This window comes from Geodermatophilus telluris (assembly GCF_900102745.1).
Lineage (GTDB): Bacteria > Actinomycetota > Actinomycetes > Mycobacteriales > Geodermatophilaceae > Geodermatophilus > Geodermatophilus telluris.
This window is the reverse complement of the sequence record NZ_FMZF01000008.1, coordinates 115,344-221,334: the sequence shown is the minus strand read 5'-3', so window position 1 is coordinate 221,334 and position 105,991 is coordinate 115,344. Positions and strand designations below refer to the sequence as shown.

General features: G+C 77.2%; 93 protein-coding genes and 2 pseudogenes (1 of these 95 running past the window's edge). 53 read left to right on the top strand and 42 right to left on the bottom strand.

Annotated elements, in window-relative coordinates; genetic code table 11:
- The 6 genes from BLQ97_RS22110 to BLQ97_RS22085 form a co-directional block, all read left to right on the top strand.
- Positions 1-1,094, top strand: a 1,094-nt coding sequence (locus BLQ97_RS22110) for an HNH endonuclease signature motif containing protein (protein WP_091369185.1), incomplete at its 5' end; no start/stop codon positions are given.
- A 177-nt stretch (positions 1,095-1,271) separates the two neighbouring features.
- The gene (locus BLQ97_RS22105; RefSeq protein ID WP_245692628.1) at positions 1,272-1,766 is read left to right on the top strand and encodes a Chromate resistance protein ChrB; all 495 of its coding nucleotides are present in this window, start codon (positions 1,272-1,274) and stop codon (positions 1,764-1,766) included.
- Positions 1,763-2,194 carry a chromate resistance protein ChrB domain-containing protein gene (locus BLQ97_RS22100; protein ID WP_091369104.1) on the top strand — a complete coding sequence of 144 codons (432 nt, stop codon included), beginning with the start codon at positions 1,763-1,765 and terminating at the stop codon, positions 2,192-2,194. Before BLQ97_RS22105 ends, BLQ97_RS22100 begins: the two co-directional genes overlap by 4 nt.
- Positions 2,195-2,209: 15 nt before the next feature.
- Positions 2,210-3,592, top strand: a complete 1,383-nt coding sequence (chrA, locus tag BLQ97_RS22095; RefSeq protein ID WP_091369101.1) for a chromate efflux transporter — start codon at positions 2,210-2,212, stop codon at positions 3,590-3,592.
- 87 nt (positions 3,593-3,679) lie between these two features.
- Positions 3,680-5,101, top strand: coding sequence for an NADP-dependent succinic semialdehyde dehydrogenase (locus tag BLQ97_RS22090; RefSeq protein ID WP_091369099.1), 1,422 nt, complete (start codon positions 3,680-3,682; stop codon positions 5,099-5,101).
- 103 nt (positions 5,102-5,204) lie between these two features.
- On the top strand, positions 5,205-5,789 hold the full coding sequence (locus BLQ97_RS22085) for a hypothetical protein (RefSeq protein WP_091369096.1): 585 nt from the start codon (positions 5,205-5,207) through the stop codon (positions 5,787-5,789).
- A 40-nt stretch (positions 5,790-5,829) separates the two neighbouring features.
- On the opposite strand, the gene BLQ97_RS22080 is transcribed toward BLQ97_RS22085, so the two are convergent.
- The 4 genes from BLQ97_RS22080 to BLQ97_RS22065 form a co-directional block, all read right to left on the bottom strand.
- Positions 5,830-6,207 carry a hypothetical protein gene (locus BLQ97_RS22080; RefSeq protein WP_091369093.1) on the bottom strand — a complete coding sequence of 126 codons (378 nt, stop codon included), beginning with the start codon at positions 6,205-6,207 and terminating at the stop codon, positions 5,830-5,832.
- A gap of 91 nt (positions 6,208-6,298) precedes the next feature.
- The gene (locus BLQ97_RS22075; protein ID WP_091369090.1) at positions 6,299-7,213 is read right to left on the bottom strand and encodes a P-loop NTPase family protein; all 915 of its coding nucleotides are present in this window, start codon (positions 7,211-7,213) and stop codon (positions 6,299-6,301) included.
- Positions 7,210-7,995, bottom strand: coding sequence for an MEDS domain-containing protein (locus BLQ97_RS22070; protein ID WP_091369087.1), 786 nt, complete (start codon positions 7,993-7,995; stop codon positions 7,210-7,212). Before BLQ97_RS22070 ends, BLQ97_RS22075 begins: the two co-directional genes overlap by 4 nt.
- Entirely contained in the window at positions 7,992-8,720 is a 729-nt protein-coding gene (locus BLQ97_RS22065; protein ID WP_091369084.1) for an ANTAR domain-containing protein, read from the bottom strand. The genes BLQ97_RS22070 and BLQ97_RS22065 overlap by 4 nt, the downstream gene beginning before the upstream one ends.
- Before the next feature lie 218 nt (positions 8,721-8,938).
- Here BLQ97_RS22065 and BLQ97_RS22060 point away from each other — a divergent pair, with 218 nt between their 5' ends.
- On the top strand, positions 8,939-9,769 hold the full coding sequence (locus tag BLQ97_RS22060) for an alpha/beta hydrolase (protein ID WP_245692627.1): 831 nt from the start codon (positions 8,939-8,941) through the stop codon (positions 9,767-9,769).
- 10 nt (positions 9,770-9,779) lie between these two features.
- Here BLQ97_RS22060 and BLQ97_RS22055 read toward each other — a convergent pair whose 3' ends face one another.
- The 4 genes from BLQ97_RS22055 to BLQ97_RS23535 form a co-directional block, all read right to left on the bottom strand.
- Positions 9,780-11,441 carry a Na+/H+ antiporter gene (locus tag BLQ97_RS22055; protein ID WP_091369079.1) on the bottom strand — a complete coding sequence of 554 codons (1,662 nt, stop codon included), beginning with the start codon at positions 11,439-11,441 and terminating at the stop codon, positions 9,780-9,782.
- Positions 11,442-11,489: 48 nt separating this feature from the next.
- Positions 11,490-12,479, bottom strand: coding sequence for an LLM class flavin-dependent oxidoreductase (locus BLQ97_RS22050; protein WP_091369076.1), 990 nt, complete (start codon positions 12,477-12,479; stop codon positions 11,490-11,492).
- 67 nt (positions 12,480-12,546) lie between these two features.
- Positions 12,547-13,785: a pre-mycofactocin synthase MftD gene (gene mftD, locus BLQ97_RS22045; protein ID WP_091369073.1), complete on the bottom strand. Its 1,239-nt coding sequence runs from the start codon at positions 13,783-13,785 to the stop codon at positions 12,547-12,549.
- 164 nt (positions 13,786-13,949) lie between these two features.
- Positions 13,950-14,093: a hypothetical protein gene (locus tag BLQ97_RS23535; protein WP_175471877.1), complete on the bottom strand. Its 144-nt coding sequence runs from the start codon at positions 14,091-14,093 to the stop codon at positions 13,950-13,952.
- Positions 14,094-14,265: 172 nt separating this feature from the next.
- On the opposite strand from BLQ97_RS23535, the gene BLQ97_RS22040 reads away from it, so the two are divergent.
- The 7 genes from BLQ97_RS22040 (at position 14,266) to BLQ97_RS22010 (ending at position 20,291) form a co-directional block, all read left to right on the top strand.
- A complete protein-coding gene (locus tag BLQ97_RS22040) occupies positions 14,266-14,766 on the top strand; it encodes a winged helix-turn-helix transcriptional regulator (RefSeq protein ID WP_091369070.1) in 501 nt (166 codons plus the stop codon).
- Positions 14,767-14,789: 23 nt separating this feature from the next.
- Positions 14,790-15,524 (top strand): dienelactone hydrolase family protein, encoded by a 735-nt coding sequence (locus BLQ97_RS22035; protein WP_217637318.1) that lies wholly within the window; start codon positions 14,790-14,792, stop codon positions 15,522-15,524.
- A complete protein-coding gene (locus BLQ97_RS22030; RefSeq protein WP_091369067.1) occupies positions 15,521-16,633 on the top strand; it encodes a CaiB/BaiF CoA transferase family protein in 1,113 nt (370 codons plus the stop codon). The genes BLQ97_RS22035 and BLQ97_RS22030 overlap by 4 nt, the downstream gene beginning before the upstream one ends.
- A 47-nt stretch (positions 16,634-16,680) precedes the next feature.
- Positions 16,681-17,445 carry a crotonase/enoyl-CoA hydratase family protein gene (locus BLQ97_RS22025; RefSeq protein ID WP_091369181.1) on the top strand — a complete coding sequence of 255 codons (765 nt, stop codon included), beginning with the start codon at positions 16,681-16,683 and terminating at the stop codon, positions 17,443-17,445.
- A 57-nt stretch (positions 17,446-17,502) separates the two neighbouring features.
- Complete coding sequence (locus tag BLQ97_RS22020) at positions 17,503-18,648, top strand: thiolase family protein (RefSeq protein ID WP_091369064.1); 1,146 nt, start codon at positions 17,503-17,505, stop codon at positions 18,646-18,648.
- Between the two features lie 117 nt (positions 18,649-18,765).
- Complete coding sequence (locus tag BLQ97_RS22015; RefSeq protein WP_245692626.1) at positions 18,766-19,590, top strand: acyl-CoA thioesterase; 825 nt, start codon at positions 18,766-18,768, stop codon at positions 19,588-19,590.
- Between the two features lie 101 nt (positions 19,591-19,691).
- Complete coding sequence (locus BLQ97_RS22010; RefSeq protein WP_091369059.1) at positions 19,692-20,291, top strand: YceI family protein; 600 nt, start codon at positions 19,692-19,694, stop codon at positions 20,289-20,291.
- 27 nt (positions 20,292-20,318) lie between these two features.
- Here the strand turns inward: BLQ97_RS22010 and BLQ97_RS22005 are convergent, their stop codons facing one another.
- Together BLQ97_RS22005 and BLQ97_RS22000 are read right to left on the bottom strand one after the other, a co-directional pair.
- On the bottom strand, positions 20,319-20,867 hold the full coding sequence (locus tag BLQ97_RS22005) for a dihydrofolate reductase family protein (RefSeq protein ID WP_091369056.1): 549 nt from the start codon (positions 20,865-20,867) through the stop codon (positions 20,319-20,321).
- A complete protein-coding gene (locus tag BLQ97_RS22000; RefSeq protein WP_175471875.1) occupies positions 20,864-21,787 on the bottom strand; it encodes a helix-turn-helix domain-containing protein in 924 nt (307 codons plus the stop codon). Before BLQ97_RS22000 ends, BLQ97_RS22005 begins: the two co-directional genes overlap by 4 nt.
- A 119-nt stretch (positions 21,788-21,906) precedes the next feature.
- On the opposite strand from BLQ97_RS22000, the gene BLQ97_RS21995 reads away from it, so the two are divergent.
- Together BLQ97_RS21995 and BLQ97_RS21990 are read left to right on the top strand one after the other, a co-directional pair.
- Positions 21,907-23,484, top strand: a complete 1,578-nt coding sequence (locus BLQ97_RS21995; protein WP_091369176.1) for an MFS transporter — start codon at positions 21,907-21,909, stop codon at positions 23,482-23,484.
- Positions 23,485-23,572: 88 nt separating this feature from the next.
- The gene (locus BLQ97_RS21990; protein ID WP_217637317.1) at positions 23,573-24,382 is read left to right on the top strand and encodes an NAD(P)-dependent oxidoreductase; all 810 of its coding nucleotides are present in this window, start codon (positions 23,573-23,575) and stop codon (positions 24,380-24,382) included.
- A gap of 42 nt (positions 24,383-24,424) precedes the next feature.
- On the opposite strand, the gene BLQ97_RS21985 is transcribed toward BLQ97_RS21990, so the two are convergent.
- Positions 24,425-25,132 (bottom strand): GAF and ANTAR domain-containing protein, encoded by a 708-nt coding sequence (locus BLQ97_RS21985; protein ID WP_175471874.1) that lies wholly within the window; start codon positions 25,130-25,132, stop codon positions 24,425-24,427.
- 203 nt (positions 25,133-25,335) lie between these two features.
- Here BLQ97_RS21985 and BLQ97_RS21980 point away from each other — a divergent pair, with 203 nt between their 5' ends.
- Positions 25,336-25,749, top strand: coding sequence for a TIGR03618 family F420-dependent PPOX class oxidoreductase (locus BLQ97_RS21980; protein ID WP_091369047.1), 414 nt, complete (start codon positions 25,336-25,338; stop codon positions 25,747-25,749).
- A 24-nt stretch (positions 25,750-25,773) separates the two neighbouring features.
- Here BLQ97_RS21980 and BLQ97_RS21975 read toward each other — a convergent pair whose 3' ends face one another.
- On the bottom strand, positions 25,774-26,631 hold the full coding sequence (locus BLQ97_RS21975) for a helix-turn-helix domain-containing protein (RefSeq protein ID WP_217637316.1): 858 nt from the start codon (positions 26,629-26,631) through the stop codon (positions 25,774-25,776).
- A gap of 71 nt (positions 26,632-26,702) precedes the next feature.
- Between BLQ97_RS21975 and BLQ97_RS21970 the strand changes: the two genes are divergently transcribed.
- The 4 genes from BLQ97_RS21970 (at position 26,703) to BLQ97_RS21955 (ending at position 29,189) form a co-directional block, all read left to right on the top strand.
- Complete coding sequence (locus tag BLQ97_RS21970) at positions 26,703-27,593, top strand: alpha/beta fold hydrolase (RefSeq protein ID WP_091369042.1); 891 nt, start codon at positions 26,703-26,705, stop codon at positions 27,591-27,593.
- Between the two features lie 98 nt (positions 27,594-27,691).
- The gene (locus tag BLQ97_RS21965; protein WP_245692624.1) at positions 27,692-28,258 is read left to right on the top strand and encodes a class I SAM-dependent methyltransferase; all 567 of its coding nucleotides are present in this window, start codon (positions 27,692-27,694) and stop codon (positions 28,256-28,258) included.
- Positions 28,255-28,812, top strand: coding sequence for a hypothetical protein (locus BLQ97_RS21960; protein WP_091369038.1), 558 nt, complete (start codon positions 28,255-28,257; stop codon positions 28,810-28,812). The genes BLQ97_RS21965 and BLQ97_RS21960 overlap by 4 nt, the downstream gene beginning before the upstream one ends.
- Entirely contained in the window at positions 28,809-29,189 is a 381-nt protein-coding gene (locus BLQ97_RS21955; protein WP_091369035.1) for a DUF4267 domain-containing protein, read from the top strand. The genes BLQ97_RS21960 and BLQ97_RS21955 overlap by 4 nt, the downstream gene beginning before the upstream one ends.
- A 15-nt stretch (positions 29,190-29,204) precedes the next feature.
- On the opposite strand, the gene BLQ97_RS21950 is transcribed toward BLQ97_RS21955, so the two are convergent.
- The 3 genes from BLQ97_RS21950 to BLQ97_RS21940 are packed head-to-tail and all read right to left on the bottom strand — an operon-like array spanning position 29,205 to position 32,432.
- On the bottom strand, positions 29,205-29,801 hold the full coding sequence (locus tag BLQ97_RS21950; protein WP_091369033.1) for an NUDIX hydrolase: 597 nt from the start codon (positions 29,799-29,801) through the stop codon (positions 29,205-29,207).
- Positions 29,802-29,815: 14 nt separating this feature from the next.
- Complete coding sequence (locus BLQ97_RS21945; RefSeq protein WP_091369031.1) at positions 29,816-30,595, bottom strand: sporulation protein; 780 nt, start codon at positions 30,593-30,595, stop codon at positions 29,816-29,818.
- Entirely contained in the window at positions 30,582-32,432 is a 1,851-nt protein-coding gene (locus tag BLQ97_RS21940) for a SpoIIE family protein phosphatase (RefSeq protein ID WP_091369028.1), read from the bottom strand. Before BLQ97_RS21940 ends, BLQ97_RS21945 begins: the two co-directional genes overlap by 14 nt.
- 92 nt (positions 32,433-32,524) lie before the next feature.
- On the opposite strand from BLQ97_RS21940, the gene icmF reads away from it, so the two are divergent.
- The 3 genes from icmF (at position 32,525) to BLQ97_RS21925 (ending at position 36,885) form a co-directional block, all read left to right on the top strand.
- Positions 32,525-35,761: a fused isobutyryl-CoA mutase/GTPase IcmF gene (gene icmF, locus BLQ97_RS21935; protein ID WP_091369026.1), complete on the top strand. Its 3,237-nt coding sequence runs from the start codon at positions 32,525-32,527 to the stop codon at positions 35,759-35,761.
- Positions 35,758-36,513, top strand: coding sequence for a helical backbone metal receptor (locus BLQ97_RS23705; RefSeq protein ID WP_091369021.1), 756 nt, complete (start codon positions 35,758-35,760; stop codon positions 36,511-36,513). The genes icmF and BLQ97_RS23705 overlap by 4 nt, the downstream gene beginning before the upstream one ends.
- Before the next feature lie 114 nt (positions 36,514-36,627).
- The gene (locus BLQ97_RS21925) at positions 36,628-36,885 is read left to right on the top strand and encodes a hypothetical protein (RefSeq protein ID WP_091369018.1); all 258 of its coding nucleotides are present in this window, start codon (positions 36,628-36,630) and stop codon (positions 36,883-36,885) included.
- A gap of 60 nt (positions 36,886-36,945) precedes the next feature.
- Here the strand turns inward: BLQ97_RS21925 and BLQ97_RS21920 are convergent, their stop codons facing one another.
- On the bottom strand, positions 36,946-37,524 hold the full coding sequence (locus BLQ97_RS21920; protein WP_091369015.1) for a GNAT family N-acetyltransferase: 579 nt from the start codon (positions 37,522-37,524) through the stop codon (positions 36,946-36,948).
- Positions 37,525-37,643: 119 nt separating this feature from the next.
- On the opposite strand from BLQ97_RS21920, the gene BLQ97_RS21915 reads away from it, so the two are divergent.
- The gene (locus BLQ97_RS21915) at positions 37,644-37,937 is read left to right on the top strand and encodes a hypothetical protein (protein WP_091369013.1); all 294 of its coding nucleotides are present in this window, start codon (positions 37,644-37,646) and stop codon (positions 37,935-37,937) included.
- A gap of 88 nt (positions 37,938-38,025) precedes the next feature.
- Here the strand turns inward: BLQ97_RS21915 and BLQ97_RS21910 are convergent, their stop codons facing one another.
- The gene (locus BLQ97_RS21910) at positions 38,026-38,622 is read right to left on the bottom strand and encodes a dihydrofolate reductase family protein (protein WP_175471873.1); all 597 of its coding nucleotides are present in this window, start codon (positions 38,620-38,622) and stop codon (positions 38,026-38,028) included.
- A 71-nt stretch (positions 38,623-38,693) separates the two neighbouring features.
- Between BLQ97_RS21910 and BLQ97_RS21905 the strand changes: the two genes are divergently transcribed.
- Positions 38,694-39,134 carry an NAD(P)H-dependent oxidoreductase gene (locus BLQ97_RS21905; protein ID WP_091369173.1) on the top strand — a complete coding sequence of 147 codons (441 nt, stop codon included), beginning with the start codon at positions 38,694-38,696 and terminating at the stop codon, positions 39,132-39,134.
- Between the two features lie 10 nt (positions 39,135-39,144).
- Positions 39,145-40,518, top strand: a complete 1,374-nt coding sequence (locus tag BLQ97_RS21900; RefSeq protein WP_091369008.1) for an FAD-dependent oxidoreductase — start codon at positions 39,145-39,147, stop codon at positions 40,516-40,518.
- Between the two features lie 4 nt (positions 40,519-40,522).
- Here BLQ97_RS21900 and BLQ97_RS21895 read toward each other — a convergent pair whose 3' ends face one another.
- Positions 40,523-41,656, bottom strand: a complete 1,134-nt coding sequence (locus BLQ97_RS21895) for a MalY/PatB family protein (protein WP_091369006.1) — start codon at positions 41,654-41,656, stop codon at positions 40,523-40,525.
- Positions 41,657-41,689: 33 nt separating this feature from the next.
- On the opposite strand from BLQ97_RS21895, the gene BLQ97_RS21890 reads away from it, so the two are divergent.
- Positions 41,690-42,580 (top strand): diacylglycerol/lipid kinase family protein, encoded by an 891-nt coding sequence (locus tag BLQ97_RS21890; RefSeq protein WP_091369171.1) that lies wholly within the window; start codon positions 41,690-41,692, stop codon positions 42,578-42,580.
- Here BLQ97_RS21890 and BLQ97_RS21885 read toward each other — a convergent pair.
- The 5 genes from BLQ97_RS21885 to BLQ97_RS21865 all read right to left on the bottom strand — a co-directional run bounded on the left by BLQ97_RS21885 (position 42,563) and on the right by BLQ97_RS21865 (position 49,320).
- A complete protein-coding gene (locus tag BLQ97_RS21885) occupies positions 42,563-43,582 on the bottom strand; it encodes an LLM class flavin-dependent oxidoreductase (protein WP_091369004.1) in 1,020 nt (339 codons plus the stop codon). The two genes, BLQ97_RS21890 and BLQ97_RS21885, sit on opposite strands and share 18 nt — an antisense overlap.
- Before the next feature lie 47 nt (positions 43,583-43,629).
- Complete coding sequence (locus tag BLQ97_RS21880; RefSeq protein WP_175471872.1) at positions 43,630-45,402, bottom strand: GAF domain-containing SpoIIE family protein phosphatase; 1,773 nt, start codon at positions 45,400-45,402, stop codon at positions 43,630-43,632.
- Positions 45,403-45,437: 35 nt separating this feature from the next.
- Positions 45,438-46,022: a peroxidase-related enzyme gene (locus BLQ97_RS21875; protein WP_091368999.1), complete on the bottom strand. Its 585-nt coding sequence runs from the start codon at positions 46,020-46,022 to the stop codon at positions 45,438-45,440.
- A gap of 420 nt (positions 46,023-46,442) precedes the next feature.
- Positions 46,443-48,026, bottom strand: coding sequence for a GGDEF domain-containing protein (locus BLQ97_RS21870; RefSeq protein WP_091369168.1), 1,584 nt, complete (start codon positions 48,024-48,026; stop codon positions 46,443-46,445).
- 79 nt (positions 48,027-48,105) lie between these two features.
- Positions 48,106-49,320 (bottom strand): GAF domain-containing protein, encoded by a 1,215-nt coding sequence (locus BLQ97_RS21865; protein WP_091369166.1) that lies wholly within the window; start codon positions 49,318-49,320, stop codon positions 48,106-48,108.
- Positions 49,321-49,423: 103 nt separating this feature from the next.
- Here BLQ97_RS21865 and BLQ97_RS21860 point away from each other — a divergent pair, with 103 nt between their 5' ends.
- From BLQ97_RS21860 to BLQ97_RS21835, 6 genes are all read left to right on the top strand, one after another.
- Positions 49,424-51,262, top strand: a complete 1,839-nt coding sequence (locus BLQ97_RS21860) for a flavin-containing monooxygenase (protein WP_091368996.1) — start codon at positions 49,424-49,426, stop codon at positions 51,260-51,262.
- A gap of 96 nt (positions 51,263-51,358) precedes the next feature.
- Complete coding sequence (locus tag BLQ97_RS21855) at positions 51,359-51,745, top strand: DUF6394 family protein (RefSeq protein WP_091368995.1); 387 nt, start codon at positions 51,359-51,361, stop codon at positions 51,743-51,745.
- Positions 51,746-51,762: 17 nt separating this feature from the next.
- The gene (locus BLQ97_RS21850; RefSeq protein ID WP_245692622.1) at positions 51,763-53,550 is read left to right on the top strand and encodes an NAD-binding protein; all 1,788 of its coding nucleotides are present in this window, start codon (positions 51,763-51,765) and stop codon (positions 53,548-53,550) included.
- Positions 53,551-53,575: 25 nt separating this feature from the next.
- Positions 53,576-54,790 (top strand): low temperature requirement protein A, encoded by a 1,215-nt coding sequence (locus BLQ97_RS21845; protein WP_091368992.1) that lies wholly within the window; start codon positions 53,576-53,578, stop codon positions 54,788-54,790.
- Between the two features lie 83 nt (positions 54,791-54,873).
- Complete coding sequence (locus BLQ97_RS21840) at positions 54,874-55,872, top strand: Acg family FMN-binding oxidoreductase (protein ID WP_091368990.1); 999 nt, start codon at positions 54,874-54,876, stop codon at positions 55,870-55,872.
- A 90-nt stretch (positions 55,873-55,962) separates the two neighbouring features.
- Positions 55,963-56,541, top strand: a complete 579-nt coding sequence (locus BLQ97_RS21835; RefSeq protein ID WP_091368987.1) for a universal stress protein — start codon at positions 55,963-55,965, stop codon at positions 56,539-56,541.
- A gap of 22 nt (positions 56,542-56,563) precedes the next feature.
- Here the strand turns inward: BLQ97_RS21835 and BLQ97_RS21830 are convergent, their stop codons facing one another.
- Positions 56,564-57,721: a lycopene cyclase family protein gene (locus BLQ97_RS21830; protein WP_175471871.1), complete on the bottom strand. Its 1,158-nt coding sequence runs from the start codon at positions 57,719-57,721 to the stop codon at positions 56,564-56,566.
- A gap of 102 nt (positions 57,722-57,823) precedes the next feature.
- On the bottom strand, positions 57,824-59,251 hold the full coding sequence (locus BLQ97_RS21825) for a cation:dicarboxylate symporter family transporter (RefSeq protein ID WP_091368982.1): 1,428 nt from the start codon (positions 59,249-59,251) through the stop codon (positions 57,824-57,826).
- 141 nt (positions 59,252-59,392) lie between these two features.
- Here BLQ97_RS21825 and BLQ97_RS21820 point away from each other — a divergent pair, with 141 nt between their 5' ends.
- Both BLQ97_RS21820 and BLQ97_RS21815 read left to right on the top strand, forming a co-directional pair.
- Entirely contained in the window at positions 59,393-61,021 is a 1,629-nt protein-coding gene (locus BLQ97_RS21820) for a sensor histidine kinase (RefSeq protein WP_245692620.1), read from the top strand.
- Positions 61,018-61,686, top strand: coding sequence for a response regulator (locus BLQ97_RS21815; protein WP_091368978.1), 669 nt, complete (start codon positions 61,018-61,020; stop codon positions 61,684-61,686). The genes BLQ97_RS21820 and BLQ97_RS21815 overlap by 4 nt, the downstream gene beginning before the upstream one ends.
- Positions 61,687-61,690: 4 nt before the next feature.
- Here the strand turns inward: BLQ97_RS21815 and BLQ97_RS21810 are convergent, their stop codons facing one another.
- Positions 61,691-62,074 carry a YchJ family protein gene (locus BLQ97_RS21810; RefSeq protein WP_091368975.1) on the bottom strand — a complete coding sequence of 128 codons (384 nt, stop codon included), beginning with the start codon at positions 62,072-62,074 and terminating at the stop codon, positions 61,691-61,693.
- A 119-nt stretch (positions 62,075-62,193) separates the two neighbouring features.
- Positions 62,194-63,834 (bottom strand): glycoside hydrolase family 13 protein, encoded by a 1,641-nt coding sequence (locus tag BLQ97_RS21805; RefSeq protein WP_139173785.1) that lies wholly within the window; start codon positions 63,832-63,834, stop codon positions 62,194-62,196.
- 198 nt (positions 63,835-64,032) lie between these two features.
- Between BLQ97_RS21805 and BLQ97_RS23140 the strand changes: the two genes are divergently transcribed.
- The 3 genes from BLQ97_RS23140 to BLQ97_RS21790 all read left to right on the top strand — a co-directional run bounded on the left by BLQ97_RS23140 (position 64,033) and on the right by BLQ97_RS21790 (position 66,573).
- On the top strand, positions 64,033-64,221 hold the full coding sequence (locus BLQ97_RS23140; protein WP_139173784.1) for a hypothetical protein: 189 nt from the start codon (positions 64,033-64,035) through the stop codon (positions 64,219-64,221).
- 173 nt (positions 64,222-64,394) lie between these two features.
- Positions 64,395-65,375 (top strand): Ltp family lipoprotein, encoded by a 981-nt coding sequence (locus tag BLQ97_RS23700; RefSeq protein WP_217637315.1) that lies wholly within the window; start codon positions 64,395-64,397, stop codon positions 65,373-65,375.
- A gap of 169 nt (positions 65,376-65,544) precedes the next feature.
- Complete coding sequence (locus tag BLQ97_RS21790) at positions 65,545-66,573, top strand: LLM class flavin-dependent oxidoreductase (protein WP_091368969.1); 1,029 nt, start codon at positions 65,545-65,547, stop codon at positions 66,571-66,573.
- A 12-nt stretch (positions 66,574-66,585) separates the two neighbouring features.
- Here the strand turns inward: BLQ97_RS21790 and BLQ97_RS21785 are convergent, their stop codons facing one another.
- Positions 66,586-69,390 carry a helix-turn-helix transcriptional regulator gene (locus BLQ97_RS21785; protein ID WP_175471870.1) on the bottom strand — a complete coding sequence of 935 codons (2,805 nt, stop codon included), beginning with the start codon at positions 69,388-69,390 and terminating at the stop codon, positions 66,586-66,588.
- 236 nt (positions 69,391-69,626) lie between these two features.
- Between BLQ97_RS21785 and BLQ97_RS21780 the strand changes: the two genes are divergently transcribed.
- A complete protein-coding gene (locus BLQ97_RS21780; protein ID WP_091368965.1) occupies positions 69,627-69,935 on the top strand; it encodes a PspC domain-containing protein in 309 nt (102 codons plus the stop codon).
- A gap of 10 nt (positions 69,936-69,945) precedes the next feature.
- Here BLQ97_RS21780 and BLQ97_RS21775 read toward each other — a convergent pair whose 3' ends face one another.
- Both BLQ97_RS21775 and BLQ97_RS21770 read right to left on the bottom strand, forming a co-directional pair.
- On the bottom strand, positions 69,946-71,133 hold the full coding sequence (locus tag BLQ97_RS21775) for an MFS transporter (RefSeq protein WP_091368964.1): 1,188 nt from the start codon (positions 71,131-71,133) through the stop codon (positions 69,946-69,948).
- A gap of 42 nt (positions 71,134-71,175) precedes the next feature.
- Positions 71,176-72,720, bottom strand: coding sequence for an ATP-dependent DNA ligase (locus BLQ97_RS21770; protein WP_091368961.1), 1,545 nt, complete (start codon positions 72,718-72,720; stop codon positions 71,176-71,178).
- A 95-nt stretch (positions 72,721-72,815) separates the two neighbouring features.
- Between BLQ97_RS21770 and BLQ97_RS24095 the strand changes: the two are divergent.
- The 3 genes and pseudogenes from BLQ97_RS24095 to mug all read left to right on the top strand — a co-directional run.
- Positions 72,816-73,256, top strand: a pseudogene (locus BLQ97_RS24095) (FAD-dependent oxidoreductase); the annotation flags it as partial.
- 209 nt (positions 73,257-73,465) lie between these two features.
- Positions 73,466-74,005, top strand: a complete 540-nt coding sequence (locus BLQ97_RS24090) for an FAD-dependent oxidoreductase (RefSeq protein ID WP_245692617.1) — start codon at positions 73,466-73,468, stop codon at positions 74,003-74,005.
- A gap of 4 nt (positions 74,006-74,009) precedes the next feature.
- Positions 74,010-74,660, top strand: a complete 651-nt coding sequence (mug, locus tag BLQ97_RS24085; RefSeq protein ID WP_245692615.1) for a G/U mismatch-specific DNA glycosylase — start codon at positions 74,010-74,012, stop codon at positions 74,658-74,660.
- A 1,550-nt stretch (positions 74,661-76,210) separates the two neighbouring features.
- On the opposite strand, the pseudogene BLQ97_RS24375 reads toward mug, so the two are convergent.
- Positions 76,211-77,410 (bottom strand): annotated as a pseudogene (locus tag BLQ97_RS24375) (AfsR/SARP family transcriptional regulator); the annotation flags it as partial.
- 129 nt (positions 77,411-77,539) lie between these two features.
- Between BLQ97_RS24375 and BLQ97_RS21750 the strand changes: the two are divergent.
- On the top strand, positions 77,540-78,826 hold the full coding sequence (locus BLQ97_RS21750; protein WP_091368957.1) for an FAD-binding oxidoreductase: 1,287 nt from the start codon (positions 77,540-77,542) through the stop codon (positions 78,824-78,826).
- Here BLQ97_RS21750 and BLQ97_RS21745 read toward each other — a convergent pair.
- The 3 genes from BLQ97_RS21745 to BLQ97_RS21735 all read right to left on the bottom strand — a co-directional run bounded on the left by BLQ97_RS21745 (position 78,794) and on the right by BLQ97_RS21735 (position 81,374).
- Entirely contained in the window at positions 78,794-80,041 is a 1,248-nt protein-coding gene (locus BLQ97_RS21745) for a globin domain-containing protein (RefSeq protein WP_091368955.1), read from the bottom strand. The two genes, BLQ97_RS21750 and BLQ97_RS21745, sit on opposite strands and share 33 nt — an antisense overlap.
- Positions 80,042-80,399: 358 nt before the next feature.
- Positions 80,400-80,702, bottom strand: a complete 303-nt coding sequence (locus BLQ97_RS21740; RefSeq protein WP_091368952.1) for a hypothetical protein — start codon at positions 80,700-80,702, stop codon at positions 80,400-80,402.
- Positions 80,703-80,738: 36 nt separating this feature from the next.
- A complete protein-coding gene (locus BLQ97_RS21735) occupies positions 80,739-81,374 on the bottom strand; it encodes a CG0192-related protein (RefSeq protein ID WP_091368949.1) in 636 nt (211 codons plus the stop codon).
- Between the two features lie 66 nt (positions 81,375-81,440).
- Here BLQ97_RS21735 and BLQ97_RS21730 point away from each other — a divergent pair, with 66 nt between their 5' ends.
- The gene (locus tag BLQ97_RS21730; RefSeq protein ID WP_091368947.1) at positions 81,441-81,851 is read left to right on the top strand and encodes a DUF6221 family protein; all 411 of its coding nucleotides are present in this window, start codon (positions 81,441-81,443) and stop codon (positions 81,849-81,851) included.
- 196 nt (positions 81,852-82,047) lie between these two features.
- Here BLQ97_RS21730 and BLQ97_RS21725 read toward each other — a convergent pair whose 3' ends face one another.
- From BLQ97_RS21725 to BLQ97_RS21705, 5 genes are all read right to left on the bottom strand, one after another.
- Positions 82,048-83,538, bottom strand: a complete 1,491-nt coding sequence (locus BLQ97_RS21725) for an HNH endonuclease signature motif containing protein (RefSeq protein WP_245692612.1) — start codon at positions 83,536-83,538, stop codon at positions 82,048-82,050.
- 517 nt (positions 83,539-84,055) lie between these two features.
- Positions 84,056-85,252 carry an AGE family epimerase/isomerase gene (locus tag BLQ97_RS21720; protein ID WP_245692610.1) on the bottom strand — a complete coding sequence of 399 codons (1,197 nt, stop codon included), beginning with the start codon at positions 85,250-85,252 and terminating at the stop codon, positions 84,056-84,058.
- Between the two features lie 20 nt (positions 85,253-85,272).
- The gene (locus BLQ97_RS21715; RefSeq protein ID WP_091368945.1) at positions 85,273-86,121 is read right to left on the bottom strand and encodes an SDR family NAD(P)-dependent oxidoreductase; all 849 of its coding nucleotides are present in this window, start codon (positions 86,119-86,121) and stop codon (positions 85,273-85,275) included.
- A complete protein-coding gene (locus tag BLQ97_RS21710) occupies positions 86,118-87,089 on the bottom strand; it encodes an alpha/beta fold hydrolase (protein ID WP_091368942.1) in 972 nt (323 codons plus the stop codon). Before BLQ97_RS21710 ends, BLQ97_RS21715 begins: the two co-directional genes overlap by 4 nt.
- Entirely contained in the window at positions 87,086-88,588 is a 1,503-nt protein-coding gene (locus BLQ97_RS21705) for a flavin-containing monooxygenase (protein ID WP_091368938.1), read from the bottom strand. Before BLQ97_RS21705 ends, BLQ97_RS21710 begins: the two co-directional genes overlap by 4 nt.
- Positions 88,589-88,698: 110 nt before the next feature.
- On the opposite strand from BLQ97_RS21705, the gene BLQ97_RS21700 reads away from it, so the two are divergent.
- The 3 genes from BLQ97_RS21700 (at position 88,699) to BLQ97_RS21690 (ending at position 96,455) form a co-directional block, all read left to right on the top strand.
- The gene (locus tag BLQ97_RS21700; protein ID WP_245692608.1) at positions 88,699-89,931 is read left to right on the top strand and encodes a PucR family transcriptional regulator; all 1,233 of its coding nucleotides are present in this window, start codon (positions 88,699-88,701) and stop codon (positions 89,929-89,931) included.
- A 64-nt stretch (positions 89,932-89,995) separates the two neighbouring features.
- Positions 89,996-94,540: an HAD-IC family P-type ATPase gene (locus tag BLQ97_RS21695; RefSeq protein WP_091368935.1), complete on the top strand. Its 4,545-nt coding sequence runs from the start codon at positions 89,996-89,998 to the stop codon at positions 94,538-94,540.
- Positions 94,541-95,243: 703 nt separating this feature from the next.
- Positions 95,244-96,455, top strand: coding sequence for an HNH endonuclease signature motif containing protein (locus tag BLQ97_RS21690; protein WP_091368934.1), 1,212 nt, complete (start codon positions 95,244-95,246; stop codon positions 96,453-96,455).
- A gap of 22 nt (positions 96,456-96,477) precedes the next feature.
- On the opposite strand, the gene BLQ97_RS21685 is transcribed toward BLQ97_RS21690, so the two are convergent.
- The gene (locus BLQ97_RS21685) at positions 96,478-97,443 is read right to left on the bottom strand and encodes an NADPH:quinone oxidoreductase family protein (RefSeq protein ID WP_091368931.1); all 966 of its coding nucleotides are present in this window, start codon (positions 97,441-97,443) and stop codon (positions 96,478-96,480) included.
- A 226-nt stretch (positions 97,444-97,669) separates the two neighbouring features.
- Here BLQ97_RS21685 and BLQ97_RS21680 point away from each other — a divergent pair, with 226 nt between their 5' ends.
- The 5 genes from BLQ97_RS21680 to BLQ97_RS21660 all read left to right on the top strand — a co-directional run bounded on the left by BLQ97_RS21680 (position 97,670) and on the right by BLQ97_RS21660 (position 104,315).
- Positions 97,670-98,146 (top strand): hypothetical protein, encoded by a 477-nt coding sequence (locus BLQ97_RS21680; protein ID WP_091368930.1) that lies wholly within the window; start codon positions 97,670-97,672, stop codon positions 98,144-98,146.
- Between the two features lie 57 nt (positions 98,147-98,203).
- Positions 98,204-98,395: a hypothetical protein gene (locus BLQ97_RS21675; RefSeq protein WP_091368927.1), complete on the top strand. Its 192-nt coding sequence runs from the start codon at positions 98,204-98,206 to the stop codon at positions 98,393-98,395.
- A gap of 85 nt (positions 98,396-98,480) precedes the next feature.
- The gene (locus tag BLQ97_RS21670; RefSeq protein WP_091368924.1) at positions 98,481-101,855 is read left to right on the top strand and encodes a pyruvate carboxylase; all 3,375 of its coding nucleotides are present in this window, start codon (positions 98,481-98,483) and stop codon (positions 101,853-101,855) included.
- A gap of 61 nt (positions 101,856-101,916) precedes the next feature.
- A complete protein-coding gene (locus BLQ97_RS21665) occupies positions 101,917-102,273 on the top strand; it encodes a hypothetical protein (protein WP_139173783.1) in 357 nt (118 codons plus the stop codon).
- A 242-nt stretch (positions 102,274-102,515) separates the two neighbouring features.
- Positions 102,516-104,315 carry a serine/threonine-protein kinase gene (locus tag BLQ97_RS21660; RefSeq protein ID WP_245692606.1) on the top strand — a complete coding sequence of 600 codons (1,800 nt, stop codon included), beginning with the start codon at positions 102,516-102,518 and terminating at the stop codon, positions 104,313-104,315.
- A gap of 6 nt (positions 104,316-104,321) precedes the next feature.
- Here the strand turns inward: BLQ97_RS21660 and BLQ97_RS21655 are convergent, their stop codons facing one another.
- Complete coding sequence (locus tag BLQ97_RS21655; protein WP_175471869.1) at positions 104,322-105,662, bottom strand: carboxylesterase family protein; 1,341 nt, start codon at positions 105,660-105,662, stop codon at positions 104,322-104,324.
- Positions 105,659-105,991, bottom strand: the 3' portion of a protein-coding gene (locus BLQ97_RS21650; RefSeq protein ID WP_217637314.1) for an alpha/beta hydrolase. The gene runs 717 nt beyond the window's last position; only the last 333 of its 1,050 coding nucleotides appear in the window; its start codon lies beyond the right edge, outside the window; it ends in the stop codon at positions 105,659-105,661. Before BLQ97_RS21650 ends, BLQ97_RS21655 begins: the two co-directional genes overlap by 4 nt.

Here is a 105,991-nt window from a genome sequence, read left to right as displayed (position 1 = left end):
CCCTGGCCCGCCGGGTGCGGGACGCCGAGCTGTCCCAGGCGGCCGAGCGCGACGGGCTGAAGTCGATGCGGTCCTGGCTGGGCGGGCACTGCCGGCTATCGGCCGCCGCGGCCGCCCGGGTCGTGGGCAACGGGCGGGTGCTGGCGCATCTGCCGGCGCTGGCCGAGGCGCACGACGCCGGGCTCGTGTCGGCCGAGCAGGTCGCGGTCGCCGCCACTGCGCTGACGCCGGAGCGCTTGGCGGCCGCTGTCGAGCAGGGCGTGGAGCTCGGCGAGGTCGACGCGGTGCTCACCGGGCTGGCCGTGGAGCAGCCGCACACCGACTTCGTGCACGCGGTGCGGCACTACCTGAGCCGGCTCGATCCCGACGGCCCGGAGCCCGATCCGACCGAGGGGCGCCGGCTGAGCCTGGCCAAGCACGCCGACGGCACTCTGAGTGGGCGCTTCGAGCTCGACGCGGTGGGCGGGGAGAAGCTGCAGGCCGCGCTGGAGTCCTTCGTGCAGGCCGACCGCCCCGCCGGGCACGAGCGCAGCCGCGCGCAGCGGCTCGGCGATGCGCTGGTGCAGCTGTGCGACACCAGCCTGGCCGCCGGCCGCCTGCCCACGCTGCGCACCGTCAAGGCGCACCTGGCCGTCGTCATCGACCTCGACGACCTCGCCGGCACCGCCACCGGCCCCGAGGCCGCGCGGATGGGGTTCGGCGCGGTGATCTCCGCCGCGAGAGCCCGCTGGCTGGCCTGCGACAGCACCGTCTCCCGCGTCGTGTTCGGCCCCGACGGCGCACCGCTCGACCTCGGCCGCGAACAGCGCCTGGCCGACCGCCACCTCCGCCGCGCCGTCGAACTCCGTGACGGCGGCTGCGTCTTCGCCGGCTGCCACGCGCCGACCTGGTGGGCGGAGGTGCACCACCTCGTGCACTGGCTCGACGGCGGCGAGACCAACCTGCAGAACTCCGCGCTGCTGTGCGAGCGGCACCACACCCAGGTCCACCACGGCTTCCGGGTCGAGCGACAACCGGACGGCCGATGGCGGACCTGGCGACCCGACGGCACCGAGATCGGCGTCCCGTCACCACTGCTGCAACCTGCGGCCTGATCGCTGTCGTGCTCGTCGCGCTCGGGGTGGGCGCGGCGACCGCCCCCTCGCGTCCTGGGGTCGTCGGGACCGCGGTGGACGGGGAGGTCACGGGGTGCGCGGCGCCGGCACCCGCGCCGGGCCGAGATCGCTTCCGCGCACTGGACGGTCGGCTGCAACCGTGGTTGCATCTGCGCCGTGACGACGACGGGGGAGTGGGTGCTGCTCTCCTACCGGCTGCCGCGGGAGCCGTCGGGGCCGCGGACGACGCTGTGGCGGCGGCTGCGCCGGCTCGGCGTCGCCCAGCTCGCCGACGGCGTGGTGGCGCTCCCGGCCGACGCCCGCACGCGGGAGTCGCTGGAGTGGCTGGCCGACGACGTCCTCGAGGCGGGCGGCACCGCGGGCATCTGGACCGCCCGGCCGGCCACCGCCGCCCAGGAGCGCGAGCTCGCCGCCGGGATGGCCGCGGCCCGCGCCGAGGAGTACCGGGAGCTCACCGGGCAGGCGGCCGCCGCGCTCGGTGCGCCGGAGGCCGAGCAGGCCCGGACCCTGCGCCGGCTGCGGGGTGAGTGGCGTGCCATCGGCCGCCGCGACTTCTTCCCGCCGGCCGAGAAGGACGCCGCGGCCGCCGCGCTCAGCGCCCTGGCCGAGGCCGTCGCGCCCACCGGTGCCCGCGTGGGGAGCGCGCGGTGAGGTGGGCGACCCGCGCCGGCGTGCACGTCGACCGCGCCGCCTGCGCCTGGCTGATCCGCCGGTTCGTCGACCCCGGTGCGGAGTTCGTCTTCGTCACCGACCCCGCCGACGTCCCGGCCGACGCCACCCCGTTCGACATGCGGGGCGCGGCGCTGGGCCACGTGGGCGGCGACTGCTCCTTCGAGACCGTGCTGCGCGTGCACGGCCTCGACGACCCCGTGCTCTGGCGGATCGGCGAGATCGTCCACGAGGCCGACCTCGACGACGGCCGCTTCGACGCCCCGGAGGCACCCGGCCTCGACGTCCTGCTGCGCGGCCTGTCGATGACCGGGGACGACGAGCACACCCTCGCCGTCTCCGGCCCCCTCTTTGACGGCCTGTACGAGTTCACCCGCCGCCGCCTGCTGCTCGGCCGCGAGCCGGCCTGACCCCGACGGAGACCCGTGACCCCCGAACCGACCGCCACTCCGGCGCCGGCCACCGCGGTGCCGCCGTTCCGCACCGCCGTCCGCGCCTGGTTCCTCGTCTCGCTGCAGACCTTCGGCGGCCCGGCCGGGCAGATCGCGGTCATGCAGCGCGAGCTGGTCGACGAGCGCCGCTGGATCGGCCAGCGCCGCTTCCTGCACGCGCTGAACTACTGCACCCTGTTGCCCGGCCCGGAGGCCCAGCAGCTGGCCACCTACGTCGGCTGGCTGCTGCACGGCACCCGTGGCGGGCTGGTCGCCGGCGGGCTGTTCGTGCTGCCCGGCGTCGTCGCGCTGCTGGCGCTCTCGGCGGTCTACGTCGCCTTCGGCGACACCACGGCGATCACCGCCCTGTTCACCGGCCTGGCGGCGGCCGTGCTGGCGATCGTGGTGCAGGCCGTGATCCGGGTGGGGAAGAAGGCGCTCGACAGCCGCGCCCTGGTCGTGCTCGCGATGCTGGCCTTCCTCGCGCTGGCGCTGTTCGGCGTGCCGTTCCCGGTCGTCGTCGCCCTCGCCGGCGTCGCCGGCTGGGCCCTGGGCCGCTGGCGGCCCTCGGCGCTGCCGCAGAGGAGGGCGGCCGACGGCCCCGACGCCGGCCCGCCGCCGGTGATCTCGGACGACGTGCTGCACCACGAGGCCCCCACGACCCGCCGCACGCTGCGGGTGCTGCTCGTGGGGGTGGTCGTGTGGGGGCTGCCGGTGGCGGCGGTCGCGCTGCTGACCGGGACGGGGAGCGTCCTCACCGAGCAGGGGCTGTTCTTCTCCGGCGCCGCGGTGGTCACCTTCGGCGGCGCCTACGCGGTGCTCGCCTACGTCGCCCAGCAGGCCGTCGAGGTCTACGGCTGGCTGCAGCCGCGGGAGATGGTCCGCGGGCTCGCGCTGGCCGAGACCACGCCCGGCCCGCTGATCATGGTCGTCCAGTTCGTCGCCTTCCTCGGCGCGTTCCGGGCGCCCGGCGGCCTCGACCCGTGGGTGGCCGCGGTCCTCGCCTCGCTGCTGGTCACCTGGGTGACGTTCGTGCCGAGCTTCCTGTTCGTGCTGCTCGGCGCCCCCTACATGGAGCGGCTGCGCGGCAACCGGTCGCTGTCGGCCGCGCTGACCGGCATCACCGCCGCCGTCGTGGGGGTCATCGCCAACCTGGGGCTGTACTTCGCCGTCCACACGCTGTTCTCCGAGACGGTGACCGCCGGGCCGCTGGCGCTCGAGCTGCCCGACCCGACGACGCTGCGCTGGGTGCCGCTGGTGATCGCGCTCGCGGCCGCCGTGCTGCTCTTCCGGGTGAAGTGGTCGGTGCTGCGCACCCTCGGGCTGTGCGCGGTGCTGGGCCTGGCCGCCGGGCTGGCGGGCCTGCCGGTCGGCTGAGCCGCGGTGGGTGACCGGCCCGCGGGCGGGTAGGGCTCCCTCCCGGAGAGGCGTGCAGACCGCGCGCCACGGACGGGAGGGACCGACATGGCCATCGCGACGATCAACCCGGCCACCGGCGAGACGCTCAAGACCTACGAGCCGCTGCCGGACGACGCCGTCGACGAGCGCATCGGGCGGGCCGTCGAGGCGTTCCGCGCCTACCGGCTGACCAGCCCGCAGGAGCGCGCCGGCTGGCTGCGCGCCGCCGCCGACGTCCTCGACGCCGACACCGACGCCGTCGCCGAGCTCATGGTGACCGAGATGGGCAAGACGCTGGCGGCGGCCAAGGCCGAGGTCGGCAAGTGCGCCAAGGGGCTGCGCTACTACGCCGAGCACGGCCCGGCGATGCTCGAGCCGCGCCCCGCCGACGCCGGTGCCGTCGGCGCCGAGGACGCCTACGTGGTCCACCAGCCGATCGGCGTGGTGCTCGCGGTCATGCCGTGGAACTTCCCGCTCTGGCAGGCCATGCGGTTCGCCGCGCCCGCCCTGATGGCGGGCAACGTCGGCCTGCTCAAGCACGCGAGCAACGTGCCGCAGACCGCGCTCTACATCGAGGAGCTCTTCCGCAAGGCCGGCTTCCCCGCCGACGTGTTCCAGACGCTGCTCGTCGGCTCGAAGGCCGTCGAGCGGGTGCTGCGCGACGACCGGGTCGCCGCGGCCACCCTCACCGGCAGCGCCCCGGCCGGGCAGTCGGTCGCCTCCATCGCCGGCGACGTGCTCAAGAAGACGGTGCTCGAGCTCGGCGGCAGCGACCCCTACATCGTCATGCCGTCGGCCGACCTCGACCGCGCCGCCGAGGTCGCCGTCACCGCGCGCTGCCAGAACAACGGGCAGAGCTGCATCGCCGCCAAGCGGTTCTTCGTGCACCGCGACGTCGCCGAGGAGTTCACCCGGCTGTTCGCCGAGAAGCTGTCGGCGCTCGTCGTCGGCGACCCGATGGCCGCGGACACCCAGGTCGGCCCGCTGGCCACCGAGTCCGGCCGCGAGGACGTCGAGCGGTACGTGCAGGACGCGGTCGACAAGGGCGCCACCGTCGTCACCGGCGGCGAGCGGGTCGACGGGCCCGGCTGGTTCTACCGGCCGACCCTGCTCACCGGCGTCACGCCCGAGATGGACCTCTACGCCGAGGAGGTCTTCGGCCCGGTCGCGGCGCTGTGGACCGTCGACTCCCTCGAGGAGGCCGTCGAGATCGCCAACAGCCACCCCTACGGCCTGGGCAGCAACCTGTGGAGCGAGGACGAGCAGGAGCGGGCGACGTTCATCCGCGACGTGCAGGCCGGCATGGCGTTCGTCAACGGGATGGTCACCAGCTACCCCGAGCTGCCCTTCGGCGGGGTCAAGCAGAGCGGCTACGGCCGGGAGCTGACCGAGCTCGGCATGTACGAGTTCACCAACGCCAAGACGGTGTGGATCGGCCCGCGCAGCAGCCAGCAGGCGGAGGGCACCACGGCCAGCGCCTCGGAGTGAGCCACCGCGGCCGTTTCCCCGCGCGGCGGCGCGGGGTAGCGGTCGCGGGAGGCGACCGGGCTCCTGAGCAGTGGGACGTCGACGGCGCTCGACAGGAGGACCGATGACGACGACGACCGACAACCGCTTCGTGGTCCAGGCGGTGCACGACCTCGGCACCGCCCTCTGGTTCGGCGGCTCGGTGATGGGCATCGCCGGGGTGAACAAGTCCGGCAGCGACCTCACCGCGGGGATCGACAAGGTCCGGGTGGCCAGCTCCGCGTGGAGCCGCTTCCAGCCGGCGCAGTTCGGCGGGATCGCGGCCACCCTGGTCACCGGCCTGCAGCTGACCCGCTCGAACACCCAGCGGCTCGCGCTGCAGAAGGGCTACGGCACGGTCGGCGCGCTCAAGGCGGCGCTGACCGTGGCGGGTGCCGGGGCCACCGCGTACGCCGCCTACTCCGGCGCCCAGATCGGCAAGCTCGCCGAGCAGGCGGCCCGCACCGGCGATCTCGAGGTCAAGGACGCCACCCTGCCCTCGGCCGGCACGCCGCCGGAGATCAAGAAGTGGCAGGCCCGCCAGCGGGTCACCCAGGCCGTCGTCCCGGTGCTGGCCGGCGGGGTCATCGCGTGCAACGCCTGGCTGGTGCAGTCCTACCGGCTCGGCTCGACGGTCAGGGGCCTGCTCGGCCGCATCCTGCCCGACTGAGCCCTCACCGGCCCGGCCCCCTGTGGGGGCCGGGCCGGTGTCACGCCCGGGCGGTGACCCGCACCCACTGGCCGCCGTCGCCGGCGGGACGGGCGTCCAGGGCGGTGGCGGTCGCCGCCGCGGCGGCCACCGCGAGCCGGGCGTCCGCGCCCGGCAGCGGCAGCAACGGCGCGGGCAGCAGCACCTCGACCGTGAGGCCGCCGGTTGCGGGGACGGCGCGCACCGGCCGCGCGGGCGCCGCACCGGCGGGGCCGGTGCCGGCGACGAGGACCTCCGACACGAGCAGCACGAGCTCCTCGGCGACGGCGGGCGGGCACCCGGCGGCCGCGGCCCGCTCGCGCACCCACGCCCGCACCTCGGCCGGCCGCCGCACGTCCACCGTGCCCTCGACCACGTCGCCGCCCCCGTGCTCGGTCACTCCTCGACCACCCCCACGCCGGCAACGAGGCCGGCCCGTGGGAGGTGCGGCGCCCCGGCGCGCCGTTGCCGAGCCGTGACCGGGAGCCCGGTCAGGCGCGGTCGGGCGGCTGGGACCGGACGAGGAACCGGGCGCCACCGCCCTCGGGCACCGCGGCGAGCGTGACGGCGGGGGACACCTTGCCGGCCAGCCACAGCATGAGCAGCCGCCGGTCGGCGGGCACCAGCGAGGGCAGCAGCAGCTCGCACGGCCGGCGGGTGAGCACCTCGCAGACCACGGCCGGGCCGGCGTGGTGCAGGCGGACCGGGACGCCGGCCGGCCCGCCGTCGAGCGCCGCCGCCGCGATCACCGCCTCGTGCAGCACCAGCACCAGCTCGTCGCGGCGCGGCTCGCTCAGCCCCGCCTCGGCCAGCCGCTCGTGCCACCACCGCCGGTTGTGCGCGGGCGTGTCCGGGTCGAGCACCGCCGTGGTCACCGGCACGGTGTCGCTCGGGACGGGGGCCAGCGTCAGGTCGGGGTTGGGCAGGTCCAGGCCGTCGAGCCACAGCACCGGGTGCGTCCCGCGCGCCATCGCGATGCCGTCGGGCGGCACGGTGGCGCTGTCGACGAGGCAGGTCACCGCGAGGGGTGCCGCGCCGACGGCGGCGGTGGTCGCCTCCTCGGCTCGGCGCCACTCCTCGACGTCGCCCAGCGGGCGCTGGCACAGCACGGCCACCGGGCCCTCGGTGCCCCGCGGCCGGTGCCGCAGCCACTCCTCGGCGAGCACCTCGACCGGCGACTCCAGCAGCGCCTCCGGCGGGGCGAACCGCACCGCGGCCTCAGGTGCGTGGGCGCGCACGGCGCGGCGGACGGCGTCCTCCACGTGGGCCACCACCGGCGCCCCCGCGGACAGGGCCCGCCGGCACAGCTGCGCGGCGATGGCCGCGGCCTGGGTGGGGCCCTCGTGGAACGCGCAGCGGTGCACCGGCGCGAGCAGCGCCCCGGGGAGCGGGCCGGACGTCCTCACGGCGCGCTCCCGCTCCCGTCGGCCTGGGCCAGCTGCACCGTGCGGCCGGGGTGCCGGGTGGCGAGCAGCCGCACCAGCCGGGAGGTCAGCCGCGAGGCGCCGACCAGCACGAGCCCGGGCGGACCGGCCGCCGCGGCGACCAGCGAGTCGGCCGCGCCGACGTCGAGGAAGCGCAGGTCGGCCACGTCCCAGGTGGCCGGCCCCCCGTCCCCGCCCGGGGTCGCCTGCAGCACGGCGCGCAGCGCGTCGGCGTTGCCGGAGTCCAGCTCGCCGGCCAGGCGCAGCCCCCCCGGCGTCCGGGTGAGCCGGAAGGTGCCGTCGTCGTAGAGGCCGGCCGCGTCCACCTCGGAGTCGTGGGCGGCCGCCAGCACCGGCACCTGCTCGGGTGCCAGCAGGTGCCGGAAGTACGGGCACAGCACGGTCAGCGGCACCTCGGCGGCCAGCTCGGTGACCACCTGCTCGAACGGGTTGTCCCCGGGGCCCAGCGCACCGGTGAACCGGACGCCCGGGAACCCCTCGGCCAGCGCCCCGGTGACGTAGCCGGGCAGCCGGGCGGGGTCGGGCGGCACCACCCGCACCGCGGTCGTCGCGCCCGGCTCCCACGCCTGCCCGACCACGCCGGCCCGCCGCAGCCGCGCCCACAGCCGCGGCTCGCGCGTGCCGAGACCGGTGAGCAGCACGCACTCGCCGCGGCGCACCCCCTCCACGACGAAGTCGCCCACCACCTCGGCGTGGGCCTCCTCGCTGTCGAGGACCACCCAGTCGTGCCGTCCGCGGCTCACCGGCCGTCGTCCGCGGACCGAGGGTCGCCGGGCGCCTCCCCGGTCTCGGTGACCAGGGCGGCGACGTCGCGCACCTTGCGGTGGGTGTCCTGCGAGGCGCGCGTGAGGATGCCGAAGGCCGCCTCGGCGGTGATCCGGTACCGCTCCATCAGCACCCCCTTGGCCTGGCCGATGACGTCGCGGCTGGCCAGCGCGACGGCCAGGTGCTCGATGCGCTGGACCGAGCGCAGGGCCAGCGCGGCGTGCACGGCCACCGGCGCCAGCGTCGCCCGCTCGGGCACCTCGCCCGTGGCGTACACCGACAGCGCCCCGAGCACCTCGCGTCCGGTGTCGAGGGGCAGGCAGGTCGCCGTCGGCAGCGCCGTGGCCGCCGCGGTGCAGGCCAGCCGCGGCCAGCGCGGGTCCTGCAGGAGGTCGGCGCTGCCCGCGGGCGTGCCGCCGAGGGCCTCGAGCAGCGGTCCCTGCCCGCCGGCGACCTGGGCGGCGTCGAGGGTGGCCGCCCCGGGGGCGCTGGCCACCGGGTCGCGCGGCCGGCGCCCGGTGCCGCGCACCACCACCGACACGGCGGCGTCGGCGGGCAGCAGTGCGGCGAGGTCGCCGACCACCGCGTGCACGACCCCGTCGGCGTCGTCGGCGGCGTGCCAGCGACCGGCGGCGGCGGCCAGCCAGCCGTCCAGGTCGGGACGGGTCCCGAGGAGGCGGGGTCTCGTCGTCGCAGGAAGCACAGGTCCTCCGAGCCGGTCGTCTCCCGGCGTCCTCGTGCGCACTGGTCCGTGGGATCGACCCAGCGCGGCACCGCTGTCCCGCGATGGTGCCACCCGGTGGGGCGACACGCCCGCATCCCGGGCGGTTCCGACCGGGAGCCCGTCCGGGGCGCCCGGGGGAGCGCCCGGCCCCGCCGGTTAGCCTCCGCGCCGGCCACCGGCACCGACGAGGAGGACGCGTGACGACACACGGGCAGGGGACGCTGCCGACGGGCCAGTACTGGCAGGGCTGGACGGTGCCCGACCCGGTCGGCGTGGTGGTGCTGGTGCACGGCGCCCACGAGCACGGTGGCCGCTACGCCCACGTCGCCGAGCGGCTGGCGCGGGCCGGCTACGCCTCCTACGCGCCCGACCACCCCGGCCACGGCCGCTCCCCGGGCCGGCGCGGGGACGTCGGCAGCCTGGCCGCGGCCGTCGAGGGCGTCGCCGCGACCGCGCGGGCCGCCGCCGACCGCCACCCCGGCGTCCCGCTGTTCGTCTACGGCCACAGCCTGGGCGGGCTGGTGGCGCTGCAGTACCTCACCGGCGAGCCGCACGAGCGGGTCGCCGGCGGGGTCGTCTCGGCGCCCGCGCTCGACACCAGCACGGCCACCCCCGTGCAGCGGGTGGTCGCGCCGCTGCTGGCCCGGGTGGCGCCGGGCCTGGGCGTGCTCACCCTCGACGCCGAGACGGTCAGCCGCGACCCGGAGGTGGTGGCCGCCTACCGCAGCGACCCGCTCAACCACACCGGCCGGATGGTCGCCCGCACCGGCCACGCGATCATGGCCGGGGCTGCCGGCATGCCCGCCCGGCTGCGCGGTCTGCGGCTGCCGCTGCTGGTGCTGCACGGCGGCGACGACCGGCTGATGCCGCCGTCGGCCAGCGAGGTGGTGCGCCGGCACGCGGGCTCGCCCGACCTGACGGTGCGCGTCTACGAGGGGCTCTACCACGAGCCGCACAACGAGCCCGAGCAGGACGAGGTCCTCGCCGACGTCGTCGCCTGGCTCGACGCGCACCGGGCGGCCGGCTGACGCCGCCGCGCTACGCGGGCCGGGAGGGCAGCAGGTTCTCCTGGTGGTCGAGCTCGCGCTCCAGCGTGCGCAGGCCCTCGTCGGGCAGCCGCCCGAGGTCGCGCCAGCGCAGCAGCTCCTCGCGCTCGGCGTCGATGACCGCCCGGCGCACCCGCAGCGCCGCCTCGTACCGCGGCGACATCGGCACCTCGCCCTCGACGTCCTCGAGCACCTCCAGCCGCCGCCGGTAGCGGTCCAGCCGGTTGCGCAGCGCGGCCCGGACGGACTCGATGGCCGCGTCGTCGAGGTGGTCGTGCTCCTCGGACTGCAGGTCGTCGAGCCGGGTCAGCCCCGCCTCGACGGCCGCGACGCGGGCCTGGTTGCGCAGCCGGGCGGCGTCGGCGGCGTCGGCGCGCAGCCCCAACCGCCGGACCAGCGGCGCGAAGGTCGCGCCCTGACCGACCAGCGTGACCAGCACCGCCAGGAAGGCGCAGAACAGCAGCAGGTCGCGGTCGGGGAAGGGGTCCCCGGCCTCGGTGACCAGCGGGATGGTGAAGACGGCGGCCAGGCTGATCACGCCGCGGGTGCCGGCCCAGCTCAGCACGGTGATCTCCCGGCCGGACAGCCGCGGCGCGACGGGGGAGCGCCCGCCCGGCGGGACCGTCTCGTCCTCGACCGGCGAGCCGCCCAGGCGCATGTGCAGCGCCTGCGGCGCGTGCTCGGTGAGCCACAGCCACAGCGGCCGGACCAGCAGCACCGACCCGACGGTGATCCCCGAGGCGACCACCACGGTGGAGGGCGCGTACTGGCCCAGGCCGCGGATGACCGCGGGCAGCTGCTGGCCGATGAGCAGGAAGACGATGCCCTCGAGCAGGAAGTCGACCAGCCGCCACACCGCGTCGGTCTGCAGGCGGGTGGCCCCCGACTGCCAGTACGGCGCGTTGTGCGAGATGACCAGCCCGGCGACGACGACGGCCAGCACGCCGGACACGTGCAGGGACTCGGCGAGCAGGTAGGCGACGAACGGGGTGGCCAGGGAGATGGCGTTGGACGCCAGCGGGTCGCGCCGCAGCCGGCGCAGCGGCCGGATGCCGTAGGCGACGACCAGGCCCGCCGCGACCCCGCCGGCCGCCGCCAGCGCGAACTGGCCGAGCGCCCCCCAGGTGGAGAAGCCGTCGCCGGACGCCGCGGCGACCGCGACCGTGAGCAGCGTCAGCGCCGTCGCGTCGTTGAGCAGCCCCTCGCCCTGGATGAGGGTGACCAGCCGGGGCGGCAGGCCCACCCGGCGGCCGACGGCGAGCGCGGCGACCGGGTCGGGCGGGGCGACCGCGGCGCCGAGGGCGATGCCGGCGGCCAGCGTGGCGCCGGGGACCCACAGCGCGAAGCCGGCACCGATGACCAGCGCGGTGACCAGCACCAGCAGCACCGAGAGGCCGACGACGGTGCGCAGGTTGGCCCGGATGGCGATCAGCGAGGAGTCCAGCGCGGCGCTGTAGAGCAGCGGCGGGATGAGGACGGAGAGGACGACCTCGGGGTCGAGGGTGAGGTTCGGGCCGGGCAGCAGCGCGTAGAGCAGCCCGGTCACGGTGAGCAGCGCGGCCGCCGGGATGCCGGTCCGGCCGGCCAGGCCACGGGCGGCGACGATCACCGCGACCGCGGCCAGGGCGAGCAGGAGGAGGGTCTCGGCGTGCACCGAGTCATCCTGCCGGACGCCGCCCGGTCACCCGGGGAGGCGGTCCGGTCAGGCGGCGACGGACTCCATGGCCTCCGCGACCAGGGTGACCGAGCGCAGCCGCTCCTCGGTGCCGGGCGCCTGGTGGGCGACGATCAGCTCGTCGGCGTCGGCCAGCCGCGCGAAGGCGGTGAGCTGCTCGCGCACCTCCGCGGGCGTGCCGACGGCGGTGTGGGTCAGCATGCGGTCGACGTGCACGCCGGCGCCCGAGGCGAGCAGCAGGTCGGCCTCGTCGTCGGTCAGGTCGCGGCCCTGGCCGAACAGCCCGACGGCCAGCCGCCGGCGGGTGGCCTCGTACGCCGCGCGGGCGGCGTCGCCGGAGTCCGCGGCGACGGCGTTGACGCCGGCGATCACGTACGGGGCGTCGAGCTGCTCCGAGGGCCGGAAGTCGCGCCGGTAGGCGGCCACCGCGGGCTCCAGGGCCTGCGGCGCGAAGTGGGAGGCGAAGGCGTGGGGCAGGCCCAGCGCGGCGGCCAGGCCGGCGCCGAACATCGACGAGCCGAGCACGTACAGCGGCACGTTCGACCCGCGGCCGGGGACGGCCTCGACGCCGGGGACGCGGGAGTGGCCGGTCAGGTAGCCCTGCAGCTCGAGCACGTCCTGCGGGAAGCGCTCGGCGGAGGCCGCGTCGCGGCGCAGCGCGTACATCGTGTTCTGGTCCGAGCCCGGGGCCCGGCCCAGCCCGAGGTCGATCCGCCCGGGGTGCACGGCCTCGAGGGTGCCGAACTGCTCGGCGATGGTGAGCGGCGAGTGGTTGGGCAGCATCACGCCGCCGGCGCCGAGCCGGATGGTCGAGGTGTGCGCGCCGACGTGCGCGATGAGCACGCTGGTGGCCGACGAGGCGATGTGGCGCATGTTGTGGTGCTCGGCGTACCAGACCCGGCGGTACCCGGTCTCCTCCGCCCGCTGCGCCAGCGCGACGCTGCCGGCGATGCTGCTGCCGATCGTCTCCCCGCGGGCGACGGGGGCGAGGTCGAGCACGGACAGCGGGATCTGCATCGGGGGTTCCTCCGGGGCGGTGCACGGTCGTTGCAGGGTGCAACGCGACCCGCCCCGGAGGATTCCCTCAGGCGGGCCGGGCGGCCTTGCGGGTGCGCGGGCGCACCGTCTCCACGGGGGCGTCGGGCTCGTCGACGCCGAGGCGCCGCTCGAAGCCGGGCGGGACGACGACGTCGTCGCGCGAGAGGTCCGCGGTGGACTCGCGGGCCAGGCCGGTCAGCGCCGAGCCCAGGCCGTCGCGCAGCAGGTCGAGCACGTTCTCCACGCCGGCCTGGCCGTTGGCCGCCAGCCCCCACAGGTAGGCGCGGCCGATCATCACCGCCCGCGCCCCCAGGGCCAGGGCCTTGGCGACGTCGCTGCCGCGGCGGATGCCGCCGTCGAGCAGCACCTCGACCTGCTCGCCGACGGCCTCGGCGACCGCCGGCAGGGCGCGGATCGAGGCGGGGGTGCCGTCGAGGTTGTTGCCGCCGTGGTTGGACACCGAGATCGCGGTGACGCCGGCGTCGACGGCCCGCCGGGCGTCGTCGACGCGCATGACGCCCTTGAGCATGAACGGCCCGTCCCACTGCGACCGCAGCCAGGCGACGTCCTCCCACGACGGCATCGGCGACTGCATCCACATGCCGTAGGCGCCGAAGAAGGTGGGCGGCGTCTCGCCGGGGGTGGCGACCATGTTGGGCACGGTGAGGTCGGGGATGCGGCCGGTGCGGGCGAAGTCGAGCAGCCAGCGGGGGCGGACGAGCACCTGCGGCGCGTACTTCCGGGCGGCCTCGAAGTCGATCTTCGACGGGATGAACGGGCTGCCCCAGTCGCGGCCGTAGGCGAACGACCAGTCGAGGGTGGCGATCATGCCGACGGCGCCGGCGCGCTTCGCGCGGTCCATCCGGGCGAGCATCTCGTCCCGGGTGCCCACCCAGTACATCTGGAAGAAGGTCTGCGGGTTGGCCGCGACGACCTCCTCGACCGGCTTGCTGGCGAAGGAGGACAGGCCCATCGCCACGCCGCGGGCGGCGGCGGCCCGGGCGACGGCGACCTCGCCGTCGGGGTGCACGGCCTGCACGCCGGTCGGGCTGATGAGCACCGGCATGGACACGTCCTGGCCCATGACGCGGGTGACCATCTCCCGCTTGTTGGACAGGCCCGCGGTGTGCGGGGCGAAGCCGAGCTCGTCGAAGGCGCGCAGGTTGTCGTCGACGGTCAGGCCCTTCTCCGAGCCGGCCACCAGCGCCCCGTACACGCCCTTGGGCAGCCGCCGCCGCGCTCTGCGCTGGGCCTCGGCCACCGTCTCGAACCACGCGTTCGCCACCGTCGTCTCCGTTCGGTCGGACCGCCGGGACCCACCCGGCTGGCACTGAGTGCCACCCTAGCGGCGCGGGTATGGCGCGGACCACACCCCGGAGACGGCGCAGCCCCGGGGCCGGGGCCCCGGGGCCGGTCAGGAGGTGCGCCGCGACGGGGCGGCGCGGTGGCTCACCGGCGGGCGGCGAGGGCGGCGATCTCGTGCGCGGACTCCAGCGTGGGGGCGGCGGCGAGCGCGCGGGCGATCTCCCGGTCGTCGCGGCGGCGGGCGCGGGCGGCGCGGGCGGAGGTGAGGGCGGTGCGCAGGCGGGTCATGTCGGGTCCTCCCCGGTCGTGCGGACGGCGGCGCGAGCCGGCGCCCCGGCCCCTGCCGGCGGGCCCTCAGTGCGACGCCGATCACGGCTCCGAACTGCTGGGTCTGCATCTCCAACCATGCTCCGGACCGCGCGGTTCGTCAAGCGAACCCAGGGTGACCTAGGCTGCACCCGTGACCGCGGCCACGCCCGACCCCGCCCCGGACTTCGACCGGGCGCGCTGCTCGGTGGCCGCGACGCTGGCCGTGGTGGGGGAGAAGTGGACCCTCCTGGTGCTGCGGGAGGCCTTCCTCGGCGTCCGCCGCTTCGCCGACCTGCAGCGCGCGCTCGGCGCCCCGAGGGCGGTGCTCACCGACCGGCTCCACCGGCTGGTCGCCGAGGGGCTGCTGGTCCGGGTGCCCTACCGGGCGCCGGGCGAGCGGGAGCGGCACGAGTACCGCCTCACCGACCGGGGCCGCGACCTGCACCCGGCGGTCGTCGCGCTCATGCAGTGGGGCGACCGGTGGCTGGCCGGGGACGGCGACCCGCCGCTGGCGCTCACCCACCGCGACTGCGGGGCGCCGGTGTCGCTGGGGCTGCGGTGCGCGGCCGGCCACGACGTCGGCGGACCCCGCGAGGTCACCGCGACCCCCACCGGGCGGCCCGCTGAGACGCCCGCCACACCGCCCGGCTAGCGTCGGCGGCGCCCGCCGCCGCCGTGACCAGGGAGGCCGTCCTGCCCACCACCGAGATCCCCGGCGGCGCGAGCACGCCGCGGCTGCGCGCCCACCTCGCCGTGCCGCCCGTCGGCGAGGGGCCCTGGCCCGGGGTGGTCGTCGTCCACGAGGTGTTCGGGCTGACCGACGACGTCCGGCAGCACGCCGACCGGCTGGCCGCGGCCGGCTACCTCGCCCTCGCCCCGGACCTGTTCTCCGCCGGCGGCGCGGTGCGCTGCCTGCGCTCGACGTTCCGGTCGCTCGCCCGCGGGGAGGGGCCGGCGTTCGGCGACCTGGAGGCCGCCCGGCGCGCCCTGGCCGACCGCGCCGACTGCACCGGCCGCATCGGCGTCCTCGGGTTCTGCATGGGCGGGCAGTTCGCGCTCTACGCCGCCACCCGCGGCTTCGACGTCGCCGCGCCCAACTACGGCCCCCTGCCGGCCGACCCCGAGCGGGTGCTCGCCGGCGCCTGCCCGGTGGTGGCCAGCTACGGCCGCCGCGACCGCGGGCTGCGCGGCACGGCCGACCGGCTCGAGCGGGTGCTCACCGACCTCGGCGTCGAGCACGACGTGAAGGAGTACCCCGACGCCGGGCACTCCTTCCTCAACCGGCACAACGCCGGGCCGTTCACCGTGCTGGAGAAGCTCGCGGGGCTCGACTTCCACCAGCCCTCGGCGGAGGACGCCTGGGCGCGGGTCCTGCGCTTCCTCGACCGGCACCTGCGGAGCCGGGCGTGAGCGCGGGCGGGGCCGGGCCGCTGGCCGGGCTGCGGGTGGTCGAGCTCGGTGGCATCGGCCCCGGGCCGCACGCGGCGATGGTGCTGGCCGACCTCGGCGCCGACGTCGTCCGGGTCGAGCGGCCCTCCGGCGGGCTCGCCGTGGGCGCCGGCGGCCGGGACGCGGTCCTGCGCGGCCGGCGCTCGGTGGCCGCCGACGTCAAGACGCCCGAGGGCCGCGAGCTCGTGCTCGGCCTGGTCGACCGGGCCGACGTGCTGCTCGACGTCTTTCGGCCCGGCGTCGCCGAGCGGCTGGGCCTGGGCCCCGAGGAGTGCCTGGCCCGCAACCCCGGGCTGGTCTTCGCGCGGATGACCGGCTGGGGGCAGGACGGGCCGTGGGCCGACCGGGTCGGCCACGACGTCAACTACCTGGGGCTGACCGGCACGCTCGCCGCGCTGGCCCGGCAGGGGGAGTCGCCGCGGTTCCCGATGAACCTGGTCGCCGACTACGGCGGCGGCTCGATGCTGCTGCTGGTCGGCGTGCTGGCCGCGCTGCACGAGCGGTCCCGGTCGGGCCGCGGGCAGGTGGTCGACGCCGCGATGGTCGACGGCGTGGCGCTGCTGTCGCAGCTGATGTGGTCGCTGCGCGGCCAGGGGGCGTGGTCGGACCGGCCGGGCACCAACCTGCTCGACGGCGGCGCGCCCTTCTACGACGTCTACCGCTGCGCCGACGGACGCCACGTCGCGGTCGGCGCGCTGGAGCCGCAGTTCTACGCGGCGCTGCTCGCCGGGCTGGAGCTGCCGGCCGAGGAGCTGCCCCCGCAGATGGACCCGGCCGGCTGGCCGCGGCTGCGGGCGCTGTTCGCCGGGGCGTTCGCCAGCCGGCCGCGGGAGCACTGGGAGCGGGTGTTCGACGGCACCGACGCCTGCGTCACCCCGGTCCTCGACCCGGCCGAGGCGGCCGGGCACCCGCACCTGGCCGCGCGCGGCACGCTCGTCGAGGTCGACGGCGTGCTGCAGGCCGCGCCCGCGCCGCGGTTCTCCCGGACGCCGGCCGGCCCGCCCGGGCCGGCCCCGGCCGGCCCGGCCGACGCGCGGGACCTGCTGGAGGAGTGGTCGCGCCCCCGCTGACGGGGGCGCCGGAGCCGCGGGTCGCCGCGGAGGAAGGGGCCTGCCCCGTGACCGAACCCGTACTGGTGGAGCGCCGCGGCGCCGTCCAGGTCATCACGATCAACCGGCCCGAGGCCAAGAACGCCCTCGACGGCGCGGTGGCGCGGGCCGTCGCGGCCGCCGTCGACGAGCTCGACGGCTCCGACGAGCTGCGCGCCGGCGTGCTCACCGGCGCCGGCGGCACCTTCTCCGCCGGCATGGACCTCAAGGCGTTCCTGCGCGGCGAGCGGCCCTCGATCGAGGGCCGCGGGCTGTGCGGGATCACCCAGACCCCGCCGCGCAAGCCGCTGGTCGCCGCGGTCGAGGGGTGGGCCCTGGCCGGCGGGTTCGAGCTGGTGCTCGCCTGCGACCTCGTCGTCGCCGGCCGCTCGGCCCGCTTCGGCGTGCCCGAGGTGACCCGCTCGCTGGTGGCCGCGGCCGGCGCGGCGCTGTTCCTGCCGCGACGGGTCCCGCAGGCGGTGGCGATGGAGATGCTGCTGACCGGGCAGCCGGTCGACGCCGAGCGGGCGGCCGCCGTCGGTTTGGTCAACCGGGTCGTCGAGGACGGCGGGGCGCTCGACGCCGCCGTCGAGCTCGCCGGGGTGGTCGCGGCCAACGGGCCGCTGGCGGTGGCGGCGACCAAGCAGATCGCGCGGAACACCGCCGACTGGACGGCCGAGGAGGGCTGGGCGCGGCAGCAGGAGCTGATCGAGCCGGTGTTCTCCTCCGAGGACGCCCGCGAGGGCGCCACCGCCTTCGCCGAGCGGCGCGCACCGGTCTGGCGCGGGCGCTGACACACCCGGGCAGGGGGTTACTGTGCCGGGAACCACAGCTGGTCGAGGGGAGCAACGATGCGTGATGCGGTGATCGTCGAGGCGGTGCGCACGCCGGTGGGCAAGCGCAACGGCGGGCTGTCGGGTGTGCACCCGGTGGACCTGTCGGCGCACGTGCTGACCTCGCTGGTCCAGCGGGCGGGGCTCGACCCGGCCGAGGTGGACGACGTGATCTGGGGCTGCGTGTCCCAGGTCGGCGAGCAGACCTTCGACATCGCGCGGACGGCGGTGCTGGCGGCCGGCTGGCCGGAGTCGGTGACCGGGGTGACGGTGGACCGGCAGTGCGGCTCCTCGCAGCAGTCGGTGCACTTCGCCGCCGCCGGGCTGGTGGCCGGGCAGTACGACGTCGTCGTCGCCGGCGGCGTGGAGTCGATGTCGCGGGTGCCGATGGGCACCGCCCGCGCCGGCGCCGACCCGTTCGGCGAGGCGTTCCGCAAGCGCTACGACGGCGCGCAGATCAACCAGGGGCTGGGCGCGGAGACGATCGCCGAGCGGTGGGGGCTGTCGCGCCAGCAGTGCGACGAGTTCTCCGTGGCCTCCCACGAGAAGGCCGCCGCCGCCCGCGCCGAGGGCCGCTTCGACGCCCAGATCGCCCCGGTGACCACGCCCGACGGCACGGTGGTCAGCCAGGACGAGGGCATCCGCGAGTCGACGGTGGAGAAGCTCGGCACCCTCAAGACGGTGTTCCGGCCCGAGGACGGCGTGATCACCGCCGGCAACTCCTCGCAGATCTCCGACGGGTCGGCCGCACTGCTGATGACGACGTCGGAGAAGGCGGCCGAGCTGGGGCTCACCCCGATCGCGCGGGTGCACACCGCCGTGCTCGCCGGCGCCGACCCGGTGGTCATGCTCACCGCCCCCATCCCGGCCACCCAGAAGGCGCTGGCGAGGTCGGGTCTGTCGATCGACGAGATCGGCGCCTTCGAGGTCAACGAGGCCTTCGCCCCCGTGCCGCTGGCCTGGCTGGCCGACATCGGCGGCGACGCCAAGGCGCTCAACCCCAACGGCGGCGCGATCGCGCTCGGCCACCCGCTCGGCGGGTCCGGCGCGCGGATCATGACCACGTTGGTGCACCACATGCGCGACAACGGCATCCGCTACGGGCTGCAGACGATGTGCGAGGGCGGCGGCCAGGCCAACGCCACCATCCTCGAGCTGCTGTAGCAGACCCGGACCCGAACCCCTGCCCGCCCGGGCGGCCCCCGCATGGGCCCGCACCGACGCACCCGGGCCCGGGGTCGCCTGCAGGGGCGGCCCCGGGCCCGGTTACGTTCGGCGGCCGTGAGCGCCGACGCCGGGGACCCGACGCTGCACGACGTCCTCACCCTCGAGGAGGTCGACCGGGACCTCTACCGCAGCCTGCTGGTCTTCGCCGACCCCTTCCCGCTCTACGGCGGCCAGGTCGCCGCGCAGGCGCTGCTGGCCGCGGGGCGCACCGTCGCGCCCGACCGGCTGCCGCACTCGCTGCACGGCTACTTCCTCCGCGCCGGCGACGCCGCCCGGCCCACCGTCTTCCGCGTCGAGCGGGACCGCGACGGCGGGTCCTTCTCCGCCCGCCGGGTGGTGGCCGTGCAGGGCGGTGAGGTGGTGCTGTCGATGTCGGCGTCCTTCCAGGCGCCGACCCCCGGCCCCGACCTCCAGGTGGCCGCGGCGCCGCCGGCCGAGGCGCCCGGGGACTGCCCCCCGTTCACCCTGCCCCGGCTGTTCTCCATGGAGAGCCGCCGGCCGTCGCAGCCCCACCCGGACGCCGCGTACCCGACCCGCTTCTGGTCCCGGGCCACGGTCCCGCTGCCCGGCGACCCGCTGCTGCACGCCTGCGTGCTGACCTACCTCTCCGACATCGGCACCGGCCTGTCCGCACTGCCCGAGGACCTGCCCGGCGGGCCGGCCGCGCCCGGCCCGACGCTGGACCACGCGCTGTGGTTCCACCGGGCCGCCCGGCTCGACGACTGGGTGCTGGTGGACCTGGTGCCGGCGACCGTCTCCGGCGGGCGCGGCTGGTACACCGGCTCGATCACCACCCGGGACGGCGTGCTGGCCGCCAGCCTCACCCAGGAGACGCTGTTCCGCCCCGGCCGCAACCCGTTCCGCCCGGGCCCGAGGTGAGCACGGGGTGAGCACCGGGGTGAGCCCGGTGGAGCCCGCCGGTGTGCCGGGCCGGGCGATCGGCGAGGATGGGTGGTCTGCGAGGGGGGAAGGACGGACACGTGGCCAAGCACCGCGCACCTGACAGCGGTCCCACCGACTTCGACGCGGCGACCACCGCGCTCGTCGACGTCACCGGCGACTACACCATCGACGTCGCGCACACCCGCATCGGCATCCGGGCACGGCACGCCATGGTGACGACGGTGCGCGGCGCCTTCACCGACTTCTCCGGCGAGGCCCACCTCGACACCGCGAAGCCGGAGGCCAGCAGCGTCGCCATCCGCATCCGGACGGCGAGCATCGACACCGGCCAGGCCGACCGCGACGCGCACCTGCGCTCGCCGGACTTCCTCGACGTCGAGCGGTTCCCGGAGATGGTGTTCACCTCCACCGGCGTCGAGCCGGTCGACGACGACACCTACGAGGTGACCGGCGACCTCACCATCCGCGACGTCACCCGCCCCGTCACCGTCGAGTTCACGATGACCGGGTCGGCGAAGGACCCGTTCGGCAACACCCGGGTCGGCTTCGAGGGAGCGCTGGCGATCAAGCGCAGCGAGTGGGGCCTGACCTGGAACACGGCCCTGGAGACGGGCGGGTGGCTGGTCAGCGACCGCATCCAGGTCGAGTTCGACGTCTCGGTGATCCGCAGCGCCTGAACGGCGGGGCCTGCAGAGGGGCCGCGTTCAGCCCGGCCGGACGACGTCGTAGCGGACGCAGGCGAACTCGCCGTTCTGCGCGACCTCGCGGGTGACCAGCTCCACGTGCGCCGGGAGCAGCGGCATGCCCGCGCCCAGGGTGACCGGCGCGATGGAGACGACCACCTCGTCGAGCAGCCCGGCCGCGGCGAACCGCGCGGCCACCGGCCCGCCGCCGACCACCCACACGTCGAGGTCCCCGGCGGCGGCCACCAGCTCGGCGTGCAGCGCGCGCAGCTCCGCGTCGGTGTCGGCGGCGGCGAACCGGATGTCGGCGCCGTCGTAGGCGGTGAGCTGCCGGTGGGTGAGCACCCAGGCGGGCTGGGTGTAGCTCCACGCGTCGGGCCCGCCGTGCTCGCGCACCCACTCGTAGGTGGAGGCGCCCATGACCAGCGACCCGACGCCCTTCTCGAACGCCTGGTAGCCCATCGGCCCCTCGTGGTCGGCCTCCCGCGAGAGCAGCCAGTCCAGCGAGTGCTCGGCGCTGGCGATGAAGCCGTCGAGCGTGGTGGCGGTGTAGTAGACGGTGCGGGTCATCGTTCCCTCCGGGAGAGCCACTCGATGGGGTCGCCGGCGTCGACGGCGACGCCGGCCGCGCGCAGCCAGTGCCGGGCCAGCAGCCGGCGGTGCGCGGAGAAGGTGAGCACGTGCGCCACGACGCTGCCGAGCACGAAGCTCTCCGGCGGCTCGCACAGCGCGTCGACCAGCCGGTCGTTCCACGCGCCGCGACGGGCCACGTCGCGGACGGCGGCCAGCCAGCGCGGGGCGACCGCGTCGTGCCGCTCGAGCAGCGCGGCCGCGTCGTCGGCCCCGCGCGCCGGGTGGTCGGCGCCCTCGACGGAGGCGACCCACACCTCGAGCGTCCGGACCAGCGCGTCCAGGACGGCGGCCAGCGTCTCCTCGGGTCCGTCCCACGGCAGCACGCCCAGCCCGGGGGAGCGGACCCGGCGGTACTCCTCGTCGGGCAGGCCCTTCGCCAGCTCCAGCAGGGCGCGGGCGTCCTCGACGCCGTGGTGCACCAGCAGCGCGGTCACCTGGTCGCCGCCGCCGCGCACCGGCTCGTCGCTGACCCACAGCGACGACGGCGGGTGGAAGTGCAGGCCGTTCGGCGCGGGCAGCCAGTGCGCGTCGCGACCGGTGGTCGCGGGCTCGGGGGACCCGGGCGTGCGGCCGTAGGCCCGGGCGAAGGCGCGGCTGAACCCCTCCACCGACTCGTAGCCGGCGGCGAAGGCGGCCTCGGTGACGCTCGCGCCGTGGCGCAGCTGCCAGGCGGCGCGCTCGAGCACCACCCGCCGGCGCAGCGCCACCGGCGACTCCCCGGCGCCGACCGACACCTGCCGGCTGAAGTGGAACGGCGAGGCGTAGGCGTCGCCGGCCATGTCCGACAGCTTCCGGTTGTCCTCGTCGAGGACGGCGTCGAGCAGTTCGCGGAGGCGGTCGCGGCCCGGTGGCGTCACGCCGTCGAGTCTGGCGACCCGAGGGCTCCCCGCGCCCGACCGTTCTTGCGCTGTCGCAGCGGGCCGGGCGCGCCGGGGGCCGGGTGTCGGTGGCGCACGACCGGGTAGGGCACCTCGTCGTGCCACCGCGCTCCGCCCCCGAGGCCCTCACCTCCCCGCCCGGCGACCCGGAGGAGTACCGGCCGGACCCGAAGCGGTGGAGCGCGCTGTCGGTCACCCTCGTCGTCGGCTTCATGAGCCTGCTCGACGTGAGCATCGTGTCGGTGGCGCTGCCCTCGCTGCAGCGCGACCTCGGCGCCACGCCGGCGACCGTGCAGTGGGTGGTCTCCGGGTACGCGCTGACCTTCGGCCTCATGCTGGTCCCCGCCGGCCGGCTGGGCGACGCCTTCGGCCGGCGGCGGCTGTTCCTCGCCGGGCTGGCCGCGTTCGTCGCCTCCAGCGCCGCGGCGGGGGCGGCGCCGTCGGTGGGCTGGCTGGTGGCCGCCCGCCTGGTGCAGGGGCTGGCCGCCGGGTGCCTGGCGCCGCAGAACTCCGCGTTCATCCAGCAGTTGTTCCGCGGCGCCGAGCGCGGCCGGGCGTTCGGGCTGTTCGGCGCCACGGTGGGCATCTCCACCGCCGTCGGTCCGGTCGCGGGCGGCGCCATCCTCGGCCTGGCCGACGGACCGGGCGGGTGGCGGTGGCTGTTCTACGTCAACGTGCCGATCGGCGTCGTCGCCTTCCTGCTGGCGCTGCGGCTGCTGCCGCGCGGCGGGTCCGGCGGCCGCGGCCGGATCGACGTCGTCGGCGTGCTGCTGCTCGGTGCGGGAGCGCTGGCGGTGCTCTTCCCGCTGGTGCAGGCGGAGGCCGGCGGGCTGTCCCGGCTGTGGTGGCTGTTCGCCGTCGGGGCGCTGCTGCTCGCGGTGTTCGCCGCGTGGGAGCGCCGGGTGGTGGCCCGCGACGGCCAGCCGGTGTTCGACCCGCGGCTGGTCACCGAGACCCGCGGCTACGGCATCGGCGCCGCGCTCGGCACGGTCTACTTCGTCGGCTTCAGCGGCATCTGGCTGGTCTTCGCGCTGTTCTTCCAGACCGGCCTGGGCTACACGCCACTGCAGTCGGGGCTGGCGGTCACGCCGTTCGCCCTGGGCTCGGCGGGCTCGGCCGTCGTCGCCGGCCGGCTGGTCGAGCGCCACGGGCGTCGGCTGACGGTGTTCGGCCTGGCCGGCGTCATGGTCGGGCTGTCCGCGGCCGCGGTGGTGCTGCTGCTGGTGCCGCCCTCGGCGGCCGGCTGGGCGATCGCGCCGGCGCTGCTGGTCGGCGGCCTGGGCGGCGGCTTCGTCATCTCGCCCAACATCACCATGACGCTGCGCGACGTGCCCGTGGCGATGGCCGGCTCGGCCGGTGGCGGCCTGCAGACGGCGCAGCGCTTCGGCGCCGCCGTCGGCACCGCCGCGCTGCCCGGCCTGTTCTACCTGGTGCTCTCGGCCACCGGCGAGGACTACCCGGCGGCCGCCGCGGCCGGCCTGTGCGTGTCGGTCCTGGGGGCCGCCGCCGCGCTGGTGCTCGGGGTCGTCGACCTGCGCCGCAACCGCGCCGAGGAGGGGGACGGCGCCGCGCCGGCCGCGGACGACGGCGGCCCGGTGCGCGACGAGCGGCACGGACCCGGGGAGCGGCACGGCCCCGACGGCGTGCACAGCCACGGCCACGCCTGGCACGGCTGACCTGCGCCGGACCCCCGCGCCCCGCAGGATCGGGGCATGACGGAGCTGACGGTGGCGGTGCCTCGGCACGGGGACGATGGGCGCCGGGATGGTGTCCTCGCTGCGGCGGGCCGGCCTGCCGGTGCGGGTGTGGAACCGCGACCCCGCCAAGGCGCGGGCACTGACCGACACCGGCGCCGCGGCGTTCGACTCGCCGGCCGAGGCGGCCCGGGGCGCCGACGTCGTGCTCACCATGCTGCTCGACGCGGACGCGGTGCTCGACGTGGTCCGGCAGGCCGCGCCCGCCGCCGGGACGACGTGGCTGCAGACCTCGACCGTCGGCGTCGAGGGCGCCGACCGCACCGTCGCCGCCGCCCGCGAGCTGGACCTCGTGCTCGTCGACTGCCCGGTGCTCGGCACGAAGGAGCCCGCCGCGACGGGGGCGCTCACCCTGCTCGCCAGCGGGCCGGAGGAGGCCCGGGAGCGGCTCGGCCCCGTGTTCGACGCGCTCGGCGCGAAGACCGTCTGGCTGGGGGAGGCCGGTGCCGGCAGCCGGCTCAAGCTCGCCTGCAACTCGTGGCTGTTCATGCTGACCACCGGCGCGGCGCAGGCCATCGCGCTCGCCCGCGGCCTGGGCGTGGACCCGCAGCGCTTCCTCGACGCCATCGAGGGCGGGCCGGTCGACTCGCCCTACGCGCACCTCAAGGGCGGCCTGATGCTGTCCGGCGAGTACCCGCCGAGCTTCGCCCTGCCGGGCGCCACCAAGGACGCCCGGCTCATCGGCGAGGCGCTGCGGGGCGCCGGCGTCGCCGACCGGCTGACCGCCGCGGTGCTGGCGACGATGGAGGCCGCCGCCGAGCGGGTGGACGACCCGGCCGCCGTCGACCTGGCCGCCGTGGTCGAGGGGCTGCGCGGCTGAGCCGGGCCTCCCGCCGGGGTGCTCCGGGGCGCACCGGGGTGCTCAGGCCGGCGGGAACTGGCCCGTCTCGACGACGTGGGCCGCCACGTCGCGCACCTTGGTGTTGCTCTGGTTCGACACCCGGGTCAGCGCGTCGAACGCCTGCGCCGCGGTCAGCCGGTATCGCTCCATGAGGACGCCCTTCGCCTGGTCGATGACGGCCCGCGAGTCCAGCGCCACCTGGAGGTGCTCGGCCAGCTGGGCGGTCCGCGCGTACAGCACCGCGTTGCCCACGGTGACGGCGGCGTGGGTGGCGAACCGCACGGCCCGTTCCCGCAGCGCGGCGTCGGACCGCAGCGGCGGCTGCAGGTACAGGTTGAGCCCGCCGGGCACCGCGCGGCCGGCGGGGAAGCCCGCCGACACCAGTCCCCGGCGGTCGGCGGTCACCGCCGCCCGGGCCAGCTCGGGCCAGCGCCGCTCGGACGCCGCGTCCGGCAGCACCTGCACCGTGCCCGAGGTGGCCGCGTCCAGGCACGGGCCGCGCCCGGCGCGGTACTGCACCGTGTCCAGGTCGGCGGCCACCTGGGCGCTGGTCCCCACCGTGCCCGCGCCGTCGCCTCCCACGACGGTCACCGAGACCGCGGGCTGCCCGCCCAGCGTCTCGGTGGCCAGGCCGGCCACCTGCTCGAGCACCAGCGGCAGCGGCCGGTCCACGGGCACCAGGGCGAGGTCGAGGAGGACACCGGGGAGCCGGCCGTCCGCGGGGTTCACGCGAGTCACTCCGAGCAGGCGGTGCCGGCAGCGGGAGCCGGCGGTGGACGTCGGGGTCCCGGCTGCTGCAGGGCCCCGGAGGCGGGGCGAGCCCCGTGGCACGCCGGCTGTGTGACGCGCGGGGACGACGATACGCCGTCGTCCCGAACCCTCGGCGGCACGCCGTCGCGCGTGGCGCCGCGCACCGTGGGTAGGGCTGCGCCGTGGCGGACACCCAGGACGGACCCGAGCTGCACCCGGTCACCCGCGAGCTCGCGGCCGGCCCCAACTACGCGGCGATCAGCACCCTGCTGCCCAGCGGGCGCATCCAGACCCAGTACATCTGGGTGGGCACCGACGGGCAGCGGGTCTACGTCAACACCGAGACCGGACGGCGGAAGTTCGAGAACCTCCAGCGTGACGCGCGCGTGACGCTGGCGATCCGCGACGAGTCGAACCCCTACCGCTTCGCGGAGGTGCGCGGCCGGGTGGCCGAGACCTCGACCGGCCCGGAGGCGCGGGCGCAGATCGACGAGCTGTCGCACAAGTACGACGGGCGGCCCTACCCGGCCGGGAACATCACCACCGAGCGCGTGACGATCTGGATCGAGCCGGAGCGGCAGGTCGTCTCGGGCTGACGGCGCGACGGTCGCCCGGTCCGCCTAGGGCCGGCGGTCCCCGAACCGGGCGGCGAACCCGCCCGGCGTCATCCCGGTCGCGCGGGCGAAGTCGCGGGTGAGGTGCGGCTGGTCGGCGTAGCCGAGCTCGGCGGCCACCTGCGCCACCGTCGCCGTCCCCTCGCGCAGCCGGCCGGCGGCCTCCTGCAGCCGGCGGCGCTGCACCAGCCACTTCGGGGTCAGCCCGAGCCGCCGCGAGACCAGCCGCTGCAGGGCCCGCTCCGACAGCCCGGTCTCGGCGCACAGCTGGTCGACGCGGGTGAGGTCGGGCCGCGACTCCACCAGGGCGACGACCCGGTCGACGAGCAGCCCCTCGTCGTCCACGGGCAGGAACCGGGCCAGCACGTCCGCGTAGACGGCCGTCGCGGCGGCGTGCGCGGCGGGGGAGGACGGGTCGCCGGCCATCGCCGCGCGCACCCCCGCGGCCAGCCGCGCGCCGTGCTCGCCGAGCACCTCGCCGACGTCGACGTGCCGGTCGGTGTACGGCGCGACCGGGCCGCCGGCCACCAGCGCGCCGGCCGCGGGCGTGAGCATGACGCCGGCCGCCCAGCCGTCGCCGGTGAGCGTCGTCGTCGACAGCCCGGACACGACGCCGTGGAAGCGGGCGTACTCGGGGGAGACGATGACCAGGCAGGCCGGGTGCTGCAGCACCCGCTGCACCGACTGCCGCCCGGGCGGCACCGACCACACCGGGATCCAGAACCGCTGCACCAGCGGGGCCAGCGGCGCCGGCACGTCGTAGCGGTGGACGACGGCGGTCGCGTCGCGCGGGTCGCGCAGGTGCGCCCACTCCACCCGGTCGAGCCGGCGCGGGACGGGGGAGGTCGAGGTGTCGGCGTCCACCGCGCCCAGGCTGCCGCACCCGGCCGGCGCCCGTGCGCCTGACATCCCGTCGCGCCGGGTAGCCGGGGTCGGTGCACACCACGAGCGCCGATCCCGCCGACGGGCCCCGCGAGGGCCGCCTGCAGCTGCGCGACGGCCGCACCCTGGCCTACGCCGAGTGGGGTGACCCCGGAGGCCGGCCGGTGCTCGGCTGCCACGGGTCGCCCAGCTCCCGGTTGGAGCGGCACGTCGACGACGCCGCCGCCTACCGCCGCTGGGGCGTGCGGCTGGTCGTCCCCGACCGCCCCGGCTTCGGCGGCTCGGACCCGCAGCGGGGGCGGCGGGTGACCGACTGGCCCGCCGACGTCGTCCAGCTGCTCGACGTCCTGGGCATCGAGCGCACCGCCGTCCTCAGCCTGTCCGGCGGCGCCGCGTACGCGCTGGCCTGCGCACACGCGCTGCCCGACCGGGTGTCGGCGGTCGGCGTGCTGGGCGGCGCCCCGCCGCCCGACGTCCCGTGGCCGTGGCCGGGCTGGCTGCCGACGTCGGTCCGCGCGGCCGCGCACCGCCCGTCCCCGGCGACGACGGCGCTGCTGCGGCCGGCGTTCGCGCCGCTGACCGTCCGCCCGCAGCTGCTGCCCCGCTACCTGCAGCTGCGGCTCAACCCGGCCGACCGCCGGGTGCTCGGCCGGCCCGCGGTCCGGCGGGTGCTGGCGCGCACCTTCACCGAGGGGCTGCGGCAGGGGTCGGGCGCCCTCGCCGAGGACCGGGCGCTGCTGTTCCGGCCGTGGGGCTTCCCCGTGGGTGAGGTGCGCCAGCACGTGCGCATCTGGCACGGCACCCAGGACTGGCAGGTGCCGGTGGCGCTGGGCCGGGTGCTGGCCGCGATGCTGCCCTCGGTGACCGCGCGCTGGTACCCCGGTGAGGGCCACTTCCTCGTGTTCGACCACGCGCGGGACGTCTACCGGGAGCTGCTGTCGTGAGTGCCCGGCGGCGGATCGGGTAGCCGGGCGCCATGTCCCCGACCCGCACGCCTCCGACCCGCACGCCCCCGACCTACGTGAATGCGAACCGGCTGTGGGTGGACTCCCGCCTCCGCCACCTCGCCGGCCGGCAGCTCGAGGGGCGCATCCTGGCGCGCCTGGGCGCCCGCGGCGCCCGCGCCGTGGACATCGGCACCGGCCGGCGGGGGCTGGGCGCGCGGGTCGCCGTCGAGCGGTTCGGCGCCACCGAGGTGACCGCCTTCGACGTGCACCAGGCCTCGGTCGGCCGGGCGCGGGTGCGCTGCGCCGACCTCGCCGACCGGGTCACCTTCCGGGTCGGCGACGCCACCGCGCTGCCGGTCGACGACGGCAGCGTCGACCTGGTCGTCGACTTCCACGCCCTGCACCACATCCCCGACTGGCGGGCCGCGGTCGCCGAGGCCGCCCGGGTGCTGCGGCCCGGCGGCGTGCTGGCCCTCACCGAGATGACCGCCCGCTTCGTCGACGCGCCGTGGCTGCGCGCGGTCTCCCGCCACCCGGCCGACCGGTTCTCCACCGACGAGCTGGTCGCCGAGCTCGGCCGCGCCGGTCTCGACGTGCCGCCGGGGAAGCTGCGGCGGGGGGCCGGCGACCGCTGGGTGCAGGCCGTCGCCACCCGCAGGTGAGCCCGGGGGCCGCCGTCCGCGGTGCCCTGGCGCTGCTGCGCCGGCACGCCGGGCGGGTCTACGCCGTCTCCCTGGCGGTCACGCTCGTCAACACGGTGCCCGACGTGCTGCGCCAGCTGCTCGTGTACGACGACCCGAGCGTCGCGCACGCGCTGCTGGTCGACGCCGTCGGCTTCGGCACCGGGCTGCTCGCCCAGCTGTGGCTCACCGGCGCGCTCACCGGCCTGCCCGACGACGGCCGGGTGCGTCCGCGCGGCGCCTTGGTGCGGGGGACGGCGACGGCGCTGCGGGCGGTGCGCACCTCCCCGGCCGCGGTGCTCGCCGGCGTCGTGCTCGGCGGCGGGGTGTCGGCGCTGGTGACGATCCCGCCGTCGGTGGCCGCGCTCGGGGTCGACGGCGTCCTCGGCCCGCTGGACGCCCCGTCGGCCGCGGCGTTCACCGTCGCCACCGTCAGCGACGTCGTGGCCAGCGCCCTCACGCTGCCCTTCCTCGCCCTGGTGCTGGTGCTGGTCGCCGGTTCGACCAGGCAGTTCGCGGGCAAGGGCCGTTCGTGAGCAGGGACGAGTGGGACGTCACCCGGAAGACCGTCGGGTCGCTGTCGATGTGGATCGGGAGCGCGGCGCTGTTCGCGCCGCGCTGGATCGCCGGCGCACTGGGGGTGCGGCCCGACGCCGCACGCGGCGACGTCGCGCTGCCGCTGCTGGTCCGGCTGGCGGCCGCCCGCAACATCGCGATGGGCGCGGCGCTGCTGGTGACGCCGCCGCCGCAGGCCCGCCGCACCACCGAGGTGGCGCTGCTGCTCACCGCTCTCGACGCCGCCGCCGTGTGGACCTCCCGTGCCACGGGCGACGTGCGCCCGCGCAGCGCCGTGCTGTCCGGGATCGTGCTCGCGGTGGCCTCCTACGGCACCGCCCGCTGGCACCGCCGGTGAGCCGGCGCCCCCGGCTCACCGCCAGGCGAACACCGGCGCCTCCAGGTGCGCCACCCGGGTGGTCTCGCCGCGGCAGGCCAGCCGGCAGAACTGGTGCACCACCGCCGCGGTCGGCGCGTGCACCCACCCGCCGAGCAGCGGCAGCCGGATGACCGGGGCGTCGGACTCCGGGATGGGCACCAGCTGCGGGTCGACGTCGAGGTCGGCCAGCGGCACCTGGTAGGCGGCGGCCACCTCGGCCTCGGCCGGGGCGAGTTCGCCGGTGGCGCCGGCCCAGACGACCACCGGCGTCATCACGTAGCCCGAGCGGGTCACGTAGTCGTCGAGCAGGCCCAGGACGACCTCCGGCCCGCGGTGCAGCCCGACCTCCTCGGCCAGCTCGCGCAGCGCCGCCTCGACCGGGCCCTCCCCGGGGTCGAGCCGCCCGCCGGGCAGCGCCCACTGGCCGGCGTGCGCGCGCAGCCCGGCCGCCCGGCGGGTGACCAGCAGGGCGGGCACGCCGTCGTCGCAGGTGACGCAGACGGCGACGGCCGCGGCCTTGAGCTCCGGCCGGTCGGCCGCGCGGCGCGGGAAGGCCCGCAGCCGCGCGGCCAGCGTGTCCCGGGTCAGCACCCGGACAGGGTCGGTCAGAGCCAGCCGCGCCGCGAGCCGAGCTGGCGGACGGCGGCGTCGAGCTGCGCGGCCACCGCGGACACGTCGGTGTCGGAGTGGCGCAGCTGCAGCCGGCCACCGACGTCGCGGCCCTCGGTGAACAGCCCGCCGCGCCGGTCGACCTCCAGCACGACCTCGACGCCGTGCGGCCCGGCCAGGAAGGTCACCTCGAGCTCGTTGACCCGACCCCGCAGCGACGACGGCGGCGCGAACTCGACCTCCTGGTAGAAGGGCAGGTCGCTGCCCGCCAGCCGGCCCTTCTCGACGTCGGCGCCGCGGAAGGCGAAGCCCAGCCCGGACAGGGCCTGGATGACGGTGCGCTGCACCGGCAGCGGCTCGACGACGACCGGGTCGAGGTCGCCGGGGTCGGTGCCGCCCGGGACGTCGACCCGGGTGCGCAGGCCGATGGCGACCCCGCGCAGCGTCCACCCGTCGACGGCGGTGAACGGGCACTGCCAGGGCACCGGGAAGCTGAACGGCACGGCCGCCCGCGCGCCGGGCTCGATCCGGCCGGCGCCGGCCACGACCGCGGTGCCGAAGACCACGTCCTCCTTCCACTCGTGGTCGCCGCTCTCGACCTCGACGCGCGCCTGCAGCGACACCCGGCACTCGGCGATGTCCTGGGCGACCTTGCCGCCGGTGAGGTGCACGGTGCCGGTCACGGTGCCGCCGGGCGTGGTGACGGGGGAGTCGAGGACGGTGTCGACGTCGGCGTTGCCGGCGCCGAGCTTCGCCATCAGGTCACGGAAGGCCATGGGGGAGTGCTCCGTTCGGATCGGGGACGGCCGGCACTCTGGCACCACGCACGGGGGCTGGGGAGGGTTCCGCTCGCGGTCCGGGCGCCGGGTGCACCCGCAGGGCGAGCAGCGCGACGTCGTCGGCCCGCTGCGGGGCGAGCCGGGCGAGCAACGCGTCGCAGACCTCCTCCGCCGGCAGCTCCGCGAGGTCGCCCGCCGCCGCGAGCAGCCGGTCGAGGCCCGCGTCGAGGTCGGCGTCACGGCGCTCGACGAGGCCGTCGGTGTAGAGGACGACGGTGGTCCCCGGCGGCAGCGTCTCGGTGCCGTCGTGCCGGGCCCTCGTGGGGTCCACCCCGAGCAGCAGGTCGGGTCGGCCGCCGAGCAGGCGGGGTCCCCCGCCGGGCGGCACCACCAGCGGGGGCAGGTGCCCGGCGCTGGACCAGATCAGCGACCGTGCTCCGGCGCCCTCGCCCTCCGGGGCCGGGCCGACGCGGGCCACGACGGCGGTGACCAGGGTGCTCGTCCCGAGTGCGGCCAGCGCGCCGTCGAGGACGGCGAGCACCCGGGACGGCGGGCCGTCGACGGCGTGCGCGATGCCGCGCAGCGCGTTGCGCACCTGGCCCATCACCGCGGCGGCCATCCGGTCGTGGCCGGTGACGTCACCGATGACGAGGGTGGTGCCCTCGCCCGCGGCGAACGCGTCGTACCAGTCGCCGCCGACCTGCGCCTCCACCGCGGCCGGGCGGTACCGGACGGCGAGGTCGAGCCCGGGCCGGTGCGGCGGGTCGGTGAGCAGCGAGCGCTGCAGCGTCTCGGCCAGGCTGCGGGTGGCCGAGGCCAGCCGCCGCTCGTCCTCGAGGCGGGTCACCCGTTCCACCGCCTGCACGGTCTGGACGGCGAGCGCCTCGAGCACCCGCACGTCGTGGTCCTCGAACACGCGGGGCCCGGGCCAGCCGACGGTCAGCGAGCCGAGCAGGCGGTCGCCGGAGCGCAGCGGCAGCGCCGCCCAGGACCGCAGCCCCGCTGCTGGCGGCGGCTGGGCGCCGGCGTCGCCGACCAGCACCCTCCGCCCCCGGGCGGCGACGGCCGCGGGGTGCTGCGCGTCCGCGGCGAGCCGGCGGCCCACCGGCGCGCCGGACGCGGTGAGCACCAGGTCACCGCCGGGCAGCCCGGGCAGCGCGAGCGCGAGCAGCGACGCGCCCAGCGCGGCGCCGCCGTGCTCGGCGAGCAGGTCGACCAACTGGGGCCGGCTCTCGGCGGCGGCGAGGGCGGAGACGATGGCGGCCAGGCCGGCGAGCGACTGCGCGGTGCGCCGCTGGCGGGCCCCGACCGCGCGCAGCTCGGTGACGGCGCTCTCCAGCTCCCGGGTGCGGGTGAGCAGGTCGGCCTCGACGTCGGCCACGCGGCGCTGCTCCCGGTCGGCCTCGCCGCGCGCCTCGTCCCGCAGCCGCACGTAGTGGGTGATGTCCTCGGTGCGGTGCAGCAGGAAGACCACCCGGCCGTCGTCGTCGAGGACCGGCACGTGCACGGGGCTCCAGTACCGCTCCTCGAAGGTGCCGTCGGGCCGCGGGATGGCGTACCTCTGGATCTGCATCACCACCGGCCGGCCGGTGTCGCGGGCCTGCTCCAGCGTCGTCCGCAGGTTGGCCGGACCGTCGGCCGCCGGGTCGTCGGGCGGAACGGGGAAGACGTCGAACAGGGAGCGGCCGACCGTCTCCTCGTGCGTCCTCCCGGCCTGCTGCAGCAGCGCCCGGTTCGGGTGCACGATCACGAGGTCGGGGGTCAGCAGCACCAGCGGCACCGGGGCGACGTCGAACACCCGCGTCCAGTCGGGAACCGGCAGCTCCTGGTCCATCGTCTCCCCGTGCCCCGGCCGGGGAGCGGGGACACACCGGTGCTACCCGCGGGTAGTTGGACGTCCTACTAAATCCCGCCTACCGTGCAGCCATGGCCTCCGCGGAGCTGCACGCGCCCGTCCACCCCGTCCGGTTCGTCACCGCGGCGAGCCTGTTCGACGGGCACGACGCGGCGATCAACGTCATGCGGCGGCTGCTGCAGAGCCAGGGCGCGGAGGTGGTGCACCTCGGGCACGACCGCAGCGTCGACGCCGTCGTCCGCGCCGCGCTGGAGGAGGACGTCCAGGGGGTGGCCATCTCCTCCTACCAGGGCGGGCACGTCGAGTACTTCGGCTACCTGGTCGACCGGCTGGCCGAGGCCGGCGCGTCGCACGTGCAGGTGTTCGGCGGCGGCGGGGGCGTGATCGTGCCCGAGGAGATCGCGGCGCTCCGCGAGAAGGGCGTGCGCATCTTCAGCCCCGAGGACGGCGCCCGCCTCGGCCTGCCCGGGATGATCAACGAGCTGATCCGCGCCTGCGACGTCGACCTGACCGCCGAGCGCCCCGACGCCGACGCGCTGCTCACCGGCGACCCGCGCGCGCTCGCCCGGGCGATCACGGTGCTGGAGGCGGGCGCCGACGAGGGGCTGGCCGTCCGCGTCCGCGAGGCCGCCGCCGCGCGCACCGTCCCGGTGCTGGGCATCACCGGGACCGGCGGCTCGGGCAAGTCCTCGCTCACCGACGAGCTGCTGCGCCGGCTGCGCCGCGACCAGGAGGACAAGCTCCGCGTCGCCGTCCTCGCCATCGACCCCACCCGCCGGCGCGGTGGCGGCGCGCTGCTCGGCGACCGGATCCGGATGAACGCGCTGGAGTCCGGCGAGGGCTCGCACACCTTCTTCCGCTCGATGGCCACCCGCTCCGCCGGCGCGCAGGTGCCCGAGCACCTCGACGACGTGCTCGCCGCGGTGAAGGCGGCCGGCTTCGACCTGGTCGTCGTGGAGACGCCGGGCATCGGCCAGGGCGACGCGGCGATCGTGCCGTTCAGCGACGTGTCGCTCTACGTCATGACGCCGGAGTTCGGCGCCGCGTCGCAGCTCGAGAAGATCGACATGCTCGACCTCGCCGACGTCGTCGCGATCAACAAGTTCGAGCGCCGCGGTGCCGAGGACGCCCGCCGCGACGTCGCCCGGCAGATGGTGCGCAACCGGGAGGCGTTCGGGCAGCCGTGGGAGCAGATGCCGGTGTTCGGCACCAGCGCCGCCCGCTTCGACGACGACGGCGTCACCGCGCTGTACCAGGAGCTGCTGCGCCTGCTGGTGGAGAAGGGGCTGCCCGCGGGCTCCGGGGTGCTGCCGCGGGTGGACGTCCGCGCCTCGACCGGCCTGTCCAGCGTGGTGCCGTCGTCGCGGGCGCGGTACCTGGCCGACGTCGCCGACGCCGTCCGCGCGCACCACCGGGTCACCGAGGAGCAGGCCGCCGTCGTCCGCCGGCGCGAGCACTTGACCACCGCGGCGGAGGTGCTCGACGGGGAGGCGGCCGACGCCGCCCGCGCGGCGGCGGAGGCCGCCGACCGGGAGCTGCTGCCCGAGGTGCGCACGCTGCTGGAGGAGTGGCCGGCGCGGGTGGAGCAGTACTCGGGCGACGAGTACGTCTACACGGTGCGCGGCAGGGAGATCCGCACGCCGCTGACCCGCGAGACGCTCTCCGGGACGAAGGTGCCGCGGGTGGCGCTGCCGCGCACCACCGACCAGGCCGACCTGCTGCGCTTCCTGCGGCGGGAGAACCTGCCCGGCGCCTTCCCGTACACCGCCGGTGTCTTCCCGTTCAAGCGCGCCGGCGAGGCTCCGGCGCGGATGTTCGCCGGCGAGGGCGACGCGTTCCGCACCAACCGGCGCTTCCGGGTGCTGTCGGCGGGCAACGAGGCCACCCGGCTGTCGACGGCGTTCGACTCGGTGACCCTCTACGGCCGCGACCCCGACCCGCGCCCCGACGTGTACGGCAAGGTCGGCACGTCCGGCGTCTCGATCGCCACGCTCGACGACATGCGGGCGCTCTACGACGGGTTCGACCTGTGCGCCCCGACGACGTCGGTGTCGATGACGATCAACGGCCCGGCGCCGGCGATCCTCGCCATGTTCGTGAACACCGCGATCGAGCAGCGGCTGGACGCCTTCCGCGCCGAGGAGGGCCGCGAGCCCGACGAGGCCGAGGCCGACGAGATCCGCGCCTGGGTGCTGTCCACCGTCCGCGGCACGGTACAGGCCGACATCCTCAAGGAGGACCAGGGCCAGAACACCTGCATCTTCTCCACCGAGTTCGCGCTGCGCTGCATGGCCGACATCCAGGAGTGGTTCATCCAGCACCGGGTGCGCAACTTCTACTCGGTGTCGATCTCCGGCTACCACATCGCCGAGGCCGGGGCGAACCCCATCAGCCAGCTGGCCTTCACGCTGGCCAACGGGTTCACCTACGTCGAGGCCTACCTCGCGCGCGGCATGGCCATCGACGACTTCGCGCCCAACCTGAGCTTCTTCTTCAGCAACGGGATGGACGCCGAGTACACGGTGATCGGCCGGGTGGCCCGGCGGATCTGGGCGGTGGCGATGCGCGACCGCTACGGCGCCAACGCCCGCTCCCAGCAGCTGAAGTACCACGTGCAGACGTCGGGCCGGTCGCTGCACGCGCAGGAGATGGACTTCAACGACATCCGCACCACGCTGCAGGCGCTGTGCGCGATCTACGACAACGCCAACTCGCTGCACACCAACGCCTACGACGAGGCGGTGACCACGCCGTCGGAGCACTCGGTGCGCCGCGCGCTGGCCATCCAGATGATCATCGACAAGGAGTGGGGCCTGGCGGGGAACGAGAACCCGCTGCAGGGCTCGGCGGTCGTCGACGAGCTCACCGACCTGGTCGAGGAGGCGGTGCTGGCGGAGTTCGACCGGATCGCCGAGCGCGGTGGCGTGCTGGGCGCGATGGAGACCGGCTACCAGCGCGGCAAGATCCAGGACGAGTCGATGCTCTACGAGCACCGCAAGCACGACGGGTCGCTGCCGATCGTCGGCGTCAACACGTTCCTCGACCCGCACCGCGACGAGGCCCCGCCGAAGCCGGTGGAGCTGGCCCGGGCGACCGAGGCGGAGAAGCAGTCGCAGCTGCAGCGGCTGGCCGACTTCCAGGCCCGGCACGCCGACGAGGCGCCGGCCGCGCTGGCCCGGCTGCAGGAGGCGGCGACCTCGGGCGGCAACGTGTTCGAGGCGCTGGTGGACGCGGTCCGGTCGTGCTCGCTGGGCCAGATCAGCGACGCGTTCTTCGAGGTGGGCGGCCAGTACCGGCGCAACGTGTGATCGACGACCTCGGCACCGAGGTCGGCCTGCCCCGGCCGCCGCGGCGGGTGGTGTCGCTGGTGCCCTCGCTCACCGAGGCGCTGGCGGTCACCGTGCCCGACCGGCTGGTGGGCGCGACCGAATGGTGCACGCACCCGGCGGGTCTCGACGTCGCCCGGGTGCGCGGGACGAAGAACCCCGACCGCGCAGCGATCGCCGCGCTCGAGCCCGACCTCGTGGTCTGCAACCGGGAGGAGAACCGCCGACTCGACGTCGACCGGCTGCGCGCGGCCGGCGTGCCGGTGTGGGTGACGGTCATCGAGACGGTGGACGAGGCGCTGGCGTCGATGCGCCGGCTGTTCGGCGCGGTGCTGGGCGTGGCGGAGCCGGCCTGGCTGACGGACGCCGCCCGCGAGTGGGCCCGGCCGGCGCCCTCGCCGTCCCGCCGGGTGGTCGTGCCGGTCTGGCGGGACCCGTGGATGGTGGTCGGCCCGCGCACCTTCACCGGCGACGTGCTGGCGCGCCTGGGCCTGGTCAACGCGTTCGGGGCGGGGGAGGACCGCTACCCGCACGTCTCCGTGGACGACGTGCGCGCCGCCGGTCCGGACGTCGTCCTGCTGCCCGACGAGCCGTACCCGTTCACCGCCGACGACGGCCCGGAGGCGTTCCCCGGGCTGCGGTCGGTGCTGGTGTCCGGGCGGGCGCTGACCTGGTACGGCCCCTCGCTGGCCACCGCCCGCGCCGAGCTGCTGGAGGCCCTCGGGCCGCGGTGACGCGGGGATGACGGGGCGATGACGCCGCGCGGCCGACGATGCCGCTCGCAACCCGTCAACCGCGGGCCGCGGGCGACCTCCGCGGCCGGCACCCCACCCGAGGGAGAACCCCGAATGGCAGTCAACGTGCTCTTCGCCGTCTACGGAGCGCTGCGCGACGGCAACCAGGACCGGACCGAGGCCGCGTCCGTGATCGGCCCCCTGCAGCGCGCCATCGACAGCCGGGTCGGTGAGGTCGTGCGGATCGACAACACCACCATGGGCCGTGACCCCGCGCCGGGCGTGACCAAGCACTTCGGCGCGCTCGTCGACGTCCACGGCACCCGGCGCGCGTTCGCGTGCCAGGAGGGCCAGACGATCGACTTCACCTGACCGGCGCACCCGTCGGCCCGTGGCCGTCCCGCTCGACCGGGACGGCCACGGGCCGACGGCTCAGCCGAGGGATCGGCGCATCAGCACCCGGGGGAAGCCACCGGCGGTGGCGTCGGTGTCGGCGGCCTTGGTGAACCCGGCCGCCTCGAACAGCCTCCGCGTGCCGACGTAGGCCATGGTCGTGTCGACCCGCCGGTCCCCGCTGTCGGCCGGGTAGCCCTCGACGGCGGGCGCGCCGTGGGCGGCCGCGTGGTCGACGGCCCCGCGGACCAGTGCGTGCGCGACGCCCTGCCCGCGGTGGCCGGGGCGCACGCGCACGCACCACAGCGACCACACCGGCAGGTCGTCGACGTGCGGGATCAGCCGCGAGCGCTGGAAGGGCAGCTCCGCCCGCGGCGCGACGGCCGCCCAGCCGACCACCTCGTCGCCGTCGTAGGCCAGGACGCCGGGCGCGACCGGCCGCGCGGTGAGCTCCCGGACGTACTCGCGGCGGGCCGGTCCCACCAGCTCGCGGTTGGTGCGCGAGTCGACGCGGTGGCTGAGGCACCAGCAGACGCTCGAGTCCGGGTTCTTCGGCCCGAGCACCGTGGCCACGTCGTCGAAGCGTTCCGCCGTGGCCGGCCGGACCTCGATGCCCACCGCGCGACGGTAGCGGCCCGGCGCGACGCCGGTCGATCGGCACGGTGCGCGCGTCGACCGGTGGGCGCGCGATCCGTGCCGGACCCGCGGCAGCCCGCGGGGGCGTGCCAGCATGCGCCATGAGCAGCGACGTCGACGTCGAGGTCAGCGCCCTGGCGATCAACGTGACGGTCCCGGAGGAGCTGCGCTGGACCGACACGCGGCGCGGCGAGGAGTTCCTGCTGACCACGCTCAACGTGCGGCTGCTGCCCGACGGCTCCCTCGCCGCCAAGGCCTACGGCCGGCCGACCGCCGGGGGCCGCGGCGCCTACGTCTCGTTCCGCGTGCCGGACCGGCCGGAGCTCGCCGGCCTCGTGTCGGCAGCCGCCGACCGCGCCGCGGAGTTGTGGGCCGCGCACCGCGGCCCGGGCTGAGCCTGTGGCGCCCGTCGTCGACATGCTGCGGTCTCGACCGCGTCGAGACCGCAGCAGGTCGACACCGGGCGCCTCGCCGGCGGGGAGCTCAGTGCGCGCGGTCGTAGACGGCGCAGTGCGCGCCGGTGTCGGAGACGGTGCTCCCGGCGAGCGTCCAGCGGGCAGGGGGGAGGCCCTCCCCGTCGAACAGGCGCGGGCCGGCACCGAGCACCTCGGGGCACCAGACGACGGCCAGCCGGTCGAGGGCGTCGACGGCGAGCAGCCGGGTGACGACGCCGCCGCCGAGCGCGAGGACGTCGCCCCCGCGGCGGCGGCGCAGGTGGGAGGCGACCTGGGACGGGTCGACCTCGAGCACCCAGCTGTTGTCCCACCCCGGCTCGGTCATCGTGGCGGAGAAGACGATCTTCTCGACCCCGTCGAGCCAGCCGCCGAACGCGCGGTCGCGGGGGTCGGCCGCGGCGTCCCCGGCCACCGCCGGCCAGGCCTCCCGGGCGCGCAGGAAGTCCCCCTCGCCGAGCAGCGCGGTCGTCGCCGGGGCGTGCAGCCGCTCCCGGTGCTCGCGGACGGCGTCGCTGCGCAGGTGCGGCACCGCCCACTCGGGGGCGTCGGAGGCGCCGGCGACGCGCCCGTCCAGCGTCGCGAGGACGCTGCCGACCAGGGGCCTGCCGCCGTTCGCTCCGGGCACGCGGCCCATCAGACCAGCGCCCGCCCGGCGGCACCAGACGGTCGCGGCCGGGCGTGGGCAGGATGGGCGGCATGCCGCGGCTGCTCGTCGTCCACCACACCCCCTCGCCGAACCTGCAGGCGGTGCTGGAGGCGGTCCGCGAGGGCGTGGCCATGGTGGCGGAGGCCGAGCTGGCCGAGCGCCCTGCGCTGTCGGCCGGGGCGGCCGACCTGCTGGCTGCCGACGGCGTGCTGCTGGGCACCCCGGCCAACATCGGCTACATGAGCGGGGCGCTCAAGCACTTCTTCGACACCGTCTACTACCCGTGCCTGGACGCCACCGTCGGGCTGCCCTTCGGCGTCTACGTGCACGGCGGCGACGACACCGCCGGCGCGCTGCGGGCCATCGCCACCGTGACCGGCGCCCTGCGGTGGAAGCAGGTCGCCGCGCCGCTGTCCCTCACCGGCGCGCCGACGGGGGAGGACCTCGAGGCCGTCCGCGAACTCGCCGCGACGGTCGCCGTCAGCCTCTAGCCTCCACGGGGTGAGCACGCGCCTGGTCGTCATCGGAGGGGACGCCGCCGGCGGCAGTGCGGCGTCGCAGGCGAAGAAGCGGCGGCCCGACCTCGACGTCGTCCTGTTCGAGCGCGGCCGGGCCACCTCGTACTCCGCCTGCGGCATCCCGTACTGGATCGCCGGCACCGTGCAGCGCGAGGAGCAGCTGGTCGCGCGCACGCCCGAGCAGCACCGCGCCGCGGGCCTCGACGTGCGGATGCGCACCGAGGTGGTCGGCATCGACACGCGCGAGGGGGTCGTGCACTGGCGCGACCTGGAGACCGGCGCCGAGGGCACCGAGCCCTACGACGACCTCGTCTACGCCACCGGCAGCGTGCCGATGCGCCCGCCGGTCGAGGGCATCGACGCGCCCGGCGTGTACGGGGTGCAGGTGCTCGACGACGGCGTCGCGCTGCGCGCCGAGCTCGACAGCGGGGACGTCCGGCGGGTGGTCGTCGTCGGCGGCGGCTACATCGGCCTGGAGATCGCCGAGGCCTGCCGGATCCGCGGGCTGGACGTCACCGTGGTCGACCTCTCGCCGCAGCCGGTGGGCACCTTCGACCCGGACGTGGGCGCCTTCATCGCCGACGCCGTCCGCGGGCAGGGCATCGAACTCGTGCTCTCCGACGGCGTCGCCGCCATCGACGTCGGCCCCGAAGGCCGGGCCTGCGCGGTGGTGACCCGGAGCGGCCGCGAGCTGCCCGCCGACCTCGTCGTCCTCGGCCTGGGGGTCCGGCCCAACGTGCGGCTGGCCCAGGAGGCCGGCATCCCGCTGGGCACCTCCGGCGGCGTCGCCGTCGACCAGCGGATGCGCACCCAGGTGCCGGGCGTCTGGTCGGCCGGCGACTGCGTCGAGTCGGTGCACCGCCTGTCCCGGCAGCGGGTGGTCGTCGCGCTGGGCACGCACGCGAACAAGCAGGGCCGCGTGGCCGGCATCAACATCGGCGGCGGGTACGCCACCTTCCCCGGCGTCATCGGGACCGCGATCACCAAGATCTGCTCCACCGAGGCCGCGCGCACCGGGCTGTCGGAGGCCGAGGCGGAGCGGGCCGGCTACTCCTACGTCACCGCCGCGGTGGACTCCACGACCAAGGCCGGCTACTTCCCGGGCGCGAGCCCCATCCGGGTCAAGATGATCGCCGAGCGGCGCAGCGGGCGGCTGCTGGGCGCGCAGGTGGTCGGGCGGCAGGGCGCGGCCAAGCGGATCGACGCGCTGGCCATCGCCATCTGGAACGAGATGACCGTCGACGAGGTGCTCTCCCTCGACCTGTCCTACGCCCCGCCGTTCGCGCCGGTGTGGGACCCGGTGCTCATCGCCGCCCGCAAGGCGTTCGAGGCGGTCGAGGCCGACACCCGCGGCTGACCGCTCACCGCAGCGCCGCCCCCATCCGCTCCACGACCCGCTCGAGCACCGGCCCGGGCGTGGCGAAGTTCAGCCGCACCGCGCCCCGGCCGGCCACGCCGCACCGCGCGCCGTCGACCACCGCGACCCCGGCGCGTGCCAGCAGCAGGTCGCCCGGCTCGGCCACGTCGAACCCCTCGAGCCACGCGAGGTAGGTGCCCTCCGGCGGGGTGTACCGGACGCCGGGCAGGTGCGCGGCGACGAGGTCGGCGAGCAGCCGGCGGTGCCCGTCGAGGACGACGAGCAGCTCGTCGAGCCAGTCGACGCCGTCGGTGTAGGCCGCGGTGTTGGCCACGGCGCCCAGGGTCGAGGTGCCGTGCTCGAACGGGTGGCCCACCTCGGCCCAGAGCGCCGCGTCGGCCTGGTTGGTCAGCACCAGCTGCGCGCACTTGAGCCCGGGCAGGTCCCACGCCTTGGACGCCGAGGTCGCGGTGACCGCCTGCCGCGCGGGCACCTCGCCCAGCGACGCGTAGGGCACGTGCCGGTGCCCGGGGAAGACCAGCGGGGCGTGGATCTCGTCGGCGAACACCCGCCCGCCGTGCCGGTCGACCACCTCGGCGACGGCCAGCATCTCCGCGGGCTCGAGCACCCGGCCGACCGGGTTGTGCGGGTTGCACAGCACCAGCAGGTGCCCGCCCGCGGCGAACGCGGCGTCGAGGGCGTCGAGGTCGTAGACGAACCGGTCGCCGTCGCGGGCCATCGGCACCTCGAGCACCTCCCGGCCCAGCGCCGGCGGCACCTCCAGGAAGGGCATGTAGGCGGGGGTGGGCAGCACGACCGGCGAGCCGGGGCGGGACAGGTGGGTGATCGCGGCCGACAGCCCGGCCAGCACGTCGGACAGCGGCCGCACCCGCTCCGGCGGCACCGCCCAGCCGTGCCGGTCGAGCAGGAAGCCGGCGGTGGCCCGGGCCATGTCGTCGGCCAGCCAGTCGGGCAGGTAGCCGAGCAGCCCGCGGTCGACCGCGTCGTGCAGGGCCCGGGTGACCGCCGGCGCCGTCCCGAGGTCGGACTCGGCGATCCACGCGCCGAGGGCACCCGGGTGGCGGGTCCACTTCAGCCCACCGCGTGCCCGCAGTCGCTCGATGAGGTCGTCGGCCACGTGCCGATCCTGCCCGGCTGCGACGATCCGGGCATGGCGCTGCTCGTGGTGGTCAACCGCTCGGCCGGCACGGCGGACGACGAGGCGCTGGACGCCGCGCTCGCCGTCCTCCGGGAGGGCACGGACGTCGAGGTGGCCGCCACCGCCGACGCCGGTGAGCTCGACCGGGTGCTGGCCGGTCTCGACGGCCGCGGGCCGGTCGTGGCCGGCGGCGACGGGTCGCTGCACGCCGCGGTGGCCGCCCTCGACCGCGCCGGTGCCCTCGGCCGGCCCCTCGGGGTCCTGCCGCTGGGCACCGGCAACGACCTGGCGCAGGCCCTCGGCCTGCCGCTGGACCCCGCCGCGGCCGCCCGGGTGGTGCTCGGCGGGACGGTGCGGCCGCTGGACCTGCTGCGCGACGACGCCGGGGGCATCGTGGTCAACGCGGTGCACGCCGGCGTCGGCGCGGAGGCGGGGGAGCGCGCCCACCGGCTCAAGGACCTCCTCGGCGCGGTCGCCTACCCGGTGGGCGCCGCCGTCGCCGGCGTCAGCAGCCCGGGCTGGCGGCTGCGGGTGGCGGTCGACGGCGCGGCGGTGGCCGATCCGGACACGCCGGTGCTCATGGCCGGGGTGTGCAACGGGCCGACCGTCGGCGGGGGCACCGCGCTGGCGCCCGACGCCCGCCCGGACGACGGCCTGGCCGACGTCGTGGTCGTCACCGCCACCGGCCCCGCGGCGCGGGCGGCCTTCGCCGCGGCGCTGGCCGCCGGGCGGCACGCAGAACGCGACGACGTCCTCGTCGTCCGCGGGCGGGAGGTGACGCTGTCCGGCGACGCGGTCGGGCTCGACGCCGACGGCGAGCTGCAGGACCCGGTCACCGCGCGCACCTGGCGACTCGAGCCGGCCGCCTGGTCGGTGCTGGTGCCCTCAGCCCCCGGCCGGTGACCAGCCCAGCAGCGGGCCCAGCCGGGTGGCGGTGTCGGTGAGGATCTGCTCGTAGTCGGCCTCGGCGAAGCTGAACGGCAGCGCGAAGACCACCTCGGTGACCTCGCGGAAGCCGGCGTGGGCGTACAGCGCCTCGGCGACCTGCTCGGAGCTGCCGACGATGTCCGGGGCGAACAGCAGCCGGCCGGGCCCCTGCGGCACGCCGACCCGCGGGGCCCGCGCGGCGGCGTAGGCCGCGTAGCGCTCCCGCTGCTCCGGCGTCGCGGTGTCGGTGGGCACGACCACCAGGCCCTGCGACACCCGCCCGGTGCCGCCGGCTCCCCGGTAGGCGCGGACCTGGCCGGCCTGGATGGCGGCGAAGTCGGTCGACCCCTCCTCGGCGCGCACCACGCTGCTGGTCAGCAGGTTCATCCCCGCCCGCCCGGCCCACTCCGCCGAGCGGGTGCTGCCGCCGCCGTACCAGAGCCGCGAGCGCAGGCCGGGGGAGTGCGGCTGCACCCGGTCCGACCACTCCTCGACCACGCCCTCGCGACCGGAGAACGAGGCCGCCGGCTCCCCGGCGACCAGCCGCAGCAGCCGCTCGACGCGGGTGTAGGTGAGGTCCTCGGCGTCGGCGGTGTCGGGGTAGAGCGCGCCCTTGACGTCGTCCCAGTGCATCGGTGGGCCGACGCTGACGCCGGGCTGCAGCCGCCCCCCGGACAGGACGTCGACGGTGGCGAGGTCCTCGGCCAGCCGCAGCGGGTTCTCCCAGCCGAGCGGGGTGACCGCGGTGCCCAGCGCGATCCGCGAGGTCCGCTGGGTGAGCGCGGCGAGGACGGCGACCGGCGAGGAGATGCCGTACTGCAGGTGCCGGTGCCGCAGCCAGGCGCTGTCGAACCCCAGCCGCTCGCCGAGCTCGACCATCCGCAGGGTGGCCTCGTGCCCGGCGCGCGGGTCGGCCGGGTCGAAGGTGCCGATGGTCAGGAAGCCGAGCTGCTCGAGCGGCGTGCCGGGGGCGGGCATGGGTGCGATCCTGCCCGCCGCCTCACCCGCCCCCGCCGGCCCGGGGGTCAGGAGGCGGGCGTCACCCGGAGGGCCAGCAGCGCGACGTCGTCGTCGGTGGACCCGCGCACGCCGGCGAGCAGCCGGTCGAGCAGGTCGTCCAGCGAGCCCCGGTCGTCCCCGGCCAGTGCCCCGGCGAGCTGGGCGATGCCGCTGTCGAGGTCGGTGCGGCGTCGCTCGACCAGCCCGTCGGTGTAGAGCAGCAGGGTGCTGCCCGGCGGCAGCGGGGTCCGCCAGGTGGAGCGCGCGCGGGCGGGGTCCAGGCCGACGAGCAGGTCGGGGGGTGAGGTGAGCACCTCGACGGTGCCGTCGGGGGAGCGCAGCAGCGGCGGCGGGTGACCCGCGTTGCTCCACGACAGTACGCGGCCGCCGTCGTCCCCCGGGTCGACGCGGGCCACCACGGCGGTGGCCAGCGCGCCGACCCGCAGCCCGCCCACCGCGGCGTCGAGACGGCCGAGCGCGTGCGCGGGCGGCTCGCCGGCCTCGAAGGCGAACCCGCGCAGCATCGAGCGCAGCTGACCCATGGTCGCCGCGGCGCGCACGTCGTGGCCGGTGACGTCGCCGATCACCAGCACCGGGGCGCCGTCGGAGTCCTCGAAGGCATCCCACCAGTCGCCGCCCACCTGCGCGCCGGCGCTGCTGGGCAGGTAGCGGGCGGCCAGCTCCAGCCCGGCCGGGGCGGGCAGCTCGCCGAGCAGCGCCCGCTGCAGCGTGGTGGCGACCGACTCCTGCTCGGCGAGCAGCACCGCGCGGGAGACGGCCTGCGCCGTGTACCGCGCGAGGGCCAGGACGAGGCCCTCCTCGGCGGGGGTGGGCGTCCGGGGCCCGTCCCAGACCAGGCTGAGCGTGCCGGGCAGGTCGCCGGCCACCGGCAGCGGCAGGTGCGCCGACGCCTCGAAGCGCACCGGCCCGTCGGTCACCGACCCGGCGGCGGGGAACCGGGCGAGGGTCGTGGCGGCGTCGGGCAGGAACAGGGCGCGGCCGCGCGCCAGGGCCGCCGTCGGCGGGTGGTCGGTCCCGAGCGGCAGCGACGGCCACTCCCCGTCCCCGTCACGGTCCCCGTCGCGGTGTCCGTCGCGGTCCCCGTCGCCCGGGCGCCCGGCGACGGGGACCAGCCGCAGCCGCCGGGTGCGCGGGTCGACCAGCCCGACGTAGCTCCACGCGGTGCCGAGGACCTCGGTGGCGGCCGACGAGACGGCGGCGGCGACGTCGGGGAGGGTGACCGCGTCGGCCAGGGCCTCGGCGAAGCGCAGCAGGAGGCGGTTCTGCTCGCCGGCCTGCTCGGCGGCCCGCCGGGCGGCCTCGGCGTCCCGGGTGGCGACGCGCAACCGCAGCTCGGAGGCGGCCAGGCCGGCGACCTGGGTGAGCAGGGCGACGTCGGTCTCGGTCCACTCGCGCGGCCGGCCGTCGATCGCGCAGACCGCCCCGACGACCTCGCCGTCCGGGGCGAGCAGCGGCACGCCGCAGTAGGCGACGACGCCGAGGTCGGCGACGGCGCCGTTGTCGGCCAGCACCTCCACCCGCCGGGCGTCGCCGACCACCAGCGGCTGCGCGCTCTGCCGCACGTACTGGCAGAACGAGTGCGACAGCGGGGTGCGCCGGCGGGCCTGCCACGGCGCCGGCAGGCCGACCGCGCCGGGGAACACCTGCTCGTCGGGGCCGACCAGTGTCACCAGGGCGGTGGGCACGTCGAGCAGCGTGCGGACCAGCGCGACCAGCCCGTCGAAGTCGGCGTCGGCGATCGTCGGGTCGTCGGCGGGCGGCCCGTCCGTGCTGGTCACGCGCCAACGGTAGTCGGGGGCGGGGACGGGGCCGCTCAGCGCGGCAGGCGGCCGAGCAGGTGGAACTCCGGGTTGGGCGGGATCGCCGCGAAGTGCGCCAGCCGGTTGGACAGCGCGAAGAAGGCGGTGATCGCACCGACGTCCCACACGTCGTCCTCGGTGAGGCCGTGCGCGCGCAGCCGGTCGAGGTCCTCCGGGGTCACCGCGGCGGGGTCGGTGGCCAGCCGGACGGCGACGTCGAGGACCGTGCGCTGCCGGTCGTCGAGCGGGGCCTTGCGCCAGTCGACGGCGACCAGGTCGGCCAGGTTGGGGTCGCGCATCCGGATGCGGGCGATGGCGCCGTGCGCGACCACGCAGTACGCGCAGCCGTTGGCCGCGCTGGTGGCGACCACGATCAGCTCGCGCTCGCCGGTGGACAGGCCGGGGGTGTCCTTGTCCATCAGCGCGTCGTGCATGGCGAAGAACGCGCGCGCCTCGTCGGGACGCCAGGCCAGCGCGGCGAAGACGTTGGGCAGGAAGCCGGAGCGCTCCTGGACATCGGCGTAGCGCTCGGCGAGGTCGGCGGGCAGGCCGGCGGGGTCGGCGACGGGGAACCGGCTGATCGGGGTGTCGGTGCTCACGCCGCCCAGCCTGCCGTGTGCCGGCGCGCGGTGCCCCGGCGTCGGTCAGAACGGCGGTGGGCCGTGCTCCGCCGACTCCGGTGGCGGGAGGTGGTCGGTGACCCGGGTGGTGCCGGTGGGGGTGGTGACGGTGAGGACGCCGTCGTCGTCCGTGGCGGAGGCAGCCGCGCCGTCGCGTGGGCGGCGAGCGCACCCTCCAGCTGCTGCACCCGTGCCAGGTCCGCGGTCCGGGACGGCTGCACCACCCGTCGATGCCGAGCTCGTCGGGCAGCCGCTCGGGCTGCTCGCCGAGCGGTCGCCGGCAGGCGTCGAGGGCACCCGGTGGCTGCACCGCCGGCCCCACGCCCCAGCCCTCCGACAGACCCCGGACCCACGGCCGGGGTACGACAGGAACCGGCCACTGAGCAGGGCGGACGGCGGTCAGTCGGTGACGACGACGCGGTCGCGGCCCTCGCGCTTGGCCCGGTAGAGGCGGGCGTCGGCACGGCCGAGGAGCTGGGCGGCGGTGCGGTCGGCGACCTCGGCGGTGCTCGCGGCGCCCACGCTGACCGTGACCGGCAGCCCGCCGGTCAGGCCCGCCCACGGGTGGGCGGCGACCGCGGCGCGGACCAGCTCCAGGTGGCGGGCCAGCGCGCCGGCGTCCGGGCCGGGCAGCACCAGCACGAACTCCTCGCCGCCGAGCCGGGCGGCGAAGGAGCCGGGACCGGGCGCGCCGGTCTCCTGCAGCAGCCCGGCGACGGCGCGCAGCACCTCGTCGCCCACCGCGTGCGAGCAGGTGTCGTTGACGGTCTTGAAGTGGTCGAGGTCGAGCAGTGCCACCCACACCAGCTCCGCGCCGGGCGCCTCGAGCAGGCGGGGCAGCTCCTCGTCGACGTAGCGGCGGTTGTAGAGGCCGGTCAGCGGGTCGCGCAGTGACAGCTCGCGCCAGCGGCGGCTCTGCCGGCGCGCCTCCGTCGTCTCGTACATCGCCTGCAGGGTGCGGGCGCGGGCGTCGCGCTGCGCCGACTGCAACTCGGTGAGCTCGGCGACGTGGCGCTTGTGCTCCTCGAAGGCGGCGCGGAAGTCGCCGGCCGCGGCGTGCAGCTCGGCCTGCTCGGCCCGGGCGCGCACCCGGATCGCGGTCAGCCCGTGCCGGCGGCAGCGGCGCACGCACTCGACCAGGGTGCGCTGCGCGGCGTCGACCGCGCCGCGGCGGCGCTGCACCTCGGCGAGGGTGAGCAGGAAGTCGGCGCCGGCGTCGCCGTCGGCGGAGGCGCCGAGCACCTCGGGCGCCAGGCCGGGGAGCAGCGCCGTCTCGGCCTCGTCGAACCGGCCCAGGCCCATGAGCGCGCGGGCCACGGTGTCGAGCCCGCCCACGTCCAGCGGCCTGCCGTGCTCGGCGGCCAGGGCCTGCATCCGGGTGCTGGCCGCCAGCGCGTCCTCGAACCGGCCGGCGAGCTGGTCGGTGTAGGAGCGGTTGTTGAGGATGCGCACCTGGCGGTCGACGTCGCCGAGCTCCTCGGCCAGCAGCAGCACCGCGGCGTAGCGCTCGGGGGCCGCGGCGTCGCGGGACAGGCCCAGGACGTCGGCCAGCCGCACGAGGTGGTCGACGCGCAGCGCCGGCGCGGCGTCGTCGTCGAGCAGGTCGACGGCGGACACGGCGTGCTCGAGCGCGCCGGAGAGGTCGCCGAGCTCCTGGAAGACCGCGGTCAGCACGAAGGAGGCGCGCGCCAGCAGGTGCCGGGCGTGCGCCTCGGTGGCCCAGCGGTGCACGTCCTGGGCGATCCGGCCGGCCTCGGCGACCGCGCCGCGGCGGCGCAGCAGGTCGGCACGCACCAGCCGGGCGCGCTGCTCGAGGTCGGCGCGCCCGAGCGCCGCGGCGTCCGCGACCGCCGCCTCCGCGCGGGCGGTGGCCTCCGCGGAGTCGAAGCGGCTCAGCGTCTCGAGCTCGTCGACGGCGGCCACCAGCCGGGCGAGGGCCTCCGTCGCCGGACCCACCTCCGGCCGGGCGGCGAGACTGGTCACGGAGGGGTCTTCGGCACGGGCGGCCCGCCGCACCAGGGACCCGGGGGCGGGTCCACCCGGACGGGTGACCGGCCCGGGGTCAGCCGGCGCCGGGCTCCCCGTCGTCGGGACCGGTGCGCACCGTCAGCGTCACGCCGTCGGCCAGCCGGTAGGGCGCCGTCGCCACCAGGTCGCCGACCACCCGGCGCAGCCGCGACACCTCCGCGCGCGCGGAGACCACGTGCTGGTCGTCGCCGAACAGGCCCCGGCTGAGCGCCCCCGCGGTCAGCCCCGCCCGGCCGGCCTCGGCGACGAGCACGAGCACCTGCGCCTGCCGGCGGGTCAGCCCGGCCGCCCACGGCCCTCCGCCGGAGCGCACCCGCAGCACCGGGGAGCCGGACAGGTCGACCTCGGCCGCCACCGGCTCGCGGGCGCCGCGGGGGCGCACCAGCCAGCCCTCGCCGAGCCGCTCGGGCGCGCACAGCCCGAGCCCGGCCACCGCGACCACCCGGCCCGCCCGGGGTGCGGCGACCCGCGACCGGACGGCGACGCCGGAGCTGTGCGCCACCCAGCCGTCGTCGTCGACCACCAGCAGCGGCCCCTGCACGCCGGCGAGCACCGGGCCCGCGCTGCGCCGCAGCCGCTCCAGCCGCTGCTCGTGGTGCCACAGCAGCCGCGACTCGGCCAGCCGCACCGAGGTCTCCACCAGCGCGCCGATGGCCGGGTGCAGGGTCAGCGCCGGCCCGCTCACGTCGACGACGCCGAGCAGCTCCCCGGTGACCGGCGAGTGGATCGGCGCGGCGCTGCAGTACCAGGGGTGCTGCGCCTGCTCGAAGTGCTCGGCGGAGAACAGCTGCACCGGCGCCGCCTCGGCCAGCGCCGTGCCGATGGCGTTGGTGCCCACGGCCGCCTCGGTCCAGGTGGCGCCCTCGGCGAAGCCGAGCCGGTCGGCGCGCAGCCGGGTGGCCGCCGCACCCTCCCGCCAGAGCACCACGCCCTCGGCGTCGGTGACCACGACGAGGAAGTGCGAGGCGTCGGCGACGCTGCCCAGCACCTGGCGCAGCTCGCCGATCACCAGCGACAGCGCCGAGCGGCGCCGCCGGGCCTCGACGGCGTCCAGCGGCAGCGGGTCGCGGCTGCCCCGCCGGCCGGGGTCGAGGCCCATGCCGAGCACCCGCGTCCACGACCGCTGCACCACCCGGCGCGGGGCCACCGGCGGCCGGCCGCCACCGATGACCGCGTCGTGCACCCGGGTGAGCACGCGGGCGTGGGTGGAGAGGTCCGTCCCGGGCGAGACCGCCGACCAGCCGGGCACCTGCACCTCCGCGTGCAATCCGCTGCAACCCTCCCGCCGACGTCCCGGAGGCGCTGTGCTGCACATCACACCACGTCAGAGCGACGGCGAGGAGGCCCTCCCCATGACGCAGACCCTCGACGCACCTCCCACGACCGCGGCCCGGAGGGCGCGCGACTGGTTCACCGCCCTCGAGGACGCGCTGCGCGCCCGCGACGTCGAGCGCGCCGCCGGCCTGTTCGCGCGCACCAGCTTCTGGCGCGACCTGGTCGCGTTCAGCTGGAACATCACCACCGTCGAGGACCGGGCCGGCGTCACCGACCTGCTCACCGCCACCCTCGACCGCACCGACCCCTCGGGCTTCGCCGTTCCCGACGAGCCCGAGGAGGCCGACGGCGTCACCACCGCCTGGTTCACCTTCGAGACGGCGGTCGGCCGCGGGCGGGGCCTGGCGCGGCTGGTCGAGGAGGACGGCGAGCTCCGGGCCTGGACGTTCCTCACCACGCTGTACGAGCTCCGAGGCCACGAGGAGCCCCGCGGCCCGGCGCGGCCCAAGGGCGCCGAGCACGGCGTCAACCGGGACCGGCAGACCTGGGCCGAGCGGCGGGCCCGCGAGGCGGTCGAGCTCGGCCGCACCACCCAGCCGTACGTGCTCGTCGTCGGCGGCGGGCAGGGCGGCATCGCGCTCGGCGCGCGGCTGCGGCAGCTCGACGTCCCGGCGCTCGTCGTCGACCGGCACGCCCGCCCCGGCGACCAGTGGCGCAGCCGCTACAAGTCGCTGTGCCTGCACGACCCGGTCTGGTACGACCACCTGCCCTACCTGCCCTTCCCCGACAACTGGCCGGTGTTCGCCCCCAAGGACAAGATCGGCGACTGGCTCGAGTCGTACGTGAAGGTCATGGAGATCCCGTACTGGGGCGGCACCGAGGTGCGCAGCGCCCACTACGACGACGCCGCCGGCGAGTGGACCGTCGTGGTGGTCCGCGACGGCCCTGGTCACGAGCGCGAGGAGCTCACCCTGCGCCCCAAGCAGCTGGTGCTGGCCACCGGGATGAGCGGCAAGCCGAACGTGCCCGTGCTGCCCGGCCAGGACGTGTTCCGCGGCGAGCAGCACCACTCCTCGGCCCACCCCGGCCCCGACGAGTACGCCGGCAAGAAGGTCGTCGTCATCGGCAGCAACAACTCCGCCTTCGACATCTGCGGGGCGCTCTGGGAGCACGGCGCCGACGTGACGATGGTGCAGCGCACCTCGACGCACATCGTCAAGAGCGACAGCCTCATGGAGATCGGCCTCGGCGCCCTCTACAGCGAGGAGGCGGTCGCCAGCGGCATGACCACCGAGAAGGCCGACCTGGTCTTCGCCTCCATCCCGTACCGGGTCATGCACGAGTTCCAGATCCCGCTGTACGAGCAGATGCGGGAGCGCGACGCCGACTTCTACCGCCGCATGGAGGACGCCGGCTTCCGGCTGGACTGGGGCGACGACGGGTCGGGCCTGTTCATGAAGTACCTGCGCCGCGGCTCGGGCTACTACATCGACGTGGGCGCCGCCGACCTGGTGGCCAACGGTGACGTGCAGCTGGCACACGGCCAGGTCGACCACCTCACCGAGGACGCCGTCGTCCTCGAGGACGGGACCGAGCTGCCGGCCGACCTCGTCGTCTACGCCACCGGGTACGGGTCGATGAACGGCTGGGCGGCCGACCTGATCAGCCCGGAGGTCGCCGACCGGGTGGGCAAGGTCTGGGGCCTGGGGTCGGACACCACCAAGGACCCCGGCCCGTGGGAGGGCGAGCAGCGCAACATGTGGAAGCCCACCCAGCAGGAGGCGCTGTGGTTCCACGGCGGCAACCTGCACCAGTCGCGGCACTACTCGCTCTACCTGGCGCTGCAGCTCAAGGCCCGCCAGGCCGGCCTCCCGACGCCGGTCTACGGCCTGCAGGAGGTGCACCACACCCGCTGAGCCGCCCGTCGCCGGGGGAGCCGCGCGCCCCCCGGCGCCGGTGCTCGCGCGGCGCTATGGTCGCCCGGTCGCCGACCGGCCAGCCGCGGGAGCCAGATGAACCTCGAGAAGGTGGTCTTCGGGTTCTTCGTGCTGCTCGCCGCCACGCTGAACTTCGGCTTCTTCCTCGGCGACATCTCCGACCCCGCGCTGCACAACGTCTACGAGCTGTTCGCCGCGCTGGTGGTCAGCCTGATCGCCACGGTGCTCAAGTTCGGCGACCGCACGCAGATCGGCGCCGTGCACCTGGCCACCAGCCTGGTCGCCGACCTGCAGCTGGTGGCCGCCACGCTCACCTGGGCGTGGGCGGTGCACATCTCCTCCGAGGGCCTCACCGACGTCGCGACGGCGAGCATGGTGTCGCTGTCGGGCGGCGCGCTGCTGGCCAACGTCGTCTCGGTGGTGCTGCTCGTCGTCGAGACCGTCTCCTTCCAGCGGCACTGACCCGCGCCCGCGACCCCGTGGAGACCGCCCCGCCGCCGCCCGTCACCACCCGGGGACGGCGCGGGCGCCGGCGGGCGCCGGTCGTCCCGCGGGCGGAGGGCTCGGCGACGGTGTTCGTCGTCCTCCGCCGCATGCGCGCGCCGCTCATCACGCTGATCACGATCTTCGCCGTCAGCGTGCTGGGCCTCTCCCTCGTCCCGGGCGTGGACGCCCAGGGGCAGCCGGCCCGGCTGAGCCTGTTCGACGCCTTCTACGTCATGAGCTACACGGCGACGACGATCGGCTTCGGTGAGATCCCGTACTCGTTCAGCTACGCGCAGCGGATGTGGGTGACCGGGACGATCTACCTGACGGTGATCGGCTGGGCCTACGCCATCGGCTCCCTGCTGTCGCTGGTGCAGGACCGCGCGTTCCGGCAGGCGCTGACGCTGCGGCACGTCTCGCGCAAGGTCACCCGGCTGCGCGAGCCGTTCCTGCTCGTCGCCGGGTACGGGCAGGCCGGCGAGACGCTCGGCGAGGCCCTCGACGCCCTCGGCCGCCGGTTCACCGTCGTCGACATCTCCGAGACGCGCATCGACACCCTGGAGATCGCCGGTCACCGGGCCGACGTGCCCGGCGTGGTGGGGGACGCGCGCGACCCGCACGTGCTCGGCGTCGCCGGGCTCGGGCACCCGTACTGCGAGGGGGTGCTCGCCCTCACCGGCGACGACGAGGCCAACCTGGCGGTGGCCATGGCCGCCGCGCTGCTGCGGCCCGAGCTCCCGCTGGTCACGCGCACCACCTCGGCCACGGTGGCCGAGCGGATGGCCCGCTTCGGCGCGCCGACGATCGTCAACCCCTTCGACCGCTTCGGCGACCACCTGCGGCTGGCGCTGCGGACCCCGGCGTCCTACCAGCTGATGACCTGGCTGGAGAGCGGCCCGGGTGCCGAGCTGACACCGCGGGGCACCGCGCCGGCGCCGGGCCGCTGGGTGGTGTGCGGCTACGGCCGGTTCGGCCGGCACTTCGCCGCCGACCTGCGCGCCGAGGGCCTGGAGGTGACCACCGTCGACCCCTCGCCGGCGGAGGAGCCCTCCGTCGTCGGGGACGCCGCGGACCCCGACGTCATCGGGCGCGCCGACCTCGCCACCGCCGTCGGCCTGGTCGCCGGCACCGACAACGACACGACCAACCTCTCGCTGGTCGCCGAGGCGCGGCGGACCAACCCGGGCCTGTTCGTCGCGGCGCGGCAGAACCAGCCCGCCGACGCCGCGCTGTTCGCCGCGATGGACGTCGACGCGCTGCTCGTGCCCACCGAGGTGGTCGCCCACGACGCCTACGCCCGGCTGAGCACGCCGCTGCTGTGGCGCTTCCTGCGCGAGCTGCCCCGGCAGAGCGACGAGTGGTCGGCCGGCGTCGTCGACCGGCTGCTCGACGCCTGCGGCAGGCACCTGGAGGCGCTGTGGAAGGTGCGGCTCACGCCCGAGGACGCGCCCGCGCTGCACCCCCGGCTGTCCCGTGGCGGCTTCCGCCTCGCCGACCTGCTGCGCGACCCAGCCGACCGCGACCAGACGCTGCTCGCCGTGCCGCTGCTGGTGCTGCGCGGGGACGAGGCGACCATGGCGCCGGGGACCGACCTGGTCCTCGAGCCGGGTGACGAGCTGCTGTTCGCCGGCCGCGCCGCCGTGCACCGGGAGGTGGAGGCGACGCTGTTCATCGACGGCGTGGCCGACTACCTGGCCACCGGCCAGCGGGTGCCGTCGAGCTGGATCTGGCGCAGGCTGAGCCGGTCGACACCGGCGCCGGACGCACCCGCAGCGACCTGAGCGGGCCGGTCGACGGGGGAGGACCGTGGCCGGGCAGGGGCTGGGACGCCGGGTGCTCGAGGGTCTCGGCGGGCGGGCCGGCCCGGTCCGGCCGCCGGAGCTGCGCACCGAGGGGGGCCGCTCCGCCTCCCGCCTGGAGCTGTTCTTCGACCTGGCCTTCGTCCTCGTCGTCGCCGAGCTCGCGGTCGCGCTGCGCGAGGACGTCACCTGGCACCGGTTCGGCGTCTTCGCCGGCCTGTTCGCCACGGTCTGGTGGTCGTGGGTCGGCTCGACGCTCTACGCCAACCGGTTCGACCACGACGACGTCGTGTACCGGCTCTACAAGCTCGCCAGCATGGCCGCCGTCGTCGGCCTGGCCGCCTCCGCGTCGGAGGCGACCGGGCGGCGGTTCGCCGTCTTCGTCGTCTGCCAGCTGCTGGTGCGGCTGGTGCTCGCCCTGCAGTACCACCGCGCGTACCGGCACGTGCCCGAGGCGCGGCCCGTCACCCGCCTGTACCTGGCCGGCGCGCTGGCGGGCGCGGCGCTGTGGGCGCTGTCGCTGGCCGTGCCCCGGCCGGTCGGATTCGCCCTGTGGGCCGCCGCCGTCCTGGTCGAGGCGCTCGTGCCCCTGCTGGCCACCCGGTCCTCGGCCGACGTCCCGCTGCACGTCGAGCACCTGCCCGAGCGCTTCGCGCTGTTCGTCATCCTCGTGCTGGGCGAGCCGGTGGCCGGCGTCGCCCGCGGGCTGTACGACGCGGACTGGTCGGGCGCGGCGCTGCCGGTGGCGGTGCTGGCGTTCACCCTCGCGGCCGGCCTGTGGTGGAGCTGGTTCGACCTGGCCGGCGCGCGCGCCAAGCACCTGCTCGACGAGGCCGGCCGGTCCAACGGCGCGCACGCCCACGACGTGTTCGTGTTCGGCCACCTGCCGCTGACCCTGGCGCTGGCCACCGTCGGTGCCGGGGTGGAGCTCGCCGTCGTGGAGGCCGGGGCCGGGGAGGTGCCGGCGGGGACCCGGCTGCTGGTGGCCGGCGGGGTGGCGGCCTACCTCGCCTCGGCCAGCGTGACGGCGTCGGTGATGACGGGAGAGGTGCGCCGCGGGTGGTGGTGGCCGCTGCTGGCCGCGGCCGTGGCGCTGCTCGACGCGCTGCTCGAGCTGCCCGCCGTCGCCGTCCTCGGCGCGCTCGCCGCGCTGGTGGGCGCCGTGGTGGTGGCCGGCCTGGTGGAGCGCTCCCACGGGCGGCTGGCGACCGAGGAGGTCTGAGCCGGGTCCGGCCGCCGCGTGAGCGGCGCCGCGGAACGGGTAGGCGCGACCGGTCCGGACAGCGACACGACGGGAGGCCCAGGATGGACCGGCAGGAGTGGACCCGGGTGGTGGAGGCGGCCACGCGCGCGCCGTCGATCCACAACACCCAGCCGTGGCTGTTCCGCGCCGACGGCGACCGGCTGACGGTGCGCACCGACCCCTCCCGGGCGCTGTCGGCCCTCGACCCCTCCGGCCGGCAGCGGGTGGTCAGCTGCGGCGTCGCGGTGGAGTTCGCCGTGGTCGCCCTGGCCGCCGACGGGCGCGGCACCGACGTCGACGTGCTGCCCGACCCCGCCGACCCCGACCTGCTGGCGACCGTCACGGTCACCGGCGCGCAGGAGCCCGACGACGAGGACCGGGAGCTCGCGCGGGCGATCGGCGCCCGGCACACCGAGCGGGCCCCGTTCCTGCCGCGGGCGGTGCCGGACGACCTCGTCGACCGGCTGCAGGCGGTGGCCGGCGCGTTCCGGGTGTGGTGCAAGCGGATCAGCGACGAGGACGAGGAGGTGGCCACGGTCTTCCTCCTCTCCCGCGCCGAGGAGATCGAGCAGGGCGAGCCGGAGTACCTCGCCGAGCTGGAGCGGTGGGTGCGCACCGACCCGGCGGCCGTCGACGGCGTCCCCGTCGGCGCGGTCCCGGGCGAGGACCCGGCCACCAGGCCGTCGAACTGGCTGGTCCGCGACTTCGTCGTCGGCACGCGCCCGCCGGGGCGCGCCGCCGGGAGCGACCCCGGCGGGCCGCCACCGGACGTCGAGCGGCCCACCGTCGTGGTGCTCGGCACCGACGCGGACGACCGGGCCGCCTGGCTGACCGCGGGGCGGGCCCTGGGCCGGGTGCTGCTGGAGGCCACCGTGGCCGGGCTGGCGGCCTCCCCGCTGACCCAGGCCCTCGACTGGCCGGCGACCCGCACCCAGCTGCGCTCCCGGCTGTCGCTGGGCGGGCACCCCCAGATGCTGCTGCGGCTCGGCTTCCCCTCCGGCGACCGCAGCCCGTCCACCAACCGCCGCCCGGTGGAGGAGGTGCTCGAGGTCGCCGGCTGACGTCCGCCGGGACCTCCGGCCCTGCCGCGCGCGGACTCCGCCGGGTGCACTGGTGCCGACCGGCCCCGTCGGCCGGCGAGGAGGTGCGCCGTGGAGCCGACGTCGCCCGGGGGAGCCGTCGTCGTGGGCGTCGACGGCTCCGCCTGCGCGCGGGAGGCGCTGACCTGGGCCGCGGTGCTGGCCGCGCGAGCGGGGATGGCGCTGACCGTGGTGCGGGCCTGGAGCATCCCGACCGCGCCGCGGCCGGACTGCTGGGAGCCCGGCTACGTGCCCCCGGTGACCGAGTACGAGCGGGCGGTGCGGCAGGCGGTCGCCGACGACCTCGCCGCGGCCGGCGTGCCGCCGGGCGTGCGGGTCGAGTGCCGGGCCGTGCACCGGGCGCCGGTCGACGCGCTGGTGGCCGCCGCGGACGGCGCCGACCTGCTCGTCGTCGGCGCCCGGGGCCGCGGCGGCGCGGCCGGCCGGCTCGTGGGGTCGGTGAGCTCGTCGGTGCTCCGGGCCGCGCCGTGCCCGGTGACCGTCGTCCGGTCGGGCACCGCGCACCGGCCGGAGGGGGCGTCCCGGGCTCCCGCCGAGACCCCGCACGCCGAGACCCCCCACGCCGACGAGCCGTCGACGGGCCGCCGGCACCCCTGGCTGCACCACGTGCCGGGCCGCCGCCGGTCCTGACCGCCGCCGCCGCTCGGCTGGGCTACCGGCGGGTGAGGCGCCCCAGCCCGACCCGGGCGGCGGTGCGCAGCAGGTGCGCGCGCTGGGCCGCGGGCAGCGCGGCGAACGTGCGGGCCATGGCCGCGGCGACCGCGGTGGGCGCGGCGCCGACGTCGAGGTAGGCCGCCCACGAGCGCTCCGGCAGGGTGAAGAACGCGGCGAAGAAGGCGTCGGTCGCCGCGGTGTCCAGCGGCAGCAGCACCTCCAGGCCGAGGTCCAGCAGCCCCGCCGTCGTCCGGCGGCGGGCCGCGCGCAGCACCGGCCGGGGGTCCTGCCCGGCCGCCAGCGCGCCGGCCACCCGCGGGCCCAGCCGCAGCGAGGACGCGACGCTGTAGCCGGTGGCCGGGTGCACCAGCCCCGCCGCCGCGCCCAGCACGGTGCCCGTCCGGCGGGGCGGGACGTCGAGCGGGATGGCCACCCGCTCGGCCTCCCCGGCCGGGCGCAGGCCGCGGTCGGCGAGCAGCGCGCCGAGGCGGGCGCGCAGGTGCTCCAGCGGCACCGGGGGGCGCGCGGCGAGCGACGTCGCCTCCAGCAGCACGGTGCCGTCGTCGAGGGGCAGGCCGTAGAGGAAGGCCGGCGGCGCGGCCGGGTCGGCGAGCGCGGCCCAGTCCATCAGCAGCGCTCCGCCGGGCGGGACCAGGTCCCCGACCGGGCCGGCCACCACCTCGCCCCAGGCCCGCTGCTGCGCGCTCCCCGGGCCGCCGCCGCGGGCGTCGAGCACCACCCGCGCCACCCGCTCGCCGCCACCGGAGAGGACGGCGACCTCGCGGCCGGCCTCGGCCCGCACCCCGGTCACCCGCCCGGGCACGACCTCGCCGCCGGACGACCGCAGCCGCTCGAGCAGCGCCGCGTGCAGCGCGCCGTTGCGCAGCCGGGCGTAGCCCCGCCGCAGCCGCCGCTCGCCACCGGCGGCGGTGCGGACGACGGTCGGCGCGTACGCCGCGGCCACCGCGCCCGGGTCGAGGCCGAGCGAAGGGGCGGCCGCCGCCAGCTCGTCGGCCCACAGGCAGTAGGTGGCCGGCCACACCCGCAGCGACGGGGCGACCAGCGCGGTGCGCAGCCCGGCCGCCGCGCACGCGGCCGCGGCCGACAGCCCCGCCGGCCCGGCGCCCGCGACCAGGACGTCGAGGGGGGCGGGCACCAGCGCAGCCGACCACACGCCGCCGGCGGTCGCAGCGCGGGCCCCGGCACGACGGTGCCGGCCGCCCCCCGAGGGGGACGGCCGGCACCGGGGGTGGGTCGGTCAGCGGCGGACGGAGCCGGTCGCCGCCTCCCGCAGCGCGTCCTCGCCGTCGCGCTGGCCGGGGCCGGCGTTGGTGGCCTGCTCCGGCAGCTCGGCCGCGGACGGGCCGTGGTCGTCGATCATGGTCGCCTCGTCGAAGCGGCTGCGGCCCGACAGCGCCGCGGACAGCTGGTCGCGGTCGAGCTCCTTCGTCCAGGTGGCGATGAGCACCGTGGCGATGGCGTTGCCCGCGAAGTTGGTCACCGCGCGCGCCTCGGACATGAACCGGTCGATGCCCACGATCAGGCCGACGCCGTCCAGGAGGTCCGGGCGGTGCGCCGAGAGCCCGCCGGCCAGGGTGGCCAGGCCGGCCCCGGTGACGCCCGCGGCACCCTTGGAGGCGATGATCATGAAGACCAGCAGGCCGATCTGCTCGCCGACCGACAGCGGGTCGCCCAGTGCCTCGGCGATGAACAGCGAGGCCATGGTCAGGTAGATGGCGGTGCCGTCGAGGTTGAAGGAGTAGCCGGTCGGCACGACGATGCCCGCGACCGGCGCGCTGACGCCGGCGTGCTCCATCTTGGCGATCAGGCGGGGCAGGGCGGTCTCCGACGACGAGGTGGAGACGATCAGCAGGAACTCGCGGCCCAGGTACTTCAGCAGCGAGAAGACGTTGACCTTGGCCACCAGCCGCAGGATCAGGCCGAGGATGACGAAGACGAACACCGCGCAGGTGGCGTAGAAGCCCAGCATGATGATCGCCAGGCTCTTCAGCGCGTCGATCCCGGTCTCGCCGACGACGGCGGCGATCGCACCGAAGGCGCCGATCGGGGCGGCCCACATGACCATCGCCAGGATGCGGAAGACCAGCTTCTGGAAGTGGCCGATGCCGCGCAGGATCGGCTCGCCCGAGCGGCCCATGGCCTGGATGGCGAAGCCGGTGAGCAGGGCGACGAGCAGCGCCTGCAGCACCGACCCGTCGGTCAGCGCCGAGACCAGCGTGGTCGGGATCAGGCCGAGGATGAAGTCGGTGGTGCCGCCGGACTCCTCGGCCGTGCCGGCCAGCTCGGCACCCGCGCCGCGCAGCTCGTCGGACAGCTGCAGCCCGTCACCGGGGTGCAGGATGTTGCCGACCACCAGGCCGATGGCCAGGGCGACGGTCGACATGAGCAGGAAGTAGCCCAGCGCCAGCCCGCCGATCCGGCCGACCTTGGCCGCCTGCCGGATGGCGCCGATGCCCAGCACGATCGTGCAGAAGATGACCGGCGCGATGAGCATCTTGATGAGGCCGACGAAGGCCGTGCCCAGCCACTTGAGGCTGACGGCGAACTCGGGGAACGCGAAGCCCACCGCGATGCCGAGGACGACGGCGGCGATGACGGCGATGTAGAGCCAGTGCGTGCGGTCGCGCCTGGCGGCGGACGGCCCGGTCGCGGTGCCTGCGGCCATGGACTGCTCCTGGGAGTCGTGGGCGGGCGCCCGGGTCGTCCCGGGCGGTGGTGGCTCCCAGTGGGCCGGACGCCGTGACCGGCGTCACGCATGCGTTCATTGCGTTCACGGTCCCCCGCCCACGGCGGGACACTGCGGAGCGTGCCGATCCTCACCCGCCGCGGGCCGGCCCGCACGGGGACGAGCCTGGCCCGCCAGCTGCTGTGGCTGCAGGCCCTCGTCCTGCTCGCCGTCGTCACCACCGCCACCGTCGTCGCCTACCTCGACGCCCGCGCGGCCCTCGAGCGCGCGGCCGCGCAGCGCACCACCGCGGTGGTCGAGAGCCTGGCCGACTCGCCGCTGGTGGCCGACGCCGTGGCCGCCGGCGACGCGACCGCGGTGCTGCAGCCCGTCGTCGAGCAGGTCCGCGCCGACACCGGGCTGTCGTTCATCACCGTCATGGCGCCCGACCGCACCCGCTTCACCCACCCCGACCCGGCGCAGATCGGCCGTCCCTTCGTCGGCACGGTGGCGCCGGCGCTGGCCGGGGAGACCTTCACCGAGACCTACACCGGCACGCTCGGGCCGTCGCTGCGCACCACCGGACCGGTGTTCGACGCCGACGGCGACGTCGTCGCGCTGGTGTCGGCCGGGCTCACCGTCGACGTCGTCGGCGCCGACCTCGCGGCGGCGGTGCCGGGCATCCTCGGCACCGCGGCGGTCACCCTCGCCGTCGGCGGGCTGGGCAGCTGGGCGATCAGCCGCCGGCTGCGCCGCCAGACCGGGGGCCTGGACGCGGGCACGATGGCGGCGCTGCTGGAGCACCACGAGGCGGTGCTGCACGCCGTCCGGGAGGGGCTGCTGCTGCTCGACCGCGACGGTCGGGTGACCCTGGCCAACGACGAGGGCCGCCGGCTGCTCGGCCTCGACGGCGACCCCGCCGGGCGCCGGCTCGACGAGCTGGGCCTGCCTCCCGAGCTGGCCGCGGCGCTGGGCGCCGCCGAGCGCGGCGTGGACGAGGTGCACCTGACCGACACCCGCGTGCTGCTGGTCAACCGCTCGCCCGCGCGCTCGCCGGGCGGTGCGGGCTCGGTGGTCACCCTGCGCGACCACACCGAGCTGCAGGCGCTCACCGGCGAGCGCGACAGCGTGCGTGCCTTCGCCGAGTCGCTGCGCGCCCAGGCGCACGAGGCCGCCAACCGGCTGCACGCCACCGTCTCGCTGGTGGAGCTGGGCCGCAGCCAGGAGGCCGTCGAGTTCGCCACCGCCCAGCTCGCCACCGCGCAGGAGCTCACCGACCGGGTGGTCGGCGCGGTGGAGGAGCCGGTGCTGGCGGCGCTGCTGCTGGGCAAGGCGGCCACCGCCGCCGAGCGCGGGGTGCGCCTGGAGGTCGATCCGGACACCTCGGTGGGCGTCACCGGCATCCCGGGCGGGGACCTGGTCACGGTCGTGGGCAACCTGCTCGACAACGCCATCGACGCCGCGCTGGCCGGGGAGCCGCCGCGCGAGGTGCAGGTGGGTGTCTGGGACGACGGCGACCGGCTGGAGGTGCGGGTCGAGGACAGCGGGCCCGGGCTGGCCGAGGAGGACGTCGAGCGGGTCTTCCGGCGCGGCTGGTCGACCAAGGCCGACCCCGACGGCGCGCCGGCCGGCCTGGGGCGCGGGCTGGGCCTGGCGCTGGTCCAGCAGGCGGTGCGCCGGCACGGCGGCACGGTCACCGTGCGGCCGGGGCCCGGGGCGGAGTTCCGGGTGTCGATCCCGCTGTCGGTGCCGGCGGGGGCGTCGCGGTGATCCGGGTGCTGGTGGTCGAGGACGAGCCGGTGGCCGCCGAGGCGCACCGGGCCTACGTCGACCGCACCGACGGCTTCACCACCGTCGGCGTCGCGGGCACCGGGGCCGCGGCGCTGGCCGCGCTGGGGCGCACCGCCGTCGACCTCGTGCTGCTCGACCTGCACCTGCCCGACGCCTCCGGCCTGGACCTCTGCCGGCGGATCCGGGCCGCCGGTGCCGACGTCGACGTCCTCGCCGTCACCTCGGCCCGCGAGCTGGCCACGGTGCGCGCCGCGGCGGTGCACGGCGTGGTCGGCTACCTGCTCAAGCCGTTCACCTACCCGGCGCTGCGCGACCGGCTGGTGGCCTACGCCGAGTACCGGGCGCGGCTGACCGGCGGGGGCGAGGCGGCCGGGCAGGCCGACATCGACCGGGTGCTGGGCACCGTCCGCCCGTCGCGGTCGGCGCCGCTGCCCAAGGGCATGGGCCGCGAGACGCTGGACGCCGTCGTCACCGCCGTCCGGCAGGCGACGGGGGTGTCGGCGGCCGAGACCGCGGAGCTCATCGGCGCCTCGCGGATCACCGCCCGCCGCTACCTGGAGTACCTCGCCGAGACCGGGCTGGTGGACCGGGTGCCCCGCTACGGCGGCGCCGGCCGGCCCGAGCTGGAGTACCGCTGGCGGTGAGCGCTCAGGCCGGGTCGCCGTCGACGTAGACCCACCGGCCGTCGACGCGGCGGAACCGGCTGCGCTCGGCCTGCACGTGGTCCTCGCCGCCCGCGCGGGCGTGCGCGCGGAAGGTGACCGTGCCCTCGGCGTCGAACAGGCCACCACCGGTGGTGGCGAGCACCTCCAGGCCGGTCCAGCGCAGCGCCGGGTCGAGCGCCAGGCCGCGCGGCCGGGTGGCCGGGTCCCAGGTGTCCTGCAGGTAGGCGGCGTCGCCGACGGCGAAGGCGCTGTACCGAGAGCGCATCAGCTGCTCGGCGGTGGCCGCGGCCGCCGTCCCGTCGTGCAGCCGCCCGCAGCACTCCGCGTAGGGCAGGCCGGTGCCGCAGGGGCAGCGCTCGGGCGTCACGGCGCCATCCTGGGCCCGCGACGGGTGCCGCTCCACGGCGCTCTGCGGGCGGGTTCCGTGCCGCTCCGGCGCGATCGGGCCGGCAGCGCGCGGAACGCGCCCGCAGAGGTGGCCGCCACCTAGTCCTCGGCGATCCAGACGGCGGTGTCGGGCGGCAGCGCCACCGAGCCGGCCGAGGTGTGCACCCCGGGGCCGGACTCCAGCAGCACCTCGCCGCGCGAGCGGACCCACGCGGTGTCGGTGCCCATGTTGACCACGCAGCGCACGGTGCGCCCCTGCCCGGTGCAGCGCACGGTCAGCACGTCGCCGCGGGTGCTCACGGTGGCCTCGCCGGTGCCCAGCGCCGGGTGCTCGGCACGCACCGCCAGCGCCTCGCGGTAGAGGTGCAGCACCGAGCCGGAGTCGCGGGTCTGCCGGGAGACGGCGTGCCGCCGCCACTCGGCGGGCACCGGCAGCCACGGCTTCGCGGCGCCCGCGGGGGAGAAGCCCACGCCGGCCGTCGCGTTCCACGGCATCGGGACCCGGCAGCCGTCGCGGCCGGCGCGCTCGCCGCCGCTGCGGAAGAAGATCGGGTCCTGCTTGGCCTCGTCGGGCACGTGCGCCTGCGGCAGGCCCAGCTCGTCACCGGCGTAGACGTAGGCCGAGCCGGGCAGCGACAGCAGCAGCAGCGCGGCCGCGCGGGCGCGGGCCAGGCCGGTCTCGCTGCCGCCGAAGCGGCTGACCATGCGGTCCTTGTCGTGGTTGCCCAGCACCCACGACACCGGGGCGCCCACCCGGCCGAACGCGTCGAGCGCGCTGCCGATCGCCTCGGCGAACGCCGGCGTCTCCCACCGCGACTTCAGCAGCCGGAACGACAGCGACTGGTGCAACTCGTCGGGCCGCGAGTAGAGGGCCACCTCGTCGAGGTCGGCCAGGCAGACCTCGCCCACCAGCATGGTGTCCGGGTACTCGTCGCACACCGACCGCCACCGACGCCAGACGTCGTGCACCTCGGGCTGGTTCCAGGTCATCGCCTGCTCGGGGCCGTGCCCGAAGAGGGTGGGGGAGTAGCTGCCGGGGTTGTCGCGCAGCTCCGGGTCCTTGTACAGGCCGTAGGCGACGTCGACGCGGAAGCCGCTCACGCCGCGGTCGAGCCAGAAGCGCAGCGTGCGCTCGAAGTCCTCGGCCACCACCGGGTCGCGCCAGTTGAGGTCGGGCTGCTCGGGGGCGAACAGGTGCAGGTACCAGCGGCCGTCGGGGGTGCGCGACCAGGCCGGGCCGCCGAACAGCGAGCGCCAGTTGTTCGGCGGCTCCTCCGACGGCGGGGCGAAGTGGTAGCGCGACGCCTCCGGGGCGTCGGGGTCGGCCAGCGCCGCCTGGAACCAGGGGTGCCGGTCGGAGGTGTGGTTGGGGACGACGTCGAGCACGACGCGCAGGCCCAGCTGCCGCGCGTCGGCCACCAGCGCCTCGACGTCGGACACGTCGCCGTACTCGGGGTCCACGGCGCGGTAGTCGACGACGTCGTAGCCGCCGTCCGCCCCGCCCGAGGGGTAGTGCGGGTTGATCCACAGCGCGTCGACGCCCAGCCACGACAGGTAGGGCAGGCGGGCGCGCAGGCCGGCCAGGTCGCCGATGCCGTCGCCGTTGCCGTCGGCGAACGAGCGCAGGTACACCTGGTAGACGACGGCCGAGCGCCACCAGGGCTGCTCCTGGGCGGGAGCCGGCCGGGACCACGGCTGCTGGCCGGCGGCGGTGCCGGCAGCGACGAGTCGAGCGGACATGCGGAGAGGATCGGCCCCCCGGGCGGTCTGCTGACCCACCCGTGATCACGAAGGGTGAGAAACGCCTTGTCAGGTGTCGCCGAAAAGGCTGGTGGCGGTGGCGTGGCCCACACCGCGGATGCCCCGGACGGGTGAGGGCGTTGCACCAGCCGTCCCACGAGTCACGAGCCGCCCGACGGGGCGGTACAGGAAGAACCGATGAACAGCACAGGGACCACCCCGGTGGTCGGCCGCGCCGTCTGCCACCGCCACCCCCGGCACGTCTGGATCGCCAGCTGCCCCGACTGCACCTCCTGGCACCTCGCCGTCCTGCGCGCCGGCCGGCAGGCCCGCCCGGCGGTGTCCCGCCCGCGCACGGACGACGACGTCGCCCCGCAGGTCGCCTGAGCACATCCCTCCCGACGCCCCTCCGGCCGCCCGGCCGGAGGGGCGTCGGCGTCCCGCGCGAGGGACTGCTGCTCCCGATCCGGGCACGACTGGGCTGGAGGACGTGCGCGCGGTTCCGATGCTCCGGGGGAACGGCGGACGAGGTCTGCCTCCAGCGGTGCAGGAGTTCTCCCGTGACACAGCCACACGGCGGCCGGCCGGACCCCGAGGACGGCGGCGGCCCGACGGTCCCCCCGACCCGGCCCGGCCTGCCTCTCCCGCCGGGCCACTCTCCGGCGTCCGACGACCGCCCCACGGCCGCCTTCCCGGTGTCCCCGCCGCCCGGCTCCGGTCCGCCGCCGCAGTTCGGGGCGCCGCCGCAGTTCGGCCCGCCACCGGGGTTCGGGGCGCCGCCGCAGTTCGGTCCGCCACCCGGGTTCGGTCCGCTGCCGTTCGGTCCGCTGCCGTTCGGTCCGCCGCCGCAGTTCGGCGGGCCGCCCTTCCCGCCGTCGGGTGCCGTGCCCCCGGGCGCCTGGCCGCCCGCGCCGGCCGGCGCGGGGGCGCCCGCCCCCTGGTACCGGCGGAAGCGCTACGCCATCCCCGCCGGTGTGCTGGCGCTGGCCGTGCTGGGGGCCGTGGTGGCGCCGCAGGAGGACACCGGCACCTCCCCCGCGGCCGCCCGGCCCAGCGCGTCCGCCACGGCCACGTCGACGCCGGCGAGCTCCGCCGCCCCGACCGCGCAGGCCGACGTGGTCGCCCCGACCACCGCGCCGTCGCCGTCCGCCACGGTCCCGGTGCCCGCGCCGCGCACCACCGTGCCGGCCCCGGCCCCGGCCCCGGCCCCCGCTCCGGCCCCGGCCCCCGCTCCCGCTCCGGTGCCGGACCTGACCATGGGGCAGCGGAACGCGCAGGCCTCCGCCGGTGACTACCTCGAGTTCACCTCGTTCTCGCGGTCGGGCCTCGTGGAGCAGCTGGAGTACGAGGGGTACTCCACCGCCGACGCGACCTGGGCCGTCGACAGCCTGGGCGTGGACTGGAACGAGCAGGCCGCCCGGTCCGCCCAGGAGTACCTCGAGTTCACCTCGTTCTCGCGGTCGGGCCTCGTCGAGCAGCTGGAGTACGAGGGCTTCACCCCCGAGCAGGCCGAGTACGGCGTGAGCCGGGCGGGGTTCTGAGCCGCCGCGACCGCAGCGACGAGCTCCGCCGTCCCCGACGCCCCTCCGGCTCCCCGGCCGGAGGGGCGTCGTCGTCGGCGGGGAAGGCCGGGGGTGCCCGCCTGGTTCACTGCGGTCGAGCGTTCAACGGTGGTGCCTCCGCCGGCGCCGGCAGGACTGGAGGGACCCCGTGCACCTCGGCGTCGACAGCTTCGTGGCGGCGGTGACCGACCCCTCGACGGGACGCGTCGTCGGACCGGCGGAGCGCATGGAGCACCTGCTCGAGGAGATCGCGCTGGCCGACCGGGTGGGCCTGTACTCCTTCGGCATCGGCGAGCACCACCGGCCCGAGTACTACGACTCCGCGCCGCCGGTCATCCTGGCCGCGGCAGCCGCGCGCACCGAGCGCATCCGGCTGGGGAGCGCCGTCGCCGTCCTGTCGGCGGCCGACCCGGTCCGGGTGTTCCAGCAGTTCGCCACCCTCGACCTCCTCGCGAAGGGGCGCATCGACCTGGTGGTGGGCCGCGGCTCGTTCACCGAGGCGTTCCCGCTGTTCGGCCTGTCGCTGGCCGACTACGACGAGCTGTTCGACGAGAAGCTCGACCTGCTGCTGCGCATCCGCGCGTCCGAGCACGTCACCTGGTCGGGCCGGCACCGCCCGGCGCTCACCGGCCAGGGCGTCTACCCGCGCCCGCTGCAGGACCCGCTGCCGGTCTGGGTCGGCGTCGGGGGCTCGCCGGAGTCCTTCGTCCGCGCCGGGCTGCTCGGCCTGCCGCTGATGGTGGCGATCATCGGCGGGGAGCCGCGGCAGTTCGCGCCGCTGGTCGACCTCTACCGCCGCGCCGGGGCCCAGGCCGGGCACGCCCCCGAGACACTGCGGGTCGGCCTGCACGTGTTCGGCTACGTCGCCGAGAGCACCCGGGCCGCGGCCGACACCATCTACCCGGGCTGGCACGAGATGTTCACCAAGGTCTCCCGCGAGCGCGGCTTCGCCCCGCCCACCCGGGCGCAGTTCGACGCCACCAGCGGGCCGGACGGCGCCTTCTTCACGGGCGACCCCGACACCGTCGCCGAGAAGCTGGTGCGCATCTCCGGCCAGCTCGGCGGCGTCGACCGCGTCGCCATCCAGATGACCAACCCGCGGCTGGCGCACGCCGACCTGCTGCGCGGCATCGAGCTGCTCGGCACCGAGGTGGCGCCGCGGGTGGCCGCCGCCTGACCCAGCAGCTGCCTAACCCAGCAGCCGGGCGAGCTGCACGCGCGAGCGCAGGCCGCGCTTGCGGTACACGCTGCCCAGGTGGTGCTCGACCGTCTTGGGGCTGAGGAACAGCTCCGCGGCGATCTCCCGGTTCGACGCGCCCCGCGCCGCCAGGACGGCGATCCGGGTCTCCTGCGGGGTCAGCGGCTCCTCCGGCAGCGGGCGGCGCGGCCGCGCGGTCCGCCCGGTGGCCGCCAGCTCGCCCTCGGCCCGCCCGGCCCAGTACGCCATGTCCGCCGCGGCGAAGGCGTCGGCCGCGGCCGTCAGCTCCTCGCGGGCCCGCGTGCGCTGCCCCGACCGGCGCAGCCGCTCGCCGAACAGCAGCCGGGTGTGCGCTTCCTCGAAGCGGTCCGGAGCCTGCCCGTGGGCGGCCAGCGCGCGCTCGAACAGCACGGTCGCCGCGGCGTCGTCGGGGCAGGCCAGCGCCCGGCAGCGGGCGACCAGCGCCGCGGTGGCCGGCAGGGCGGGACGCGACGCCCGCGCGTAGTCCTCGGCCAGCGCGGCGGCCTCGGCCTGCCGGCCCAGCGCCTGCCAGGTCTCGACCAGCAGCGGCGCGATCCCCAGCGGCTCGCCGAGCGCGCCGGCCCCGCCGTCGACCGCCCGGCGCTCCTCCAGCAGCCGCGCGGCCCCGGCAGGGTCGCCGCGGCACAGGGCGCAGGCGGCCGCGGTGAGCGCGAGGTGGGCGGCGACGCCGGCCGTCCCCGCCCGGACGACGAGGGCGCGGGCGCGCTCGAGGTGCGCCGCCGCCTCCTCGTGCCGGCCGCGCGCGGCGTACTCCCAGGCCAGCAGCTCCAGGGCCGGCGCGGCGTCGGCGACGTAGCCCAGCTGCCCGGCCAGCTCGACGGCCTCCCCGGCGTCGGCGAAGGCACCCGCGTGGTCACCGAGCAGGTGCGCCCGGCCGTGCGCGGTCATGGCCAGGACCGCGACCAGCACGCCCAGCGCGCCCACGTCCCGGACCTCCCGCAGCCGCCGCTCGACCACCGGCACGGCGGCGAGCGGGTCGGGCAGCCAGCCCACGGCCAGGGTGAGGAGGGGCAGCAGGCGCGGGTCGGCGCGCGACCCGGCGTGGGCCTCCGCGGTGTCCAGCGCCCGCTGCAGGTGCGACCGCCCCGTGCCGGGGTCCCCGCGGTGGACGGCGGCCATGCCGGTCACCCAGGCGGCCAGCGCCCGCTGCAGCGGGTCGGGGTCGTCGGTGGCCGCCGACGCGCGGCGCGCGGTCGCCTGCATGCCGGCCACGTCCCCGAGCCGGTGCTGGACGAGGGCGAGGTCGGCGAGCACCCAGGCGGCGGTGCGGCCGGTGGCGAGCCCCGCGGCGGCCTGCAGCAGGTCGCGCGCCGCGGGCACCGAGCCGGTGTCCTGCTCGACCCGGCCGAGGACGTGCAGCACCTCGGCCCGGGCCGCGGCGGGCGCCTCGGCCCGCAGCACCCGCTCGGCCAGGGACCGGGCGCGGGCGGCGTCGCCCCCGACGGCGGCGTCCCGGACCGCCGCCGCGAGCAGCTCCGCGGCCCGGGTGGCGTCCCGGGTCAGCGCGGCGGCCCGCTCCAGCGCGGCCGACGCCGCCGAGGCCCCCCGCCGTCCGCGGACCCGGCCGGCCAGCGCCGCGAGCTCGCCGGCCAGCGCCTCGTCCGGGCCGGTGGTGGCCAGCGCCCGGTGCCAGGTGCGCGCGTCGTCGTCCCCGGTGCGCGCCGTCTCGGCCAGCAGCAGGTGGGCCCGACGGCGGTCGGCAGGGGCCGCCCGGCTCCACACCAGGGACCGCAGCACGGGGTGCCGGAACCCCAGCGCGTCGCCGGAGCGGACGACGACCCGCCGGTCCTCGGCCGCGTCGAGGGCGGCCTCGGCGTCGGTGCCCGCCCGGGCCAGGGCGGCGGCGACGGTTCCGGCGCGGCCGTCGTCCGCGGCGGCGAGGAGCAGCACCGCCAGCCGGGCGCCGGGCGGCAGCGCGGCGAGCTCCGGCTCCAGGGCGGCGGTCAGCACCGGGCCGGCCGGGAGGGTGGCGGGCAGCGGTTCGCGGCCGGCGCGCTGGCCGGCGGAGAGCGCGCCAGCCACCTCGAGCAGCGCGAGCGGGTTGCCGCCGAGGCGCTCGCCCAGCCGCCGGGCGACGGGCCCGGCGACCGCGCCGGCCAGCAGCTCCGCGACGGCAGCCGGGTCCAGGTCGGCCAGCCGCAGCACGGAGGCGCCGGCGGGCGGGTCGGCACCGGGACGCCGGGCCAGCAGCACGGCGGTGCGGTCCCCGTGCACCCGGCGGGCGGCGAAGAGGACCGCGGCGGCCGACTCGGGGTCGACCCACTGCAGGTCGTCGACGACGACCAGCAGGGGCGCGCGGAGCGCGGCGGCGGCCAGCAGCGACAGGGTCCCAGCAGCGACCAGGTGCCGGTCGCCCGGGACGTCGGCCGGGCCCCAGCCGAGCGCGGCCGCGAGCGCCGCGGCCTGCCCGGGCGGCACCTCGCCCAGCAGGGGGCGCAGCGGGCCGAGCAGCTCGCCGAGGGCCGCGTGGGGCAGGGCGGCCTCCGACTCGACACCGCGGGCGGTGACCTGCCCGAACCCGCGGGCCCGGGCGGCGGCGGCCTGCAGCACCGCGGTCTTGCCGACGCCGGCGTCGCCCTCGACCACGAGCAGGCCCGGTCGCCCGCCGCGCGCCCCGTCCAGGAGCCGGTCGACGCGCTCCAGCTCGGCGGCCCGGCCGACCAGGTCGAGGGTTCCTCCCGACGCGACGGGGTCCCCGCCGGTCCGACGCTCGTGCGGCAGGAACGAGTCAGGAGGACGCCGTGGACCCCTCACCGCCCCGGAGGATAGGGCTGGTCGGCACGCAGCTGAGGTGGATCGCGTGCCTGTTCGGCGCACCCGTCGACCCGCGCGCGCGGCCCCGGCAGGGCCCGCGGTGACCGCGGCCCCGTCGACCGCCCGGCGCGGCCCCGGGTCGGGGTCGGGTCGGGGTCGGCGGCCAGGGTCGGATCCGGGGCGGTTCCGGGCGTCCCCCGATGTCCCGGGGCGCCGCGGGTCGGCAGGCTCGTGCCATGACCTCGAACCCCCTTCCCCCCACCGCCCTCCCGACCGCCCCCGCCCCGCAGCGCGAGCTCCGGCGCAGCCGGTCGGACCGGATGCTCGGCGGCGTCTGCGGCGGCCTGGCCGGCTACACCGGCATCGACGCCGTGCTGTGGCGCGCCGCGATCGTCGCGCTGGCCCTGGCCGGTGGCGCCGGCCTGGTCCTCTACGCGGTCCTGTGGGTGCTCACGCCCGCCGAGCCGCTCGCCCCGGGCCAGGAGCCGCACCCGGTCGACCGCTTCGTCGACCGGCTGGCCGGCCGCGGCGACGACCGGTTCTGAGCACCCGCGCTCAGCGGCGCGGCAGCGCCAGCGCGGCGACCAGCCCCGCCCCCACGACGGCCGTGCTCACCGCGAACGCCACCTGGTAGGAGGCGACGTCGGTGAGCCAGCCGGCCACCAGCGGGCCGACGACGGCCCCGAGGTCGGCGGCCATCTGGAACACGGCCACCACCCGGCCGCCCCGGGCGGGGCTGACGTCGCCGACCAGCGCCGCGGGCACGCTGGCCAGCAGCGAGGCGGCCAGCCCGTAGCCGGCCATCGACAGCAGGAACGCCCCGGTCGAGGGCGGCAGCACCAGCACCGCCACGGCCACCGTGCCCACCGAGGCGCCCAGCACCAGGCTCGGCCGGCGCCCCCACGTGTCGGCCAGCCGGCCCGAGCGGAGCAGGCCCAGCGCCTGCGCCGCCGAGCCGGCCAGCAGCCCCGCCCCGGCCCAGGCGGCCGTCCGCCCCAGCTCCTCGGTGACGTAGAGCGGGACCAGCGAGTTGCGGACGCCGAACAGCACCCAGCCGATGCCCAGGTTGGCCACCAGCGCCGCGACGTAGGCCCGCGACCGCAGCGCCGCCCGCAGCGGCAACGGGCCCCCGGCGGGGTCGGGTGCCGCGGGCGTGGCCGTGTCGTCGGCCGCCTCCGACGGTGAGCGCAGCAGCACCAGCGCCACCACGCCGGCCACCAGCAGCGCGGCGGCGTAGAGGAAGAACGGCAGCCGCGGGGACAGCGTGGTGAGCAGCCCGCCGGCGGCCGGCCCGGCGATGCCGCCCAGGATGAACCCGCCCTGGTAGGTGGCCGCGGCCCGGCCGCGCGCCGTGGGCGGCGCCACCCGCAGCAGCAGCGCCAGCGCGGCGACGGTGAACATCGCGCTGCCGATGCCGCCGGCGGCCCGCAGCCACAGGAAGACCGGGAAGGACGTCGCCAGCCCGGCCACCCCGGTGGCGACCGCCACGAGGGCGAGCCCGGCGGCCAGCACCGTGCGCTCCCCGAGCCGCTCGACCAGCCGGCCGCCGGCGAACGCCGAGGCGAACCGGAAGAAGGCGAAGGCGCTCACCGCCAGGCCGACCGCCGTCGTCCCGACACCGAAGGAGGAGGCGAACAGCGGGATGGCCGGCGCCACGATGCCGAAGCCCAGCGCCACCACGAAGGCGACGACGGCGAGCACGCCGACCTCGCGGGGCAGCTCCGCCGACCCCCGTCCCCGCACCGGGCGATGCTCGCAGCCGGTGCACGGGCCGCCGACGGAGGGTCAGCCGGCCAGCAGCCCGCGGACGGCGTCGATGGTGTCGGCGTCGGCCGGCGTCCTGTCCGGCCGGTAGCGGACGACCCGGGCGAAGCGCAGCGCCACCCCGCCCGGGTAGCGGGGGCTGCGCTGCACGCCGTCGAGTGCCACCTCGACCACCAGCTCCGGGCGCAGCCGCACGCCCCACGCGGCGGTCTCGACCGCGAGGCCGGGGAAGGTGGCGGTCTGCCAGGCGAGCAGCTCGTCGGTCATGCCCTTGAACGTCTTGCCGACCATCACCGGCTCCCCGCCGTCGGGGTCGCGCGCGCCGAGGGAGATGTTCGACAGCCGCCCGGTGCGCCGGCCGTAGCCCCACTCGGCGGCCAGCACCACCAGGTCGAGGGTGTGCACCGGCTTGACCTTCTGCCACGCCCGGCCGCGCCGGCCCGCGGCGTAGGGCGCGCCCAGCGCCTTGACCACGACGCCCTCGTGCCCGGCGGCGAGGGCGTCGGCCAGCACCCCGGCGGCCTGCTCCGGTGTCGGCCGGCGCACGCCGGGCATCCGCAGCGGCGCGTGCTGGGGGTCGGCGAGCAGCCCGGCGAGCGCGTCGAGGCGGACGGCCAGCGGCTCGTCGAGCAGGTCGCGGCCGTCGAGGTGCAGCACGTCGAACAGGAACGGGCTCAGCAGCACCGCCGGGTCGGGGCCCGCGCTGCCGAAGCGGCTCATCGTGTCCTGGAAGGCCCGCGGCGCGCCGTCGTCGTCCAGGGCGAGGGTCTCCCCGTCGAGGACGGCGGTGGTGCACGGCAGCGCCCGCACCCGCTCGGCCAGCTCCGGCACCGCGCCGGTGACCTCGCGCAGCGTGCGGGTCCACACCCGCACCTCCTCGCCGGCGCGGTGCACCTGGATGCGCGCGCCGTCGAGCTTGTGCTCGACGGTGACGTCGGCACCGAGGTCGGCCAGGGCGTCGTCGAGCGAGGAGCCGGGGCTGGCCAGCATCGGCCGCACCGGCCGGCCGACCTCCAGCCGCACCGAGGCCAGCCGTACCGCGGCCGGCGCCCCGGTGCCGCCGCCGAGCGCGGTGGTGGCGGTGTCCGGCAGCGAGCCCGACAGCATCGCCGCCCGCCGCACCGCCTCGGCGGGGACGCCGGCCGCGGCGGCCACCGCGTCGAGGACGACGCCCTCGAGCGCGCCCTGCCGCAGCTCGCCGGTGAGCAGCCGGACGAGGAAGCGCTGCTCGTCGGCGGTCGCGGCGCCGAACAGCGCGCCGAGCAGCTCCTCGCGGCGGGCCGTCGCGCCGGCGCCCGAGGTCGCGGCCAGCGCGCTCAGCGCCTCGTCGACGGCGGCGACGGGGAGCGACGGCGCGGCCGCCGGGTCGTGCGCGAGCCGGGACAGGGTGCGCCAGCCGACGCCGAGGCGGCCCTGCAGGGTGTCGCCGGCCAGCCACGCGGTGACCGGCCCGACCTCGCCGGGCCCGGCGCGGTGCAGCGCGTCGGCGATCGCCGTGGCCTTGGCGGTGCGCGAGCGGGTGGCGGCCACGGCGGCCGAGGCGGTGACGACGTCGGCGAGCAGCACGCCGCCAGCCTCGCACCGCCGCGCCGGCAGGACTGGAGCCCGGCCGCCGGGTGTGAGGGAATGCCGGCAGGGCGGGTCAGGGGGAGGTGCCCGGCATGACGCGAGCGATCGTCGTCGGCGGCGGGGTCGCCGGGCCGGTGGCGGCCATGGCGCTGCAGAAGGCGGGGATCGCCGCCACAGTGCACGAGGCGCACGCGGCACCGGCCGGGGACGTCGGCGCCTGGCTCGGCGTGCAGGTCAACGGCCTCGACGCGCTGCGGGCCGTCGGCGCCGAGGACGCCGTCCGCGCCGCGGGCTTCCCCACGCCGGTCATCGAGTTCCGCAACGCCACCGGCCGGGTGCTGGGCACCCTGCCCACCGGCTCCCCGGCGTCCGGGCGGGCGGCGGGCCTGTCGCTGCGCCGCTCGGACCTCTACCGCGCCCTGCACGGCGAGGCGCGCCGCCGCGGCATCGAGGTCCGCCACGGCTCGCGGCTGACCGCCGTCCACGACACCGGCGACGGCGTCACCGCGGTCTTCGCCGACGGCCGCACCGAGACCGCGGACCTGCTCGTCGGCGCCGACGGCGTCCGGTCCACGGTGCGCAGCCTGGTGGACCCCGGCTGCCCGCCGCCCCGGTTCGTGCCCGTGCTCAACACCGCCGGCTACTCCGAGCACACCCCCGACGGGGCCGAGGTGGGCCGGCTGACCATGGTCTTCGGCCGGCGCGCCTTCGCCGGGTACCTGGTCGCGCCGACCGGCGGTACGTGGTGGTTCGCCAACCCGCCGCTGGCCGGGAGCCCGCGGCCGAGGAGGTCGCGGCCATCTCCGACGGGCAGTGGCGGGCCCGGCTGGCCGAGCTGCACGCGCCGGACCGCTCGCCGATCGCAGCCCTGGTCGAGGCCACGCCCGGCCCGCTGCGCGGGTGGACGACGTACGACGTCCCGACCGTGCGCCGCTGGTCCCGCGGGCGCACGGTGCTCGTCGGCGACGCCGCGCACGCCACCTCGCCGGCCGCCGGGCAGGGCTCGTCGCTGGCCATCGAGGACGCCGTCGTGCTCGCCCGCTGCCTGCGCGACCTGCCGCCGGCCGACGCCTTCCGCGCGTTCGAGGGCCTGCGCCGGGCGCGGGCCGAGCGGGTCGTCGCCGAGGGTTTCCGCACCAGCAGCGCCAAGTCGCCGCCGGCCGTGGGCCGCCTGGTCCGCGACCTGGTGATGCCGCTGGTGCTGCGCCGCCGCGACCCGCAGGCCTGGGTGCGCGACCACACCGTCGACTGGGGCGCGCCCGTCCCGGTCCCGGCGGGGTGACCGGGTGACGAAGCCCCTGCCCGACGTCGTCGCGCCCGGCCTCGGGGTGCTGTTCTGCGGCATCAACCCCTCGCTGCTGTCGGCCGCCCGCGGGCACCACTTCGCCCGCCCGGGCAACCGGTTCTGGCCGGCGCTGCACCTGGCCGGGCTCACCCCGCGGCGGCTGCGCCCCGAGGAGGACCGGGAGCTGCCGCGGTACGGCCTGGGGGTCACCAACCTGGTCGACCGCCCGACCCGGACCGCCGCAGAGCTGACGCGCGAGGAGCTGCGCGCGGGCGTGGCCGCGCTCGAGGAGCTGGTGGCGGCGCACCGCCCGCGGGTGGTGGCGGTGCTGGGCGGCACCGCGTGGCGGCTGGCCGTCGACCGGCGCGGCGCGGCGTGGGGCCGGCAGGAGCACCGGCTGGGCGGCGCGGAGACCTGGGTGCTGCCCAACCCGAGCGGGCTCAACGCCCACCACCAGCTACCTGACCTCGCCCGGCACTACGCCGCGCTGCGGCCGGCGGCTCAGCGCGCCGACCCGGCGAGCGCCTCGGGCGCCTCCTCGGCCAGCCTCCCCACCAGCCCGACGGCCTCGCCGAGGTCGAGCCCCGACCCGCGGGCCACCGCGGCGGCCAGGTCGTGCGGGTCGAGCGCGGCCTCCAGCGCGGCGACGTAGCGCCCGCCGTCGGTCGGGTCCATCCGCAGCGGGTCGTAGCCGACCATCCGGGCGCTGGAGCGCACGGCCCCGAGCAGGACCGCGCCGTCGCGGGGCCGCCCACCGGCCACCGCCGCGCCGACGGCGGTGAGCAGGCCCGCCAGCGTGCCGGTGGCGTCGCCCTCGCGGTGGGTCAGGTCGACCATCCGCCACAGGGCGGCCAGCGCCTCGGGGGCCCGGCCGAGCTCCACGAGCACCTTGGCGCGGATCCACAGCACCGACGAGTGCGCCCACGAGTGGCCCAGGCCCAGCGCCAGCCGCTCGGCGCGGTCGAGGTGCTCCAGCGCGCCCTCGGCGTCGCCGGCCACGCGGGCGAACTGGCCCAGCGTCATCGCGATCTCGGCCTGCACCCACTCGATGCCCGACGCCTGCGCGAGCTCCAGGCCGCGCGCGATGTCGCGGGCGGTCTCCCCGTCGGGGTCGGCCTGCCCGAGCAGCGCCCGCACGAACCCGCGCAGCACCAGCGCGAGGGCCAGCACGCCGTCGGAGTCGTCGGGGCCGGCCGAGACGATCTCGTTGGTCCGCGCCCAGATCGAGGGCACGTCGCCGGAGAGGTAGGCCAGCAGCGCGTCGCCGAGCAGGGCGCCGCTGCGCACCCGTGGCGCCGCGTCGGGCGTGGCCTCCAGCGCGGTGAACAGCCACCGCCGGCCCTCCTGCACGTGCCCGCGGCGGTACCACCACCACGACAGCGCCGACCCGATGCGCAGTGCCAGCTCGCCCTGCCCGGTGGCCAGCGTGTGCGCCAGCGCGGCGCGGATCGCCGGCTGCGCGGCGTCGAGCCGGCGGGCGCTGGCCGTCCACTCGGCGCGGCGCAGCGTCGGCTCGAGCCGCTCGACCAGGCCGAGGACGTGGCCGGCCAGCCGGTCGCGCAGCCGCCGGGCGACCGCGTCGTCCAGGCCCTGCTCGGCGTACTGCCGCAGCGTCTCGAGCACCCGGTAGCGCCCGGCGCCGTGGTCGAGCTCCACCAGCGACTTGGCCACCAGCTCCCGCAGCAGCGGCACCGCGGCGCCGCCCACCTCGGGCCCGGCGACCGCCTCCACCGCGTCGGGGCCGAAGCTGCCCGGCAGCACCGACACCGCGCGGAACACGGCGAGCTCGGCCGGGGTGAGCAGGTCGACGCTCCACTGGACGGTGGCGGCCAGCGTCCGCTGGTGGGGGACGGCGGTGCGCCAGCCCCCCGACAGCAGGGTGAACCGGTCGTCGACCCGCCCGGCCACCTCGGCCAGTGGCAGCGTGGTCAGGCAGGCGGCGGCCAGCTCCACGGCCAGCGGCAGCCCGTCGAGGGCCACCACCAGCTCCCGGACCCGGCGCAGGTCCTCCTCCGACGGGTCGGCCAGGTGCGGGGCAACCAGCCGGGCGCGGTCGAGGAAGAGCTGCTCGGCGTCGCTGCCCGGCGCGCCGGCCGGCATCGGCCCGCAGGGGAGCACCGCCTCACCGGGCAGCCCGAGCGGCTCCCGGGAGGTGGCCAGCACCTGCAGGTCGGGGCAGCGGGGCAGCAGGTCCGCGCACAGCGCGGCCGCGGCCTCGACGACGTGCTCGCAGTTGTCCAGCACCAGCAGCAGCGGGCGCTCCTGCAGCGCCGTGGCGACGGCGCCGACGGGGTCGCCCGCGGTCAGGCTCACGCCGAGCACGGTGGCCACCTGCGCGGCCACCAGGTCGGGGTCCTCCACGCCGGCCAGCTCGGCCAGGACGGCCGGCGGCGACCCCGCGGGACGGCGGCGGGCGGCCTCCAGCGCCAGCCGGGTCTTGCCGCTGCCGCCCGGGCCGACCAGGGTCACCAGCCGCCGGCCGCCCAGCGCCGCGGCCACCGCGGCCAGCTCGCGGGTGCGCCCGACGAAGGCGGTCAGCGGCACCGGCAGCGGCCGCAGGCGGCGCGGCGCCGTCGGCCCGGCGGCCGGCGCGGGGCCCGGCGCCGCGGCCGCCGGGGGAGCGGCCGGGACGGGGGCGGCCAGCGACGGGTCCTGCCGCAGGATGCGCTCGTACAACTCCTGCAGCGGCCGGCCGGGGTCGACGCCGAGCCCGTCGGCGAGCAGCCGCCGGCCCTCCTCGTAGACCTCCAGCGCCTCGGCCTGCCGGCCGCACCGGTAGAGCGCCAGCACCAGCGACGCGCGCAGCCCCTCGCGCAGCGGCTCGGCGCGCAGCAGCTCGCGGACGTCGTCGACGATCTCGGCGTGCCGGCCCAGCCGCAGGTCCAGCTCGGCGGCGAACTCCCGGGCGGCCAGCCGCAGCTGCTCGAGCCGCTCGGACTCCTCGCCGGCGAAGGTCGCCGACACGTCGGCGTAGGCCGGGCCGCGCCACAGCGCCAGCCCCTCGGCGACGGCGGCCCGCGCCTGCTCCGCGTCGTCCCGGGTGGCGAGGTCGCGGGCGCGGCGCAGCAGCTGGACGAAGCGGATGGCGTCGACGTCCTCGGGGGCGACGTCGAGCCGGTACCCGGGCTCCCGGGTGACCAGCAGCGACCACCGGCCGTTCGGGGCGTCGGGCTCGAGCTCGCGGCGCAGCCGGGACACGATCGACTGCAGCGTCGCCGAGACGGCGGTGGGCGGCTGCCCGCTCCACACCCGGTCGACGAGCAGGTCGACCGGGACGGTGCGCCCGGCGTCGACGAGCAGCGCCGCCAGGACGGCGCGGTGGCGGGGGGACCGGGTCGGCAGCAGCACCCCGTCACGCCAGACCTCGACGGGACCGAGCACGCGGAACGAGGTCGCGGACATCGGTTCCGCAGGTTAGGGCCTCGGCGGCGGTTCCGGGACCGCTTTCGTCCCCAAGCACGCGACAAGGCCGCGGCAAGCACGCGCGCGCACGCTCGGCCGGCACCGTCGCCACCCGTCCGGAGACCCGCCATGCCGCTCGCACCGCCGCCCGTGCTGCCCCCCGACCTCACCGCCGCGCTGCGCGGCCGGCTGTCCCCGGGGGCGCGCCTGGACGACGGGGTGGTGACGGCGGCCGACCCCGGCGACGTCGTCGCGGCGCTGCGGCTGGCCGGCCGGTACGGCGTCCCGGTCGGGGGGCCGGCGGGGCGGGGCCTGGCCGTCGACGTCGACGCGCTCGACGAGGTGACCGTGTCGCGGGCGGGGTGGGCCCGGGTCGGCGGCGGGGTGCGCTGGCGGCCGCTGGCGGAGGCCGCCGCCCGGTGCGGGCTGGCCCCGCTGGTCGGGCCGACGCCGGCCGGGCGGGTGGCCGACGCGGTGACCGGCGGGGGAGTGGGTCCGCTCGCCCGCACGTACGGGCCGGTGTCGGACCGGGTGCGGGCCGTCGAGCTGGTCACCGGCGACGGCGTGCTGCGCCGCGTCACCGCCGAGGGGACGCCGGAGCTGTTCTGGGGTGTCCGCGGCGGCGGGGCGGGGCTCGGCGTGGTGACCGCCGTCGAGCTGGACCTGCTGGCCGCGCCTACGGTGCACGCCGGCTGGCTGCAGTGGGCCGGCGCCGACGCGCCCGCCGTCCTGGCCCGCTGGCGGACCTGGTCGGCCGCGCTGCCGCCGCAGGCCGGGACGACGCTGCTGCTGGTGCGGCCGCCGGCGGGGCCGGACGCGGTGGCGGTGCGGTTCGCCTGGACCGGCGACCCCGCCGACGGCGCCGACGTGCTCGACGGGCTGCGCGGCGCGGTGCCGCCCCGCAGCGACGACGTCGTCGTCCGCCGTCCCGGCGATCTCGGCACCGCGCCCGTGCCCGGCGACGGCGTGGAGTCCTCGCTGCTGCTCGACCGGCTGCCGGCCGACGGCGCCGACGCGCTGCTGGCCGCGGCACGGCGGACCGCGCCGCGCACGGTGGAGCTGCGGCTGCTCGGTGGCGCGGTCGGCTGGGTGCCCGAGCGCGGCAGCGCGCTGTGCCACCGCGACGCGCGGCTGGCGGTACGGGTGGTCGGCGGCGCGGGTGCCGAGCGGCGGGCGGCGACCTGGGCCTGCGTCGAGGAGCTGGCCGGCCTCCTCGGCCCCGACACCGGCGGCCGGGAGCCGGCGCACGGCTTCGGCCCCTCCCCGGACGTGCTGGCGCGGACGCCGACGCCCGCCGTCCGCGGCCGGCTGGCCGCGCTCGCCGCCACCACCGACCCGCACCGCGTGCTCGAGGGCGCGGGCCGGCGTCCTCCGGCCGACCGGTCAGCCGGCCCCGGCGGGCACGGCCCCGGGTGAGGGCTCGGTCTGCGCGTCGGCCTGCCACAGGTCCGGGCCGAACACCTCGTACTGGACGTCGCAGGCGGGCACGCCCCGGTCGAGCAGGGCGCTGCGCACCGCCCGCATGAACGGCAGCGGGCCGCAGAGGAGGTAGGCCGCCCCCTCGGGCAGGTCGACGTCGTCGAGGTCCATGACCCCGGCGTGCACGGAGTCGACCGGCAGCGTGCCGTGCGCCCCCCGCTCGTACCAGGTGTGCACGGTGGCGCCGGGCAGCCGGCGCACGTCGGCCAGCACCTGCTCGCGCAGCGCGAAGGACTCCTCGTCGACGTCGGCGTGCAGCAGCGTGATCGGCAGGTGCGAGCCGGCCACCGCCAGGTGCGACAGCATCCCCGCCATCGGCGTGATGCCGATGCCCGCGCTGGCGAAGACCACCGGCCGGCCGGAGTCGTCGAGGACGACGTCGCCGAAGGGCAGCGACAGGGTGAGCCGGTCGCCGACCCGGACCCGGTCGCACAGGTGGGTGGAGACCTCGCCGTCCGGGGCGTCGCCGCCGTGCACCCGCTTCACCGAGAACTGGCGGTGCTCGCCGTCGTCGGCGCGGGTGAGGCTGTACTGGCGCGGCTGCCGCACGCCGTCGGGCATGGGCACCCGCACGGTCACGTACTGGCCGGGCAGCGACGTCTTGACCAGGCGGTCGTCGACCCGCCGGACCCGGAAGGTCACCACGTCGGCGGTCTCCTGGACCCGCTCGGCCACCTCCCACTCGCGCCACACCGTCTCCGGGCGCACCCCGCGGGCGCTGTAGAGGCCGCGCTCCTGGTTGACCAGCGCGTAGGCCATCAGCCAGTAGACCTCGTCCCAGGCGGCGGCCACCTCGGGCGTGACCGCGTCGCCGAGCACCTCCCCGATGGCCCGGAACAGGTGCTCGTGCACGACCTCGTACTGCGCCGGTGTGACGCCCAGCGAGGCGTGCTTGTGGGCGATGCGGCTCAGCAGCCGCTCGGGCACCTGCTCGGGGGTCTGCACCAGCGCGGAGGCGAAGACCGCGACCGAGCCGGCGAGGGCCACCTGCTGCGAGCCCTGGGCCTGGTTGCCCCGGTTGAACACCCCGTCGAGGAGCTCGGGGTGGGCGGTGAAGAGGCCGGCGTAGAAGCGCCGGGCGATCTCCTCGACGTGGTCGGCGACGACGGGCAGCGTCGCCTCGACGACGGGACGGGAGCGGTCGGAGAGCATCACGGGACCTCGCGCGGTGGGCGTCCGGACGCCCCCGAGCCTGGCAGGCGGCCGCCGGGCGCGCGAGCGGACCGTCGGCGGCGGGCGCCGGGTCCCCGGACGACCTCCGGGGCCGCCGCGGCGCCGTTGCCGCGGCTCCGACCGGGGGTCAGGCCCGGCCGGGGCGGCGGTCGGTGCGCGGCCGGTAGGGCGCGCCGGGGTTGAAGACGTCGAGGGTGTAGCGGTCGAAGCGGCGCAGCAGGGCGCGGGCGGTGGTGAGCACGGAGCTCCTCCTCGTTCGGGGTGTGCGGACCCCTCCGAGGCTCCGCGCGGGTCGTTGCGCCGCAGCGTGTGACACGTGAACGGGAGGTGAACGGGCTCAGATCACACCCGCGAGCGCGCGCTCGACCGGACCGGAGCGGCGCAGCAGCACGGGCCGCCCGGCGCGGTACCCGGCCGCCAGGTGCTCGACGAGCAGCTCGACGACGGGCGGCGACAGCGAGGTGACCGAGCGGGCGTCGATGACCGCGACGCGCGCCGGCTCCCGGCCGTAGCGGCGGTGGAAGGAGGCGACGGCGGCGCCGTCGACCGCGCCGGCCAGGCACAGCACCCCGCCGCCCGAGGTGTTGAGGAGCCGGACGACGCCCCGCGCCGCCGGCAGCCCGTCGCTCGGGGAGGTCACCGGTCCAGTCTGGCGGGCCCGCCGGGTGCCCGCCGCTCAGTCCTCCGGCGTGACGGTCGCCAGCACCACCGGGTCCGGCTGACCGGCCCAGGTGCCGGTGAGGACCGCGCCCGCCGCGGGGGTGGCCGGGTCGAGGACGCGGTGCAGCACCAGCGTGAGCGGTCCGGTGCGCACCGTCGTCGCGGTGTCGCCGTCCTGGACGGCCAGGCCGTCGAGCGGTCCCACGTGCAGGCCCGGGGCTCCGCGGCCGGTGACGGCGGCGTCGGTGGCGCGCGGCAGGAAGCGGCCGTCGCCGGTCTCCACCTGCTCCTCGGCGCCGGTGCCGCCCTCGACCACGGTCCGCAGGATCGCCGTGACGGCGACCGGGTCGCCGCAGGCGTCGTACACCCAGCGGCGGCCGAGCACCGAGTGCTGCAGGGTGCCGACCAGGTGCGCCTCCTGGCCGGGTGCGGGGGCGCCGCGGTACGTCAGCGGCACCTGCAGCAGCCGCCCGTGGGCGCCGCGCACCAGGTGCACCTCGATGCCGACCTCGCCGTCGGGGTCGTCGAAGCGGTAGGCGGCCACCCGCTGAGGGGACGGCCCGGCGCCGCGTCCCCACGGCCGGGTGCGCACGAACCCGCCGACCACCTCGAGCTTCGACGGGGACAGCTGCGCCTGGTGGATCACGGCCATGGGGCCGACGCTACGGGCGCGCCGGCGACCCCCCTGCCGACACCCCGGCGGCGGGAGGATGCCGGCATGGACACGCAGGCCGCGTCCGGGCCGGAGGCGCTGCTGGGACCGGGTGCCGCACCGGAGCTGGACGAGTTCGTCATGGCCCGCATCGCGGAGGACAAGCGGGTCGCCGCCCGGGCGGCCGAGGCCTCCGCGGGCGGGGACGTCGCCGGACCGCAGCCGGCGGAGGCGGCCGAGCACGCCGCCCGTTTCGGGCCGGGGCGGGTCCTCGCCGACTGTGCCGCGCTCAGCCGGCTGGTGCAGGCCTGCCGGGACGTCCGCCCCGACACGCGCTTCCTCGGCAGCCGGCCCAGCGGCCTGCCGGACTTCCCGCCCCAGCCCACCGACCAGCACGAGCTGGCCGCCCTGGCGCTGGCACTGCTGGCGCTGCCGCACGCCGGCCACCCCGACTACCGCGAGGAGTGGCGTCCCTGAGGACGCCCACGGATCCCCAGCCGCCCGCCCCCTCGTCGCTGGTCCCCATGTCGCCGGATCGACCTGGCGACGGGTCGACGGGTCGCCAGGTCGACGGGTCGACGGGTCGACGGGTCGACGGGTCGTCACATGGACAGGTCGCCAGATCGGCGGGTCGACGTGGCGACAGATCGACGTGGGGACAGGGCGGGCCGGACTAGAAGGGCGGCGGTTCGTCGTCGGAGTCGGCTGGCTCCTCCGGTGGCGGGCTCTCGGCGGGTGGCGGTGGTGGTCGCACGCCCGGTGGTCTCGTCGTGCGGGTGATGCCCGACGGGGTGGTCACGGTGAGCACCCCGTCGGCGCTCATGTGGAAGTGCCAGCCTCTGGCGAAGGTCTTGAGGCGGTGGTGGCTGCGGCACAGGCAGCACAGGTTGGCGCAGTCCGTCACACCCCCGCAGGCGTGCGGGACGACGTGGTCGGCATCCGCCCAGCCGACGCGCTGGCCGCAGCCGGGGAAGCGGCAGGTGCGGTCGCGGGTGTGCACGAAGGTCTGCTGCGCCGCACTCGGGTCGTGCCGATCGACCGGCGCGGGCCGGTCGAGCACCGCACATCCGCAGTCGGCGGCCGGGTGCTCCGGGCAGCCGCGGCGGGCGAGGCGGCGGAGCTGGTCGAGGGTGGTGGTGGCGCGCAGGGTGCCGTCGTCCTCGGTGAGCGCCAGGGTCACCGACCCGCCCTCGGGCGTGCGCAGCCCCAGCCCGTCGAGGGCGCGCAGCAGCTCGCGGAGCTGCCCGATGGTGATCGGCAGGCCGTTCACCTCACCGGCCTCGTTGCTGTCCCCCGCCAGGGCCGCCCGGGTCGCGGTGATCTGCAGGTGCGCCGTCACCGGCGGGCGGCTGGTGTCCCACGGCCGCTGGATCAGGTCGGCGAGCACGGCGGCGCGCAGCTGGCCGATGGGCCGCTGGTCGCCGTCGCGCTTGAGCAGCGCGGCGAGTTGGTCGACCAGGTCGACGCAGGCCGCGGCCACCGGGGCGGGCAGGTCGGCGGCCAGCGTGCTCATCCCCTCCCGCGGGGAGGGGTAGACGCGCACGTCGGCCTGCCGCTCCGCCTCCTTGCGCCGCACGTCGACGGCGTCGGCGTCCACGGCCAGCAGGGCGGCTACCGCGCGCTTGCGCAGGGTGTGGGTGGTCCAGCCGGCGGCCTGCCCGATCAGCCGGGCCTCCACCTCGCGGGCGACGGCGGGGTCGGTGTGCTGCAGCACCTCCACCAAGACCTTGGCCCGCGCCTCGTCCAGCACCCCCTCGGCGAGCGCCGCCCACGTGGCCGGCAGCGACTCCCGGTACACCCACGCCCGGTGCGCCAACAACGACGCCGAGCGGCGGCCGCAGTTGAGCACCACCGCCAGCTCCGCGGGAAAGAACTCGCTCACCCCGGGCAGCTCCGGGTCCGGCGCCCACGCCCCCCGCCGTGCCCCCGGCGTGCCCGGAGTGGGGTCCAGGTCGTCGGGACTGTCGTCGGCCAGGCCCAGCACCAGCTCGGCCTCGTAGGCGGCGTCCATCGCCTTGCGCGCCTGCACCCGCGTCAGTTCCGCGGCCTTCTGCTCCCGCGACAGCAACGCCACCGGCAACCGCGGCACCTCCGGCGCACCCGCGACGAGCAGGTCGAGCAGACCGCCGTCGCACGGCGGCGCGTCCTCCCCGATCTGCTCCACGAGACGAACCTACGACCGGGGTACGACAGTTATCGCAGCTCAGCGGCTTGAAGTCGGAGTGGTGAGAGGGACGGGACCGCCGAGGAGGGGCCTTGCCGGGTCGCAGTCGCGCACCACGCCTCCGCCGGGGCGCTTCCGCTCGGCGGTGCCGTCACGGGCGCCGTCGGGCCGGGGCTAGGGCCAATTCGACGTCGTGTGGACGACGCACCGCGGTACCCACCGACGGTGGCCTCGCGGTGAGGGGCGAGCCCGAAACAGAACCGTCGCGGATGTAGACGTCTGAGACATCTGTTGCGGAGCTCCGGCCGGCACCGCATGCTCTGCGTGGGCGGGGCCCTGGGGTGTCCCGGGTGCGCCCCGCCCGCCAGACTCTGCTCACAGTTGTGTTTCAGCTCACTCCCAGCGGGCACGCAAGATCGTGAACCGGCCCCGGCGTGGCCGTCGAACCCCCGCGCCGGGGCCGTGTCGTACCCCAGGGCAGGCCCGCAGGGCCGCCCGAGAGGGGCGGCGGCCGGGGTCAGTCCTCGCCGGCCAGCGCGGCCCGCACCCCGGCGGCCACGCTGCCCCGCACCGGCAGCCGCGGCAGCAGCAGCGCCTGGGCCACGTGGTAGGCGTCGGGCTTGCCGGGCCAGGTCGTCGTCCCCACCCGGCCGTCGGGCGTGAGCTCGTGGTGCCAGCTGCCCACGGCGTCGTCGCGGAACAGCGCGGCGTGCGCGTCCCACCGGCGGGGGTCGTCGGCGTAGCGCGGGTCGCCGGTGACCCGGCCGAGGACGGCGGCCGCGCCGATCGCCTCGGCGAGCACCCAGTGCATGCGGGCGGCGACCACCGGCCGGTCGGACCAGTCGAGGGTGTAGACGAAGCCGTCGTGGCCGTCGGCGTGCCAGCCGCGCGCGACGGCCGCGTCGTAGAGCCCGACGGCGTCGTCGAGCAGCCAGCCCGGGGCGTCCGCGCCGAGCGCCGCGCGGGCGTGCAGTGCCAGCCGCGACCACTCGAGCTGGTGGCCCACGGTGACGCCGTAGGGCCGGAACGGGTCCGACGGGCGGTCGGCGTTGAACTCGAGGTCGGGGCGCCAGCCGGCGTCGTAGTGCTCGGGCAGCCGCCAGTCGCGGGAGCGCGCCTCGCCGTGCACCACCCGCTCGAGCACCCGCAGGGCGCGGCCGCGCAGCTCCCCGGCGCGGGGTCCGGCCGCGTCGGCGGCGGCCAGCAGCGCCTCGACGCCGTGCATGTTGGCGTTGACGCCGCGGTAGCCCGAGCACGCCGTCCAGCCGGCGTCCCACTCCTCGACGGCCATCCCGGCGCCGTCGTCCCAGAAGCGCCGGTCCCACACGTCGAGCGCGTCGGCGAGCAGCGCCTCCCCGCCGGGCACCCCGGCGGTGGCCGCGCTCGCCCCGGCCAGCACGACGAAGGCGTGCACGTAGGCGGCCTTGGTGTCGTCGGCGTCGGGGGAGGCCGGCCAGCCGCCGTGGACGGCGTCCCGGAACGGCCCGGTGAGCGCGGCGACGCCGTGCCCGGCCAGCTCGTCGGCGTCCGCCCGGCCGAGCAGCGCGGCCAGCGCGAACACGTGCGTCATCCGCGCGGTCACGTACGTCTCGCGCGGGTGCGCGGGGTCGAGCGAGCCGTCGGCGGCCAGCGACCCGAAGCCGCCGTCGTCCCGGCGGGCGCGGGTGGCGAAGGTCAGCAGCCGGTCGAGCTCACCGGTCAGCAGCGGGGGCACGCCGGGGACGCTAGCGCCCCTCAGCGGCCGCCGGTGGCGCGCTGCTCCAGGCGGACCAGCCACTGCGGGTACCGGCGGGGGAACAGCCGCACCAGCAGGTCGACCAGCTTGGCGTCGGTGCCCACGAGGATGCGCGGCCGGCCCGCCTCGACGCCGTCGACGACGATCCGGGCAGCCTGCTCGGCGGGCATCCGCAGCAGCTTCTCGTTGTAGGTCCGCACGTGGGCGCGCTGCTCGTCGGTGACCTCGATGCCGCGCGCCTCGGCCTCGCGGAGCGTGTTGGTGGCGATGTCGGTCTTGACGCCGCCGGGGTGCACCACGCTCACCTGCACCGGGTGCCCGGCGGCCAGCATCTCGCCGCGCAGGGTCTCGGTGAACCCGCGGACGCCGAACTTGCTGGTGCAGTACGCCGACAGCGAGGGCTGCGCCAGGTACCCGTTGAGGCTGGACACGTTGACGACGTGCCCGTCGCCGGAGGCGATCAGGTGCGGCAGGAACGCCTTGCTGCCGTGCAGGACGCCGAGGAGGTTCACGCGCAGCACGCGGTCGTAGACCTCCCAGTCGCTGTCGAGGACCGTGCCGCCGCCGGCGATGCCGGCGTTGTTGTAGACCTGGTGGACGACGCCGAAGTGCGCGGCCACCGTCTCGGCGTGGGCGAGGACCGCCGCGCGGTCGCCGACGTCGACGCGGGCGGTGTGCACCTCGGCGCCCAGGGCCTTCGCCCGGTCGGCGGTCTCGGCCAGGCCGAGCTCGTCGACGTCGGACAGCGCCAGCCGCGCGCCCCGCCGGGCCAGCTCGAAGGCGAGGGCCCGGCCGATGCCGGACGCGGCGCCGGTGACGACGGCGACCTTGCCGTGGACGCTGCTCATCGCGGTGCTCCTGTGGGGGTCGGGGTCCCGAGACGGGTCGTGACGGGGGAGAGGCGGGCGTGCTCGGCGGTCAGCTCGACGAGCCGGTCGACGACGCCGGGGGCGATGTGGTGGCCCATCCCGGCGATCTCGACGTGCCGCGCACCGGGGACGGCGGCCGCGGTGGCCCGGCCGCCGGTGGGGTGCACCATCAGGTCGCGGTCGCCGTGCACGACCAGCGTGGGCGCGGTGATCCGGCGCAGGTCCGCGGTGCGGTCGCCGGAGGCCTGGATCGCGCTGATCTGGCGGGGGACGCCGGCGCGCGCCCGGGTGCCGCCGCCGCGCTCCCACAGCCCGACGGCCCAGGCGTGCTCGAGCTCGTCGTCGGGCGGGAACGTCGCCGAGCCGATGTGGCCGAGCATCGCCCGGTGCCGCTGCACGTGCTCCTCGACGCTGCGCGGCGCCGCGGCGGCCAGCCGCAGGAGCGTCGAGCGGGCCGGCTGGCCCACCCGCCGCGAGCCGGTGGTCGAGAAGATGGAGGTCAGCGTGGCCACCCGTGCCGGGTGCCGCGCGGCGACGACCTGGGCGATCATCCCGCCCATCGACATCCCGACCAGGTGCACCCGGCCGACGCCCAGGGCGTCGAGCAGGCCGACGGTGTCGGCGGCCATGTCCAGCAGGTCGTAGGCGTCCGGCCGCGGGCGGGCCAGCAGCTGGCGCAGCCGGCCCGGCGGCGGGGTGGCCACCCGGCTGGACCGGCCGACGTCGCGGTTGTCGAACCGGATCACGCGGAAGCCGCGCTCGACGCAGCCGTCGACCAGCCGCTGCGGCCACGACGTCAGGTCGATGCCGAGACCGGCGACGAGCAGCAGCGGCTCGCCGTCGTCCGGCCCGTCGACCCGGTGGCACAGCCGCGGGCCCGCGGGCAGCTCGACGAAGCGGTCCGCCGGGTGCCCGACCGCCTCCGGCGCCTCGAGGAACGCCGTCACGCCGCCACCGTCGCGCGGGCGCGGGAGGAGGAGAAGGCGAGCTCCGGGTCGACCACGCTGTCGGCCCGCAGGAGCTTGACGTCGTCGGCGTAGTCCATGGAGGTCAGCCACGGCATCCGGTCGCCCTGTCGGGGCAGCACGTCGACGGCGCGCTGGATGTATCCGGCGGCGAAGTCGAGGAAGGGCCGGGTGGGCATGCCGGGGTCGCTCGGCTCGGGCGTGCAGGTGTCGTACCCGTGCTCGTCCATGTGCCGCAGCAGGCGGGTGAAGTGCTCGCAGAGCAGGCCGATCTTCAGCGTCCAGGAGCTGTTGGTGTAGCCGATGGCGAAGGCCAGGTTCGGCACGCCGGACAGCATCATCCCCTTGTAGGCGAGCGTCTCCGACAGCTCGACCTCGCGGCCGTCGACCACCGGGCGCAGCCCGCCGAAGGCCTGCACGTTCAGCCCGGTGGCGGTGACGACGACGTCGGCCTCCAGCTCGCGGCCGGACTCCAGCAGGACCCCGTTCTCGGTGAAGGTCACGATCCGGTCGGTGACGACGTCGGCCGTCCCCTCGCGGATCGCGCGGAACAGGTCGCCGTCGGGGACGGCGCACAGCCGCTGGTCCCACGGGTCGTAGGGCGGGTTGAAGTGCTCGTCGACGGCGAAGCCCTCGGGCAGCATCCTCGCGTTGATCCGGCGGATGAGCTTCCGCGCCGCCTGCGGGTGCTTCTGGCAGAACCGGTAGATGAGCCGCTGCTGCGCGATGTTCTTGCGCCGGGTGAGCGCGTAGCCGCGCTCGTCGCCGAACCACCTCCGGAGCGCCGCGGCGATCTTGTCCTCGCGGGGGACGGGCAGCACGTACGTGGGCGTGCGCTGCAGCATCGTCACGTGCGCGGCCGTCCGCGCCATCGCGGGCACGAGGGTGACGGCGGTGGCGCCGCTGCCGATGACGACGACCCGCTTGCCGGCGTACTCGAGGTCGGCGGGCCAGTGCTGCGGGTGCACGACCGGCCCGCGGAAGCGCTCGCGGCCCTCGAAGTGCGGGGTGAAGCCCTCGTCGTAGCGGTAGTAGCCGCCGGCGACGAACACCCAGCCGGCGGTCAGCGTGCTGCGCTCGCCGGTGTCGGTGTGCTCGACGTCGACGGTCCAGCGCGCGTCGGCCGACGACCAGGAGACACCGACGACCTTGCGCTGGAAGCGGATGTGCGCGTCGAGGCCGTTCTCGGTGATCGTCTCGCGCAGGTAGTCGAGGATCCGCGGGGCGTCGGCGATCGACTGCCGGTCGCGCCAGGGCTTGAACTCGTAGCCGAAGGTGTGCAGGTCGGAGTCCGACCGGATGCCCGGGTAGGTGAACAGGTCCCACGTGCCGCCGGAGGCGGCGCGCGCCTCGAGGACGGCGAAGGACGTCCGCGGCAGCTCGGTGCGCAGGTAGCGGGCGGCGCCGATGCCGGAGATGCCGGCCCCGACGACGACGACGTCGAGGTGCTCGGGGGCGGCCGGCGACGGGACGGAGGACATCCGGGCTCCAGGGGAGAGGGGACGGTGCCCTCCCACCATCGGCGGACGGGGTGCCCGCCCGCCAGCACGACGTGCACCACGATGGACGCCTACTGGTGCACACTGCCCCGGTGACGGACGACTGGCCCGAGGTGTCGCCGCGGGTGCGCGAGCTGTTCCGCCGCGGCGCGGAGGTCGCGCTGGACCCGCGGGCGGACTGGGTGACCGACATGCAGGCCGCGGCCCTGGCCGGCAGCCGCATGCGCCCGGTGGCCGAGGACCCGGTGCTGGCCGCGGCCACCCGGCGGGCCACGCTGGCCAACCTGCTGCACTGGGCGGCGGCCAACGTGCAGCGCCCCGGCGCCCGGGTGCCGGTGAACACCGAGCCGGAGGTCCTCGAGGCCGCCCGCGACCTCGTGCGGCGCGGGCTCGACGAGAGCGGCCTGGACACCTACCGCACCGCGCAGGGCGTGGCGTGGCGGCGGTGGATGGAGATCTGCTTCGAGCTGACCGCCGACCCCGTGGAGCTGCGCGCGCTGCTCGACGTCTCGGCGCTGTCGATCACCACGTTCATCGAGGACACCGTCGCCGCGGTGTCCGAGCGGATGGCCGCCGAGCGGGCCGAGCTCACCCGCGGCGCGCACGCCGACCGGCGTGCGGCGGTCACCCTGCTGCTGGAGGGCGCGCCGCTGAGCCGGGCCCGCGCGGAGGCGCAGCTCGGTTACGGCCTGTCCGGGCCGCACACCGCCGTCATCGTGTGGAGCGGGTCGGGCCGCGCCGCGCCCGAGCAGCTGGAGGCGGCGGCGGAGGCGGCGGTGCGGGCCGCGGGCGCGCCGCACCGGCTCACCGTCGTCGCCAGCGCCGCGGCGCTGTGGGTGTGGCTGCCGGTGGGCACCGCGCCGCGCACCGCCGACCTCGCCGCCGCCCTGGCCGGCGCGCCCGACGTCCGGCTGGCCGTGGGCCGCCCCGGCCGCGACGTCGAGGGCTTCCGGCGCAGCCACCTCGACGCGGCCACCACGCAGCGGATGCTGGCCCGGCTCACCTCCCCGCAGCAGGTGGCCCGCTACGAGGACGTGCAGCTGGTGGCGCTGCTGACCAGCGAGCCCACGGCCGTCGACGAGTTCCTCGCCGACACCCTCGGCGGGCTGCTCACGGCCGACGCCGACACCCGCGCCACCGTGCTCACCTACGTGCGCGAGCTGGGCAACGCCTCGCGCACCGCCACCCGCCTCTACACGCACCGCAACACCGTGCTGCGCCGCCTGGCGCGCGCCGACGAGCTGCTCCCGCGGCCCCTGGCCGAGGACGTCCTCGGCGTCGCCGCGGCGCTGGAGGTGCTCCGCTGGCGGGGCGCGTCCGGATGACGCCGGTCCCTGGTGCGGATCCGGACGACGCCGTCCACGATGGACGGCGTCGAGGAGGTCGGCGATGGGGCTGCTGCCGCGGTACGGGCTCGTGCGCGGCGCGCTGTCGGCCACGGCCCGGGTGACCGTGGCCGGGGCGGGCCTGGCCGCGCTGCCCGCCCTCGCGGCCGCCGACCTGCTGGGCAGCACCACCCGCGCGGTGGCCGCGCCCGGCGTGCGCGCCGTCGGCCGGCTGGTCACCGGCGCCGACCCGCTGCCCACCGGCCGGGTCCGCGAGCTCGCCGCGGTGGCGCGCGGGATGCTCGAGCCACCGCACGCGCGCCGCACGCCGCGGGTGTGGGCCGGGCCCGGTGTCGTGCAGGTGGAGGTCCCCGAGCCCGCGCCGGACGCCCCGCCCGACGCCGGCCGGGCGCTGCGCGAGCGGCTCGAGCGCCTCGACGGGGTGCACTGGGCGGCGGTCAACGAGGTGGTCGGCCGGGTGCTGGTCGCCGTCGACGAGCGCCGGGTCGGCGTGGGCGACGTCGTCGAGACCGTGGGCGCGCTGCACGAGGCGGTGGCCGGCGACGCCGGGCTGCCCGAGCGGGAGGACCACCCTGCCGACCTCGAGCCGGTGCTCGCCGCGCTCGCCTCCGCCACCGCTGACCTGCTCGCCGTCGGCGTCGCCGCCCTGGGCCGGGTGCTGCCGGTGCCGCCGCTGTCCCGGCACGCCACCCTGGTCCTGCCGCTGCTCGACGCGCAGGACTGGCTGACCGGCGCGCTCACCCGGCGGATCGGCGGCGTGGGCACCGGCCTGGCCCTCGACGCGCTGTCGGCGACCCTGCACGCGCTCACGCAGAGCTCCACGGTCCCGGCGCTCAACGCCGTCGGCTCGCTGCAACAGGCGCTGGAGGCGCGCGCCCGCCGGCAGGTGTGGTGCCGGCGGGAGGAGGAGCTGTGCCGGCCGCACCCCGACGAGGACCCGCCGAAGGCCGTCGACGCCGGGCCGCGGCCGGAGCCGCTGCCGCCCGGGTCGCTGGAGCGGTACCGGGCGCGGCTGGACCCGGCCACCACGGCCGCCGTGCTCGCCGTCCTGGCGCTGACCCGCCGGCCCAGCCGCGCCGCCGACCTGGTCAAGGCGCTCAGCCCCAAGGCCGCGCTGCAGGGGCGGGAGTCGTTCGCGGCCACCCTGGACCTGCTGCTGTGCCGCGCCGGCGTCGTCCCGATGGACGGGTCGGTCTACCGCCGCCTGGACCGGGTCGACTGCGTGGTCGTCGACGGCGCGGTGCTGTGCACCGGCCCGCCGGTGGTGCTGGAGGCCACCGCCGACACCGCAGCCGGCACCGCGGTCGGCGGGTGGGACGACGCCCGGGTGTGGACGGCGGCCTCGCGGCTGCTGGACGCCGACGGCGACCACGGCGCCGAGGCCGGGACCCGGCTCGGGCCGCCGCGGCCGGCACCCGACGGCGGGCAGCGGCGGGCCCTGTACGCCGGGCGCCGCCGGGTCGGCACGGTGCTCGTCGCCCCCGAGCTCGACCCGCACGCCGAGGCGCTGCTGTGCGCGGCCGTGTCGGCCGGGCACCTGCTGGTGCTCACCGCGCACGCCGGCGCCCGCGAGCTCACCGGCATGGCCGGGCAGGTCGTGGCCGACGGCGAGCCGCTGGCCGACGTCGTCCGCCGGCTGCAGGGCGAGGGACACGGCGTGCTGCTGGTGTCGGCGCTCGACCCCGCCGCCCTGCTGGCCGCCGACGTCGCCGTCGCCCCGGTGTCCCCGGGCCGCACGCCGGCGTGGGGCGCCGACCTGCTCACCGGTCCGGACCTGGCCGCGGTGTGCCGGGTCGTGGCCGCCACCGCCGACGCCCGGGCGGTCAGCCGCCGGTCGGTGCAGAGCGCGCTGACCGGCAACGTCCTGGGCACCCTGCTGGCCGCCGTCGGCTCGCCGCTGTACGGGCAGCGCAAGGCGACCACCCCGGGCAAGACCGCCTCCGTCGCCACCATCCTCGACGGCACGTGGACGGCGGTGCGGGCGGCCCGCCGTCCCGACCCCCCGCCGTCGGTGCACACCCCCTGGCACGCGCTCGACACCGACGACGTGCTGCGCCGGCTGGCCGCGCTGCCCGCGGCGCCGGAGCCGCGGCGGCGCCGGCCGGTGCCGGGGGCGGCGCTGCTGCGCGGGCCGGCCCGGTTCGCCCGGACGGTGGCCGCCGAGCTCGCCGACCCGCTCACCCCCGTGCTCGGCGCGGGGGCCGGGGCCACCGCGGTGCTCGGCGAGAGCGCCGACGCGCTGCTGGTGGGCAGCGTGACCGTGGGCAACGCGCTGCTCGGGGCGCTGCAGCGGGTGCGGGCGGAGACCGCGCTGGAGTCGCTGCTGCTCGAGCAGGACGTGCGGGTGCGCCGCGAGCGCGACGGCGACGTGGTCGAGGTGCCCGCCGGCGAGCTGCGGGTCGGCGACGTCGTGGTGGTCTCCTCCGGCGACGTGGTGGCCGCCGACGCCCGCCTGCTGGCCGCCGACGACCTGGAGGTGGACGAGTCCAGCCTCACCGGCGAGTCGCTGGCCGTGGCCAAGTCGGTGGCCGCCACCCCGGGCGCCGACGTCGCCGACCGCCGGTGCGTGCTCTTCGACGGCACCACGGTGGTGGCCGGCAGCGGTCGCGCGGTGGTCGTCGCCGTCGGCCCGGCCACCCAGGCCGGGCGCGCCACCCGCGCCGCCGGCAGCGGGCCGCCACCGGCCGGCGTCCAGACGCGGCTGGCCGAGCTCACCCGCGCGGTGCTGCCCCTGACGCTGGCCGGCGGAGGCGCGGTGACCGCGCTGGGCGTCCTGTGGCGGCGGCCGCTGCGCGAGGCGGTCGGCGCCGGGGTGGCCGTCGCGGTGGCCGCCGTGCCGGAGGGGCTGCCGCTGGTGGCCACCGTGGCCCAGCAGGCCGCGGCGCGGCGGCTGTCGGGGCGCGGTGCGGTCGTCCGCAGCGCGCGGGTGCTGGAGGCGCTGGGCCGGGTGGACACCGTCTGCTTCGACAAGACCGGCACGCTGACGGAGAACCGGCTGCAGGTGGTGCGGCTGGTCCCGCTGGCCGGGGACCTCGCGGACGACGCCCTGCTCGGCCTCGCCGCGGCGGCCGTCGGCGCCGGCGACGACGAGGCGCACGAGACCGACCGCGCGGTCGTGGCGGCCGCGCGCGACCGGGGGGTGGCCGCGGACGGGCCGCCGGAGGCCAGCGTCCCCTTCGCCACCGGCCGCGGCTTCGCCGCCGCGCTGCGCGGGGGCCACCTGGTGGTCAAGGGCGCCCCGGAGGTCGTGCTGCGCCGCTGCGGGGAGCCGGGCGACGCCGCGGCGCGGGTGCAGGAGCTCGCCTGCGCGGGCCTGCGGGTGCTGGCCGTCGCCGACCGCGCCGTCGACGGGCGTCCCGGCGACCTGGAGGCGGCCGCCGAGGGGCTGACCCTGCGCGGGCTGGTGGGGCTGGCCGACACGGTGCGGCCGTCGTCGGCGGCCGCGGTCGAGCAGCTGCGCGCGGCCGGGGTGCGGGTGCTCGTGGCCACCGGCGACCACCCCGAGACGGCGGCGGCGATCGCCGCGCAGGCCGGGGTGCCGGGGGCCGACCGGGTGGTCACCGGTGCGCAGCTGGCCCGGGCGTCGGAGGCCGAGCGCGCCCGGCTGGTGGCCGGCGCCGCGGTGTTCGCCCGGCTCTCGCCGGAGCAGAAGGTGCTGCTGGTCGGCGCGCTGCGCAAGGCCGGCGCCACGCTGGCGATGACCGGCGACGGCGTGAACGACGCGGCGGCGATCCGGCTGGCCGACGTCGGGGTGGGCGTGGCGGGTGCGGAGTCGCCCGCGGCGCGCAGCGCGGCCGACCTGGTGGTCACCGACGCCGACCTGACCCGGCTGGTCGACGCCGTCGCCGAGGGCCGGGCGCTGTGGTCGCGGGTGCGCGACGCGGTGGCCATCCTCGTCGGCGGCAACGCCGGCGAGGTCGGGTTCACCGTGCTCGGCACCGCGTTCGGCGGGCGGGCGCCGCTGGGCACCCGCCAGCTGCTGCTGGTCAACCTGCTCACCGACATGTTCCCCGCGCTGGCGGTCGCGGTCGCCGCGCCCCGCACCGCCGCCCCGTCGTCCGACGGCGGCCCGCTGTCCGGGCACCCGCTGGAGGCGGTGCTGGCCGCGGGCCCGCAGCGCGGGTTCGCCGCGTCGGTGCGGGAGCTGGTCGCCGTCCGCGGGGTGGCGACGGCGGCCGGGGCCACCGGCGCGTGGGCCACCGGGCGGCTGGCCGGGCGGCGGCACGCCGGGACGATGGGGCTGGCCGCGCTCATCGCCACCCAGCTCGGCCAGACCGCGTGGGCGGGGCGGCGCAGCCCGCTGGTGCTGGCCACGGCCGCGGGCTCGCTGCTGGCGCTGGCCGCCGTCGTCCAGACGCCGGGGCTCAGCCGGTTCTTCGGCTGCCGCCCGCTGGACCCGCTGTCGTGGCTGCTGGTGCTGGCCTGGGCCGCCGCCGGCACCGCCGTCGCCGAGCTGCTGCGGACCCCGGCCGCCGCTCAGGCGGTGGCGAGGATGCGCTCCAGCGCCGCCTCGAAGTACTCCTCGTACAGCTCGCGGACGACGTCCATCCGCTCCTCGGCCACGGCCCGGTTGACCCGCCAGACGTAGCTCTCGTGCAGCTCGCTCAGCTCTGCCTGCACGGCTCCTCCTCTCGTCGGTCTCCCCTCCATCGTCCGCCCGCACGGGCCGGCGACCGCGGAGATCGGGGTGCCGACCGGGTCACACCCGCCCACCGGGAAGGTGCCGCACCGAGCCGGGTCGGCGGGACCACCAGCAGCCCGCCGACACCACCCGGTCCGAGCACCGCCACCCGCGTCGTCATGCCGGTCCTGCGCGTACCCGCCCGCTCGTCCGTGCGGTCCCAGCCGCCCGCGTGCGCGGGCCGGGGCGGGCGGTGTCGGACCCTTGGGTTCGCGCATCCCGTCCGCGGTGTGCGCTTCTCCCGGCCGCGGCCCCGCGCGGGAAGCGCCGGGCGTCGTCTCGACTCCCTCCTCGCTGACCTGCGGAAACTGTCGTACCCGGGTCGTAGGTTCGGTGCGTGCAGGAGATCGAGGAGGACGCGCCGCCGTGCGACGGCGGTCTCCTTGACCTGCTCCTCGCGGGTGCGCCGGGAGGTGCAGCGGCTGCCGGTGGCGCTGCTGTCGCGGGAGCAGAAGGCCGCGGAGCTGGCGCGGTTGCAGGCGCGGAAGGCGATGGACGCCGCGTACGAGGCGGAGCTGGTGCTGGGGCTGGCCGATGACAGTCCCGACGACCCGACCCGCCACGCGGCACCCCGGGCGCGCGGCGGGGGTCGTGGGCGCCGGATCCGGAGTTGCCTGGTGTCTCGGAGTTCTTCACCGCCGAGCTGGCGGTGGTGCTCAACAGCGGCCGCCGCAGCGCCTCCCTGCTCGCGCACCGCGCGTGGGTCTACCGGGAGTCGCTGCCGGCGACCTGGGCGGCACTCGCGGACGGCGTGCTGGACGAGGCGCGGGCGAAGGTGCTCGTCGACGTGCTGCAGCACACCGACCCCGCCGTCGCCCGCGAGGTCGAGTCACGGCTGATCGGCCAGGCGGCCGGCTGGACCACCCACACGCTGCGCAAGCGGGCCGTCGCCGCGTTGCTCGCGGTCGATGCCGACGCCGTCGATGCGCGGCGCAAGGAGGCGGAGCGGCAGGCCGACGTGCGCGTCTACCCCTCCCCGCGGGAGGGCATGAGCACGCTGGCCGCCGACCTGCCCGCACCGGTGGCGGCGGCCTGCGTCGACCTGGTCGACCAGCTCGCCGTCCTCCTGAAGCGGGACGGTGACGAGCGGCCGATCGGGCAGCTGCGGGCCGCGGTGCTGGCGGATCTGATCCAGCGGCCCTGGGACGACTCGCGGCCGCCGGTGACCGCGCACCTGCAGCTCGTCGCCACCCTCGGTGCGCTGCGCGGGGAGTCGGCCGAGGCGGGTGAGGTGAACAGGCTGCCGATCACCATCGGTCAGCTGCGCGAGCTGCTCGCCCAGCTCGACGGGCTGGGCCTGCGCACCCCGGACGGTGGGTCGGCGACGCTGGCGCTCACCGAGCACGACGGCACCCTGCGCGCCACCACCACCCTCGGCCAGCTCCGCCGCCTCGCCCAGCGGGGATGCGCTACCCATCCGGACGACGACTGCGGGTGTGCGGTGCTCGACCGGCCCGCCCCGGTCGCTCGGCACGACCCGAGTGCGGCGCAGCAGGTGTTCGTGCACACCCGCGACCGCACCTGCCGCTTCCCCGGCTGCGGCCAGCGCGTGGGGTGGGCCGACGCCGACCACGTCATCCCGCACGCCTGCGGCGGGCCCACCGACTGCGCCAACCTGTGCTGCCTGTGCCGCAGCCACCACCGCCTGAAGACCTTCGCCCGCGGCTGGCGCTTACAGATGGGCGCCGACGGCGTGCTCACCGTGACCACCCCTTCGGGCATCACCAGGACCACCCGACCACCGGGGATGCGACCACCACCGCCACCCGCCGAGAGTCCGCCACTGGAGCCGGCCGACCCGGACGACCCGCCACCGTTCTGAGCCGCTGGCGGCCCGACCCGCGTCAGCGCACGCGCAGCAGCACCTTGCCGGTGGCGCGGCGCTCGTCGAGCTCGGTGACGGCGGCCGCGGCGTCGGCCAGGTCGTGCACCGTGCCGAGCACCGGCTGCAGGCGGCCCTGCTCGAGCAGCGGCAGCAGGTCGGTCCACTGCTCCTGCACGAAGGCCGGCTCGCCGGACCAGAAGGCCCCCCAGCCGACGCCGACGACGGAGACGTTGTTGAGCAGCAGCCGGTTGACCTTCACCGTGGGGATCTCCCCGCCGGTGAACCCGAGCACCAGCAGCCGGCCCTCGCGGGCGAGGCTGCGCAGCGAGTCGGTGAACCGGTCGCCGCCCACGGGGTCGGCGACGACGTCGACGCCGCGGCCGCCGGTGAGCTCCTTGACCCGCTCACGGAAGCCGTCGGCGAGGACCACCTCGTCGGCGCCGGCGGCGCGGGCCGCCTCACCCTTGGCCTCGCTGGAGACCACCGCGAGCACCCGCGCGCCGTACGCCCTGGCCAGCTGGATCCCGGCCGTGCCCAGGCCGCCGGCGGCGCCGTGCACCAGCACGGTCTCGCCCTCGCGCAGCTGCCCGCGGCGGCGCAGCGCGAAGTGCATCGTCAGGTAGTTCATCGGCAGCGCCGCGCCCTGCTCGAAGGAGACGCCGTCGGGCAGCGGGAAGACGAAGCCCGGGTCGGCCGCGGCCACCTCGGCGAAGCCGCCGAAGCCGGGGAAGGCGGCCACCCGCTGGCCGGCGGTGAACCCGCTGCCCTCCGGGGCGCTGCGGACGACGCCGGCCACCTCGCTGCCCGGCACGAACGGCAGCTCCGGCTTGAGCTGGTACTCGCCGCGGCTGAGCAGCACCTCGGGGAAGGTCACGCCCGCGGCGTGCACGTCGACCACCACCTTGCCGGCGGCGTCGGGCTCGGGGAGGTCGGCGACGGAGATGGCCGAGGGGCCCTCGAGGCTGGTGATCTGGGCGGCGCGCACGCGTCCTCCTGCGGCTCGGGATCCGGGACCGCGAGCTTGTCAGACGGCCGCCCGCGGGCTGCCGACGGCGTCGATCCGGTCCGCGCCGGACCGCTGCCCAGGTCCCGGGCACCGGTCGGGAGGCCGGTGACGCCACCGTGACAGCGCCGTGACGGACGCCGCCCAGGCTCGGGGGCGAGCGCGTCCGGCCGTCCGGGCGTGCCGCGCGGCGGCGAGGCGGTGTCCGATGGTGTGGAACACGGGCCTGAACCGGCTCAGGAACAGCACGGGCGGGACGATCCTCTTCGTGGACCTGGAGGACCCCCGGTACGCGGTCCGGCTCCTCGACGGGTGGTCCCTGGTCAACGGCCCGGTCTTCCCGTGGTGCGAGAACACGCTGGAGGTGAGGAGCAAGGCCTTCCGCATCCACCGGGGACCGAGCACCTCGTCGACGGTGGCGCTGCACCTCTTCCAGAACTACCGGGACGACACCTGCTACCACATCCCCGGGCCCGGCCCCCTGTGGAGCAACCGGAGAGGCATGGGGGAGGGGCCCAGTTCCTACCTGGACGTGGTGATCGACGCGGACTTCGTGCCCACCGCGGTCGCCGCCGTGCCGGCCCTGGTCCCGGCGGTCGCCGAGCGGGCCGAGGACGACGACGCCGCCCACCGGGAGGACGTGGAGAGGGCCCTCGAGGCGCTCCGCCGGACCGCGGGGGTATGAGCGACCGCGCCCCGCTCGTGCCCGGCGGGGCCGGTGACCACAGCGGAGGAGGCAGCGGTGACGGACGAGCGGACCGACCGGGGACCGGTGTTCGACGGGGTCAGGATCGGGCGGCCGGCCACGGGCGCGCTGCTCGACGCGGGGTACCGGACCCTCGCGGACCTCCCCGCGGACCTCGGGGAGCTCGCCGCGCTGCACGGCGTGGGACCCGGCGCCGTCGCGCGGCTCGCGGCGGCGCGCGCCACCTGATCCGCGCCGGCCCCGCCGACGCCGATCGACCGCCGCCCGCGGCCTCTGGAAGGCTGCCCCCGGACCCGACCCCCGGAGGTAGCACGTGTTCACCAAGGTCCTGGTCGCCAACCGCGGGGAGATCGCCGTACGGGCGTTCCGCGCCGCCTACGAGCTCGGCATCGGCACGGTCGCCGTCTTCCCGTGGGAGGACCGCAACTCCGTGCACCGGCTCAAGGCCGACGAGAGCTACCCGATCGGCCAGGAGGGGCACCCCGTGCGGGCCTACCTCTCGGTCGAGGAGGTGGTCGGCGCCGCGCGGCGGGCCGGCGCCGACGCCGTCTACCCGGGGTACGGGTTCCTCTCGGAGAACCCGGAGCTCGCCGAGTCGTGCGCGAACGCCGGCATCACCTTCGTCGGCCCGCCGGCGTCGGTGCTGGAGCTGACCGGCAACAAGGCGCGGGCCATCGCCGCCGCCCGCGAGGCGGGGCTGCCGGTGCTCGCCTCCACCGAGCCCAGCGACGACGTCGACGCGCTGGTGGCCGCGGCGGCCGACCTGCCGTTCCCGGTGTTCGTCAAGGCCGTCGCCGGCGGCGGCGGGCGGGGCATGCGCCGGGTGGCCGACCCCGCCGAGCTGCCGGCCGCGGTGCAGGCGGCGATGCGCGAGGCGGAGTCGGCCTTCGGCGACCCGACGGTGTTCCTCGAGCAGGCGGTGGTCGACCCGCGGCACATCGAGGTGCAGGTCCTGGCCGACGGCGCGGGCAACGTGGTGCACCTGTTCGAGCGGGACTGCTCGGTGCAGCGCCGCCACCAGAAGGTGGTCGAGCTCGCACCGGCGCCCAACCTGGACCCGGCGCTGCGGGAGCGGATCTGCGCCGACGCGGTCGCCTTCGCCCGCGCCATCGGCTACGTCAACGCCGGCACCGTGGAGTTCCTGCTCGACCGCGAGGGCCGGCACGTGTTCATCGAGATGAACCCGCGCATCCAGGTCGAGCACACGGTCACCGAGGAGGTGACCGACGTCGACCTGGTGCAGAGCCAGCTGCGGATCGCGGCCGGGGAGACACTGGCCGACCTCGGGCTGTCGCAGGACACCATCCGGCTGCGCGGGGCGGCGCTGCAGTGCCGGATCACCACCGAGGACCCGGCCAACGGCTTCCGCCCCGACACCGGCCGGATCACCGCCTACCGCTCGCCCGGCGGCGCCGGCATCCGCCTCGACGGCGGCTCCTCGCTGGGCGCGGAGGTCGGCGCGCACTTCGACTCGATGCTGGTCAAGCTCACCTGCCGCGGCCGCGACTTCGCCACCGCCGTCGCCCGCGCCCGCCGTGCGGTGGCCGAGTTCCGCATCCGCGGCGTGGCCACCAACATCCCGTTCCTGGCCGCGCTGCTCGACGACCCCGACTTCGCCGCCGGCCGGGTGACGACGTCGTTCATCGAGCAGCGGCCCGAGCTGCTCACCGCCCGCAGCTCCGCCGACCGCGGCACCCGGCTGCTCACCTACCTGGCCGACGTCACGGTGAACGAGCCGCACGGGGCGCGCCCGCACCTGGTCGACCCGGTGCAGAAGCTGCCGCGGGTGGACCTGCGCACCCCGCCGCCGGACGGCTCCCGGCAGCGGCTGCTCGCCGCCGGGCCGGAGGCCTTCGCCGCGGAGCTGCGCGGGCAGACGGCGCTGGCGGTCACCGACACCACGTTCCGCGACGCGCACCAGTCGCTGCTGGCCACGCGGGTGCGCACCAAGGACCTGCTCGCCGTCGCCGGGCACGTGGCGCGCACCGTGCCGCAGCTGTTCAGCCTCGAGTGCTGGGGCGGGGCGACCTACGACGTGGCGCTGCGTTTCCTGCACGAGGACCCGTGGGACCGGCTGGCCGCGCTGCGCGAGGCGGTGCCCAACGTCTGCCTGCAGATGCTGCTGCGCGGCCGCAACACGGTCGGCTACACCGCCTACCCGGAGGCGGTGACCGACGCCTTCGTCCGGGAGGCCGCGCGCACCGGCATCGACGTGTTCCGGGTGTTCGACGCGCTCAACGACGTCGCCCAGATGCGCCCGGCCATCACCGCCGTCCGGGAGACCGGCACGGCGGTCGCGGAGGTGGCGCTGTGCTACACCGGCGACCTCTCCGACCCCGGCGAGTCGCTGTACACGCTGGACTACTACCTGCGGCTGGCCGAGCAGATCGTCGACGCCGGCGCGCACGTGCTGGCGATCAAGGACATGGCCGGCCTGCTCCGCCCGCCGGCCGCCGCGACCCTGGTGAGCGCGCTGCGCGAGCGGTTCGACCTGCCCGTGCACCTGCACACCCACGACACCGCCGGCGGCCAGCTCGCCACCCTGCTGGCCGCCTGGCAGGCCGGCGTCGACGCCGTCGACGGTGCGGTGGCGAGCATGGCCGGGACGACGTCGCAGCCGCCGCTGTCGGCGATCGTGGCGGCCACCGACGCCACCGAGCGGGCCACCGGGCTCTCGCTCGCCGCCGTCAACGACCTCGAGCCGTACTGGGAGGCCGTGCGGCGGGTGTACGCGCCCTTCGAGTCGGGGCTGGCCGCGCCCACCGGGCGGGTGTACCGGCACGAGATCCCCGGCGGGCAGCTGTCCAACCTGCGCCAGCAGGCCATCGCGCTGGGCCTGGGTCAGCGGTTCGAGGAGGTCGAGGACGCCTACGCCGCCGCCGACCGGCTGCTCGGCCGGCTGGTCAAGGTCACGCCGTCGTCCAAGGTGGTCGGCGACCTCGCGCTGCAGCTGGTCGGCTCCGGCGTCTCGGTGGACGACTTCGCCTCCGACCCCGGCAAGTACGACCTGCCCGACTCGGTCATCGGGTTCCTGCGCGGCGAGCTCGGCGACCCGCCCGGCGGCTGGCCCGAGCCCTTCCGCAGCCGGGCGCTGGAGGGCCGCCGTCCCGCCGAGCCGCCGGCGGACCTCTCCGCCGACGACGAGCGGGGCCTGGCCGAGGACCCGCGGGCGACGCTGAACCGGCTGCTGTTCCCCGGCCCGACGCGCGAGCACCTCGCGCACGGGGAGGCCTACGGCGACGTGTCGGTGCTGCCCACCAAGGAGTTCCTCTACGGCCTGCGGCCCGGCGACGAGCACGCCGTCGACCTCGAGCCCGGCGTCACCCTGCTCATGGGCGTGGAGGCCGTCTCCGACCCCGACGAGCGCGGCATGCGCACCGTCATGTGCACGCTCAACGGGCAGCTGCGGCCGGTCAGCGTGCGCGACCGCTCGGTGGACGCGCAGGTCAAGGCCGCGGAGAAGGCCGACCGCTCGGTGCCCGGCCAGGTGGCCGCGCCGTTCGCCGGCGTCGTCACGCTGCAGGTCGCCGAGGGCGACCGCGTCGAGGCCGGGGCGCCGCTGGCCACCATCGAGGCGATGAAGATGGAGGCCGCGATCACCGCCCCGGTCGCCGGGACCGTCGAGCGGCTGGCCATCGGCCGGGTGCAGCAGGTGGAGGGCGGTGACCTGCTCGTCGTCCTGGCGTGAGGACCGTCGGCCGGCGTGCGCCTGCACCGGCGCGCGCCGGCCGTCCGGCACCATCCGTCCCGTGCCCGCAGCGCGGCCGGACGCGGTCACCGTCTGGCGGAGGACCGCCGTCCTGGCCCTCCTGCTGCTCCTGGCACTGTGCCTGCTCGGGGGCTGCCAGACCTTCGCGTGGGACGTCGGGGAGACCTGCACGCTCGTCGAGGGGCAGACCTTCGACCTCGGCTTCTGGGCTGCGCACCGGAGCGACTCGCTGCTGCCGCCGTACTCCAGCCCCTGCAACGCGGACTTCGACCGGGTGCCGGGCTGGCTGAACCCGGCGATCGCGGTGACCGCGGGGGCGTGCGCCGTGGCCGCCACCGGCCACGCCGCCTGCCGGCTGGTGGCACGGCGCCGCACCGCGCACCCGCCCCGTCGCTGAGCCGCGACGCTGGGTGGTCCTCCGGCGCGGCGTGTCCCGGGTCGAGCGGACCGGGTGGTTCAGCTGGGCCCGGGCCGGGCATGCACCCGGTGCGCACACCGCCCCGTGTCGCCGTGCGGGCACGGGGCGCCGACCGCCACGACGGACCGTGGACGCTCCGCGCGCGGTCCGTGGCGGTGCCCTCCGGCGGAGGGCCGACGGGCGGGGACACCCCGCGGCAGCAGGACGGGACGGAGCCGAGTGTGACCACGGTCGAGAGGGGTCGGCGGACCCTGGGGGGCCGCTACGAGCTGCAGGAGCTCATCGCCACCGGGGGCATGGGGCAGGTCTGGCGCGGCCGCGACGTGCTGCTGGACCGGCCGGTGGCGGTGAAGGTGCTGCGCAGCGAGTACGCCGACGACGCGACCTTCCTCGCCCGCTTCCGCGCCGAGGCCCGGCACGCCGCGGCGCTGAGCCACCCGAACATCGCCGCCGTCCTCGACTACGGCGAGGGCACCGCGGACGACACGGGCGAGCGCCTCGCCTACCTGGTGATGGAGCTGGTGGAGGGCGCGCCGCTGTCGGCGGTGCTCGACGAGCAGGGGCCGCTGCCGCCCGCCGCCGCGCTGTCGGTGCTCTCCCAGGCCGCGGCCGGGCTGGCCGAGGCGCACCGGGCCGGCGTCGTGCACCGCGACGTCAAGCCGGGCAACATCCTGGTCCGCCCCGACGGCGGCGTGAAGCTCACCGACTTCGGGATCGCCTGGTCGGCCGAGAGCGTGCCGCTCACCGGCACCGGCCAGATCATCGGCACCGCCCAGTACATGGCGCCCGAGCAGGCCGCCGGCGAGCGGGTCAGCCCGGCCAGCGACGTCTACGCGCTGGGTCTGGTCGGCTACGAGTCGCTGACCGGCCACCCCGCCTTCGAGGGCACCAACCCGGTGACCGTGGCGCTCAAGCAGGTGCGCGAGGAGCCCGAGCCGCTGCCGGCCGAGGTGCCGGCGGGGGTGCGGCACCTCATCGACGCGGCGCTCGCCAAGGACCCGCACGGGCGGCTGCCCGACGGCGACGCCTTCCTGCACGCCATCGAGGAGACCGTCGCCGAGTCGCCGTCGGCCGCGCCGTCGACCCGGCCGATCCCGCCGGCCGCCGTGGTGGCGGCGACCCCCGACGCGGTGGTCGAGGACGCCGGCGGTGCCGCGCCGCCGCGGACGGGGGCCGCTCCGGCCGGCGACCGCGGTCGCCGCCGGCGGCTGCTGCTGGTCCTCGCCGTGCTCGCGGTGGTGCTGCTCGGCGGCGGCGCGGTCGCGCTGGTCGGCGGCCTGGGCGACGGGGACGGCGCCGCGCCGACCGCTGCCCCGTCGTCGGCGCCGGGGGTGCAGACCGAGGACACCGTGGTGCTCAACCCCGCGGCCTACGTCGGGCGCCCGGTCGAGGACGTCGCCGCCGACCTCGCCGACCTCGGGCTCACCGTGGGGCAGACCGCCCGGGTGACCGCGGACGCCGCTCCCGGCACCGTGACCGCGCTGGACCCGGCCGGCACCGCGGTGCGCTCCGGTGACCGGGTGGAGGTCACCGTCGCCGCCGCGCCGCCGACTCCCGCGCCCGAGCAGCAGTCCGCTCCGGCCGAGGACGCGCCGGCGCCCGCGGACGCACCGGAGTCCTCCGCGGAGGCGCCGCCCGCCGACACCGCGCCCACGGAGACCGCGCCGACGGACGCGGCGCCCACGGACACGGCCCCGACGGAGACCGTGCCGAGCGAGACAGCACCGACGGAGACCGTGCCGAGCGCGACCGTGCCGAGCGACGCCGCGCCCACGGACTCGACGCCGACGGAGACCGCACCCACGGACAGCACGCCCACCGACAGCACGCCCACCGACAGCACGCCCACGGACAGCACGCCGACGGAGACCGCGCCCACCGGGACCGCCCCGGCGGAGACGGCGCCGACCGACACTGCGCCGAGCGGCGGAGCGGCCCCTGGGAACGGGGGCGGCGGCAACGGCCGCGGCGGGAACGGGACCGGCGGCGGCCCGCCGTCGGCGGTGGCGCCCGCCGCCTGACCGGTCTCAGCCGGCGTCGACCGCGAGGAACGGCGCCGGGTCGGCGGGCACCTCGCCGGTGCGGGCGAAGTCCGCCCACACCCGGCGCACCACCCGCCCGGCCGCCTCGACGTCGGCCCAGGGCGTGCCGGCGAGCAGCGCCGAGTGCTCCCAGGTGCGCCGGTGCGGGAAGAGCAGCGGCAGGTCGGTCGCGTGCGCGCCGGTGGTCGGCGCGCCGGGCGGGCCGAAGGAGAGCGTGTAGCGGTGCGCGCGGCCCCCGGCCCGGCGGTGACGGCGGGCGAACCGGTCGGCGTCGCGCCCGTAGATGCGCCAGGTCAGCACCCGGACCACCGCCTCGACCAGTGCGCGGCCGACGCCCGGGACCCGCGCCAGCCGCCCCGCGGCCGGCACCAGCGGCACGAAGAAGGCGACCTCCCGGCTGGTGGTGCCGACCAGCACGTCGACCTCGGGCGCCACCGCCGCCCACGCCGCCGCCCGCGCGTCCTCGGCCGGCAGCGGCGGGAACCCGTACTGGGTGCCGAACGGCATCGCGGCGGCCAGGCCGTGCCGCCGGGCGCGCCCGGCCACCCGCGCCTGGTGGGCGACCACCTCCTCGACCGGGGCCTCCGCGCCGACCCGGCGCGCCTCGGCCGCCATGGCCGCGCTCATCCGGGCCCGTCCGCGGGACAGCCCCAGCGGAGCGCTCTGCACGATCGCCCGGCGGAACAGCCCGCGGGCCCCCTCGGCCACCATCAGGTGGGCCACCGCGTCACCGCCGGCGGACTCGCCGAACAGCGTCACCGCGTCGGGGTCCCCGCCGAACCCGGCGACGTTGCGCCGCACCCACCGCAGCGCCTCGAGGAGGTCCAGCAGGCCGAGGTTGGCCGGCCGGTCGCCGTCCGCGCCACCCACGTCGCCCAGGAAGCCGAGCAGCCCCAGCCGGTAGGTGACGCCGACGACGACGACCCGCTGCTCGCGCACCAGCGCCGCGGGGTCGGTCATCGGCGCGTCGCCGGCGCCGTTGACGTACGAGCCGCCGTGCACCCAGACCAGGACCGGCAGCCCCGCCCCGGGGCCGGTGTCCTCGGGCACCGTCACCGAGAGCCGCAGGCAGTCCTCGTCGGCGACGAGGTCGCCCATCGGCTCGACGAAGAGCCGCTCGAGCTCGGGGGCCTCCGGCTGCGGGCAGGCCGGCGCCCACGCGGTCGCGTCGACGACGCCGGTCGCGGGCGGCTCGGCCACGGGGCGGGCGAACCGGGCGGCCCGGGCGTAGCGGATGCCGGTCGCCCGCAGCACGCCGTCGGCGCGCCACCCGGTGAACGTCCCGGCGGGGCAGGCGAAGCGCGGTGCGGTGGCCGTCCCGGTCACGCCGCGGGGGTCGCCGATCCCGTCGCCCGAGCCGTCGCCGTCGCCGTCCGGGCGGCCGTGCCGAGGCCGGCGGCGAGGGCGTCGAACACCCGCTGCTGGAAGGCGCGCATCGCCGGGGCGCTGGTGTGCAGCTCCACCTCGGCGGCGTGGTACATCCCCGGCTCGAGGTGCAGCTGCACGGGCACGCCGGCCGAGGCCAGGCGGCGGGCGTAGGCGACGTCCTCGTCGTGGAACAGGTCGAGGTCGCCGACACCGATCCAGGCCGGCGGCAGGCCCGACAGGTCGAGACGGCGGGCCGGCACGGCGTACGGGCGCGGCTCGTCGGCGCG

Bases quoted from the DNA above. Each gene is read 5' to 3' on its own strand.
- BLQ97_RS22090 (WP_091369099.1), top strand. From the start codon at position 3,680: ATGGCCATCGCGACGATCAACCCGGCCACCGGCGAGACGCTCAAGACC.
- BLQ97_RS22085 (WP_091369096.1), top strand. From the start codon at position 5,205: ATGACGACGACGACCGACAACCGCTTCGTGGTCCAGGCGGTGCACGAC.
- BLQ97_RS22050 (WP_091369076.1), bottom strand. From the start codon at position 12,479: ATGCAGATCCCGCTGTCCGTGCTCGACCTCGCCCCCGTCGCCCGCGGG.
- BLQ97_RS23535 (WP_175471877.1), bottom strand. From the start codon at position 14,093: ATGACCCGCCTGCGCACCGCCCTCACCTCCGCCCGCGCCGCCCGCGCC.
- BLQ97_RS22020 (WP_091369064.1), top strand. From the start codon at position 17,503: ATGCGTGATGCGGTGATCGTCGAGGCGGTGCGCACGCCGGTGGGCAAG.
- BLQ97_RS22005 (WP_091369056.1), bottom strand. From the start codon at position 20,867: ATGACCCGCACCGTCTACTACACCGCCACCACGCTCGACGGCTTCATC.
- BLQ97_RS21990 (WP_217637317.1), top strand. From the start codon at position 23,573: ATGGTGTCCTCGCTGCGGCGGGCCGGCCTGCCGGTGCGGGTGTGGAAC.
- BLQ97_RS21945 (WP_091369031.1), bottom strand. From the start codon at position 30,595: ATGGCCTTCCGTGACCTGATGGCGAAGCTCGGCGCCGGCAACGCCGAC.
- BLQ97_RS21940 (WP_091369028.1), bottom strand. From the start codon at position 32,432: ATGGACCAGGAGCTGCCGGTTCCCGACTGGACGCGGGTGTTCGACGTC.
- icmF (WP_091369026.1), top strand. From the start codon at position 32,525: ATGGCCTCCGCGGAGCTGCACGCGCCCGTCCACCCCGTCCGGTTCGTC.
- BLQ97_RS21925 (WP_091369018.1), top strand. From the start codon at position 36,628: ATGGCAGTCAACGTGCTCTTCGCCGTCTACGGAGCGCTGCGCGACGGC.
- BLQ97_RS21915 (WP_091369013.1), top strand. From the start codon at position 37,644: ATGAGCAGCGACGTCGACGTCGAGGTCAGCGCCCTGGCGATCAACGTG.
- BLQ97_RS21905 (WP_091369173.1), top strand. From the start codon at position 38,694: ATGCCGCGGCTGCTCGTCGTCCACCACACCCCCTCGCCGAACCTGCAG.
- BLQ97_RS21890 (WP_091369171.1), top strand. From the start codon at position 41,690: ATGGCGCTGCTCGTGGTGGTCAACCGCTCGGCCGGCACGGCGGACGAC.
- BLQ97_RS21885 (WP_091369004.1), bottom strand. From the start codon at position 43,582: ATGCCCGCCCCCGGCACGCCGCTCGAGCAGCTCGGCTTCCTGACCATC.
- BLQ97_RS21860 (WP_091368996.1), top strand. From the start codon at position 49,424: ATGACGCAGACCCTCGACGCACCTCCCACGACCGCGGCCCGGAGGGCG.
- BLQ97_RS21855 (WP_091368995.1), top strand. From the start codon at position 51,359: ATGAACCTCGAGAAGGTGGTCTTCGGGTTCTTCGTGCTGCTCGCCGCC.
- BLQ97_RS21840 (WP_091368990.1), top strand. From the start codon at position 54,874: ATGGACCGGCAGGAGTGGACCCGGGTGGTGGAGGCGGCCACGCGCGCG.
- BLQ97_RS21825 (WP_091368982.1), bottom strand. From the start codon at position 59,251: ATGGCCGCAGGCACCGCGACCGGGCCGTCCGCCGCCAGGCGCGACCGC.
- BLQ97_RS21805 (WP_139173785.1), bottom strand. From the start codon at position 63,834: ATGTCCGCTCGACTCGTCGCTGCCGGCACCGCCGCCGGCCAGCAGCCG.
- BLQ97_RS23140 (WP_139173784.1), top strand. From the start codon at position 64,033: ATGAACAGCACAGGGACCACCCCGGTGGTCGGCCGCGCCGTCTGCCAC.
- BLQ97_RS21780 (WP_091368965.1), top strand. From the start codon at position 69,627: ATGACCTCGAACCCCCTTCCCCCCACCGCCCTCCCGACCGCCCCCGCC.
- BLQ97_RS21750 (WP_091368957.1), top strand. From the start codon at position 77,540: ATGCCGCTCGCACCGCCGCCCGTGCTGCCCCCCGACCTCACCGCCGCG.
- BLQ97_RS21745 (WP_091368955.1), bottom strand. From the start codon at position 80,041: ATGCTCTCCGACCGCTCCCGTCCCGTCGTCGAGGCGACGCTGCCCGTC.
- BLQ97_RS21735 (WP_091368949.1), bottom strand. From the start codon at position 81,374: ATGGCCGTGATCCACCAGGCGCAGCTGTCCCCGTCGAAGCTCGAGGTG.
- BLQ97_RS21730 (WP_091368947.1), top strand. From the start codon at position 81,441: ATGGACACGCAGGCCGCGTCCGGGCCGGAGGCGCTGCTGGGACCGGGT.
- BLQ97_RS21715 (WP_091368945.1), bottom strand. From the start codon at position 86,121: ATGAGCAGCGTCCACGGCAAGGTCGCCGTCGTCACCGGCGCCGCGTCC.
- BLQ97_RS21705 (WP_091368938.1), bottom strand. From the start codon at position 88,588: ATGTCCTCCGTCCCGTCGCCGGCCGCCCCCGAGCACCTCGACGTCGTC.
- BLQ97_RS21695 (WP_091368935.1), top strand. From the start codon at position 89,996: ATGGGGCTGCTGCCGCGGTACGGGCTCGTGCGCGGCGCGCTGTCGGCC.
- BLQ97_RS21680 (WP_091368930.1), top strand. From the start codon at position 97,670: ATGGTGTGGAACACGGGCCTGAACCGGCTCAGGAACAGCACGGGCGGG.